Consider the following 104326-nt stretch of genomic DNA (forward strand, 5'->3'; position numbering starts at 1 on the left):
ATTGAGAAGTTCTCTCCCAGGGAGTGGTACACTTTTCAATTCCCGTAACTGGTACACTTTTACGTTCCCATTGACAGGCGGCAAGTGCAGCGGAATGTTGTGGAAATTCTCGACGGAGTTACCATCGAGGAACTTGCCGCGCGTAAGTACTAATCCAAAAAATTTTGCCCATATACAGGATAAAATTAGTCCTATATGGTATAGTATGTTTAAAAAATTATTCATGTTCACAAAACTGGCTTGATGCTTCGAACGATGAGGCTCTCTATAAACCCCACTCACTCTACAAGGAGGTAAGGACGGATGGACGTACTAACCCTCAGCAGGCTCCAGTTCGCAGCAACGACAATGTTCCATTTCATCTTCGTGCCCCTCACCCTCGGCCTCTCCATCCTCACGGCGTACATGGAAACCAGGTATGTGCGCACGGGAGACGAGACCTACCTCAAGATGACCAAATTCTGGGGAAAGTTGTTTCTGATCAACTTTGCCCTGGGGGTCGTCACCGGTATTACCCAGGAATTCCAGTTCGGCATGAACTGGGCCGAGTATTCCCGCTACGTCGGGGATATTTTCGGCGCGCCGCTTGCCATTGAGGCGACCGTGGCCTTCTTCCTGGAGTCGGTCTTCATCGGCGTCTGGATCTTCGGGTGGAACAAGGTATCGAAGTCTGTCCACGCCCTCAGCATCTGGCTCGTAGCCATCGCCACCAACCTCTCGGCCCTCTGGATCCTCCTGGCCAACGGCTGGATGCAGAAACCGGTGGGCTACGTGCTTCGTAACGGCCGTGCCGAAATGGTGGACATCATGGCTGTCGTCACCAACCCTTACGGCATCATCAAGTTCGTCCACACCGTCAGTTCCGGTTACATGGTGGCTGCCTTCTTCGTGATGGGGATCTCGGCGTGGCATCTGCTCCGCAGGAGCCGCATCGACTTCTTCGTCCGCTCGTTCAGGATGGGGGCGGTTTTCGGGCTCGTTGCCGCTTTGGCCGTATTCCTCTCCGGCGACTTCCATGCGGTGGAGATCGCCAAGACCCAGCCGACCAAGTTCGCGGCCATGGAGTCGGTGTGGGAGACCCAGAAGGGTGCCGGCATGAACCTGATTCTCCTTCCCGATCCGGAAAAAGAGTGCAACGCCATCGAGCGTTTGTGTATCCCGAACATGGTGAGCATGCTCGCCTTCCATAATCCAACCGCCGAGATCAAGGGGTTGAAGGACTTCCCGAAGGAGCTCAGGCCGCCGGTACAGCCCACCTTCTGGAGTTTCCGCCTCATGGTGGGGATGGGCACCTTCACGGCCCTGGTTTCATTGGCAGCCGTGGTCCTCTCGCGGATGAAGAATCTTGAAAACAAAACCCTCTTTTTGCGACTCATGGTGCTGGCCCTGCCGCTTCCTTACATCGCCGCCCAACTTGGATGGCTCGTCGCCGAGATGGGGCGGCAGCCCTGGATCGTGTACGGAGTGCTGAAGACGTCCGATGCGGTCTCCAGGGCGATAACATCGCCCCAGGTGATCGGCTCGCTGGTGGGATTCACACTCCTCTACGGTCTGCTGGGCGCCATCGATATCTATCTCCTTGCAAAGTACGCCCGCAAGGGGCCTGAAGACGATCTTTCCGGCATCATCAAGCCGGTGACGGCAAGGGAGGCATAACATGGAACTGCAGATTATCTGGTTTGTGCTTTGGGGTGTTCTCTGGGCGGTCTACTTCATGCTCGACGGATTCGTCTTCGGCACCGGTATCCTCCATAACATACTCCCCCGCACCGACGGCGAGAAGCGGGTTCTCATCAATACCATCGGTCCGGTGTGGGACGGCAACGAAGTCTGGCTCATCACCGCAGGAGGAGCCACCTTCGCGGCGTTTCCCACCACCTATGCGCTCATGTTCAGCTACCTCTACACGGCACTGCTGCTCCTGCTCTTCTCGCTGATAGTTCGCGGAGTATCGTTCGAGTTTCGCGGCAAGCTCGAAGGGGAGGGGTGGAAAAAGGCGTGGGACGTGGCGATTCAGGTATCCAGCTTCCTGCCGGCGCTCCTCTTCGGTGTTGCCTTCGGCAATATCTTCAAGGGGCTTCCCATGGACGCCGCCGGCTACCAGGGGTCCTTCATTTCTCTCCTCAACCCCTATGGGCTTCTGACGGGCGTCCTGTTCGTGCTCCTCTTCACGGTTCACGGCGCCCTCTGGCTGTCGGTGAAGACTGTGGGCGACCTGAGCACACGGGCCAAGGGGATTGCCGACAAGACCTGGCCGGCCCTCCTGGTGGTGGCGGTGGCGTTTCTTGCCTACACGAAGTTCGCCACCAAGCTCTTCGACAATTACCTGGCTAATCCGCTGCTCTTTGTGGTTCCGCTTGTGGCCGTTGCGGCTCTCCTGGGGATTCGGCTCTTCTCGGCCAAGGGTGCGACGCTCGCTGCCTTCGTCTCGTCCTGCGTGACTGTGCTCACCGTGGTGGCGACCGGCGTAGTGGGGCTCTTCCCGAACCTGATCCCGTCGAGTCTCGATCCGGCCTACAGTCTCACCATCTTCAACTCGTCATCGAGCCCATACACCCTGAAGATCATGACCGTCGTGGCATTCATCTTTGTACCGATCGTCATTGCTTACAAGATATGGGTTTACAGGATATTCAGGGCCCCCGTCACCGAAGCGGAGGTACTGGAGGACAAGCACGCCTACTGACACCGCCTCTCTCCAAACGCGTATGAAATTGAAAGAGCCCGTGATTGCGGGCTCTCTTTTTTTGCTCACTACCGACATGCCGGCAGTCAACTCATTCCCGTACGTAAATGTCCATATCCGATTCATGCACCATGGCCATGATCCGGGCATACTCCGATTCGATCATTTCGTAATGGTTATGGGTTTCGCGAGCATTCAGTTCGAAAATGGAGCGCACGTTCTCATCTTTAATTTTACCGGCAGTCTCCCGGAGAGTATGTTCCAGTTTTTTCTCCTTGTGCATGGCCAGTTCCAGGGCTTTCTGCTCAGTGAAGTCGGAATTGATGGTTTTGGCCATGGCAGCCATCCAGGTCGATTCGTGGTCGGGAGGCGCGTCCATGAACTCATCAAAATCGTGGATGTCGATCCCCTTGTAGATCTTGTAGAAATGGCCGGCGTGCTCGCGTTCCTCCTTTGCAAGGAGTTCGAATACCCTGATGGCGTCTGGGTTTTTCATCCGGGTTGCGCCGAGTTGGTAAAAATTCATGGCGTTTTTTTCGGTCTGGAGCGATTTTTTGATGGCATCCTGTACGTCAATCTCTTCGAACATTCCCTGCCTCCTTGTAGTTGAGTTGCGGGGTACTTACGGGATAAACGTACCGGATAATCGTGAGATGTCAAACGGTTGCCGGAATGAAAAAGCCGCCGGGAAACGGTTTCCCGACGGCTAGGACGTCTGCTCAAATCCCTTTATGTAATCACGCCTGCTGAATCGCCGACAGCTTCCATGGGTTCGGTCCAACCGGACGGGAGAACGTCCAGTACTCCTCGAACTTTACCGGTGCAGTATCGCTTCCGGAAAGAACTTTCCCCGATTCGTCGGTGGTGTAGTCGAGGATACTTGCAAGTAAACGGACTGTGAGATAGTCCCTTCCTTCTTCCTGCCATACCTCGGTGATATCCACCTCGCGCACGGCAATGTTTTCCAGGCGGTTTATGGTGCCCGCAGCCTTGAGCTCATCGATCTGCTGCCGGAATGTTACCTGCATTTCCGGCGTAAGGAGATCGGCTACCGGCGACAGGTCGCGCCGTGTCCAAGCCCCCTGGACACGAAAGAAAATATCCTGGGCGGTTTCCTTGAAGCGGTTTTCATCGAAAGAGCCATCCATCTGGTGGACATGGGCGAGGCCGAAACTCGTTTCATCCACAGGCGCAGTTTGTGCTGTCTGGCCGAAGCCGTACTGCTGGGGAGGAGGCTCGATGCTTTGCGCCTGGCGCCAGGTCTGTTGTTGGGTGCCGTATACAGAGGTTTGGGCAGCTGCGCGGCGGCGGGAGGCGACGAAACGGTAGATCAGGTACAGGACGCCACCGATCAGGAGAATGTCGAAGATGCCGATGCCGCCAGCGCCGGGACCGGCAAAACCGAGACTCCGGAAGAGCATCCCCCCCAGGAGTCCGCCGAGAACGCCGCCGGCGAGTCCCCTGAGGAAACTCCCTCCCTGCCGCTGGGGCTGGGCTTGGGGAAAGGGCTGCTGGGGCGAGGCCGGAGACGCCTGAGGGCTCGATTGATAAGGGCTTCCCGTGCGGGATGGGGCACTGTAGGTGCGGGAGCCGCGGCTACCGAAGGAGCGGCCGCCACCGGCACGGGCCCCAGCTTCATGGTATGTCGCCGCCACAAGGGTGACGGCAAAGGCGAGGGTAAAGATCGTAGTAATCCAGTGTTTTTTCATTGGTTCCACCTTTCGTGGGAATGAGTCGACAAATTGTAATGCAAACGGTAACAATTTCAAAGGAATTTGAAAAAGCTCGTAGTTGACACATAGTTAGCTGACAGTGTACAAGGATATGCCAAAATTAACGAAGGAGGTTTTCATCCGCCCATGAGCACTGAAGGGAACAAGATAATTTATACCATGATGCGGGTGTCCAAGTACTACGATAAGAAACCAGTCATCAAGGACATCTCTCTTTCTTATTTTTATGGCGCCAAGATCGGCGTCCTAGGCTTGAACGGTTCGGGCAAATCGACACTGTTACGCATCATGGCAGGGGTCGACAAGGACTTCAACGGACAGGCGGTACTCTCTTCCGGCTACACCGTGGGCTACCTGGAACAGGAACCGCAACTCGACGAGGCTAAGACCGTGCGGGAAATCGTCGAAGAGGGGTGTCAGGAGACCGTCAACCTCCTGAACGAGTTCAACGAGATTACCGCTGCCTTTGCCGATCCCGACGCCGACATGGACAAGCTTCTGGACCGTCAGGCCGCAGTGCAGGAGAAGCTTGACCACCTGGACGCCTGGGATCTGGACTCTCGGCTCGAGATGGCCATGGATGCCCTGCGCTGCCCGCCGGGAGACACTCCGGTAAAAGTTCTTTCCGGTGGCGAACGCCGCCGGGTGGCCCTCTGCCGCCTTCTTCTCCAGAAGCCCGACATTCTCCTCCTGGACGAGCCCACCAACCACCTGGATGCCGAGACCGTCGCTTGGCTCGAACATCACCTCCAGGGATACCCCGGCACCATCATCGCCGTGACCCACGACCGCTATTTCCTCGACAACGTGGCTGGCTGGATTCTTGAGCTCGATCGGGGCGAGGGTATCCCGTGGAAGGGTAATTATTCCTCGTGGCTCGAGCAAAAGCAGAATCGCCTTGCCCAGGAGGAGAAGTCCGAAAGCGAGCGGCAAAAGACGCTGCAGCGGGAGCTTGAGTGGATCAGGATGAGCCCCAAGGGTCGTCACGCCAAGAGTAAGGCACGGATCAGCTCCTACGAGCAGCTTCTCTCCCAGGAGAGCGAGAAGCGGGCAAAGGACCTGGAAATCTATATCCCCCCCGGGCCCCGGCTTGGCGATATCGTCATCGAGGCGGACAACGTCTCGAAGGCCTACGGCGACCGCCTGCTTGTGGAGGGGATGAGCTTCCGTCTTCCCCCCGGTGGCATCGTCGGCATCATAGGTCCCAACGGCGCCGGCAAGACAACCCTCTTTCGGATGATTACCGGCCAGGAGGCTCCCGACTCCGGCTCCATCCGCATCGGTGATACGGTGAAGATTGCCTATGTTGACCAGAGCCGCGACGCCCTCAGTCCCGACAAGAGCATCTGGGAAGAGATTTCGGGAGGGCAGGAGACGTTGCAACTGGGCAAGGTAAGTGTCAATTCCCGTGCCTATGTCTCGCGGTTCAATTTTTCGGGGAGCGACCAGCAGAAGAAGGTGGGGATGCTCTCCGGCGGAGAGCGGAACCGGGTGCACATCGCCAAGATGCTCAAAGAGGGAGGAAACGTTATCCTGCTGGACGAGCCCACCAACGACCTGGACGTGAACACCATGCGGGCACTGGAGGAGGCCCTGGAGAACTTTGCCGGTTGCGCCGTGGTCATCTCCCACGACCGCTGGTTCCTGGACCGGATCGCCACCCATATACTCGCCTTTGAGGGGGATAGCTTGGCAGTCTGGTTCGATGGCAACTATTCAGAGTACGAGGAAGACCGGAGAAAGCGTCTCGGAGCCGCTGCCGACATGCCGCACCGGATCAAGTACCGACAGTTGACCAGGGCATGAACACAATGAATGGGATGGGTAAAAACCGACAGGAAACTGTCGGTTTTTTTGTTCGTACAAAAAAACAAAAGGACAACGCAATCTGTTGTCCTCATTTCAGTGTAGTTCTCTAATTTTTAATTCAGATACGTCGGCGTCTCAGAAACATGAAACGAATGCCGTGCACCGGGAGTCGCTGACAGCGGCAGGGCGTCGTGCGGTTCCCTGGCGGTAGTTAACTGCTTCCACCCATACTCCTGAGCGGAGGAACGACTTGATCAAACCATCTTTGATGAGCTTGCTGAGTTTTGACCCCTGCGCAACGGTTACGGTGTCGTCGGTACAGCGTACAAGTACAACCATGTCTCTTCCTCCTTTGCGGGAAAGCTCGGGATTTGACTGATCAGTTTGGTTCAAAAATCAGTTATATGACTCTCTGTAGTGCGTGTTTACGGACGGTCGATGTGCAGGGAATGCAGGCTTTTTTCTGGTCTGTTCAAATTGCCTTAGTCATGTATACATAAAAAAATAGTTTGGGTAAAGTAAAATCTATTAGTGAAGATTAATTGTGTGTCGGGGCGCTGGTGCAGCGTCTGTGCAACTCAAAACCGGGTCATAATATAATTTTTTGGCTAATTGTCAAAGGTCTTCTTGAGGAGATACGTGAGGATGGCTGCCATCAGCAACCCTCCGACTACCACCATTCCTGCGCTTTTGCGGCGCCTGTTCTGTTCATCAAGCTTCATCAGAGCCTGCTCGATGGTGCCGAGTTCCTGCCGGATCAGCCCGGATTCCCGTTTTACCCTGCCGACATCAACAACGTGGAAGAGTCGATGATAGCGGTTACGCAGGTCAAAGAGGTGTTTCTCCCGTGCTTCGGTGTTGATCCCTTCCCCCTTGAAACGTTCAAGCTTCCGCTCGCTGTCGCTGATGAGCGCATCGGTCTGCCGCATGGCTTCCTTGATGACGGCGGCCTGGTTGTAGGGGTGGCAACGGCTGCAGTTCTTCTCGTTGATGAGATCGAGGGTTGCTTTCATGATCGTGTGGGACCCATGACAGGTGACGCATGTCGGGCCTCCTTTGCCAAGGGCGCGACCATGGGCGCTCTTGCCATATTCCTCCATGATCCCCACGTGGCATCGGCCGCAGAAGGCGGGAATTCCGGTTTCAACCGGGACGCCAAGAAACCCCCGGGCAGGGCTCATGGCGTTGGCGGCATCTTTTGGGTCTCCGCCATGGCAGTCGTTGCATGAAATGCCGTTAGCGGCGTGCACGCTCCCTTGCCAAGCTTTTACCGGTAGTCCACCTTTGCCCGTTTGGGCCCCGTGACATTGGAGGCAGACTGTTTGTTCCTGGCAGCGGGCATTGGGAGCAAGGAGCGTAAGGAGTATGAGCAGGGGCCAGCAGGTGAGTACGGCGAGCCTATGCGTCACTGATATTCTCATGAGTAATGCCCCCAGATCGCCATGGCAATATAGAGAATTATTCCGCTGATAAAACAGGCGAGAAAGAGGGGACGTTTGAAGGGGTGCCGCTCCCTTCCTCTGTCAATGAACGGAAAGAGTGCCAGGAAGGTCATGACCACCCCCTGCACTAAGAGGCCCAGGAGTTCGTTCGGGAAAACCTTCAAGGTTTGATAGTTGGCGAGGAAATACCATTCGGGCTTGATGTGGGCGGGGGTTTTGTACGGATCAGCCGGCACAAAGGCCGTTGGTGGGAAAAAGATGTATGGGGTAAAGAAGACAACGCAGAAAAAGATTGCCAGGTAAATCAGGATGGAAGTTAGATCCTGAAGCATGTAGTTGGGAAAGAAGGGTATGCCGCCGGGGTGTGCGTCATAGCGAAACCGGTCGCCCTGCCAGGTGTTTTTCGTCTCCTTGAGCCCGAAAGGAGGCGTAGAAACGCCGATCCGTTCCAGCAGGAAGAGGTGTCCGCCGATAAATGCTCCGATGAGAAGCGGAAGGAGGGCCACATGCACGGAGAAGAAGCGTCCCAGGGTAGGGGGGCCCACAAGTTTGCCACCCCGGAGAAATTCCACGAGGTACTTGCCGATGACCGGAATGGCGCCGGCGCTGTTGGTCGCTACTGTTGTGGCCCAAAAGGAGAGTTGGCTCCAGGGAAGAAGGTAGCCGGTGAGTGATATCCCCAATACCAGGTTGAACAGGATGAAACCGGTTACCCAATTCAGCTCCCTCGGGCTTTTGTAGCTCCCCATGAACAGTACCGACAGCATGTGAAGCATCAGGACCGCCACCATCATGTTGGACCCTACGGCGTGGCACATGCGGATCAGCCAGCCGAAAGGAACGTCGTTCATGATTGAGCTAACGCTCTTGAAAGCTTTTTCAGCATCGGGAACGTAGTAGACGAGGAGGAGGATGCCAGTGATAACCTGTAGAGCGAAGATAACCAGGAGCACACTTCCAAGGGAGTACCAGGCGTTGATGGAGCGGGGCAGGAGGTAGCCGGTGAGGCGCTTTTCCACCAGTTCACCAACTCCGATACGTGCGTCAAGCCAGTGGTAGATACTCTTCAGGGGAGACATAGATCGTTTTACCCCACGGTTACAATTCCATTGGTTATGTTGATAGCCAGCTTTTCCAGAGGCCTGGGGGGCGGTCCCGAAATGACGGAACCGTCGGAGTTGTAACGGCCGCCGTGACAGGGGCAGAGAAAGTCCTGTTTGTCTTGTTCCCACTGAACGATACATCCTAAGTGTGTGCAGATGGCTGACAGTGCTACGAGTTCACCGCTTTGTTTTCTGATGACAACACCGGTTGTTCCGCGAAAATCAAAAAATTTCGCGCCATTCGGGGGAATTTCCGTTACGGAAAAAGAGATCTTCCCGCCAGTGCCTTCATCTGAAAGGGGTGCGAGATAGCTGAGAACGGAATACGCTCCTGCTACGGCCCCTGCCATTCCCAGGCCACCAAGGCAGAGACCAAGGAATTTCCGCCTGCTGGCGTTTTGCATGATCCCTCCGTAATATGGGTTCGAAAACTAAAGTATAGGCTCTCGGGAGCACATTGCAAACATGACCTCTGAACACTGGGTTGACGCTACTTTTCGCTTGATTTGCCTTACCTCTTTACATTAACCTTTAAGGGATTTGACTATTATATGCACAGGAGGGATGCATGCCGTTCAGTGAACCGGGCAAGACGAAATTCCAGGTAGATTTGCGCCGTCATCTCCGTAATCAAGGGATCTGCGACAACCTCGTCCACCTCATCTGCGAGATTGCCGAGGCGAGCAAGTATGTGATCAACGCTGTTCGTACCGGTGATCTGGGCGTGGCGGGTACCTCCAACCTTTACGGCGAAGAGCAGCTTGCCCTGGACGTCCTTTCGGACAGGATAATCAAGAAACGGCTCATTCACTCCGGCGTTGTCTGTAATATTGCTTCCGAGGAAATGGATGAAATCTTCCAGGCCCAGGCTGATGCAGACGGCCTTTACTCGGTGGCCTATGATCCCCTCGACGGTTCGTCCCTCGTGGATGTGAATCTGGCGGTTGGCACCATCGTCTCTATCTATGAGGGGTGCAATCTGCTCCAGAAAGGGCGCAACCAGGTCGCGGCCATGTATATCCTCTATGGCCCACGGGTCTCCATGGTTTACTCCGTCGGCAAGGGGGTGCATGAATTCACCATGAACCATCTGATGGAGTACACCCTTTCGCGCGAGAACATCACCATGCAGGATGAGGGAAACATCTATGCTCCTGGAGGCCTGCGTAACAAATACCAACAGGGGACCGAACAGTTCGTTCGTTATCTGGAGGAGAAGGGGGCCAAGCTTCGGTACTCGGGCGGTTTCGTCCCCGATATTAACCAGGTCATCATGAAGGGAAAGGGCATTTTCATGTATCCGGCCCTCAATGGCTCACCCAACGGCAAACTGAGGCTCCTCTTCGAGCTCAATGCCATGGCGTTTCTGGTTGAAAACGCCGGTGGGGCAGCCACTGACGGGAGACAGCCGATTCTTGACCTGGAACCCCACTCCCTCGACCAACGCGCCCCTGTTTACATCGGTTGCAAGGCTGACGTGGTGAAGGCGATGGAATTTGTCAGTCGCAATTGACACTGATTTCGATTAACTACGAGGTTTCCATGGAAGAAAATGCGAAGCAGCAACGACTTTGCACCGAGATCCAACTCTTTGATCTGTGCGACAAGGGACCGGTTGATGTCTGTGGTCACCGAGACGGACGTTACTGCACCAAGGGAGATATCCTGGCCCGGTTCGAGGCCATAGCCGATGATGACCGCTCCCCTGAACAGTATTTTGCCGACGAGCTCGACGATGTTGAAGGTGCCGACGACCTTGGGTATGACGAGGCGTTCGGCGTTGACGAGTACGGCGAAGAGGATGAGGATTAGGATAAGGTTCGTTTAGCGTTTCGCGCCATGTTGTCACCGTGGGGCCGTCCATTCTGGGCGGCCCTTTTTCTGTTTGCGGCCGAAAAACTGACAAGGGGGTGATCGAGTATGGGAAGACTAACCAACGATGAAATGCCTCTTCCCGACGACTTCCCACCGCTCACGGGGAATTGAGAGGAAAATGTCGACGATCTCCGGATCGAACTGGGTTCCCCTGCAACGTTTCACTTCACTGGTGACCGACTCAAAGGGGAGCGCTTTGCGGTAAGGTCTGTTCGACGTCATGGCATCGAGGGTATCCACCAGGGAGAAGATGCGGGCGCCAAGGGGAATGCCGCTTCGGGAAAGGCCCTTTGGATAACCGCTGCCGTCGAACCGCTCGTGGTGGGCTAATACCATTTCGGCTGGTCCCTTGAGAAACTTGATTCCCGAGAGGATCTCGTAGCCGAGTTGGGGATGGCGCATCATCTCCATCCATTCGCGTTCATCGAGCTTGGCAGGTTTCAGGAGTATGTTGTCGGAGATGCCGACTTTGCCGATGTCGTGCAAAAGCGCTCCCCGCGCCATGACGCTCAGATCTTGCTCTGGGACACCCATGGCCTCCCCAAGGAGCAGGGTGTAAGTCATAACCCGCTCCGAGTGGGAGCCCGTTTCCTTCTCGCGGGCATCGAGCGCCCTCACGAGAGCCGTCAGGGTATGATTGTAGGCGAGGTTCAGGTCTTCCATGGCCATGCGAATCTGGCGGGTCTGCTCGTCGACTTTTTTCTCCAGAGTGGCCTGGTATTCCCGGTTCTCGGTGAGGAGACGCTGCTTTTCCAGGGCGTTGTGGATAGTCAGGAGCACCCGGTCGATATCGAAGGGCTTGAGGATATAATCGTAGGCCCCGAGGTGGATGCACTTCATGGCTGTTTCCGTGTCACTCAGGGCTGTTACCATAAGCACCACGGTCTCGGGACTCAGTACTTTGAGTTCCTTGAGAAAGTCATCGCCTGAAAGCCCGGGCATCATGATGTCGAGGATCGCGAGATCTATTCTGTTGTTCTGGAGGACGGAACGAGCCTCCTCGGCGCTGCCGGCTTGAAAACAACGGTATCCCTCACGGGAAAGGGCAGTAACCATCAGGTCTCTGATCATTTCCTCGTCGTCGACAGTCAAGATGGTGGGTAGCACAGGAGCTCCTCTCGCGTTTATATATTCAGCCGGCCCTCAAGGACATCCCGCACACGTTCGACCAGCACATCGGGCGTGAAAGGCTTGTTGATAAAGGCTGTGTGCTCATCGATAATTTGGGGGGACGATATCGTATCATCCGTGTAACCCGACATGAATATGATTTTAAGATCAGGGCGTTTCTCCCTGAATTCCCGCACCAGCGTTGGGCCGTTCTTCTCGGGCATGATAACATCGGAGAGGACGAGATCAATCCGGTGGTGGTTGGCGGAAAAGATTCTACTCGCCTCAGTGGGAGAGCTCGCCTGAAGCACTTCGTAGCCACTCCGTTTCAGGGTATGGGCGGTTAGGTTCAGCACGCCGATTTCATCTTCAATAACCAGGATCGTTTCATTACCCTTTGGCCCCTCGTGACGTGTAACGGTTTCTTCCTGCCATGCTTCGGAATCGACGCGGGGGAAATACACCCGAAATGATGTCCACTGGCCAAGTTCGCTGGCTACCTGAATGTATCCGCCGCTTTGTTTGACGATGCCGTACACGGTGGCAAGACCGAGTCCGGTCCCTTTTCCCTGCCCCTTGGTGGTGAAAAAGGGTTCGAAGATCTTCCGCCTGGTTTCTTCGGTCATCCCCTCTCCGTTGTCGTGAACCGCCAGCATGACATAGTTACCTTCGACCGCCCCCGGGTTTTCGTTTACAAATGTCTTGTCCAGATAGACGTCGGCAGTTTCGATGGTTATGGTGCCGCCGTTACCCAAGGCATCTCTGGCGTTCACCAGCAGATTCATGATGATCTGCTCCACCTGTCCCGGGTCAACCTTAACAACGCCAAGTTGCTCGTAAAGACGGGTATGCATGACGATGTTTTCCCTGATCAGCCGCTTCAGCATCTTCTCCATGTTTCTGACCAGATGGTTGATGTTGATCACCTTGGGCTCCAGCATCTGGCGGCGGCTGAATGCGAGGAGTTGGTGGGTGAGGTCGGCAGCCCGCTCACCGGCCTTGAGGATTTCGTTAACCTCGGAGCGGAAGGGATCGTCGACGGGCATCTCGTGGAGCAGCATGGTACTGTAACCGTTGATTACGGTAAGAAGGTTGTTGAAATCATGGGCGATACCCCCTGCCAATTGGCCGATGGCTTCCATTTTTTGGGCCTGGCGGAGTTGGTTCATGGCCTGTTTGTGTGCCAGTTCGGTCCGTCGCTGTTCGCTGATGTCCTCATTGACACCAACAAAATGGGTTATGACGCCATCGGCATCCTTGATGGCCGAAATTGATGCCCGTTCCCAGAACAGGTCGCCGTTCTTCTTCTTGTTGATTATATCGCCATGCCATTCGCGGCCGGATGTGATTGTTTCCCAGAGGCGCCGATACTCGCTGTCAGGCATGTTGCCCGATTTGAGAATACGCGGGGTCTGCCCGACAGCCTCGTCGGCGCCATATCCGGTAACCTGGGTGAATTTAGGGTTCACATATTCTATGGTGCCGTTTTTGTCGGTGATAATGATGGATACCGGACTCTGCTCTACGGCATGGGATAGCTTTCGCAGTTCATCCTCGACCGTCTTTTTCTGCCGCCGGACCTCTGATTCCTCAAGCTCGCGCCGGATGGCAGGAACCAGTCGCGCAAGATTGTCCTTGAGGATGTAATCGTTGGCGCCGGCCCGCATGGTTTCTACGGCGGCCTCATCTTCAATCTTGCCTGAGACCACGATGAGCGGCGTCGTGTATCCCTCCTTCCTGAGGAGGGCGATGGCATTGAGGCCGCTGAAGCTGGGCATCACGTAGTCTGAAATCACGATATCCCACGTCGCGCTTGCAAGGGCACCGAGCATTTCTTCCGCCGTGTCTACTCTGCGGAAATGGGTGATGAAACTACTGTTGAGCTCACGAATTATCAGTTCTGTATCGAAAGGAGAGTCATCGATGATGAGGACTCGAAGAGGAGGAGGGTTTACGGCCACCGTCATTTCATGCTCCGTCTGATCCGGAGAGATTTCATTACGTCGCTTCCCTCTGTATCTTTTCGGCGTATTATGCCGGAAGTTTAATATCACGACAAAAATTGCCGGTGCCCCAGCGTTGTAACTTGATTTGAGGGATTGAACGGTTACCGGCAGGGGGGACGAAGGAAGGTTTCAGGCAGCCGTGTGGTTCTTCTTGAACTTGTGCTGGTACATTCTTTGGTCGGCAAGCTTCTGGGTTTCCTCCAGCCGGTCCCCCTTCGAGGCGGTAGCCGCACCAAAGGACATGCTGAGTGCGAAGGAAACGTCGGGGGAATTGCTCGCCTCGATTTTCGACATCACGCGCGTGAGAGCCTCTTCCACGACCACCGCGTCGGCGGTTGGGAGAAGAACAGCAAACTCGTCGCCGCCGATTCTCGCCACAACGTCCTCAGCGCGGAAAGCCCCTTTGAGTATCAGGGCGGCCCGGGTTATCAGATCATCCCCTGCCGCATGGCCGAGGCTGTCGTTGACGTACTTGAGCTTGTCGATATCGCTGACCACGATGCTTACCGGAAACTGACGCCCCTGCTCGAGACGTTCGAGTTCTTCCTGGAAATAGGCCCGGTTGTAGAGGCCGGTAAGCGGATCGTGGGTGCTCATGTAGCGGAGCTTCTCCTCGGTCTGCTTGCGCTCGGTAATGTCAAGGATCGTGCCCACGAGCCCGCCAAGGGTGTTGTCGATGTTGTTGAAAGTGGCTTTATAGAAGATGACATCGTGGAGAGCTCCATCGGCAAAGGAAATGGAGCTCTCATAGATTTGAGTGCCTCCATGCTGAAACAGCTCTTTATCGGCTTCAACGAACCGTTCGGCAATGCTGTTCGAGGCAAGATCAGCCATAGTTTTACCGATTACCTCGTTCTGGGCAAGGCCTGAGAACGACTCGAAGGCCTTGTTGCATCCCAGAAACACCCCGTCAGTGTTCTTGAAAAAAATGGGGGCGGGGATGGAGTCGATGAGCACCTGTCTGAAGTGGAGCTGTTCCCGCAGATCTCTCTCAGCCCGGCGACGTTCTTCGCGGATGTCGGCCTCACGCAGTTCCCTGCGTATGGCAGGCATGAGACGGGTAAAATCCCCCTTCATGATATAGTCATGGGCGCCGGCCTTCATCGCCTTGACCGCCTCTATCTCGCCTATCCTGCCGGAAACGATGATAAACGGGAGATCCAGATTCATCTCCTGGAGAATCAACAGCGCAGCCAACGCATCGAACTGGGGCATGAAGTAGTCGGACAGAATAATGTCCCACTTCTCGCCGATTAGCGCCTTGCGAAGAGCATCTTCCGCGTCAACCCGTACGTGGGTGATTTCGTATTCTTTTTTGAGTGCCCTGACGAGGAAAAAACTATCGTCTTCAGAGTCTTCAATTATGAGCACACGTAGAGGGGGATTCAATTGGGCTCTCCACGGTAGGACATTATTTTGCAAAAATCCTTGTGAACGGCGATCACTTGATTGCAACCTTTCGTGAGCTCGATGTTTGTTGCAGTAACCGATGGCAACTCATATATTAATATCACCACACATGCCAATTGGCAAATGCAAGTACTCTGTGCTATATGAGATAGCGCAATTTTTTTGAGTACATGCGGAGGATTACCATGATCGCATCATGGCGGACAATTTCTCTAAAGTCGTTTTTTTCACTGGTTCTTCTGGTTGTCGCCATGGTTCTGGTGGTCCGCGGCGAGCTCTTGGCCGAATCGGCGCCTGCGGATATCGTCACCCAGGGAGAGTTTGCTGCAACCCTCGTTAAGGAATTGGGGTGGCAGGAGGGTCTGCCACCTGAACCGAAGACTGCCGATTATCTGACGGTCCTGAGCGGGAAACGCACTTTTCGCTTTGAGGCTGAAGACGTCTATGACGTGCAGGGCGATAGCGTAACGTTCCGGGATTATCCGCTCCACGGTCCATTCTCGGGAACCGGTTGGCTCAGTGGTATCGCCGCTCCGACAACTGTCCACTTTACGGTCTTCATCCCCCGTAGCGGTGAATACCTCCTGAAGGTTGTGTCTCGGGGTGATGGCCAGCGCTGGCTGGCAGGGGGAAAAGAATTCACGGTGAGTACAGGCGGAAGTCTCCGTGAGGTTGAGGCGGGAACGGTGCTCCTCAAGGGGGGACGTCAGGGAATATCGGTCTTGCTTCCTCCTGAAGGAGGGGTTGATGCTTTTACGCTTGTTGCCGTCGGTGATCATCCGGCAATTGAGCCCCTTGATGGCTGGCACGCCGATGCTCCCCTTACCTGGGGTGATTACGCCGAAGCCGTAGCGGCGGCCCTCAATCTTGAGAAAGGGTTTGCCATTGCGTCGGGGGCTAAGCCACAAATCCTTGCTTTCCAGAACGTCAAAACTCTTCCGTCGTCGGTCGATCTGACCTCGGCCGATTACCTTGGAACCCATGTGGCGCCGACATGGGTGCGGGCAGGGGCGGATGGCGCATCCCTCGAACTCCCCCTCGATGTGGCAGCAACAGGGGTATATGGTGTTCGCGTCCAGCTTCTCGGCGGCAAGCTCATGACCGATTTCAACGGAAAGCGGATACAGTGGGATGGGAAACCGTACCTCATCTGGTACGATCTGGGGATTACGCGCCTGACGAAAGGGACCCATACCCTGAAAATCCAACTCCCCCCCCGTGGCGGTGCCGACGTCGTCGAACTCACCGCACGCTCATCCTCTCCGGCCGATTATCTCGTAGCGATTGGGCTCGGGAACAAAAAGCCGACGGCAACTGTTCCGCAGGTAGAGCTCGAAACTCAACTCCGGAACGATTTGAGCCGTATTCGTCCGACACGTTAGGGGACTGAGTGACCGGAAGGCCCCTTCTTCTTCCACTCCTCGGCATGGTGGGCGGCCTTGCCTCTGCCCACCATCTCGGTATCATACTCCCGTACCAACTCCTCCCGGGACTCCTTGTGGCCGCTCTGGCGGCTGTCTTCTTCAAAAGCCGCATCCCGTTCACGATAATCCTCATCGCTCTGTTTTTCGTCTGGGGGAGTGCTGCACTCCACCCGTTTCTCTCCCCTGTACACCCACCACATCATCTTGTCCATGTTACCGATTCGAAACCGGTCATAGTTGAGGGGATCGTCGGAGCCCGACCCGAAGCCTCGGAAGGGGGGATGAGGATCATTCTCGATGTCGACCGGATTATCCGGGACAAAATAAGCACTGAGGCCATAGGTCGTCTCTTGGTTTACGTTCGGGAGGGGAGGGGGACCATTCTGACCGGCGACCGGGTGAGGCTCGAAGCCCGGATCCGCGAACCGACAAATTTCGGGCTTCCGGGAGAATTCGACTACCGTCGCTACCTTGCCTACCGTAACATCTACGCCACGGCGTCAATCAAGAGTACCGACGACATACTCCTGATCCGCGAAGCGGTAGCACATCCGGTCCAGCGTTGGTTTGACCGGTTGGCCGCAGAGATGGGCGGTTTCATTGGCAGAAGTGCGCCGGCCGAGGGGGGCTTGCTCAGGGCTATCCTCGTGGGAGAACGTGGTTTCGTCACGGAAGACACCGAGGATATCTACGCCCGCGCCGGGGTTAACCACATCCTCTCCATCTCCGGCTTCCATATCGGGGTAATCGCCCTCACCATCCACTATTTCCTCTTTCACCTCCTCGTCCGGTGGGAATTTCTCACCCTGCACCTAAACCTTCGGCGCACCGTCCTTCTGGCCACGCTCCCCCCTGTCGTCTTCTACCTCTTTATTGCCGGACTGGCTCCGGCCACGGTCCGCTCGGTAGTGATGATCGCCCTTGTAACCCTGGCGCTTTTCCTTGAACGGGAGACCGATCCCCTCAACACATTAACGGCAGCCGCATTTGGCATTCTGATGTTCAACCCCCAAGCCCTTTTCGATATCTCGTTTCAGCTCTCGTTTCTTGCCATCTGGGGGATACTGGTTCTGACGCCCCTCTGCATGGAACCTTTTGGCGATTTGCGGGAAGGCACAATGAAGAAGGTAATGCTGTTTGCAGCCGTATCGGTCGCTGCCACCATGGTCACGCTTCTTCCGGTGGTCCATACCTTTCACCGGGCATCGGTCGCCGGGCTTGTCGGAAATTTCGTGGCGGTTCCTCTGCTGGGGTACGGAGCAGTGGTGGCGGGGTTCTCTGCCCTGCCGCTGATTTACCTTTTCCCGGCGGCGGCTAAATTCCTCATTGGAATTGCCGCGTGGCTGGTGAGAGTTTCCGACGGAATCATGGCGACCGTGGCCCAAATTCCGCCTCTCCCCTTGCGAAACGCGACCCTTACGGACCTCTTTATCCTCTACCTTGCCCTCCTGGCCCTCTCACTCGTCAAGGGAAAGCGAATCCATTTTCTCCTGAGCGCACTGGCTGCAGGGCTTGTGCTGGCGCTTCATCTGCCGGCGGTGGCTGATTCATCGAAAACAATCAGGATCACCTTTTTCAGTGTGGGGCAGGGGGAATCGACCCTTGTCACGTTCCCTGACGGCAGACGAATGCTCGTGGATGGCGGCGGATCTCCCCACGAAGGAGGAATGGATGTAGGGAAGCAGCTTCTGGCCCCGGCGCTCTGGAGCATGGGGATCGACCGGCTCGACATGGTTGTTCTGACTCACCCCCATCCCGATCATATCAAAGGGCTTATTTCTCTTGCCGCCCTGTTCCCCATCGGTGAATTCTGGGAGAGTGGCATCACAACACCAGTCGGCGACCATGCAAAGCTCCGGGAAATTCTTGCCGCTCACCGGGTTCCGGTTCGATACATTACTTCTTCCACTCCCCCATTTTCTGTTGCCAACGTTCGGATCGAGCCCCTTGCTCCAGCATATCGCCCCCTTGCTGAGCCGGATAGCGACCAAAACGATGATTCCCTCGTATTCAGGCTCACCCACGGAACGTTCAGTATGCTTTTCACCGGTGACATTGGCAGTTATACCGAGGAGCGGCTTCTGTGCGAGCCGGAAAGACTCGCCTGCACGGTCCTCAAGGTGCCCCATCACGGCAGCCGTCACTCCTCGTCGCCCCGCTTTCTCGACGCAGCATCCCCCCGTCTGGCGCTCATTTCAGCCGGAGCCCGCAACAGCTTCGGCCTTCCGTCGCCGGAAACCATTGCACGTCTGAGGGAGCATGGTGTTTCGGTCTGTCGCACCGACCTGAACGGCACGATAGACGTTGCAAGCGACGGGAGCGGATATTTAGTCAGAACCTTCTCGGACGGGCATTTTCATTGACAAGCATCCCGTTTTATCTGATAGTTTTAAGGGTTAAAGCGCGGTCACTGCACAAATTCGCACCCTCAGGAGCTGCCCTCCATGGATAAAATCCTCGTCGTCGAAGATGATCGCTTCTTTCGGCAGATGTATGTGGATCTCCTCAAGGAAGACGGATACGAGGTAGATACGGTGACCTCCGGTGCCAAGGCGCTGGAGCTCCTTTCCGGCAACGATTACCAGCTCGTCATCACCGAGTTGGTCATTCCCGGCATGAGTGGCATCGAACTCCTGACAAGGGTAAAGCAGCAGATGCCCACGGTGGATGTAATCCTCGTGACCGGGCACGCAAATGTCGAATCGGCTGTGTTGGCCCTCAAAAGCGGAGCCCGTGATTACCTTCTCAAACCCTTCAATCATGAAGAGTTCAAGCATACCGTTGCCCTCTGCTTCGAGCAGCGTCGGCTCATCAACGAGAACTACGAACTGAAAGAGCTTCTGAACCTCTTCCAGATCGGCCAGAACATCGCCAACTGCATCGACATGGAACGCCTTTCAGCGGTAGTCCTTGACGCCCTGACAAATGAGATCGGTGCCGACAGGGCCATTGGCCTGTTCCATCATAAAGACGATAATCTTGCCCTCAAGGAATTCAAGGGGTTCAGCGAGGAGACGGCTCAGAAACTTGCTGAGGCAATTCGGAAAAATTTCTGCATCGAGACCAATGATGGCTCCGTTATTAACAAGATCAATACAACCCCCCTTGTATCGGGAGCGGAATTCGACGGATTAGAGCTCTCGGAAGGGCTTCTTCTTGTCATACGTTCCAAGGGAGAGGTTCAAGGGGTAGTGGTAATTTTCAATAACCCCGGGCAGAAACTTCCGTTCGACTACAAGCAGAAGAGCATTCAGTTTCTTCTTGAGCAGTCAACCCTTGCCTTTGAGAACGCCTCTCGCTACTCGAACGCCAGGGACATGCTCTACATAGATGAACTGACCGGGCTCTTCAACTACCGCTACCTGGATATCTCTCTCGATCGGGAGATCAAGCGGGCAGACCGCTTCGGCTCAACGGTATCTATGATCTTCATCGATCTGGATTTCTTCAAGGGGGTAAACGACACCCACGGACACCTGGTGGGGAGTCAGGTTCTCAACGAAATGGGGATGCTCCTCAAGAAATCCGTACGTGAAGTGGATATCGTAATCCGATACGGTGGCGACGAATTTACTGTCATGCTCGTGGAGACAGGGGAAAAGGGGGCTGCCACCGTGGCCGAGCGGATCCGCCGTTCCATTGAGGGGCACACATTCCTGGCTGCTGAAGGATTCAATATTCGGCTCACTGCCAGCCTCGGCTACGCCTGTTATCCCGCCGATACCCAGTCCAAGCTCGAACTCCTCGAACTGGCCGACAAGGCCATGTACCAGGGGAAGGAGCAGGGTAAGAACTGCGTATTCAGGGCAACTGCAATTCGTTGATAATTTAGCTGGTTATTTAATGTTTAAGGAGTAGGTAAGTACATGACCACTGGCATCAAGGGCTTTAACGATATCCTTCCCGGCGAGGTGGAGCGGTGGCAGCACATCGAGGCGACCGCCCGCCGTGTTTTCGGTCTTTATGGCTATGCCGAGATCCGCGTTCCGATTCTTGAAAAAACCGAACTTTTCTGCCGCTCCATCGGCGACACCACCGACATCGTAGAAAAGGAGATGTACTCCTTTGTGGACAAGGGGGAAAATGCCGTAACCATGCGCCCCGAGGGGACCGCGAGCGTGATGCGTGCATATATTGAGCATAAGCTTTATGCCCAGGATCCGGTGGCAAAACTCTACTATATGGGACCGATGTTTCGGTACGAACGCCCTCAAAAGGGGCGCTACCGGCAATTCCACCAGATCGGCGCCGAGGTTACCGGCGTCACCGACCCCAAGGTGGACGCCCAGGTCCTCACCATGCTCTGCCATTTCTTTGCGGAACTCGGCCTTACGGAGCCGACTCTCCAGATAAACTCCCTCGGCTGCCCCGAGTGCCGCCCCGTCTATCGGGAGGCGCTGAAGAGCTTCCTCCGCGAGCGGCTCGACCAACTCTGCGATGACTGCAAGAGGCGCTACGAAACCAACCCCCTCAGGGCGCTTGACTGTAAGTCGGCACACTGCAAGGAGGCGACCGCCGACGCTCCGGCCATGCTCGACCACCTCTGCGCCGGCTGCGACGACCACTTTGCCGCCACACGTCGCCACCTGGAGCGGGCGGGCACTCCATACAGCATCAATAACAGGATGGTGCGCGGCCTCGACTATTACACCCGTACCACCTTCGAACTTGTCACGGGGCTCCTCGGCGCCCAGAGCGCCGTGGCGGCCGGCGGCCGCTACGACGGGCTCATCGCCGATCTGGGCGGTCCCGCCGTTCCCGGCATCGGCTTTGCCATGGGTGTCGAACGGGTGGCTCTGCTGCTGGGGCAGCAAGAGTTCGCGCGTCGCCCCGACCTCTTCATTGCCGCTCTCGGGGCTGAAGCCCAGGATGAAGCTTTCCGGCTCATGTGCGGCCTCCAGCGTCTTGGCGTTTCAGTGGAAATGGACTACGAGGGGAAGAGCCTTAAAAGCCAGATGCGCCGCTCCGATAAATTCAACTCCCGCTTCACCCTCATAATCGGAAGCGATGAGATGGCCAACGGTAGAGCAACACTCAAAGCCATGGACAGCGGCACCCAGTCCGATGTTCTCCTGGACCCGGCCGCCATTGCAGGGGAGGTAAAATAACGAGCGCAGGGGGGAGGTGAGTGTGCACTTTCCTTCCCCCTGCGTCGCTGTTTTGTGCCTCCTATTCCCCTTCCCATAAGCTCCACTTAAGCAATTGACAATTCCCCGCAAAAATTGTATACAGTATCCATTTTCTCCCGCCGAACAATCATTTCAACATCTCGAAATAACGATTGATTCAAGAAGTAAAATCACAGGAGGAATGGATATGATCGAAGCCTATCTCGCCCACGAAGCCGAACGGAAGGCGCAGGGTATTCCGGCGCTGCCCCTCAACCCGGAGCAGACTGCCGACCTGTGCAACCTGCTGCAAAATCCCCCTGCAGGTAAGGAGGAATTCCTTCTCAATCTGTTGAAAGAGCGCGTCTCCCCCGGCGTCGATCCCGCCGCCAAGGTCAAGGCCGCTTTCCTGGCCGAAATCGTCAAGGGTACCAAGAAGTCACCGCTGGTTTCCAAGGTGGATGCCATCCGCATCCTCGGCACCATGATCGGCGGCTACAACGTGGGTCCCCTCGTTGAGGCCCTCAAGGATGCAGAACTGGCCGAAGAAGCCGCCTGTGCCCTTTCCGGCATGACTCTGGTCTATGATGGCTTCGATCAGGTTGTTGAGCTCAGCAAGAGCAACGCCGCCGCCAAGAAGGTTCTGGAGTCATGGGCCAATGCCGAGTGGTTCACCAACCGTCCCGGCGTCCCCGAGACCATCAAGGTCAAGGTCTTCAAGGTCGAAGGCGAGATCAACACCGACGACTTCTCCCCGGCCGGCGACGCCTGGAGCCGCCCCGATATCCCCCTTCACGCCCTGGCCATGGGCAAGACCCGCTTCCCGAACCGCCTCAAGGACATCGCCGACTGGCGCGCCGCCGGTCATAAGGTTGCCTTTGTGGGCGACGTTGTCGGAACCGGTTCTTCCCGCAAGTCCGCATGCAACAGCGTACTCTGGCACATGGGGCAGGACATCCCCGCCGTTCCCAACAAGAAGACCGCCGGCGTCATCATCGGCGGCGTCATCGCCCCGATCTTCTTCAACACCGCCCAGGATTCCGGTGCGCTCCCCCTCAAGGCTGATGTCACCAAGATGAACGACGGCGACGTCATCACCATCAACACCGCCAAAGGCGAGATTGCCAACGAAAAGGGCGAGGTCATCTCCACTTTCAAGATCAGCCCCAACACGCTGGCCGACGAGTTCCGCGCCGGCGGCCGGATTCCGCTCATCATCGGCCGCGCCATTACCGAAAAGGCCCGCAAGGCCCTCGGCCTCGGGGATACCGATGTCTTCACCAAGCCGGTCAACCCCGCGCCCAAAGCCGGCCAGGGATACTCCCTTGCCCAGAAGATGGTCGGCAAGGCCTGCGGCGTGACCGGTATCCTCCCCGGCACCGCCTGCGAGCCGAAGATGACCACCGTCGGTTCCCAGGACACCACCGGCCCCATGACTGCCGATGAGCTCAAGGAACTGGCCTGCCTCAAATTCCTCTCGCCGATGTTCATGCAGTCCTTCTGTCACACCGCCGCTTATCCGAAGCCGGCCGACGTGAAGATGCACAAGAACCTCCCCGGTTTCATCATCGAGCGGTGCGGCGTACCCCTCAAGCCGGGCGATGGCGTTATCCACTCCTGGCTGAACCGCCTGCTCCTCCCCGACACTGTCGGTACCGGTGGCGACTCTCACACCCGCTTCCCCATCGGCATCAGCTTCCCGGCCGGTTCCGGCCTGGTGGCCTTCGCCGGTGCCATGGGCTTCATGCCGCTTGATATGCCCGAGTCGGTCCTGGTCCGCTTCAAGGGTAAACTCAATCCCGGTATTACGCTTCGCGACGTGGTCAACGCCATTCCGTTCTGGGCCATCAAGCAGGGCAAACTGACCGTTCCTAAGAAGAACAAGGTCAACATTTTCAACGGCCGCATCCTCGAGATGGAAGGGCTTCCCGACCTGACCGTGGAGCAGGCCTTCGAGCTGACCGATGCCGCCGCTGAGCGTTCCGCTGCCGCCGGCTGCATCCAACTCTCCAAGGAGAGCGTGGCCACCTACCTCCGTTCCAACGTGGCCCTCATGAAGAAGATGATTGCCGACGGCTACCAGGATGCCCAGACCCTTCAGAACCGCATCGACGCCGTTAACGCGTGGCTGAAGAATCCGCAGCTCCTTGAAGCCGACAAGAACGCCGTCGAGACCGGCGCCTACGCCGACGTCATCGAGATCGATCTGGCCGAGATCACCGAGCCGATCCTGGCCTGCCCCAACGACCCGGATGATGTGAAGCTCCTCTCCGAGGTGGCGGGCACCCCGATCCAGGACGTCTTCCTCGGCTCCTGCATGACCAACATCGGCCACTTCCGTGCTGCCGCCGAGATCTGGCGCGGCCTCAAGTTCAACCCGAGCGTCCGCACCTGGATCTGCCCGCCGACCCGCATGGATCAGCAGCAGCTCAAGGACGAGGCTTACTTCTCGGTCTACAGCGCCTTCGGCGCCCGCATCGAAATCGCCGGCTGCTCCCTCTGCATGGGGAACCAGGCCCGCGTGCCCGATGGCGTGACTATGTTCTCCACTTCCACCCGTAACTTCGACGATCGTATCGGCGATGGCGCCAAGGTATTCCTCGGTTCCGCCGAACTGGGAGCCGTTGCCGCCACCATGGGCAAGCTGCCGACGGTTGCCGAGTTCATGTCGATCGTCAAGGAGAAGGTGGAGCCGAAGAAGGATGCCATCTACAAGTATCTCCAGTTCGATGAGATGCCGGAGTACAAGTAATCTCCGGGTATTATGCTGAAATGCTTGAGGCTGATATGCTGAAAGCGTGAAAAAAGACCCCCGTTCGGGCTTGCCCGGGCGGGGGTCTTGAATTTTGCGGAAGCGCGTCTGAACATTTGTGAACTGGGGTAGACCAGATGGCAAGGTTGAGCTTCGCAGGTAACGCCGTATACTCCTTTCATGGAACTCTCGGAAAATGCGCTAAAGGTATTGAAGGCCCGCTACCTGCTGAGGGATGAAAACGGGCAGATTATAGAAACGCCAGAGGACCGCCCTGGAGATACCCGCAGCAGATCATATCGAGATGCAAGCTGCCTTCCAGGAGTACACGGACAATGCCGTTTCCAAGACGGTCAATCTCCCCGCCAGGGCTACACGGGGAGATGTGGCCAAAGCATTTCTTCTTGCCTACGAGAAGGGGGTAAAAGGGATAACCGTTTTCAGGTACGGGAGCAAGAAGGGGACTCTGGTTAAATTCGTCGATACCGATTGAGCCTCCGGCAGGCTACATTGGCTTATCGGTGTGCACACCCACCGAGAACTTAAGGATTGCCCCGACCCTGACTTCGAGGCGGGACGCAACTTGCGGCATCCCTGGTTCCTCCAGTCCCGGCACGAATCCGTCAAGGATCGCCGCATCGGTGACCTTTTCCACCACGCCGAGAAACTGGTAGCCGTTACGGCCATCGGGGGTCGTTACCGATACGGAAACCTTCGGGTTTCCTTTCACGTTGCGGAGAGTCTCCGGACAACACCACGATTCAAAGACGATACGATCAGCTCCCTCGACCTTTATGTTTTCCCCCGCAGCCAAATGGGGAACTCCCTGAAGCGTCGCCGATGCGATAAAGGCGATGCCTCTCTCCTCCACAAATTTTTGAACCGTCTCAGGTATCATGGCCTTCCTCTGTTAGTACGGGTTCCGTTCACCAGCCGATCCAGCAAGATCAAGTATAGGGCTCCATCAGGCAATTACAAGGAACAGGCGCCTTCCTTCCGCCGCAGTGATGAGCATGCAATCAGGCTAATTGGAGAACACGACTTGACCTTTGAGCCGATTCTGCTTCACTTGACAGTAGTTATGCAATGCTGCGGGTAAACACTACGGAATTGAAAGGGAGACGAGACATGAAAGGAAACGAGAAGATCATCGAGCATCTGAACGCACGCCTGGCTGAAGAGTTGACGGCCGTGAACCAGTACTTCGTGCATGCTGAAATGTGTGAAAACTGGGGCTATGATCGGCTCCATGCCATGATCCGCAAGCGCGCAATCGACGAGATGAAGCATGCGGAGAAGCTTATCGCCCGGATTCTGTTCTTGGAAGGAAGGCCGATCGTGAGCAACCTTAACAAGATGCACATCGGTGAAGAAGTTCCCAAAATGCACGAAAACGACCGGCTTGCAGAAGAGTCGGCCATCAAGGGGTATAACGAGAGCATCAGGCTGGCAGTGGAGGTGGGAGATAACGGAACACGGGAGCTTCTGGAATCGATCCTGAAGGATGAAGAGGAACATATAGACAATCTTGAAGCCCAGCTCGACCAGCTCCGGCAGATGGGACCACAGTGCTATCTCTCCGAGCAGATCGACTAGACGGAAAAACAGCATGCATCTCATCCATCCTGCTGCCGCTCTACGAAAATGAAGGCAAAAAAGGGGTTAGCGTACAGGCTAACCCCTTGTACATACACAGCCCGCCGGCATTATTGCAATTCGCGCATCCCCATCTGAATCATATCAGTGCTCCCGCACTTCAAGTGAAAACTCCCCGGTTCCTTCGGCAGAACGACCGACCTTGTCGGTTACCTTCCAGCGGACCTTCACCGGTAGTCCGGCTTTGAACAGGGACGGTTCCTTTGGCTTCAGCACCGCCGCCATGTCGAAGACCGAGTGATAGACTTCGCCTTCGAACGATTTCCCGCCTCCGTCGGTTATCCTCAGTTCTTTGATCGTGACCGGCCGATCGAAGAAGACGTTCACCTCTTCAACCTCCTTTGACCCTTGTTCTTTCATGGCGGTAACGCTCAGAATACGAGGAGGGGAGGGGGGAAGAACGGCGCTCTCCTCCGGCGTCAGGGGCTGCCGTTCCAGGCCGCCATGACCGAGGAACCTCCCGACGTCTTTGCCGTCAACGCCGCCGCTTTCCTTTCCTTCGATCTCCATCCGCACCTCCCTGGTCCCGCTGAACTGGGAGAGGGTGAGGGCGACCGAGTCGAGCAGCGCCTTTTCAACCGCCGCATCGGCCTTGGAAACAAGGATTTCTTTGCTGAGGTTCACGGTTACGACGCCATTCTGCTCGGTAATTCCAAGGATGCGGGTCCCTGGGGCAAATGGCTGGAACATTTCGCCCTTGTAGCTTCCCACATCCATGCCGCCAAGCAGGCGCTCAAGCGCCACTTGCCTGATGGAAGCCTGATCGAAGGTGAAGAACGGGAAGGGCACAACCTTGCCCGGCTCCTTGGCCGAGGGGAAATAGATGACGAAGGCGTAGCAGGTGCCCTTGTCTGTGGTCGGGGCAGGGCCAAAATACTTTTCATATGCCGCCGTAGCCGAAACGCGGACCTGTTTTGCCGGCGAAGTTTTTCGCTCCTTCGCACAGGAGGTTATGCCAATGAGCACAAGTCCTGCCGCTACCAACAAACGAAGCGTTCTCATGGGCACCTCCCGGTAAAAGCAAAGGAGCGGCCCGATAGCAGGCCGTCCGGGGTACCGTTACATATTACTTCACCACGTACCAGAACTTGGCACTTCTCACCTTGCCATCCTTAAGCTTGAACTTGGCCATGACGCCATACTTCCCTTTTTTTGAAAGGTCGAAATCGGCGCCGAAGTGTCCTTGCATCGCCATCAGGTCCTTGACCTGCTCGGACTTGTCGGGGCCCTGGACTTTGACCTTCACCTCCCCTTCGGTGAGCGCCTTGCCGCTCTTCGCATCCTTGAACTCAACGGCGATATGGTGGGTCTCCTTCATCCCCTTCGGCATCTCCATCTTCATGGCTTTCATGTGCTCGGCCATGCTCATCACCTTGAAGGTGGCTTTCACTCCGTCCACCACCTCCTGGTGGGCGATGTCCCCCTTGTGCTCCATGTGTGAACCGTGCTCCATCTTCATGGAGCCATGGTCCATCTCCGCGTGGGAAACAAGGGGGGCCGCCAGGGCCAGGGTTGCCACTGCGATTACTGCTGCCAATTTCTTCATTGTTCGTTCTCCTTTTTCCATTGTGTTTTGTTGCCTGCTCTCCTGCGGCTTCGATATTTGCGTCAGATCGGCGTACCCGCAGCCGGTCCCGCGGAGGCGTAGCAGAGCTACGCCGCACAAGGAGACCGGTGAGGACGGCGTCGAGATGGCGTGAAGAGCAGAGCCGCCTAATGTTTCATCCCCGAATACTTCAGTTTACCCTTTTTCAAGTCATGTTTCTTCATCAGCACGAAGATGACGGGCGTCATGATGAGGACATGGATGGCCGAGGAGATCATCCCGCCGATCATGGGGGCAGCAATGGGCTTCATGACGTCGGCGCCGGTGCCCGAGGACCACATGATCGGGATCAGGCCGATGAGGGCCACTGCCACGGTCATGAGCTTGGGCCGCAGCCGCAGCACCGCCCCTTCAAAGGTGGCGTCGTAGATGTCTTGCTCCGTGCACGGCCCGTTGATGAGCTTTTTGTCCAACGCCTCATGCAGGTAGATGACCATCACCACCCCGGTCTCCACGGCGATGCCGTAGAGGGCGATGAAGCCGACCCAGACCGCCACCGACATGTTGTAGCCGAGGGCCTTGACCAGGTAGACTCCGCCCACCAGGGCGAAGGGGACCGAGAGCATGACCATGCTCGCCTCCAGGGCCGAGTGGAATGTGAAGTAGAGGAGGATGAAGATGATGAGCATCCCCGCCGGCACGAGGATCTGAAGGCGCTGCTTGGCCCGGACCTGGTTCTCCCACTGTCCCGACCACGCCACGTAGTAGCCCGGCGGGAGCTTGAGGTTCTTTTCGAGGACCGTCTTCGCCTCCCCCACGAAGCCACCCATGTCGCGGCCCCGGACGTTGAGGAATACGATTGAGCGGAGGAGCCCCCCCTCACTGTTGATCTCGGGGGCGCCGGTGGAGACTTTGAGCTTTGTCACCAGGGAGAGCGGCACCTGGGCGCCGTTCATGCCGCCGATGAGGATGCGCTGGATGGCCGGGATGTCGTCCCGGTAGTCGCGCAGGTAGCGGATCCGGATCGGGAAGCGGTTGCGCCCCTCCACCGAGGTTGAGAGCATCTCGCCTCCCAGGGCGGTCTCGATGACATCCTGAATCTCTCCCACGTTCACTCCGTAGCGGGCCGCGGCCTCCCGGTCGACGTCGATGTCGATGTAGTTGCCGCCCGTGACCCGCTCGGCCACCACGTCGGCGGCGCCGGGAACGGTCTTTAGGATTCCCTCCGCCTGGACCGCCAGGTCTTTCAGAACGTTCAGGTCGTTACCGAAGATCTTGACCCCCAAGTCGGTCCTGACCCCGGTGGAAAGCATGTTGATCCGGTTGATGATCGGCTGAGTCCAGCCGTTCCGGACGCCGGGAATCTGCAGTTTGGCGTCCAGTTCGGAAACGATGTCGGCCTTGGTGACCCCGGCGCGCCACTTCTCTTTCGGCTTCAGGATGATGATCGACTCGAACATGGAGACCGGCGCCGGGTCGGTGGAGGTCTCGGCCCGTCCCACCTTGCCGAGCACGTGCTCCACCTCCGGAACGCTCTTGATGATGGCGTCCTGCACCAGGATCAGCCGCTTCGCTTCGGTGATGGAGATGTTGGGAAGGGTTACCGGCATGTAGAGGAGCGACCCCTCATCCAGCGGCGGCATGAACTCGGAGCCGATGGTGAGAAACTGCGGGACCGGCAACTGCACTCCCATTGAAGTCAGAAACATTGGCAGGGCAATAATAAGGGCGATCACATTCAAAAGTATGGTGGTCTTCTTCCACTTCAGCACCCACCGGATCACCGGCGAGTAGAGCCGGATGAAGAACATGGAGACCGGGTTGGCGCTCTCCGGCGGCATCTTCCCCCGCATGAAGAAGTACATGAGTACCGGCACGAGCGTAATGGCGATCATGGCCGAGCCGACCATGGAGAAGGTCTTGGTGAAGGCCAGCGGGTGGAACATCTTCCCCTCCTGCCCCTCCAGGAGGAAGACCGGCACGAAGGAGAGGACGATGATAGCGAGGGAGAAGAAAATGGCGCGCCCCACCTGCTTGGCGCTGGTGATGATCACCTCCAACCGCTTCTCCTTCCGCTCCTCGGGCGGAAGCTCGGAGAGGTGCCGGTAGCAGTTCTCCACCATGATGACCCCGGCGTCCACCAGCACGCCAATGGCGATGGCGATCCCTCCCAGGGACATGATGTTGGAGGTGACCCCCATGAGCTTCATGGTGATGAAGGCAATGAGCACCGCGATGGGAAGGGTCAGCACGATCACCAGGGAGCTCTGGAAGTGGAGGAGGAAGGCGAGGATGACCAGGGAGACCACCACGGATTCTTCCAGCAGCGAGTGCTTCAGGGTGTCTATGGCCCGGGTGATCAAATCGGAGCGGTCGTAGGAGACCATGATCTTCACGCCGGGAGGAAGCCCTTTCTCCAGGGAGGATATCTTCTCCTTCACCCGGTCGATGACGTCCTTGGCGTTCTCTCCGTAGCGCATGACCACGATACCGCCGACCGCCTCCCCCTCGCCGTTCATGTCGAGGAGCCCCCGGCGGATGGCGCCCCCCAACTGCACGGTGCCGAGGTTCTTCACATAGACCGGCGTGCCGCGCATGTCGGCCCCGACGACGATGTCCTCCAGATCCTTGGGGGACTTGATGTATCCCTTCCCCCGGATCAGGTACTCGGCGTCGGCCTGCTCCAGGAGTCGCCCACCCACGTCGTTGTTGGAGCGCTTTACCGCCTCCATGACCTGATCGACCTTGATGTTGTAAGCAAAGAGCCGGTTGGGGTCCAGGTCGATCTGGTACTCGCGCACAAAGCCGCCGATGGAGGCCACCTCGGCCACGCCGGGAACGGTGTTCAACTGGTAACGGACGAACCAGTCCTGGAGGGTCCGGAGCTGCTCCAGGTCGTACCCTTTTCCTTCCAGGGTGTACCAGAAGACGTGGCCCACGCCGGTGCCGTCGGGGCCCAGGGTCGGCACCACACCGGAGGGGAGGAGCGAGGCGGCGTAGTTGAGGCGCTCCAGCACCCGGGTCCGGGCCCAGTAGATGTCGGCCTTGTCCTCGAAGATGACGTAGATCATGGAGAAGCCGAAGGCGCTCGAAGCCCGGACGGCGCGCACCTGGGGCAACCCCTGAAGGTTCACGGCCAGGGGATAGGTCACCTGGTCCTCCACCACCTGGGGCGAGCGGCCCGGGTACTCGGTGAAGACGATCACCTGGTTGTCGGAAAGGTCCGGGATGGCGTCCACCGGCGTCTTGTAGACCGCCCACACGCCCCAGGCGACGATCAGGCCGAAGATCATCAGGATGATGATGCGGTTGCGGGCGGAATAGTCGATGATTTTTTCGATCATGGAGATAAATCCTCAGTCTTGAGATGCAATGCAGACATCATTCACATTTTCATGTCATCCATGCTCATTCCGCCATTCTTCTTGGGAGCCGCGGGAGCCCCATGTCCCTCATGTCCTCCCTGCGCGGGGGCGGCGCCTTTTTCTTCCTGCTTCATCCCCGGCATCCCTTCATGCCCGGCATGGCCGCCGCCGGTCCCCTTGAGCTGCGATTCGGAATCGATGAGGTACGCCCCGCTCGCCGCCACTTTCTCCCCCGCCTTTACCCCGGAGAGCACCTGGACCATCTCCCCCACCCGGGCTCCGACCTTCACCTCCCGGGGCTCGAACATTCCCGGTTTCATCTCCACCCACGCCACCTGGCGAGTGCCGGTATCCATTACCGCCCCCACCGGCACGGCCACGGCAGTGCCGAGCGGCACCTTGACCGACGCGTTCACGAACATGTCCGGCTTGAGCTTCAGGCCGGGGTTGGGAAGCTGGACCCTTACCTTGACCGTCCGGGTCTTCGGGTCGAGGAAGGGGTAGACGAACGCAACCCGGCCGGAGAAGGTTTTACCGGGATACGACTGGGAAACGATATCCACCCGCTGGCCGAGCTTTATGAAGGAGAACTCGTTTTCGTAGACCTCCACCTCAACCCAGACGGTAGAGAGATCGGCGATGTTGAAGAGGGGATCCCCCGTGTTCACGTACTGCCCTTCCACGGCGATCTTCTCGATCACCACGCCGGAGAGGGGGGTATAGATGGGGAGACGTATGTTGGGGTGTCCGGCCTTCTCCAGCCCTGCAATCTGGTGCTCCTTCACCCCCATGAGGAGGAGCCGCTGCCGGGCCGACGCCACGAGCCCCTCTCCCCCCTGGGAGATGGAGGAGATGGGCGAATCCTTGAGCCGGTCGCGGCTGCGGAGCGCCAGGAGGTATTCCTGCTGGGCGGAGACGAGGTCAGGCGAATAGACCTCGGCCACCGGCTTCCCCTTGGAGACGTAGGCGCCAACGGTGTTCACGTAGAGTCGGTCGATGCGGCCAGCCACCCACGCGGTTACCTTCGCCTGCCGGGACTGGTCGTACTGCACGATGCCGACGGCGTTCACCTCCTTGGTGAGAGGCATCGTCTTCGCCTCCACGGTGGCGACGTTGGCCATCACCTGCTGGGTGGGGGAGAGGGAGACGTGCTCCAGCATGGCCATCTCCTTGGTGTCTGCCGGAGCTCCTTCAACTTTCTTGATGAGCTCCATCCCGCAGATGGGGCAGGTGCCGGGTTTGTCCTTGATGATGAAGGGATGCATGGCGCAGGTGTAGAGCACCTTCCCCTGGGTGGCCTTTTGCCCCTGTTTTGCTCCTGTTGCGGTCTCCGTCTTCTGGTGCTGCCACAGGTAGTATCCTCCACCCACTGCGGCCAGGAGAATTACTGTCACCGGAACTGCAACCTTTGCGCTCAATTTCATGATCGTACCTCGCGGTTTATGGAGAATATTCAATGCATACCAATTGAGTAAGCTGCGCCTGTTGACCCCCCTGCTCGCTTGCTCGCTTCCCCCCTACAGGGTAGGGGGGATTGAGGGGGGTCCTTCCATGGTCTGACTTACCTGCTGACAAAACGCCGCTGTCGGGAATCCCCCTCACTCCTGCAAATCTTTGCCGACCAAGGCCTCAAGCTGGGCGAGGCGCATCTGGTACTCGGCCAGGGATTCGTAATAGTCACGCTCCAGGTTGAACAGGGTCAGCCGGTTGTCGAGGAGCGTGAGTAAGTCGACCTTGTTCACCCGGTAACCGATGGTGGCCGACTCCAGCGACTGTTCCGCCTGAGGAATAATGCCGGTGCGGTACAGCTTGGCGATCTTCTCCCGCTGTTCCAGTTGCGCCAGGTTGTCGGCTATACCAAGGTTGATGCTGTTTTGCAGGGCGTTCAGTTCCGCTGTCGCCATGGCTATTTCGGCGGTTGACTCCCGCACCATGGCATGGCGCCGCTCCCGCTGGACCGGGAGGTTGAAGGTGATGCCCGCGCTGTACATATCGTAGCCGCGCTCCATCTCGCTGATGGGGTCACGCTGCATATACTCCAGGGAGAGATTCACATCGGGGAAAAACTCCTTCTCCGCCAGACGATGCCCGGCTTCCCCCTTCTCGATAAGGGCGCGCTGACTCTTAAGGACCGGCCGGTTCTCCCCGGCCATGGCCCGAAGCTGTTCGGGAGACCAGGAGAAGGGCTTCAACTCAAAGTCGGAGATTTTTCCCACCGGCGTCTCGGCCGGGCGGTAGAGAAGAGTGTTCAGGGTCGCCTGGAGGGTCCTGCGCCGCTGCTCAAGAGTGATCTTCATGCTGAACATCTTCGAGCGCTCTGCCTGGGCCTTGAAGACGTCCTGCTGGGCACCCTGTCCCACGGAGTATTTCGTCTCGGCCAAGGTGATGAAGTCATCCATGATCCGGATGTTCTTCTCGATGATCTCCGACTCCTTGTCGGTCATGAAGATCTGGTAGTAGGTCTCCTTCACCATGCGCGCCAGTTCCAGCTTCCGCTCCTCAATCTGCCACCTGAGGGCGTCTGCCTCCCTTGATGCCACCTCGGCCTTCAGGTCACGCTTCCCCCAGAAAGGAAGTTGCTGTGAAATGCCGATCACCCGCTGGCTCATGGGGTCTCGTCGGGAGTTGAAGGGATCACGGATGAGATAGCTCTGCATCTTGAGCATGAGCATCGGATCCTCAAGGGCACCCGCCTGGGCCGCGCGATTGCGGAACATCTCCCAGCGGGCCTCCGACGCCTTCACCTCGGGGTTGTAAGCGAGGGCGGCCTCAACGAGTTTTGGCAAATTTTCGGATGGTTTCGTTTCCTCGGCCAGCACCCGGTAAGGGGCTGCCAGCAGGGCGAGGAGCATGAACCCGATTGCGAGACGTGATTTCATGGGGTCTCCTGGGGTGAAGTGATGACTGACCGTTTTCAGCATGCCATGTCATTCTCAAGAGTCAAACTGTCAATGTGGCGTAATAATCTAATCTTAATGCAAGTCTGAGGTCAGGGTTCCGTGGTCGGCCAAGGGCCGGCACCCCTCAGATCACCTTCCCGTCCCGGATATGGATCGTCCGGTCGGTGTATTGGCAGTTTTCCGGGTTGTGGGTCACCATCACCACGGTCTGCCCCTCGTCGTTGAGCTCCCGGAAAAGGGCCATGACCGCCTCGCTGTTGGCGCTGTCGAGGTTGCCGGTGGGCTCGTCGGCAAAGAGGATGTGGGGACGGTTCACGATGGCCCGGGCGATGGCGACCCGTTCCTGCTCGCCGCCGGAGAGCTGGTTCGGCAAGCGGTCCGCTTTGCCGCCGAGCCCGACCCGTTCCAGGGCCTGGAGAGCCGCCTCCCGCTTCTTCTCGCCCTTCATGGACGCGATGGTCAGGGGGAGCATGACGTTCTCCCGGGCCGTGAGATAGGGGATCAGGTGGAACGACTGGAAGACGAAACCGAAGTTCTCGGCCCGGTAATCGGCGAGTTGCTCCTCCCCGAGGGCGTAGAGGTCGGTCCCGTTGACCGTCACCTTCCCGCCGGTCGGATGGTTCATGCCGCCGAGAATGGAGAGAAGGGTGCTTTTTCCCGATCCCGACTGCCCCATGATGGTGATGAACTCGCCGGTTTCGATGCCGATGTCGACGCCGCGGAGCGCTTCAACCGTTTCGTCGCCGCAGGAGTAATGCTTGGTCAGATTGCTGATCTCGATGAGTGCCATGAGCTTCGTTCCTTTACAGTGCCCGCAGGGCTTCCGTGGGGTCCATGCGGCTGGCGTGGAGCGCCGGATAGAGGCTCGCCAGGAGCCCCACCGTCACGGCGAGGCCGATGGAGCCCGAAGCCACCAGTCCGTCCCAGACAAGCGCCGCGCTCTTGCTCTCGGCCATGAAGGGGAGGGCGATCCGGGCCGCCCCCATTCCCGACAGGTAGCCGAAGGCGCCGGCCAGCAGGCTCACGAGAGCCGCCTCCAGGAGGATGATCCGCATGATGTGGCTCTTTCGGAAACCGATGGCGCGGAAGACGCCGATCTCAGTGGTCCGCTCGTTGACGCTCCCCATCATGGTCACGAAGACGATGAGAGAGCCGATGAATATCACCACCCCGGCGACCCCGTAGGAGAAGCGCTTGAACTGGTCGAGGGTCTTGAGGCGCGACTCCACCACCTGCTGAATGGCGGTGACCTTCGCCTCCGGGAGCTTCTCGGCGATCTGCACGACCATGTCGCCGATGGGGCAGCCGGCGCAGAGCGCCGCCACTTCCACAAGGGAGATTTTTCCCTCCTTGCCGAGGAGCTTCTGGGCCTTCTTCAGGTGGGCGAAGACCAGCGAGTCGTCCTGGGAGCCGGTCTGCTCCAGGACTCCCGCCACCTTCAGGGACTCGCCACCGATGGTCACCGTATCGCCGGGCGACAGGTGGAGCGTGTCGGCGGTGGTGCTGCCGAGGAGGATTTCGTTCTCACCCTTCGGCTCATTGCCGAAGATCCGCCACCACTGCTTCATCTTGAGTTCTTCCGCGAAGTTCACCCCCACGAGGAGGACGTTCTTCTCCTTCAGTGTCGCCGCGCCGAGCACCTTGGGGGAGACGGCGAGGATGTTCCGGTTGTTCTTGATCTCCCGGATTTTCGCCAATTCCCCCTCGTGGATCTCCCGCTGGTCGAAGCTCACCTTGCCGAGGCTGATGCCGCCGTAGCTCATGGCCAGATCTTCGCTTCTGGGCATTATGAGGATGTTGGCCCCGAACTCGTCCATCTTGCGGCCGATGTCGTTGGACATGGATTCGGTGAGAGTCACGAGCGTGACGATGGTGGCGATGCCAACCATGAGGCCGATGGTGAGAAACGCCATCTTAGCCTTGCGCCGCCGCAGGTTGTTGAGTGATATGGAGTGAAGTTTCATGGTGTCGATGCCTCGCCGCTCCGGTTAGAAGTACCGCGCTCCCTGCTGGAGATCGGAAGCCTTCACGATGACGTTCCTGCCGTCGTTGGCCGCGGGAAGGTACGACGGATTGCAGCCGCCGACGGAGTGGGGACCGATCCGGTTGATTTGGAACTTCTTGCCGCAGTTCTTGCAGAGCATGGTGTCGCCATCCTGGATATACCCCTTCTTCTCCCGGAAGCAGACATCGCACGAATCAAAGGCGGTGTGGATCTGGCCGTCGCTTCCCTTCACCACGAGAAACCTGATCTCCTTGCCGCCATCGGTGTAGCGGTAGAAATGCGCGCTGCCGTCCGAAACCTTGGCCAGAGGAATCGACACCACGCCGTTCACTGACTTCACTTTCTCGACGCCGGACATGCCGGGGAAATTGAAGGCAAATACCGTTGCCACCCCAACCAATAGTGCCACCGCCACCAGAATCACCCATGTGAAGCTCTTCTTTGCTGCTTTCACGGTTACCTCCTCGCCCTTGGGCGTATTGATGGTTTCTATCGGTCTCTTTTCGTTTGCTCTGCTTTTCTTTCCCATGGTCAGTTCCTTTCTTAGATACCCGCCCACGCCACATCTTCACGAATCTGCCTAGTTAGCACTCCCGCAACCGCCGGAGCCGCCGCAGCCTCCCGTACCACAGCCTCCGGACCGGACCGCTTTCGCACCGAAATCCCGGCCCGAGACCCGCCGGAAATCGGCGAGTGACATCTGCTTCATGAGCCAGCTCTTAAATCCGGCCTTGCGGACCGCTCCGGCAAATGTCTCCGGATTGGCTGAGTTGGTATCGTACCCGACCAAGACCCACCCGCCATTGACATCCACCTCGACACCCGCCACGCCGTTCATCGGCCTGAGGGCCTTTTCTATCTTGCCGGCACAGCTGCCGCAGGTCATCCCGACGGTCTTGAGGGCCGCCACTGCGTTAGGGACCGGCGCAAGCCTGACGTTTAAGGCGAGGTACACGAGAAGCCCCACGGCACATGCCACAAGGATTCCGGTCCCTACAGTCCGTTTTCGCATCGTTAATGTTCTCATACTCTCTTCCCTTACACGTGCGGTGACTTGTGCAGCAAAGTACAAAAGGTAAGCCAATTAGATAAGCGCCCAAAATTACATAGAAATATGTAGAAGCTGACCGGTGTGGTAGATAAAAGTGAGGAATAATCCTCAGTACATGTTTGATATTCGACATGGTTGGTTAAATGCGAAAGGTTAGGCACTAAACGTTGATGATCACTGCTTCGAAGCAGAAGTGGTCCGCGAAAGAAAAAGGGGGCTGGTGAGCACGATTTGGGCACAGGTTTGACTAAACCATGCGTGAATTGCTCTGGAGATGTGATTTTGGCCTGAGTTGATTTGGGCTGTGATGTTGTAACTTGCTTAAGTTGCAATAAAAAACCGGCCAAGTTTCTTGACTTGGCCGGTTTTGATTTCTGGTGGGCGATACTGGGTTCGAACCAGTGACCCCTGCCGTGTGAAGGCAATTTGAGCGTCATGTCAGGACTGACAATAAATGGTGTAATGTGTTGTTATTGTATGGGAAAAAGACATTTGAGCGGTGCTGGTCAATGCCGGTTATGACCAGGATAAAACGGATGAGAGGGTGAGACTTGGGCACAGAATATTGGACGGGCAATTTAAGAAAAGTGAAAATTTCTGACCCCTGCCGGCGGCCTTAGCTGCAGTCGGGTGGGTGCGGAAGCGCTGTCAGTGGCATCAAGAATTGGTATTATAGTAGTGGGAAGACCGGTGGTCAACCGCGTTATTGAATCGTTTTAGAAGGAAAATGCCGCAGCTTTGGCTGCGAAAGAGAGACAGGCAGGGTGGAGTTTTGGTCGAGAAAATGGGTTACCAGGAGTGAATTTCTGATAAATATAATGATTGGACAATAAAAAGCTCGTATGCTATATGGACAATAATCTGTAATTATTCTTTACGTGCAATAATACGAGGTAGTTTATGTTCAGGCTCATCACATCAGCCCAATCCCTTGGCGCTATTCTCAGGGATGAGAGAAAAAAACAGGGGCTGACCCAGACCGCCCTGGGGAAGATGACGGGGGTAAACCAGACCACCATTTCGATGATCGAGAAGGGGAAGCCGTCGGTGCAGTTGCAGACGGTTCTGCTACTGCTGGCGGCCCTCAATCTGAATATTCTGGTCGGCCCCCGGGAGCAGGGGCAGTCGTCAGAGGATAGATGGTAACCGTGGCACGTCCCAGAACCCGCATACCGCTCATTATTTATATCAACGGCGAGAAGGTCGGCACTCTCTCCTTTTCCTCGACGGGCAAAATGCAGCTTGCCTATGCCCCTTCATGGCTCGAATCGGGAAACAGCCGGCCCCTGTCGCTGTCGCTCCCTCTCAGTCACCACCCGCTGCACGGCACAGTGGTCGAGCATTTCTTCGACAACCTTCTTCCGGACAATGACGCCATACGAAAGCGGATACAGACCAGGTTTGGCGCCGCCAGCGACCGGTGTTTCGACCTGTTGTGGCACATCGGGCGAGATTGTGTTGGGGCGGTCCAACTGTTGCCGGAACCTGAAAATCCTCCCGATATCAAGGCCATAACTGCAGAGCCGCTCACCGATGCCGAGATCGCCGAGACCCTCAGAAACTACCAAACGATGCCGCTGGGGATGCAAAGAAGCTCCGATTTTCGCATCTCCATTGCCGGTGCCCAGGAAAAAACCGCCCTGCTGTGGCATGACGGCCGCTGGTGCCGGCCCCATGGCGTTACGCCGACAACCCATATCTTTAAGCTGCCAATCGGGCAGACTCCCCGAATCGATCTCTCCGACAGCGTCGAGAACGAATGGCTGTGCCAACGCATCCTGACGGAATATGGCATGCCGGTCGCGCATGCCGAAATCTGCACATTCGAGGATATCAAGACCTTGGTTGTGGAGCGGTTTGACCGCCGGATATCAAAGGACGGCACCTGGATCATCCGCCTGCCGATGGAGGATATGTGTCAGGCCCTAGGAGTCCCGCCGGTGTTCAAGTATGAAGAGGACGGCGGGCCGGGCATCCGCATGATTATGGATCTGTTGCTCGGCTCCGGGAATGCCGTGGCAGACCGGAGACTGTTCATGAAAGCGCAGCTTCTGTTCTGGCTGCTGGGAGCCATTGACGGCCACGGGAAGAACTTCAGCATCTATCTGCTGCCGCGTGGCGCCTATCGCATGACGCCGCTCTATGACGTCATGTCCGCCTGGCCGATAGTGGCGAGGAAAGAACTCCACAAGCAGCAGATGAAAATGGCCATGTCCGTGGATGGCAAAAACAAGCACTATTACTGGGGCGAAATCCTGGAACGTCACTGGGCGAGCATGGCCCGCAAGGTACGTTTTCCCGAGGATGAGCTGGCCAGCATCACCAGAGAGCTCCTTGATCCGATGGAAGATATCATCAAACGTGTTGTCTCGTCGCTTCCGGCCGGTTTCCCGGCATCGGTCGCTGAACCGGTATTCAATGGCATGCTGGCTGCGAAATCCAGGTTCGGGTAAGTCATCAAGATCCTGACCATCATCGCCTGCAATGTACAATTGGCCTGCTCATTACACGGGTCTGGCGGTTCCTCCCAGAAAGATCCCCTGATCCCGAAAAGGGTCGAGCCGTTCGGCCACTATTCGGATCATCTCCCGATTATTCTGTATCGCAGTTACCATTCTTCTCCGGTTGAGCGATAATTTCGCTTCACCGCAGTTCCCGTTCCCGTGCCTTCCGTCTCGAATCGCATCTCTCGTGGTTTAATAAATCGTGGTTATATTCCATTCGCGATTCGCGAATGGCGCAAGCCTTTATTCGGTCTTGATGTGCGTGTGGCAGTAGGAGGTCACCTTTAACCTTTGGACAATTTCGCATGGTTGTATGGTCAGAGGTGGCAACGACGCGACGAAAAATGGAACTTCTGGGATGTCCTAAAGTTTTTTCTTCTTGTGCCGATATATCTAAATGTTCGAATAGTCAAGATAGTCGCTACAAAGGGAGCGTATGACACGTAAGCCTCGGGTTCCCAAGTCTACTGGTAAACCGGTCAAGCGCGAGTTACCGGCACTACAAATGATGCCGATCAGTTGCCTGAGGCTCAGAATCGAGCAGGAAGAGGGATTGCAAGTCAGTTTCGACGAGTCCCGTTACGCCATGCGAGACCTCAAAGAGATATCTTCTGAGGTTATTGCACTGCTACTGGAACTCCACCCTCTCGCTGTCACCAGAAAAGAGAAGCACTTTGAGGTGATTGCAGGGGCCCGCCTTTTCAAGATTGCGGCGTTCTGCCTTGATCCATCAGCCAAGATACCGGTGCTGGTTGTTGATAAGCGTTTCGCCAGCGAGAACAAGGATCTCCTGCGGTATCTCGACCTCGCAGTGGTGCCGCTTATCCACACTCTCCGGGGCAGTGCGCTCGAACTGTACCAGATTTTCAACGGGACAGGGCTGCGCAAGGAAGTGTGGTTGCCGCCACTTGATAAGTCGGCAATCTCATTCGCCAGGGCGTTGGGTGTGAAACCATCGGCACTTTCTTCTCCTGCTACAGACATCCAGAAGAAGAGGATGCGGGAAGTGTCCTCATCATCACCATCTGAAAAACCTTGAGCAGGAGCGTGCAACATGGGAATCGATCACTGGTCAGCACTCTCCAAGGTCCTGCCCTGCAAGGTCAGCCCCCGTTTCTACTGGGAACTCAGCCGATTCGTCAGCATTCCCGATCTTCACTCCTTCGCTCTCACCGCCTCCAACCTGATTACTATCCTTCCAATCGTTCAACGGATCGAGGAAATCAACCCGAAACCCGACCGGGAACTAATTGGCATGGCTTCCCACTGGATCTGGTACTGCAAACTGATGGTTGCTCATCAGGCAGAGATCGACGACGTAATACCGGGTTTTTGCGCACGTGGCAAAAACCGGCACACTCCTCCGCTCCTGGGACACTATGAATACCATCCCCTTGGGGTCGCCCTCTGGTGCTGTGTCGACTCACCTGAGCTCGGTGGGCGCTACCATCTCCTTCAAGCTTATCTCAGCATCGCTCTCCATAATATTCGACATTTGGAAGAAAAGAGACTCACCCATTGCAGCGAATCTACAAAATACAACGCGTGCAAGGTTGTCCGTCAACTGGCGCATCCCGAAAACCATGACCGGCTTGCCCGGCTGCCAGAAAAGATCCTGACTATTCATGCCTATTACAATGCGCTCGTGGCATTGGAAAGTGAACAGTCAATAAAGCGGTTTATTCATCCACTCAAGGTTCTGTTTGATCATGCGCTCAAGAGGAGGCGGGGTGTCGTCCGGGCGGCGAAGAAAACCACTCCGAAGCCGGCAAATTTCTATCGAACTAAACCTCTGAAAGAGACCCAGTCCCTCGAAGTGGTGCCCGAGGTGGGCGATAAAGGTGTCGGCGAGAAGGTGAGCATTCTTTCTCACCAGGGAGTGAGCGACGAAGTTCTCGAAAAGCAGTGCGACGCCTGGTGCACTCCGGAAGAGTTCAATGCTTCGCAGGAGAAGGGGCTTCTCGAGTGTACTGGCAGTGACCCGTCAGGGGGATTGACGTTCCGGCAGCAGAGAATGAAGATGCAAATGGCCGCAGCAGCCATCGCCATGCACAACCAGCGGCTGTCGTGCGATTGGGAGCGTTTGACGTCTCACGAGGTATCAGCATTCCTGCAAGGAATTTCCTCGCTCACTACTTCCACAGTCTCTTATGGGGGGATTCCGGCTCTGGAGCTTGCGGCTTTCCTTGCCGTAACCTTCTGGACTTCATCGAACATTGAGCGGGCGTTCCGCTGCCGTTTCATTACTAAGGGGGACTTGCCCAAAGGTTCGTTGCACTGTCTGGCGCTGCCGGGCAAGACGCTGCAGTGGCTCATTACGCCTCCCGTCCCGCCCCTTAAAACGAAGATAACCGAGGCCGCCCGCAGACAGGTTCTTGGGACAGTCCCCACCCTGACACTTGAGGTCCCCGGGCATGCAGAACTGATCTTAGAGGAATATCATGCCAGCAGTGCTATTTCTGGACGGAACGGCCAGCCCAGGCTTTTCAATCGATCAGTCGAATCGTATGAGTTGGGGGCGGAAGAGTTTTTCAAGGTTCTCCGCCATCAATGCGGCGGGAGACAGACGCTACAACGGGTCTCCATGTACCTCCATGATGCGCTCTCACGAGTAAAGGGCTCGGATATTACCCTTGCGATGGCGGTATCCGATAGGGAGGATGTCCTCGGCCGCGTTCCCCTCCATTACACTGCCTTGTCCGTTCACCGGATCCAGGAGGTCTACGGCGGCATCTGCACCGGGATCGCTGATGGGGCGGGTGTTCCTGCCGTCGAGAAGACCGGGGTTTCGAATGGAAATGAGCAGCAGTATGTCGGCAGTACGTTGGTCCCTGCCCGCGACACAGTCGTAAATTTGGTTGCTGAATTGCGTCACCGCCTTGATGTCGCGCGTTGCGAGGCTGCTGAAAGCGAGCAGAAGCTGATACGGCTGCACAACGTCCTGACAGTCTATACGATCATGCTGGTCGCATCTGCCACCGGATATCGGGAAGTGTCGGATCCGCTTTTTCAACGAGCCGAAATAGATCGGGCAACCGGCTTTGCCGTCATTTCGGACAAGGACGGCGACGACCTGTACAACGCGCGGATCGTGTGGCTTCCGCCTGTCTGCATCGATCAGCTCGACCACTACCGGAAACACCTCTCTCTCCTCGAAACGCGACTTTTCACCATGAACCAAGACCTGTTCTTTTTGGTTCGTCGAAAGGCCGTGGGGGGACGCAGACCTTTACGGGAAAACCCCTCATTCATGTACCTGGACAAGAATCAAAATGGTCTGCCGCTTCAGCCACGAATTCTCAAGTCCCTCGTGGGAAAAATAAACTACCACCTGAAGGTCAGCGCTGGCCGCCATTTCCTTCGTACCAACCTGCTTGATCAAGGATGTTCCGTTGAGGTTGTGAATGCTTTTCTCGGGCACTGGGAGAGGGGACTTGAGCCGTGGGGAAACCATTCCGGGCTCTCCCCCCTGGACTACCGGAACGAACTCAATCGCTTCCTGGTTCCGCTTCTCGAGGATCTCGGATGGAAGGCTGAAAGCGGGCTAGTCGAGGACTGACGATGGAGGGTGCTCACAAAATATGGCTCAGACGACTCGGCAAGAGACCCGACAAAGGCAACGCCGGCAAACAGGAGATCTATGACGTAAAGTATGCGTTCCTCGATCGTCTCAAGGAGGTAAATCCGGAAATTTTCGCCGGTGAATATGGTGCGACACTTTCACGTCACGAGCTCGAAAACCTTCTCGAAAAGTTCAAGACGAAGTCAGGTCTGTTGCATGCCAGTCTTCGAACATTCGTTTCGCGCACACTGAGTAAAGGCAAAGAGAAACTTGGCTGGCAGGTAAGCATCCCTTCGATTCTGTTTGACCTGCCGAGGGAGAAAGCACGATTTACTCCTGAGAGTTTCCTGAATATTCAGAAGATTCGCAGGGTCGAGCAGGCCATGTTGTCGGTACGCGACGAGAATCCTCCCGGGGCACTGAAACTGAGGGTGGGGCAGTTGCTCCTGTCTGCGGTGGTTTTTGGTGGTCTCGTTCATCGCGAGTGGTTGCACCCGTGGATTTCGGCGCTTTTCGAGCGGGTTCGTATTGGCGAAGGGATGCTGTGGCTCGATATGGAGCTTGTCTGGCAGTACGAGCGCGAGGCATCTGACAGCAACGACGGAAAGAAACAGCGGAGCCATGAACAGCGCATTGTACGGCAACGCCGCTGGATCGCGGACCCAGTAACCAGATTTCTTATTTCACGATCTCTTCCGTTCTTACGTGAAAACAAAGACGCATCAAAGTCGCTTCCGAATGCCTCGGATATTCTTCAGGCCTATTTCCGAACCTTGAATATCAATGCCAATGATTTACCAAATAATCTGCAAGAGTTCCTTGCCGCAGCTCGGACTCGCATCGGTCTCCATGTGCCAGGTTACCTCGCCTCGTTTGCCGAGGGTCATTTGATGTCGGTTTCTGTTCCGCCAGCTACGTGGACTCGCCTGTGTGAATCGAGAGCGGTTCCGGTAAGCCGTGGTGACGAATCCAATGATGACGGCGTTGCTGAAGTGGTAAAGAAAGTCACGTGGAGCGGTGAAGACGAGACGTCCGCCGATCAAGGGAAGATCCTCCGTCGCCTTAAGAGGGTTGTCTCAGCAGAAGGCAAGAGTGCCGCACAGTGCGAGCAAGAAATTTCCGGGATTATTGCCCAGCAGAGAGGACGCCTCTTTCCGATACTCGGGTATCTCGCATCATGGTCGCTATATCATCTGTCACGCAAAAAGGGAAACTCGCCTTCAACGGTAGACCGCTATCTGGGCGCGGTGGCCGATAAGCTGCTAGTTGTCTGCGGTGCCGAGGATATCCTCGAGTGGTCCCCGGGGGAGTTCATCGAAAGCTACGGGCGGGTGATTGAACTGGTCAAGGAAGAGTCTGAGAAAGGGTTCACCCGTGATACCCTCGGGCGCTTCCATCGCTTTCTTGTGCAGATGTACCACGTCCATCCCGTTGGTGACGGTTTTTTCCGTGGCCGTTCCGCGCCGGCCGAAGTGAGTGTCGATGCGAATCTGGTGTCACAGCGGGAATTCGATCTCGTCAAGGAGGTGCTTGGATTCCGCGAAGCGGTTTCTTTCCTGTCGGGAGACAAGAATGCACCGGTTTCATGGGCAGGGCAGTTTCCGGAAGCAGGCAAGTCGGGGTTGTCGCGGCGCGCCTTGGTCTGCCTCCTTACCGCGATTATCGGATTTAGGTGCGGTCTTCGGCGCAGTGAGGTTCGTTACCTCAGGCTGATCGATGTGCATGATGACGGTCGAGCCGAACTTATCGTCCGTCCGACGCGGGCACGTAAATTGAAGTCGCTCAGCGCCACCCGCCGCATCCCCCTCCGCGTTCTCTTGCAGCCGGATGAACTCAGGCTGCTCTTGTCCTGGAAAGCATGCCGGTTGCGTGAAGAAAAAAAGGTCGAGCAGAGGACCCTTCTTTTCTCTGCCTCAGGTCTGCCGACCACTCCAATGCCGGAAGCAATGGTGTTTCCCATAATTCGCGAGGCACTTGCCATGGTAACGGGTGACGCTACGCTTCGCTATCACCATCTGAGGCATTCGTTTACAACCTGGCTCCTTGTTCGGGTGACCGGAAAAAGCACCGGACTGCGCGAGGAAGCGCCTTTCCTCGACCACCAGGAATTTGACGACGACAGCGTTTCCACTATCCGTGAGCAGCTTATGGGTAATGAACCCCTTGGCCGCAAAGGGACTTATCTGGTGGCAGCTCTCTGTGGGCACGCAGAGGTTGGCACGACGTTCGAAAGCTATGTCCATCTTAGCGACTGGCTTCTTTGCCGGGAGCTCTCCCGAGGGGAGATCCTTCCCGTTGTGTCGCCTGATGCTGCTGCCCGACTGACGGGGATGTCCCGGGCCTTGGCCTACCGGTACACACGGAAGGATACTGCCGGGAAGGTGCTGTTTGACTGGGAAAGTGGTTTTACTGGAGCAATTGGCAAGCTCGGAAGATATCGGGACCCCCTGGTCAGCCAGGCGACCGATCCTATCCTGAATCGGATTGTTGTGGAGGATGAAGTCGATCATCAGATTCCGCTCTGGATGACGGTGCCAAAAGTACTCCATATGTCTCAAGTCGGGAAATGGTCCGTAGACGAGATTTGTGGGAAGCTCGAACTGAAACGGGAAGCTGTAGAACAGTGGATCGAGAATGCAAGACGTATCAGCGTAATGCAAACGAAGACTCACAACTTTCGGCACGTGCAGATCGAAATTTCCGGTCAAGGGGTACAGCAAAGGAAGATCAAGCGGAAGACGAACAATGACATCTTTCCATCGCCCCTGGTTTATGACCATGATCTGCGTGTCGCGACTGAAATCCTCTCGACATTCGAGAAGCTTTCCGGCAGTGAACGGAGATGCATATTCGACATGCTCGACTATTTCCTTGAGAAGTTCTCCGTTCAGTCCGGCATGGTATGCTTTCATGAGATAGCCAAGGCTCGACGTTATGTGGACGCACTTCGCATGCTCGGCATCGGCAAGCGTATGATAAGACTGATCGACTGTCGCGGGAATGATTCTTCACCGAAGGCGACCCGTGAGCGTCGGAGAAGTTGGCAGAAGGAACTCGACCTCGAGGCGCGCAACTGGCAGACCAGTCACAAAAAATGGGGGAGGGGGGTGCCACCTGGAACCGTCGGGATCCAGGTGGTCACCAAGGTCAAGGAGAAGGTGCACGTCAGCTATGGGTTTCGCTACGCCATCTACATGATCGCGATAGCCTATTGGAATTAGGCTGTTCGAGTTTATTGCCGCAAGCAGTTTCACCGGCGCGGACAAAAGACCGAGCTTGGGCGTGGCACCCGACGCAACGGAACAGAAACAACTTCGGTGCACCGAAGTATTGCCTATTTGTTAATTGAATCATATAGTTTTGCCAGTTTCTCCATGGTTTTTCTGATCTCGTCTTTGACAGGCTGTAGTTCACTCTCCTTCAGACTATCGGCGGACATCTTTGCGACGCTCTCGGAGATGCTTCGGAAGAACTTTGCTGTTGGCTTCATGCGTTGGCGACGGTTCGTTGATGTTCTGACCGTCTTTCCGTCTTTGATGGCCCGGAATGCTTTGATTTTTGTTTCTGGCGTTCCCTTGATCCGGGCAATCTTGAGCAGTTTTTCCCGTGAGACCCTCGGATCGGCGCGGCATTCATCGCGTATTTCCGCTGGCAGATCAGCCACGGACAGGATTTCCGATATCGTGGATGCGGCTTTGCCCAGGGTAGCGGCCAAGGCTTCCTGGGAGTACCCCTTCTGAAGCATCAGTTCCTTGACTGCTTCGGCTTCTTCGACAGCGGTGAGATCTTTTCTGAAGAGGTTCTCGATCAGATTGAGTTCCAGTGGGTCACCGTTTACGATCAGCACTGTGATCTTTGGCAGGCCGGTCCTTTCTGCGGCTTTCAACCTGATGAGTCCTGACGCAAGAATTAGCTCTCCGTGCTGGTTGACGGTACAGGTGATGGGGGCAACGAGTCCCCGGCTCTCGATTGAGTGGATAAGGGATTCAAGATGTTCCTGATCGATATGCTTGCGGGGATAGTCACGAGCGATGGTTATCAGCTCGCAGGCAATTTCGTAAAGCCCACCGGTTTCGAACCTTTCTCTTGTTTCCATGATTGGCGGAGACGCTGTTGGGGTTTCCACCCCTTGCCAATCCCTCAACTCAGGGAGGTCGTAAAGACTCATCTGTTGCTCTTTGGCATTCCGCTTCTTCTGTCTAGACATGTGTTAGTTCCTTTCTGAGGTGCGGCTCTGAGGCTCATCACCCATAAAAAAAGTGGTTCGTGCACGGTATAGATGTGCTTGATGGCAACGGTTACGTGTTTGCGTTTCAATTGAGGCGTGTTTGGAATGAGGTGCTTGGGGAGGAGTGTTGTGATATTTATCTAAATGCGACGTATTATGACGCAACTTAGAATTATCATGCTTGAGCAGGCTCTTGCTGACTGGCTGTTATGGAAATTGCGCGAAATGTCCTGCGACCGAGTGGTGGCCACCTTATGGAAGTGGTTGCCAAGCCGTTCTGGTAACGGTGGAAGATATGGTGGCGGTTCTCAGTGGGCACCCTGGCTAATACTGCCGTATTTCAATAGGTTGACGTTGTCTTGCGGCAAGATGTGTAGGTAAGTATATGCTTTGATGAATATGTAAATTGCTTTTTTTGGGGGGGTGTATGCGAATTATCCATGCTTCGAGCTGGCACTTGGGCCACTCTGTATCTATCCATTAAGCAATTGACATGGTCGAGATTGAAGATCCTTGGCTATCTGTAGACGGAATATGCAAATACCTTGGTGTCAGTGGTGACACTGTACATCGCTGGATTAACCGATTCGGCATTCCTGCTCACCGAAAGGCGCGTCTCTGGAAGTTCAAAAAAGAGAGATGTTGTTGGGGAGGGGAAACCTTCCCCCTTTTTGTGGGACGATGGAGGCAGATTGATTATGCCCGGAAGGTTCGTTCGACGATCGCCCGGTTATAGGCGGCAATGGCCTCCCGGCGGGACAGGATACCGATGACCCTTCCGCCCGGGCCGGGATCGACGACCGGCAATTCGTCGAAGGGGCTCAGCTCCATCTTCCCGAGGGCGTCGGCGAGGCTTTCGTTCCCCGTTACGGTGATAACGTCGGCGGTGGCCATTTCCCTGAGGGGAACCTTATCGAGGATGTCCGGCTCAAAGGCGACGCCGAGAAAATCGTGGATGGTGACGACGCCGGTCAGACCGCCGCCGGAGTTGACCAACGGGAAGGTGTGCTGACGGGGGGTATGGGCACGCCGCAGGAACTGGCGGATGGTCAACGACTCGGGAAGAACTTCCGCGTCGTGCATCATAACCCCCCGCACCGGAATTCTCGCCAGTACTCTCTGCTCCCGCCCGGCCCGCAGGTCGATCCCCCGGGCTGCCAGATCGGCGGTGTCGATGCCGTCTTTGCGGAAGTGGCGGGCTACGGCGGTGCCGATGGCGCAGGCGAGCATGATGGGGATGATGACCTTGTAGGAGCCGGTGATCTCAAAGAGCAGAAAGATGCCGGTCATGGGGGCATGGGTAACCGAGGCGAGAAATGCCCCCATCCCAACCAGGGCATAGGCACCCGGCGTCGCCGTGTGGAGCGGAAAGAGGATGTTCGCCAGAAAACCGAAGCTCATGCCGGTCACAGACCCTATGAAGAGCGACGGGGCAAAGGTTCCCCCCGGCAGCCCCGACCCGAGGGTGACACAGGTGGCGACTATCTTTCCGACGATGAGGAGCGTGACGAGGAGCCATCCCGCGTCGTTTCCGACGGCCTTCTCGATGAACCCGTAGCCGTTCCCCTGGACCTGGGGGAGTAATACCCCGACGCACCCAGCGAGAAAGCCCCCAAGTAGGGGTTTCCAGAGGGGATTCACCCGGAGCTGGTCGAAAAACGCCCGGGCTTTTCCGTAGCCGGTTATGAAGAGGGCCGCGAGGCAACCGCACACGATGCCGAGCATGGCGTACAGGGCCAGTTCCAGGGGGTGGACCAGCTGGTAAGCCGGCACGTCAAAGGCGGGTATGTCGCCGTACATGGCCCGGGAGACGACAGTGGCCATGCCGGACGAGATGACGATGCTCGTGAAGGAGGAGAGCTCGAAGCTGGAGAGGAGGACAATCTCGTGGGCAAAGAAGACGCCGGCAAGGGGAGCGTTGAAGGTGGCGGCAACTCCTCCGGAGACCCCGCAGCCGATAAGGACCTTGAGCCGCTCCTCCGGCATGCCGAGCAGATGCCCCACCACGGAGCCGGCCGTGCCGCCGATCTGGGCGATGGGGCCTTCCTGCCCAGCCGAGCCGCCGGAGCCGATGGTGAGGGCCGACGAAATCCCCCTGGTGAACATGAGCCTGAGCGGCAGCCGTCCCCCCCTCAGGTTGACTCTCTCCAGGAACCGGGGGAAACCGAAGGCCATGTCCTCCTTGTACCTGATGAAGAAGGGGAGCATGAAGGCCGCGCCGATAACGGGGAAGGCGATGGCCCAGAGCCGGTTAACGTCCCAGGTGTCGGGAGAGTAGCCGGTTAGCCGCCCACCGTTGTCGATGATGAGCCAGCGGAAAAAATCGATGCACGAGCGGAAGGCGTAGTTGCAGAGTCCCGCCACGAAACCGATACCCACGGCCAGGACTGCCATGAGGGTGTTTTCGCTGACCCGCAGTCGGGAAAGGAGGGAAAAGACCCCCCGCCGCAGCCGGACGAACCGGCGAAGCAGGTGGAGATCGTGGATCAGGACCAGCGGCGTGGACCAGCGTGGAGGTCTTCGATAGCGTTGGCGCTTCATCTGCAAGGCATCACCATTATGGCATCGCACAGGGTTCACGGCCTCCGGGGAAGCCGTGTCGCGGGGCGCGACTGGTTTGATGAGAATTGTTTGTATTCAAAGTATATACTACCGCATTTGCGAAGCCCGCAACAATTTCTTCGTTTCGGATTGTCGATTTTTTTGTGCCACCAACTTTTCCTATGAGTCTACGAGAACTGGTCGCCCGAAGCGGGTTGGCCTGGAATTCCACTCCCGGTGCTCTATACTTGAAACCAGCCCGTCATGCGGACGTCCTGCAAACGGCTTCATTTCCATAGATGGGAAGAAAAACCATGAGACTTCTCACCGAATGGCTGGAGAAAACGACCGGCATCCCGGCAGAGCTGTATGAAAAGCTCATTACCTCGCTGACCGGCATCTCGGTTCTCTGGCTGCTCCGCTGGCTGATCCTGAAGATGGTGTGGCGGCGCACGGAGAGTTTCCGGGTGCGCTACCAGTGGCGGAAACTCTCCAATTACGTGGCGGTCGCATTCGCGGTTCTCTTGCTCGGGCGGGTCTGGTTCGAGGAGTTTCAGTCGGTCGCCACCTTCCTTGGCCTCCTGTCGGCAGGGGTGGCGATTGCCCTGAAGGATCCGCTGGTGAACGTGGCAGGCTGGCTTTTCATTCTCTGGCGGCGCCCCTTTGACGTGGGGGACCGGATCCAGATCGGCGGCCATGCGGGGGACGTGATCGATCTGCGGGTTTTCCAGTTCACCCTCATGGAGATCGGCAACTGGGTCCATGCGGACCAGAGCACCGGGAGGATCGTGCACGTCCCGAACGGCAAGGTGTTCGTCGACCCCCAGATCAATTACACGCGGGGATGGTTCGATTACATCTGGAACGAGATCGCCGTCCTCGTGACCTTCGAGAGCGACTGGAAGGGAGCGAAGGAAATCCTGCGGAAGATTGCGACCGAGCATGCGGCCGATCTGACCGGCGACGCCGAACGGAAGATGGAACTGTCGTCGCGGGAGTTCATGATCTTCCCTCCCACGCTCACGCCGACGGTCTATACGTCCGTGGAGGAGAGCGGCGTTCTCCTGACTCTCCGGTACCTCTGTGAACCGCGCCGGCGGCGCGAGAGCACCCAGGAGATATGGGAGGCCATCCTGGAGCGGTTCGCCGAGCGCACCACTATCGATTTCGCCTATCCCACCCGGCGGTACTACGACAATGTCACCGAGGGGAAAAGCGTCGCCCGGGCGGCCCCCCCCGGGCGGACGGAACCATCATGAGCCTGTTCGAGATCATTGCCATTCTGATGGTCCTCACCGCGTTTTTCGGCTACGTGAACTATCTGACCATCCGCCTCCCGACCACCATCGGCGTCATGCTCATTTCCATGGTCTTCTCCCTCGGGATCGCCGCCATGGGGCTGTTCGGGCTGGAGACCGTCCAACGCCACGCGATGACCGTCCTGGGAGGGATCGATCTCAACGAGGCCCTACTTCACGGCATGCTCTCGTTTCTCCTCTTCGCCGGGGCACTCCATATCCGGTTCGACGACCTGGCCGACCAGAAATGGTCCATCACCCTCCTCTCCACGGTTGGGGTGATCGTCTCCACCTTCATCGTCGGCGGCCTTGCCTGGCTCGTCCTCAAGGGCCTCAGTGTCCAGATTCCGTTCATCCACTGCCTCCTGTTCGGGGCACTGATCTCTCCCACCGACCCGGTGGCGGTGCTCGGCATCATCAAGCACGCCCGGGTCCCCAAGAGCCTGGAGACTAAGATCGCCGGCGAATCCCTCTTCAACGACGGTATCGGTGTCGTCGTCTTCATGATCATCCTGGAACTGACCCGGGGAACCGCCAACGTCACCGCCGGAAGAGTAGCGATAATCTTCCTGGAGGAAGCGGTCGGCGGCGCCCTCATCGGTCTCGCCGCCGGGTACCTCGTCTACCGGATGCTCCGGCACGTCGACAGCTACCAGGTCGAGATCATCATCACCCTGGCCCTTTCCATGGGTTGTTTCGCCCTGGCGGACCGCCTCCATGCCTCCGGCCCGATCGCCGTCGTGGTGGCGGGACTGGTCATCGGCAACCGAGGTCGCTCCCACGCCATGTCAGACATGACCCGGGAGCACCTGGACCCCTTCTGGGAGCTGGTGGACGAGATCCTCAACGCCCTCCTCTTCGTGCTGATCGGCCTGGAGGTCCAGGTCATGACCTTTGCCCCCGCTTACCTGGCCGCGGGGCTGCTGGCGATCGGGATCGCACTCCTGGCGCGCTGGGCGAGCGTGATGGGGACGATTTCACTTATGAGACTCTTCCGATCCTTCAGCCGCGGCGCGGTCCGCATCCTGACCTGGGGAGGGCTGCGCGGGGGCATTTCGGTGGCGCTGGCGCTCTCCCTTCCGAGTGGAGCGGAGCGCAACGTGATCCTCGCCATGACCTATATCATCGTCGTTTTCTCGATCCTCGTCCAGGGACTCACCCTCGGTAAACTGGTGGAACGGATCTATCCGGAAATTCGCAACAACGGAAACGGCACCGGCGGGTGAACCATGGCGACGTCTCCCCAGAAGGCCATCCATGCCGCGCTCGCCGCGAATCTCCTCATCGCCGTGACCAAGTTCGTGGCAGCCCAGCTCTCCGGGAGCTCCGCGATGCTCGCCGAAGGGATCCACTCCCTGGCCGACACATCCAATGAGCTTCTCCTTCTCTACGGGAGACGGCGCGCGCTGCTCCCCCCCGACGAGCAGTTTCCGTTCGGCCACGGGAAGGAGGTCTACTTCTGGAGTTTCGTGGTGGCGATCCTCGTCTTCGCCGTCGGGGCGGGGTCTTCCATCTATCAGGGGATAGACCACCTCATGGCCCCCCATCCCATCCGGCATTCGAGTGTCAATTATGTGGTGCTCGCGCTGGCCGCGGTTTTCGAGGGTGGCAGCTGGTACGTCTCGTTGCGGGAGTTCAGCAGGACCAAGGGAAAGCGTGGCTACTTCGCCGCAGTCCACCGAGCCAAGGATCCCTCGATTTTCGTCGTCCTACTGGAAGATTCGGCCGCTCTTCTTGGCCTCGGCACCGCCCTTGCCGGCATCGTCCTCAGCCACCTCACTGGCAATTCCATGTACGACGCTTCCGCCTCCGTCATCATCGGCCTGATTCTCGGGGTGACCGCCAGTATCCTCGCCGCCGAGACCAAGAGCCTCCTGATCGGCGAGAGCGCCAACCGCGAGGTGGTCGAGGGAATCCGGGAGATTGTGCGCTCCGCGGAGGGGATAAAGCACCTGAACGAAATCCTCACCTTGCACATGGGGCCGGAGTTCATCCTCGTGAATCTGAGCGTCGAGTTCGACGACTCGGCCTCGGCGGATGACATCGAGGCGATCGTCGCCGGAATTGACACGAGGATCAAGCGTGCCTACCCCCACGTCAAACGCATCTTCGTGGAAGCCGAGGCCCGGCGGGCCAAGGTGAAGGCGAGCGACATTCCGTAACGGCGCAGAACGCAACGAGAACAATACGGGGCAATATTGAACGCCGGTTATGCAAAATAAACAGGGTCAAAATTGCATGCCAAATTGCATGCCGGTTAAGACATTGGGGGTCTGGAGCTGCTCACCTTATTCCGTGAGCAGATTTATCCCTTCCTCTGGAGTCCTGCATTTGCGGGCCTGGTCCCGCAGCTGTCGGTCTTCGCTCGCCAACTCTCCTTCGGCTTGGCCGGAGACCGCTTCGGAGCCAGCCATCGGCGGGGGTGGAGTCTTCTCCACCTCGGACGTCCTTGTGCCAGGGGCAGTTTCGAGCATGCGAACCGGAACCCCTTCGGGAAACAGGACCTCTCTGGCATCATCGGGCATCGAAATCCCCTGCTCCTCGAAGCTTCGCTTCACCAGACGAATCAAGGAGGACTTGACCTTGAGCCCATTGAAGGCCGAGCCGTCATACCAGAAGTAGGCTTTCAGGTTGACCGTGGACGATCCAAGCCGATCGACCAGAACCAGTGATTCCGGGTCATTGAGCACCGCAGGGTGGCTATTGAGAACCTCAAGGGCCAGCGTCTGGGCGGCAGAGGTGTCGTTCTCGTAGCCGATTCCTACTTCGAAGACCTCCCGCCGGTTTGGGTTGGCGGTATAGTTGCGTATGATGCTCTTGTAAACCGTCGCGTTGGGGATTTGGACGTGATTGCCGTCTGGGTTCATCAGTACCGTTCCCCGGGTGGTCACCCGTTGCACGACACCGGTATGTCCGGCGATCTCTACTAGATCGTCTATGCGGAAAGGGTTACGGATACTGATCAGGATGCTGGCGAGGTAGTTTTCTAGAATGTCGCGAAAAGCAATCCCCGCCACCAGGCCGGCCAGTCCCGTGCCGCCGAGAACGGTGGCGGCGAGGCGGGAAAGCCCAGCGACCTGCAGGACCAGATAGCAACCGATCAGCAACACAATGATACTCAGAACCCGTACCGTCACATCGCGCAGTAGCGGGTTCAACCGCCGGCCGAGAGCGCGGCGCGTCCCATGGGCCATTAACCCGGTGACTACTCCGACCAGAATCAGGACCAGCAGACCGAGGCCGAGCCGCGGCAAACTTTGGAGGCCTCGCTTCCAAAGAGCCTGTAACTCCACCAACGCCGGGGACAAATCCCATAGGGATTTTTCGGCAACCCGAATCCGGTTGACCACTGCCACCACGTCGCGGGTTTTCCCGGCCAACTCTCCGGCCCAGGCCCGATAATCGACCGACTCGGTCACCCCGTCGAGAAAGACCACACCCTCGTCGACCTCGACGGCGATCTCAGTAAACCAGCCAGTGGCCTTCAAAATGCTGGTCAGGCGCCGGTCGATGGCCTGGTCGCTGGAGACCGGCTGCACCTCAATCCGTTCGGCCACCTGATGTCCCTGGCCGGCAAGGATGCTGGACTGGGCCTCGCCGCCAGAGTCCTGCTGTCCCCTCACGGGAACGGTTGGACTTCCGATGAAAAGCGCGCCCCACCAAGCTAGCAGCAGGATTCGAAGCCCACGGCGGCGATCGATCCGGGTTTGACTCATCGGTAAATTCATGGTGATGACCTCTCTCAGAAGTCTCCGGTCAGACTGAAGTGTTTTTTTCAGGGTTTGAAAATAGCTGAATAGCGATCTAGAACATACGGATCATGTTGAAAGCCCTGTTCACGCTATGCTCGAAGGTGCCCGACAAGGTGATGACCACCTGTTTGTTACCTGACATAGGTTCGCTCCCGACTCCCTTGCCTGCGGTTTTGGGCCTTCAATTCTTTCAGTGTCGCTTCAAGTTTTTCCCAATAAAGTTCCTTGTCCTCCATGGGAGTTCTCATGTTATTCAGACAGGAAAGCTTTTTGATGCCGTAAGCATCATATCGAACTCCTTCAAATCCTCAACTCCTCACCCCTAATCCGTCCGCCCGTTGTAGCGAACTGCTTCATGGGCCGCCATGGGGATTACCTCTTGCCCCCGCGGGGTGCAGTCGATGATCGGCACATGGTCCAGTTTTATGCTCTGGTCCCAAATCTGCATCGCATCATAGTCATCCCCCCGTGCGAAAACCGGGATAAAGAAGCATGCCTCCGTCGATAAACAACGTGGTGCCGGTAACATAGTCGGCCGCATCAGAAGCCAGCCAGGCCACTGCCGGGCCGATATCGTCGGGTTCCCCGATGCGTCCATAGGGAATCAGCTTGCGCAGATCCTCCGCCGCACTCTCATCCTCCCAGGCATCGCGGTTGATGTCGGTCTTGATCGCGCCGGGAGCCACGGCATTGACCCGGATCTTTTTCGGCGCAAGTTCCTGGGCGATGCTCTTCATCAGCAGCATTAGCCCCCCCTTGCTCGCAGCGTAGTTGGCGTGCCCAGTCCAAGGGATGACCTGATGCACCGAACTGGTAAAGATGATCTTGCCGAGGGCCCGCGAAAGACCCGAGGGCTGCCGCAGAAACTCCCGAACGGCACCACGCGCGCAGAGAAAAGCCCCGGTCAGATTGACATCAATAACCTGGCTCCACTGCTCCAGACTCATCTGCGCGAAGACTGAGTCGGCCTGGACGCCGGCATTGCTGACGAGAATGTCGATGCGCCCGAAGCGCTCGGTGATGGCGTCGTACATGCGCTCCACGTCCTGTTCGACGCTGACATCGGCCTGCACGCTGAAAGAACGAACTCTCGTTTCTCCGACGATTTGGTCGACCAACTTGGCAGCAAGTTCGGGCTGGTCGCGATAATTCACGGCAACATCGGCACCGGCAGCGGCGAGTGCCAGGGCGCAGGCCCGACCGATGCCTGTGGCGGCGCCTGTAACGAGAGCGACCTGTCCCTGAAGAGATAGATTGTCATTCATCGTTTCCTCCCGAGTGAATCGCCAAAAGGAAGTCGCCCGGTCAAATTTCGAATTTAACTGACGAGCGGCTCGCAGCGAATCATTTAACTGGTAGAATTCAATCACGAAACACCAATGATAATCGATGGTCGCTCGCACGTACAGAGGGCCTGCATGACCAAAGATCAAAAACGAAGTTATCCCCCCATCCGCGATTACGCCTTCATCGCCGACTGCCATTCTTCGGCTCTCGTATCCCGCGCTGGCTCCATCGACTGGTGCTGCATGCCCCGCATCGATTCGGCCAGTTGTTTCGGGCGGTTGCTCGACTGGGAGAAGGGGGGCTACTGCCGTATTCACCCCAAGGGAGGGGGCGAGGTTTCCCGCCGTTATCTCGAGCGAACCCTGATTCTCGAGACCCGGTTCAAGTCCGCCGACGGCGAGGTGCGGATGATCGATTTTTTCCCCATGCGCGAGGGGGGACGCCACAATCCCTACCAGCAGATTATACGGATTCTCGAAGGGGTTCGCGGAGAAATTGAGGTTGCCCTCGAGTGCGCCCCCTGCTTCGACTATGGTGCAATGCGCCCCTGGATACGCAGGAAAAAGGATCATTATCTCGCCATGGGCGGCCAGACCGGGCTGCTGATCTCCGGCGACTACTGCTTCGAATTCAGCGGCCGACACCGTATCGGTGGCAGCTGCACCCTGGAGGCAGGGGAGCGGCGTTACCTCTCCATCCTCTACGGGCGCCCCGAAGACCTCGATGACGGCCTGGTGAGCCCGCCATCCATCGAGGAGCTTGATGAGCGCCTCGAGGAGACCATCGACTGGTGGCACAAGTGGACCGAACAGCTCGATTACACAGGCCCCGAGGGCGATCTGGTCCTGCGCTCGGCGATCGTGCTCAAGGGGTTATCCAACGCCCCTAGTGGCGCCATCGCCGCCGCCGCGACCACCTCGCTGCCCGAGGCTCCCGGCGGTTCGCGCAACTGGGATTATCGCTATTCATGGGTTCGCGACTCGTCCTTTACGGTGCGCACCCTGGCCGAATTGGGTTTCGCCGACGAGGCCGACGGCTTCCGGCGTTTCATGGAGCGTAGCTGTGCCGGAAGCGCCGAGGAGCTGCAAATCCTGTTCGGGGTGGGGGGGGAACGCCGCCTGCACGAATACGAGATCGAGTCACTCGAGGGCTACCGCGGCGCAAGACCGGTGCGGGTCGGCAATGCCGCCGAACAGCAGCTTCAACTCGACGTTTACGGCGAGCTGCTGGACCTCGCCTGGAGTTGGCACAAGCTCGGCGAATCGCCCGATGATGACTACTGGGAGTTCCTGGTCGAACTGGTCGACGCCGCAACCCGCCAGTGGCGCAACCCCGACCGGGGCATCTGGGAAATTCGCGGGGAGCCCCGTCATTTCGTGCTGTCGAAGGCCATGTGCTGGGTCGCGATCGAGCGCGGCATCCGCCTAGCGAAGAATCTCGAACGCGAGGCTCCCGTCGACGAATGGCAAAAGGCCTGTGATCAGATCCGCTCGGAGATCGAGGAGAAAGGCTACGATCGCGAGCGCGGTGTCTTTATTCAGGCTTACGATACCCCGATCATGGACGCCTCTTTGCTGCTACTGCCAATTTTCGGTTTTATCGAAGCCGACGACAAACGGATGGTGCGCACGGTTGCGGCGATCCGCCAAGATCTCGAGCAAGATGGGCTGCTGCGGCGCTACCGGGCCGATGACGGTCTCGATGGAGAGGAAGGAGTGTTTCTCGCCTGCTCCTTTTGGCTCGCCGAGTGCCTGGCGGCCCAAGGACAGATCGAGGAGACCCGGCGTGTGTTCCGGCGTGCCGCCGATACGGCCAACGACCTCGGACTCTTTTCCGAGGAGTACGATACCCGCAGCGGTGAGATGCTGGGAAATTTCCCGCAGGCATTGACCCATCTCTCGTTGATTGCCGCTGCGGTGACCCTGGGGAAGGTGGAGAATGTCATATGAGCCTCATGCAAGAGTCTTGAATCGTCATGATGAGAGGTGATTTGCGGGGGGGGGATGCCCTTCAGGCAGCGGTTGACATAGATCGTTTCTATTCTTCAATAGGAGTACCCAGCGAGCAGGGAGCAATGGCTGGGAAATGGATACATTCCCGAGGAGTAACCATGCCGGAAGCCCTGGAGCGAAAAGAATACGGGACGTTCATGTTCGCCTTCCTTTCGTTCCTGACCGGCATCATCGCCGGACTCGGCGCGCTGGTCTTTCGCGTACTGATCGCCTTCTTCCACAACCTGCTCTTTCTCGGGAAACTTTCCTTGTCCTTCGATGCCAACGTCCATACCCCCGCCAGCCCGTGGGGGGGATGGGTGATCCTGGTGCCGGCGATCGGGGCGGTCGGGGTCGTCTACCTCACCAAAAACTTCGCTCCGGAGGCGAAGGGGCACGGCGTCCCCGAGGTGATGGATGCCATCTATTACAACAAGGGGAATATCCGACCCGTTGTGGCCATGGTGAAGTCGCTGGCCTCAGCACTCTGCATCGGCAGCGGCGGGTCAGTGGGACGCGAGGGGCCCATCGCCCAGATCGGCTCCGCCTTCGGTTCAACCCTCGGCCAACTCCTCAGGATGCCCCCCTGGCAGATCATCACACTGATCGCAGCGGGGGCGGGAGGAGGCATTGCCGCCACGTTCAACACCCCGGTCGGGGGCTTGCTCTTCGCCACGGAGATCCTCCTCCATGAGGTGAGCGTTAAGACGCTCGTGCCCGTCATCATCGCCACCTCCACGGCCACTTACCTAGGGCAGCTGTTTTTCGGCGCCCATCCGGCCTTCGTGATTCCTGCCCTCGAAACCCCCTACTTCCGTCTCGACAACCCTTTCGTCCTCCTTGCCTATGTGGGGCTCGGCGTCATCCTGGGGGGAGTAACTGCTCTCTATGTAAGGTCCGTTTATGCGTTCGAACGTTTCTTCGACCGGTACATCCCCCGCAACGACTACCTCCGCCACATGGCCGGGATGCTCCTGGTGGGGCTCATCTCCTTCATCCTCCTGAAGACCTCGGGGCACTACCATGTGGAAGGGGTCGGCTATGCCACAATTCAGGACGTCCTGACCGGGAGCATGGGGACTGAAGCCATACTTCTCCTCCTCTGTCTTCTCAAGCTGGTTGCCACCGCGCTCACGCTCGGCTCGGGGGGATCGGGCGGCATCTTCTCTCCCTCTCTCTTCATCGGGGCAACCCTCGGGGGTGCCTACGGCATTGCCCTCCATAGGATGCTGCCGGGATTGGCCATCAGTCCCCCCGCCTTTGCCGTGGCCGGAATGGCCGGACTGGTCGGCGGGGCAACCGGGGCTGCCCTGACTGCCATCGTGATGATCCTTGAGATGACCCTCGACTACAACGTCGTCATTCCGATGACCGTCACCGTTGCCTTCTGCTACAGCGTCCGGAGGCACCTCTGCCGGCAGAGCATCTACACGATGAAGCTCGTCCTGAGGGGGCACTACATGCCCGAGTCACTCCACTCAAACGTTTATGACCTCAAGCGCGCCAAGGACATTATGGAGACCCGACGGGGAATCGTTCCCGCTTCGACGACTCTCCGGGACCTTGCGTGCCTGGTGCGGGAGGCGCCCGGCGTTCCCTGGTTCCTGGTGGCGGACTCCAATGAGTTGATCGGCATTTTCTCCCGCCAAGCGGCACTGGAGGCCATCCTCACGCAGGGGGACTCCGTTCTGGCTGCCGATGCCGCATGCCGAAGTTACATAACGATCAACGGAAACATCCCCCTCTACAGCATCCTGGCCCACCTGCGGCTCGCCCATGCCGAGATGGCCGTCGTCACGCAAGGCAACCCGGTTACTGTCGAAAGCATCCTCGGAGTCATCGGTAAGGAAGAGATCGCCGGAATCATGGCGGAGGCGGTCGAGATTTTTCCCGGGTGAACCCGCCGCTCATTAACAATGAGTTCCTCCTTAACCCGGCTGGAGTGGGGGAGCCGGGGGTGTCGCCCATTGCCGCGGCACTCTGCAACGCCATCATTGCCGCCACCCGTACGAGGTTTCGGGAGCTGCCGATCGGGAAGCCGACGCTCGTCTGATCCGGCAGTCTCCGCGAGAAGAACAGACACGCAAGCCCCGTTTGCGGGGCACGGTTTACACCGCCCCGGAAGTGGTGCCGTTTCCCATGAAGTGAGAGTCTCCATGAAAACCCGCATCTTTAATCTCTGGTACTCGTTCCGTTCCAGCTACTGGTTCGTGCCGGCCGTAATGGCGGGTCTCGCCATTGTTCTCGCCATCGGAACGACCACCCTCGATGAGGCACTTCCTCCTGATGTGGCAATTCGTCTCGGCTGGCTTTACAGCGGAGGGCCGGAAGGGGCCCGTACCCTCCTCTCGACCGTGGCCGGCTCCATGATTACCACCGCCGGTGTGGTCTTTTCCATCACCATCGTGGTCCTCTCGCTCACCTCTTCCCAGTTCGGGCCGCGCCTCCTCGGCAACTTCATGCGGGACACCGGCACCCAGGTGGTGCTCGGAACATTCGTCGCCACGTTCATCTACTGTCTTCTCATTCTCAGGGTGGTGCGGGGCACCGACCAGGAGTCGTTCGTTCCCCATCTCTCGGTTACGTTTACTTACCTGCTCGCCCTGATGAGCACCATAGTTCTCATCTACTTCGTTCACCACGTTGCGTCATCGATCCAGGCGGACAGCATCATTACCGCCGTCTACCGTGATCTGGAGGCGACCATCGACCGGCTGTTTCCCGAGCAGCAGGAGCACGGGTTGAAGGAGTTGGGACCGAAGGAGGTGGCGGAGGCCTTGCCTGCCCGGTTCGAAGAAGAGGGGTGGCCGGTGGCGGCGGATGGGAGCGGGTATCTCCAGGCGATCGACCTTGAGGGGTTGTCCTCCTTCGCCCGCGAGCACGACCTGATCCTCCGGGTTCATTACCATGCCGGCGAGTTCGTCGCCGAAGGGGCATCCCTCGTTACCGCATGGCCCCGGGAACACTGGAACGAGTCGCTGGTAAAAAAGGTGAACGATACCTTTATCCGTGGCCGGCAGCGCACCAACGAGCAGGATATGGAGTACGCCGTGAAGCAGCTCGTGGAGGTGGCCCTGCGCGCCCTTTCCCCTGGCATCAACGATCCTTTCACTGCCATGACCTGCATAGACTGGCTCGGCGTCGCCGTCGGGAGGAGCGCCCAGCGGAAATTCCCCTCGCCACTCCGGTACGACGAGAAGGGGAGCCTTCGCCTCGCCGTCGTGCCGGTCACCTTCGAGGAAATCGTGAATGCGGCGTTTGGACAGATCCGCCATGCAGCCTCGTTCCATCTGCCGGTGTTTCTCCGGCTTCTCGAGGCCATTGCCGCCGTCGCTCCCCACATCCGCACGGACGAGCACCGTGCGGTTCTCAATCATCATGCCGTCCTGGTGGCGAGGACCGGTCGTGAGGCGGTGCAGGTTAAGGATGACCGGGAAAAGATCGATGCGTGCTACGAACGGACCAGGCATGCCCTCGGAAAGAGTTGAATGTCCGGTCGTTCATCCGTTGGGGATGGCAGTACAACGGCGGAAGGGTAGCCTTGCAGCTTCCGCAGCCATGTCGGTTTGCCTTTCACTTCCCGTGGGTTCTCCCGCTGCAGCCGCCAATGGGCCGTCCGAGGCGGCCGTTCGCAATCACACCATGGCTGAAATCCGTTCCCCCCCGTCCCGATAGCTGGTAGAATTTCTTCGCTACACTCAATCACCGACCCCGAGGAGCCCATGCCCGTTTCCCCCCATTCTACCATCTACCGTGCCGATTACACCCCTCCCGACTACCTGGTCGAGAGCATCCAACTCCGCTTCGAGCTGGGGGAGGATATCTGTACTGTCCATTCGCGCCTGGAATTCCGGTTTAATGGCGATCCCTCCCGTGAGCGTTCCCCCTTGCGTCTGGACGGCCACCGTTTTGCCCTGAAGGAAATCCGGCTTGACGGGGTGCCGCTTGCTCGTGGCGACTATGCCATCGAACCGGAGCGGCTGGTGATCGACCGGGTGCCGGCCTCTTTCTCCCTGGAGGTGGAGACCGAGCTTCGCCCCCAGGAGAACACCTACCTGGAAGGGCTCTACCGCTCAGGAGGGATGTTCTGCACCCAGTGCGAGGCCCAAGGCTTCCGCTCCATTACGTATTATCCGGACCGACCCGACGTCCTGTCGGTTTTCACTACAACCATCGTCGCCGACCGGGAACTCTATCCGGTGCTTCTCAGTAACGGCAACCCGGTGGCGGCGGAGGTGCTCCCCGACGGTCGCCATGCCGCCACCTGGCACGACCCGTTCAAAAAGCCTGCCTACCTCTTTGCCCTAGTGGCGGGGAACCTGGTCTGCATCGAGGACCGCTTCACCACCATGAACGGCCGGGAGGTGGCGCTCCGGATCTATGTTCAGGAGCAAAACCGCCACAAGTGCGACCACGCCATGCGCTCCCTGAAAAAGGCGATGCGCTGGGACGAGGAGCGGTTCGGACGGGAATACGACCTCGATATCTACATGGTCGTGGCGGTGGACGACTTCAACATGGGAGCCATGGAAAACAAGGGGCTGAACATCTTCAACTCCCGCTATGTGCTGGCCAGCCCCCAGACCGCCACCGACGACGACTTCCAGGCCATCGAGGAGGTGATCGGCCACGAATACTTCCACAACTGGAGCGGAAACCGGATCACCTGCCGGGACTGGTTCCAGCTCTCCCTGAAAGAAGGACTCACCATTTACCGGGACCAGGAGTTTTCCGCGGACATGGAATCCCGGGGGGTGAAGCGGATCGCCGCCGTCCGATACCTCCGCACTGTACAGTTCGCAGAGGACGCCGGCCCCCTGGCCCATCCGGTTCGCCCCGATTCCTACGTGGAGATCAACAACTTCTACACCGCCACTGTCTACAACAAGGGTGCCGAGGTGATTCATATGCTCGCAACCCTCCTGGGGCCAGAGCGATTCCGTGCCGGTATGGACCTCTACTTTGCCCGCTTCGACGGCCAGGCGGTCACCATTGACGATTTCGTCCAGGCCCTTGCCGATGCCGGACAGATCGACCTCTCCCGCTTCAGCCGCTGGTACTCCCAGGCGGGAACCCCCGAACTCGCCGCTGAAGGCACTTTCGACCCGGGCCAACGGACCTTCACCCTGACGATACGACAGACCACCCCCCCAACACCCGACCAGCCAGAGAAGCTCCCTTTCCATATCCCTGTTGTCATGGGGCTGCTTGGCCCGTCGGGGCAGGAACTCCCGGTGACCCTCGCCGGTGAATCGCACCCTGGACCGACTTCGCGGGTCCTGGAGATCAAGGAGGCCGAGGAGCGGTTCACCTTCTCCGGCATCGACGCGGCACCGGTGCCGGCCCTCTTGCGGGGCTTTTCGGCACCGGTGAAGCTCTCATATCCTTACCGCCACGACGACCTGGTCTTCCTCATGGCCCACGAATCCGACCCCTTCTGCCGCTGGGAGGCGGGGCAACGGCTCGCCGTGGCACTCCTTCTGCGGCTGGCCGACGATTACCGGGCAGGTCGACACCTCACCTGTGATCCCGGTTTCGTGGCCGCTTTTCGGGCGATCCTGGAAAGCGACCATCCTGACAAGGCCTTTCTGGCCGAGGCCCTTACCCTCCCTGACGAGGACTATCTTGCCGAGCTCATGCCGGTGATTGACCCGGACGCACTCTTTGCCGCCCGGCAGTTCCTCCGCCGGACCCTGGCCGATGAACTTGCCGACCGCTTCGTCGCGGTGCGTAACGCCTGCCGCACAGGCGCCTCCTTTGCCGTCGACGACGGCCGGGCCGGCCACCGTCGCCTGGCGAACCTCTGCCTCGCCTACCTCCTGACCCGTGACGACCCCGCCATGGTGGCCCTGGCCCTGGAGCAGCTGGCCGAGGCGGACAACATGACTGACACCCTCGGTGCCCTGGCTCCCCTGGCCTCCAGCAACTGCCCGGAGCGGCAGGAAGCACTGGCCGCCTTCTACGAACGGTGGCGGGACGACCGGCAGGTGGTGGACAAGTGGTTCAGGCTTCAGGCAACGTCCACTCTCCCCGGCACCCTGGCGGAAGTGGAGCGGCTCCTTGATCACCCTGCGTTCGAGCTGACCAACCCGAACCGCTGGCGTTCCCTCATTGGGGCGTTCGCCATGGCGAACCCGGTCCGATTCCACGCTGCCGACGGCGGAGGCTATCGCTTTCTAGGCCGGGAGTTGCGGCGGCTGATTCCCATCAATCCCCAGGTTGCCGCCCGGATGACCATTCCTCTCACCCGCTGGCGGCGATACGACACGGCTCGGCAGGCGCTGATGAAGGAGGAGCTGGAGCTCATCCGGGCACTTCCCGATTTGCCGCGGGATGTCTTCGAGATTGTGGAAAAGAGCCTGATGGAGTAATGGGCCAAGACCGACGATTACCTACGAATTGAATGGGTGGCCGCTTACCCTGAAGGGGCCTCCGGGGAAGCCGTGTCGCGGGGTGCGACAGGTTTGTAGAGACTCTGTGATGCGTGCAACAATTTCTTCTTTTCGAATTATCGATTTTCTTGTGCTGCCAGTAAAGTGGGGCTAGGATTACGGTCCAGGACCCGCAACCTTGATTCCGAACCGGAGCCGAAAATGAAACCGACTGCCGACCTCATTGCCCAAGTGACCGACAACCTTCGCCGGGTCTTTCAGATAGTGAATGAACACTCGAAGCGGGCCATGCGGGAGACCGGACTCACCGGTCCCCAGCTCTGGGCCATCAAGGTCATTGCCGGCCAGGGGCCCCTCCGGGTTTCCGACCTTGCCCGCAGGCTCTACCTCCATAACGCCACCGTGGTGGGGATCATAGACCGGCTGGAGGCCCAGGGGCTCGCTCAGCGGACCCGCTCCCGGGAGGACCGCCGGGTGGTGATGGTTGACCTGACGGAACAAGGGAAGGATCTGGTGGCCCGGTCCCCCGAAGTGGCTCAGGGGCTCCTCGTCGCGGGGCTGGAGAAGATTCCCCGGGAAAAGCTCGAAACTATTTCCGAGGGGTTCGATCTCATGGTCCGGATCCTCGGGGCCCAGAACCTACCTCCTCAGCTCATCCTCTCGCCGGAGGTAAACCGGGGTCGAGCGAAAGTCGGCCGAAAGAGGCGAACATCGGGGGAATAAATCGAATCGAAGCAGGAAAAGGAGCCTATGGGCTCCTTTTCCATTTATGCCGTCCGATACTCCCGCAGCACCGTCTCGATCCCCCGCAGGGAGAGCGCCGCCCGGTCGGGTCGGGTTGAGAGGGTATAGCCGAGCTCATAGAGGGCCTTGTCCAGGAGGAATGAGCGCAGCAGTGTCTCCAGATCGCCGCGGTCCGCCGGGACGAGGGGGCTTGTCCCCATCCGGTCCAGATACCCTGCAAGGTAGCGGCAGCTCACGTGGTAGTAGCAGGACTCGGCCCACGGTTCCAGGAACGCCAGGTCCCCGGGGTGGCCAGTTCCGTGGCGGGCGAGGACGGTGAGGGTGGCGTTGTGGAAGGAGCGGATCATTCCCGCCACATCCCGCAGGGGAGAACGCTTGATGCGGCGCTCCCCGAGGGTTCGGTCCGGCTCCCCCTCCAGGTCGATGATCATGAAATCCTTGCCGGTGAAGAGCACTTTTCCCAGGTTCAAGTTGCCATGGATGCGGGATTTCATCGCCTGAACGCGGCGGCCGGCGATGAGGCGCAACCGGTCAAGGATTTCCTTTTCGGCGGCCAGCATCCGGTCGGCAATCTCCAGGTCTGGGGCCGGCAGCTCCCCGCGGTGCCGGGCCAGGAGCTGGAGGCTGCGGCGGGCCTGATTGCGCAAGGACTGGTAGACGGAGCGCTGGTAGAGGATAGAATACTCCTCCGGACGCCAGGCAGGGTCATTCCCCCCCGCGACGAGGGCCAAGTGGAGTTCGGCGGTCCTGCGGCCGAGGAGTCCCGCCATCTCCAGGTAGAAGGCGCCGATGAGTTCCGCCGCCGGCTCCGGCACGGCGCAGGCGCTGCCCTCCATGAGGCTCGAGAACCGTTCCGGAGGGAGGGGGAGCTCGCTCCGCCGGGAGAGGAGCCGCTCGAAGTACTGGTCCAGGAGGTGAAGCGCGAGCCGCCAGCCGTCCCCCTGGTTCTGCACGTATCCCTGGAGAAGGCCGATGGTGCACGGCTCCATGCCGGGATGCCGCAGCTCCAGGCTCCCCTGGAACGGGGCGACGTTGGGGAAGCCGGATTTCCCGGTCAGAAACCGGGCCATCTCCACCTCTGAGTTGATGCCGGGCTCCACCTTGCGGTAAAGCTTGAGCGCGTGGCGGTCGCCGTAGATGATGATGCTGTTGGTTCCGTCGGCCTTGGGGAGCTCGGAGACGAGGTGCTCTGTTTCCTCCGGCGGGGCGGTACGGCCTCCACCGCCGTGGACCGGCGCAATGACGCTCTCCCGCTTCCCGTGGAGTTGACGCCGGCCGAGGGCCAGGGAGAGGAGCGCATCCCTGAACACCCGGTCGTAGACCGCGTCGCAGAGGATTCCCTCCTCATCACCCGCCGAGAGTGCCGCGATGGCCGCCCGGGGGGATTCGGCGGCCACCCGCTTCGCCCCCGCTCCGGTGAGGAACGCCACGGGGAGCAGGTAGGTTTCCGGCGGACCGTCCTGGTAGCGGACCTCCAGGAAAAAGAGAGGGAAGACCGTTTCCCCCTGCCGCAGTGTCACGGTGTCCCGCAGCGTGTAGCCGATGACGGCACCGGCCGTCCCCTGGAACCAGCCGCTGCGCGTGAGGTATGCGGTGGTGATCCTTTCCAGGTGGGCGTCTCCCCGGGCATGCGGAAGGGCTTCCCACCAGGGGAGTCCCCCCCGGAGCCTGATCCGCGGCAGCTCCCCCTCGGCCGCCAGGGGCGTCTCGGCCCGGCGCAGGATGAACCAGAAATAGTCGTGGGGGCCCAGGGTGAGGGGGTAGGGGACCTCGCGGATGACGGGGAAGCGGTTGCGGCTGAAGAGATCCTCGGGGGCGATGCCGGCGAACTCCTTGAGGTCAAGGCTCACGGCCTGGGCGAAGCGGGAGAGGTTCGCCACCACGAGGATCACATCGTCCTCGTGGCGGCGGAGAAAGGCGAGGACCCGGTGGTTGGCCGGATAGAGCATCTCCATGGCTCCACGGCTGAAGGCCCGGTGGCGGCGGCGCACGGCGATGGTGCGGCGCATCCACCAGAGGAGCGATGTGGGGTTGCGCTCCTGGATATCCACGTTCACCGCTTCGTAGTGGTATTCGGGGTCGATGATGACCGGTAGGAAGAGCCGCTGGGGGTTGGAGGAGGAGAAGCCGGCGTTGCGGTCGGGGCTCCACTGCATGGGGGTGCGGACCCCGTTGCGGTCCCCCAGGTAGTAGTTGTCCCCCATGCCGATCTCGTCGCCGTAGTAGATGACGGGGGTACCGGGGAGCGAGAAGAGGAGGGCGTTCATGAGCTCGATCCTGCGCCGGTCCTTCCCCAGCAGCGGCGCGAGGCGGCGCCGGATTCCCAGGTTGATGCGGGCCTTGGGGTCCGACGCGTAGATCCGGTACATGTAGTCCCGTTCCTCGTCGGTGACCATCTCCAGGGTCAGCTCGTCGTGGTTGCGGAGGAAGATGGCCCACTGGCACCCCTCGGGAATGGCAGGGGTTTGGTCGAGGATATCCACCACCGGGAAGCGGTCCTCCATCTCGATGGCCATGTACATGCGGGGCATGATGGGGAAGTGGAACAGCATGTGGCACTCGTCCCCCTCACCGAAGTAGGCGACGGCGTCCTCGGGCCACTGGTTAGCCTCCCCGAGGAGCATCCGGTTGGGGAACGAGGCGTCCACGTGCTCCCGGAGCTGTTTCAGGAAGGCGTGGGTCTCGGGGAGGTTCTCGCAGTTGGTCCCTTCCCGCTCGAAGAGGTAGGGGACCGCGTCGAGCCTCACCCCGTCCACCCCCATCCGGAGCCAGTAGGCGATGACCCGGAACATTTCCGCCTGGACCCGGGGGTTGTCGAAATTCAGGTCGGGCTGGTGGGCGTAGAACCGGTGCCAGTAGTAGGCCTTTGCCACAGGGTCCCAGCTCCAGTTGGAGGTCTCGAAATCCTGGAAGATGATCCGGGTTTCCCGGTACCGTTCCGGCGTGTCGCTCCAGACGTAGTAATCCCGGTGGACCGACCCCGGCCTGGCCCGGCGGGCCCGCTGAAACCAGGGGTGCTGGTCCGAGGTGTGGTTGAGGACCAGCTCGGTGATGACCCGGATATGGCGGGCGTGGGCCGCCCGGAGGAATTCCCGGAACTCCCGCAGGGTGTTGTAGCTGGGGTTCACGCTGTAGTAGTCGGCGATGTCGTAGCCGTCGTCGCGAAGTGGGGAGGGGTAGAAGGGGAGGAGCCAGATGGCGGTGATCCCCAGGGAGTGGAGGTAATCGAGCTTCTCCATGAGGCCGCGGAAGTCCCCCACCCCGTCGCCGTCGGAGTCGGCAAAGGCCTTCACATGGAGCTGGTAGATGACGGCATCCCGGTACCAGTGGGGGGTATCGTCCGGCAAGGATACTCTGCGTCGCATGGGGTACCTCCGTTCCTTTACTCAGGCTCGACCGCCTCCAGGAGCCCCACCGGAAAGTCCCCCAGCACCGCGGCCAGGGGGAGGGTCGTCTGTCCCTCCCGCAGGGCTGTCATGACCCGCTCGCCGGTGAGGACGTTACGGTAGGCGCAGCCGGCCCCCTCGAAGGGGACGGCGATCCGCGTATCCCCCCAGGTCTCCGTCCCCAGCGGGGAATTCCCCAGCCGGGTAAAGAAGCGGGGCGCCACGGCAATGACCGTTTCCCCGTCGCTGTACCGCTCGAAGGCACAGACGTTGTCGCTCCGCTCCCCCAACACCTCCAGGGGAAGGTACTTTCCCACTTCGAAGAGGGCGCGGTGTTCCCGGCGGAAGGTGAGAGACTTCCAGGCCAGGAAGAGTTTCACTCTTCCGTCGGCCATGGTTTCGAGGAGCTCCCGCGCCAGTGCAAGGGTCCCCTTTTCCCGTTCGACGCTCTGCAGCGCCGCCAGCATCTCCGTTCGCGTCTTGAACTCCACCGGCCGACGGTTGTCCGGGTCCACGAGGCTGAAGTCCCAGAGCTCAGTCCCCTGGTAGAAGTCGGGGATGCCGGGGGAGGCCACCTTGAGCAGTGTCTGGGAGAGAGAGTTCAGCATGCCGCAGCGGATGAGGGGGGGAAGGGTCCGGCGCAGGTCGGCCAGGAACCCGTTGGCGGGCACGTCCCGGAGGATGGCGTCCACGAAATGGAGGGCCGCCTCCTCGTAGACCGAATCCGGGTTGATCCAGCTCGTGTTTACCTTTGCCTCCCGCATGGCCTTGAGGAGGTACTCCCTGATCCGTCCCGTGAACACGGCATGCCCTTCGGCAGTGGATACCTCCGTGGGCCAGGCCCCGGCAATGGTCTGGTAGAGGAGGTATTCCTCGTTGCGGTCCGGCACCTTGACCCCCTGGACAGACACTTTGCGGCCCCGGTTCATGCGGTTCCAGCGTATGAGGCAGTCGTGCCAGGCCGCCGGATCCTCCGACAGTACGCTGATCCTGGCCCGAACATCCTCGCTCCGCTTGGTGTCGTGGGTGGAGGTGGCCAGCATGGCGAGGGGGGTGCTTCGGGCCCGTTCGATGTTCTGGCCGTGGAACGCCTCCAGGGTCATGCCGAACCGTTCAGGCGTACCCCCCACCTCGTTGAGGCAGACAAGCCGGTTGTACACATAGAAGGCGGTGTCCTCCAGCCCCTTTGCCATGACCGGTCCCGTGAGCTGCTGGAACTTCATGACGAAATCGATCCATTGCTCCTGCTCCTCCCTCCCGGTGCTGTCGTGGAAACGAAGCAGGAGCACATCCTCGATGAAGGTGAAGATCGATTCGCTCATGGCGGGATTGCGCCGCTTGGCCTTTGCCACCGCGTATTCGATGTACTGGCGGTCCCGGTCTGCCACCTTGCGGGTGGCTGTGTAGGTGCGGTAGACGGGAAAGTGGGCGATCACCTCCACCAGCGCCCTGTTGAGGCTTCCGAGGGTGAAGTCACGCGTATGGCGGTTGCTCTCCGAAAGTGTGTTCAGGTAGTGACCCAGGGTGTTGATCTCGCCCCCCATGGAGAACCGCATGACCTGTTTCTTCTTCTGGTAGGCGATCTCGGCGAAGTTGGGCCGCTCCTGGATAAACCGCGCATAGACGGCGTCGAATTCCTTGCCGTTGCGGGTGTCCACCATCAAGCCGGTCACGGCGTTGGCGAATTCGTACCCCGTGGTGCCGTGGACCGGCCAGTCCTCGGGGAGGCGTTCGTTTTTCATGAGGATTTTTTCGCCCACGATGTAGAACGGTTTCGCCTGGGGCGAGACCTCCAGCATCTCGTCGTACATCTGGAGGATCGTTTCGGCAAAGGAGTCCGCGCACGGTTCAGCGGTGCTGCTGATGCTCGCCATACGCGTTTCGTGGAAGCAGGCCCGTTGGAGTCGCCGGAAATAGTCGGTGGGGTCGTAGAGCCCATCGGCGTGGTCGATCCGAAGGCCCGTCACTGTTCCCTCCCTCACCAGTTCAAGGACCAGTCGGTGCGTCTCCTCAAAGACCCGGAGGTTCTCCATCCGGATTGCGCCCAAGGCGTTGATGTCGAAGAAACGGCGGTAGTTGATCTCGTCGGTGGCGGTGCGCCAGTGGGCCAGGCGGTAGACCTGCTGACGCAGGAGCCCGTCCAGCAGGTCGAAGCTGCGGGGATTTCCCTTCTCGCCATTGAATATCCGGACGTTTTCATCAATAAACTCTTTAATGGGCCAGTTGTCGCGGTAAAGGACCATGAGCCGCCGCTTGATTACTTCCTTTTCCCTATAGCGTTCCTGAACCCTCTCCGGGTTCCGCTCGGTGTAGAAAGGGAGGTGGGTGATGGCGGTTACGATGCTCAGGAGTTCACGGTACGCCTCGTGGTCGGCAGGGAGAAGCCCTTCCAACTCCTGAAGACGATGGGTGAGGATGGAGTTGTAGGTCTTGGGAATAATGGGGAAACGGTGCTCGTAGTAGCTGATGAAAAATGCCCCTTCCTCAAAGGAGAGGATGAGTTCGCTGTTCTCCAGAATCGATCCGTACTGGTCCCCCAAGACCGGGATCAGCACCTTGTCGGCCAGCTCCTTTTTGACCGGGGACCAGTCCACATCGAAAAAATCGCCGTGAATGGAGCTGGGGCCGTTTTCCAGAAGGTCGAGCCAGCGGCCGTTCTCTCCGCCTTCCACGCACATGTGGTTGGGGACGAAATCGAGGATTTGCCCCATGCCGTGGCGCTGCAGCTCCTTGCTGTAGGCGTCAAAGTCGTCCCGGCTCCCCAGCTCCGGGTTGAGGCGGTTGTGGTCCACGATGTCGTAACCGTGCATGCTCCCGCTCCTTGCCTTCAGACAGGGCGAAGCATAGACGTCGCTTATGCCCAGTGCGTGCAGGTAGGGTATGATCCGCGCTGCATCCTGGAAGCCGAAGCTGCTGTTGAACTGGAGGCGATAGGTTGCCGTCGGTATCCGGGCCCCCAGGGTGTCAGTTTGCTCCATTCATTCCTCCGATAAGGGGGGTAGAACGGCGCGGGTGTTGAAGTTGAGCCGCTCGCCCAGGCGGCGAAATTTCTCGAACCACCAGTCGTTGTGTGTGTCGCCTTCCCTTGATTTCTCCATCAGTTTATGCCAGTACGGCCGGGCGATCTCCAGGTAGATGTTCTGGGCCAGCCAGAGGTTGAGGGCGATGGGTACCCGGTCCGCCAGGTCCAGGAGCCTGTCAGCATCGGCCAGGAGCCCCTCATCCAGGGGGGCCTCGCGAAGCATCAACATTGTCGTTTCCAGACGCCGGCGAATCCGGAACTCGAGGTCGACCCGCTCTATCTCCACGCCCCAGTCGGCTATTTCCCTCAGAAGCACGTCGATTTCGGAATCGGCGATACACGGCTTGGCGAAGGTCCGGTCCAGTTTCAGGTTCAAAGCCACCTGGGCCGTGGTCATGAAGCGGTACGGCACCGGCATGCCGGTCTGCCGGACGAATCCCATGAGGAGGCGGTAGTTATCGTAGAGGGCCGTGTAGCGGTCCTCGAACTCCGCGAGGACGCCGCCGATGACCATGCCGAGTATGCGACGCTGCTCGTCCCGGAAGAGATCTCTCAGGGAGTAGTTGTGCATGCCGAAGTGGGCGTCCATGAGGCGGATGATTTCGACGAAAAGACTCGCCTCGAAGGCCCGGGTGATTTCGGCGGCCATGGCCCCGTAGGCCTCCTCCCCGCGGAAGCTGCGGACCCCGCCGTTGAGGGCATGGTTGCCGAAGTAGAGGACGCAGTAAGTTATCCGGTCGCGCTCACCGGTGGTGGCGGAACTGATCAAGGCGCGGCCGATGGCGAGCCGGGTCTGCCCCGCCTGAATCAGTCGGGAATCCTCGCTTTGAACCCGGTAGCTGAAGACCCGGGTCTCCTCACCGTATTCCTGGAACAGGGAGCTCACCGCGTAGTGGGCCCCCACCTTGACCAGATCGATCATGGCCGGCTTGACGAATGCTTCGTAGATGCGCGCGCCGTCACGGTATTCGGGGGTATTGCCCCGCACCGCCGCCAGCCGCTGGAGAAACGTCGTCTCGATGCCGTTGCCGAAAAGCTCCCGGGCCAGCTGCACGGCCCGCCCCGCGTACTGGATCACCTGCACCGTCTCGATTCCCGAGAGTTCGTCGAAGAACCAGCCGCAACTCGTGTACATGAGGAGGAGGTGGCGCTGCATCTCCAGGAGCTTCAGTGCCCTGGTCCGTTCCTCGTGGGCCAGGGGGCGCGGGGCATGGCGGTGGAAAAAGCCGTCCACCTGCTCGGGGGAGCGGTCGAGCATGATCCCGATGTAGTAGTTCCGGGCCTGCCAGGGGTCCTGGAGCAGTGCCCCGGCCGCCATTTCGTAGGGGGCTGCCAGTTCGTCCCGCAGCCAGTCGAAGGCATGGCGCAGGGGGCCTCGCCACTGCTGGTTCCAGTGGGGATACCCTCCCGAGTTGCAGCCGCAATCCCCCTGCCATCGCTCAATGCCGTGGATGCAGCTCCAGGAGCTCTTCTCCACGATCTCCACCTCGTGACCGGGGGGATGGATCTCCAGGAATTCCCCGTAGTTGGTGATGCGGCCCAGGCCGTTGTCCTCCAGGTACGAGAGGGCATAGGCCAGGGCCATGTCGCCGTGCATGTGGTGGTGGCCGTAGGTCTCGCCGTCCGTGGCGATGGAGAGGATCTGGGGGCGGTTGCGGCGGTCGTCGAAGCCGGACAGGAGCCGCTCGGCAAAGCGCTCCCCCTGGTCCAGGAGCTTTTCGAAGGCCACGGCCCGGGAGATGGGGCCGTCGTAGAAGAAGATGACGATGGAGCGCCCCGACGGGAGGCGGCAGAGGTAGGGCATGGTCGGATCGATCTGCCCCCCTTCCACGGAGTGCCATCTCCGTCCGCCGCGGGTCCGGATACGCCGGGCCTGGTGGGGGGCGAGGATGGTGAATCGGATTCCTTCGGCGGCGAGCACGTCGAGGGTTTCCGTGTCCACGGCCGTCTCGGCCAGCCACATCCCCTCGGGAAAACGGCCGAAGCGCCTTTCGAAATCGGCGATCCCCCACCGCACCTGGGTTTCCTTGTCCCGCCGGTTCGCCAGGGGCATGATGAGGTGGTTGTAAACCTGGGCCAGGGCGTTGCCGTGGCCCGAGCGCCAGTCGATGCTCAGGCGGTCCGCCTCCAGGATGGCCCGGTAGACGGCGGGGGAATATTCCTCCATCCAGGCAAGGAGCGTCGGCCCGAAGTTGAAGCTGATGCGGGCGTAGTTGCTGACGATGTCCCGGATGCGCCCCTCGCCGTCGAAGAGGCGGGATACGCCGTTGGGGGCGTAGCACTCGGCAGTGATCCGCTCGTTCCAGTCGTGGTAGGGGTGGGCCGAGTCCTGGATTTCCACCGCCTCAAGCCAGGGATTTTCCCGCGGGGGCTGATAGAAGTGGCCGTGTATGCAGATATGGCGGCTCATGGCAGTGGCACCTCCTGGTAGATGAGCACCGCGAACGGCGGCATGAGCAGGAGGGCGCCTTGGTCGAGCAGTTCCGGAGTACTGCTCTTCCCTCCTCCCCAGCAGCTGTCCGTCGAGTCGAGAATCTTCCGGTGTCGCCCTCGGATTCCGATTACGGGTACCGGCCGTTCGACACCGCTCAGGTTGAAGATGCAGATGACGTCGTCGCCATGGCCGTGTCTGTTCACCATGAGGACCTGCTCCATCCCGAAGCCGGTGACCGATGTCCCTTGCCGGGTCGAGTCACTGAACGGGGGAAGGGCCTTGCGCAGGCGGATCAGCTCCCGGGTGAAGGCGAAGAGGTGGCGGTGCATTTCCCGGTGGCGCTTTTCCGGGTCGATGCAGGCCGAACGGAACGTCTCCTCTGCCTGGGGGTCTGGGACCTCCGTATCCCAGCCGAAGGCGGCGAATTCCTCCCGCCGGCCCTTCCGGACCGCCTCGACCAGGTCCGGGTCGCCGTGGCTCGTGAAGAAGGGGAACGGGGCGGTCTCGCCGTACTCCTCCCCCATGAAGAGGAGGGGGAGATAGGGGGAGAGGATGACCATGGCGGCGGCCAGCTTCAGCTGCTCCGGCGACAGGGAGGAGGAAAGCCTGTCGCCGCGCGCGCGGTTTCCCACCTGGTCGTGATTCTGGATGCAGACCACGAACCGTTCGGGCGGCAGGTGGGACGAGGCGCTGCCGTGGCGCCGGCGCCGGTGGCGGGAATAGGTGCCGGCGTATACGAAACCGTCGCGCAGGGCGGTCAGCATCTGGGAGAAATCACCGAAATCCTCGTAGTAGCCCCTCCTCTCGCCCGTGAGGAGGGTGTGGAGGGCGTGGTGGAAGTCGTCGCTCCACTGGGCGTCGAGGCCGTGGCCGCCATGCTCGGAATCGGTGACGATCCGTGGGTTGTTCAGATCGCTTTCGGCGATGACGTGGACCTGGCGCCCCAGGCAGCCAGCGAGGCTGTGGACCGCGTCGGCCAGTTCGGCGAGGATGTGGCGGGCGCTGAAGTCGTAGATGCCGTGGACTGCGTCGAGGCGCAGCCCGTCCATGTGGTATTCGGCTACCCAGTGGAGGGCGTTGGCGATGACGTAGTGGCGGACCCCGTCGCTGTAGGGGCCGTCGTAGTTCACCGCGTCGCCCCAGGGGGTCCGGTAGTGGCCGGTGAAGTAGGGAGCGAAGGCGTGGAGGTAGTTCCCCTCGGGCCCCAGGTGGTTGTAGACCACGTCGAGAATAACCGCCAATCCCCGCCGGTGGCAGGCGTCCACAAAACGCTTGAGCCCCGCGACCCCTCCATAGGCGGGGTGGGGCGCATAGGGGAAGACCCCGTCGTATCCCCAGTTGCGGTTCCCGGGGAACTGGGCGACCGGCATGAGCTCCACGGCGGTGATGCCGAGCTCAACGAGATAGTCGAGGCGCCCCATGGCACCGTCAAAGGTTCCTTCGGGGGTGAAGGTCCCCACGTGGAGCTCGTATGTGATGAGATCCTCCAGGGGGATTCCCCGCCATGCGTCGTCCGTCCAGCCAAAGGCGTCCGGATCGACCACCTGGGACGGTCCGTGGACACCGTCGGGCTGACAGCGGGAGGCGGGGTCCGGGCGGTACAGATACCCGTCGATCAGATACCAGTAACGATCGCCGGCCGCGGCCCCGGAAATTACTCCGCTGAAGTTTTCGCCGTCGCGCTCCAGGGGGGCGGCCTCTTCGTTGCCGTTTCGTGACAGGATCACGCTCACCGATGCCGCCAGCGGCGCCCAGACCCGGAAACGGACCCCGCCGGGTACTGGACGGGCACCCAGATCGAGTTGCCAGGAGATCATAGCGTCTCCCCCGGTATGTTCGATGCCGGCCCATGCTGGAGGCGGACCGTGCGGATCGGAAAGGGGATCTCGATCCCCTCGGCGAGGTAGCGCCGGTGTAGCCGTTTCACGAACTCATGCTTGATGAGGTACTGGTCCACATACTCACACCCCCTCATGATGACCGTGAAGTTGATGCTGGAGTCCGAGAAGGCGTTGTAGCGGATGAAGGGCTCGAAGGTCGCCACCCCACCCTGGACTTCCCGGAGAAGGTCGCGGGCCACCTCGACGGTGACCTTCTCCACGTGTTCGAGATCACTGTCGTAGCTAACCCCGACGTCAAGAAGGATGGACATTTCGGTTTCCGGCAGATGGAAGTTGGTGACGATGGCACCCGCCAGCTTCGAGTTGGGAACGATCACGGTATTGTTCGGTAGGGTCCGGATAACCGTGTTGCGCCAGGAGATGTCGGTCACGTATCCCTCTTCGCCGCTCGACAAACGTATGTAGTCTCCCGGCCTGATTTGCCGCGTGGCGATGATGTGAAGTCCCGAAAAGAGATTGGACAGGGTGTCCTGAAGAGCCAGCGCAACGGCGAGACCCCCGACGCCGAGGGCCGTCAGCAGTGGCGTGATGGAGATTCCAAGGGACTGGAGTATGATCAGCATACCGATGGTGAAGGCGATTGCCTTTGCCAGGTTCGTGAAGATGGAGGTGGAGGGGAGGACCGCCTTTTTAGCGTAGAGGGTGACGAATCCGGCGGCGAGGCGGACCAGAAGCACCGTGGCCAGAAGGAGCAAGAGGACGAGGATTGCCTTGCCGGTCACCTCCCGTGTTCTCTCCGTCAGGGGAGTCCTGAGGAGTGCCCCATAGATGCCGGCGATAAAGAAGGCATAGAAGGTAATTCCCTTCAGGGAGGTTACGACCACTTCGTCCCCTTCCCAGGGGGTTTGCCGGGTGAGGGTCCGCAGTCGGCGCAGTACCACCTTCTCGACGATAATTCCTGCAAGGGCCCCCCCGGCAATGAAGGCAAGGGGCAACATGAATTCTTCTGCATTGGTGAACAGATTCATGAAATATCCTGAAGTGAATTTTTTGTTATAATACAAATGATTTGTACACAAATCAAATCCAGGTTCGCAACGGACTGGAAACACGAGAAAAAAGGTACTCCTTACGTGCGATGATGCTCGCGGGTTACCCTCGCCTCAGAGGCGCGTCGCGCGGAGCCTGAGGGCGTTGCTCACCACCGATACCGAGCTAAGGCTCATGGCCGCGGCGGCGATCATGGGGCTCAGGAGGATGCCGAAGACGGGGTAGAGGACGCCGGCGGCGACGGGGACTCCGACGGAGTTATAGGCAAACGCGAAGAAGAGATTCTGACGGATGTTCCTCATGGTGGCCCGGCTCAGGAGCCGGGCCCGGACAATACCGCGCAGGTCTCCCTTCACCAGGGTCACCCCCGCGCTTTCCATGGCCACGTCGGTCCCGGTCCCCATGGCGATCCCCACGTGGGCGCGGGCGAGCGCAGGGGCATCGTTGATTCCGTCGCCGGCCATGGCTACGATGTGCCCTTCTTCCTGGAGCGTTCTGACCTTGTCTGCCTTCTCCTCGGGCAATACCTCGGCGATTACCTCATCGATGCCGAGCTTTTCCGCCACCGCCCGAGCCGTGGTCCGGTTATCGCCGGTAAGCATCACGATTCGGATACCTTCCTCGTGAAGCAGCCCGATCGCTTCGGGGGTGGTCTTCCGGATCGGGTCGGCCACTGCGAGAATTCCGACCGCTTTCCCCTCGACCGCCACGAACATGGCCGTGGCCCCCTCTGTCCGCAACTGATCGGCCCGCTTTCTGAGCTCTCCCGGTTCGATGCCGAGTTCCTCAAGGAGTCGGGTGTTGCCGAGAGCGACGGCGACGCCGTCGACCCGTCCCGTGACACCCTTCCCGCTCAGCGCCTGAAACTCATCGACCTTGCCCGGCTCGACGCCCTGCGCTTCCGCGCCGGCTACGATCGCCGCGGCGAGGGGGTGTTCGCTCCCCCGCTCCAGGCTCGCGGCGAGAAAAAGGAGCCGCCCTTTGTCGATTCCCTGGGCATCGACCGCCGTGAGCCGCGGCTTTCCTTCGGTGAGGGTGCCGGTCTTGTCAACCACGAGGGTATCCACCAACCGCAGCGTCTCGATCGCCTCGGCGTTTTTGAAGAGGACCCCCAGCGATGCCCCTTTGCCGGCGGCCACCATGATTGACATGGGGGTGGCGAGCCCCAGGGCGCAGGGGCAGGCGATGATGAGGACAGCCACGGCGTTCACCAGGGCGTGCGCGAGGCGGGGCTCCGGCCCGAGGATTCCCCAGACGGCGAAGGTTATGCCGGCAATGATGACCACGGCGGGGACGAACCAGGCGGCCACTCGGTCGGCAAGTTTCTGAATGGGTGCCCGGCTCCGCTGCGCCTCGGCGACCATCTGGACGATCCGTGAGAGGAGGGTGTCCGCCCCGACCCGTTGGGCCCGCATGACGAGGGTGCCGCTTCCGTTCACCGTGCCGCCGGTCACCAGATCCCCCTTTGCTTTTTCCACCGGGATCGGCTCGCCGGTGATCATGGATTCGTCCACGCTACTCGAACCCTCGATAACCTCGCCGTCAACCGGCATCTTCTCGCCGGGTCTAACCCGCAGCAGGTTGCCCGGTTCCACCCGGTCGAGAGGGATATCCTCTTCGGAGCCGTTCTCCTTGACGAGGCGCGCCGTCTTGGGTGCGAGGCCGAGCAGCCCCCTGATGGCGGCGCCGGTTTGTGAGCGGGCCTTGAGTTCCAGCACCTGGCCGAGTAGGACCAGCGTGACGATCATGGCCGCTGCCTCGAAGTAGACGGCCACCGAGCCATCGGCGTGGCGGAACGAGGCGGGGAAGATGCCGGGGGCAACCGTTGCGGCGATGCTGTAAAGGTACGCCACGAGAACCCCGAGGCTGATGAGGGTGAACATGTTGAGGTTGAAGGTTGCCACTGATCGCCATCCCCGGACCAGGAACGGCCAGGCGCACCAGAGGACAACCGGGGTGGTCAGGGCGAGTTCCAGCCAGGTGCGGGTGTGCGGGGCAACAAGGGCGTCGAGGCGCACCCCGGGAATCATCCCTCCCATGGCGCTGGCGAAGACTGGAACGGTCAGGAGCAGCGCCACCCGGAAACGGCGCCGCATGTCAACCAGTTCCCGGTCTTCCTCTTCTTCCGCTGCCGGGGTTTCCGGTTCGAGGGCCATGCCGCACTTGGGGCAGCTTCCCGGCCTATCCTGGCGGACCTCCGGATGCATGGGACAGGTGTAGACGGCTCCCTGCTGTGGGGGCTCCGGTGCTGGTGATGGTTTTCCCTTTGTGTAGGCCGCAGGGTCGTTCCTGAACTTTTCAAGACAGTGCCCGCTGCAGAAAAAGTACGTGGTGCCGGCGTGCCCATGGGTGAATGTGGTTTTCTCGGGATCCACCTCCATGCCGCAGACCGGATCCATGGCATGGAGGTGAGGCGTCAAACCTTCCCTGGTTTTTTCGTGTCTCATCATTCCTCCCTGATGACCAGGCTTCGTACTGACGTTCTCCCTTCTCGGGGATCCCGTCCTGCCGCCAAGGGGTAGTTGAAGAAAGTGGGATGCTAGTCCCGCTTCTTCTCACCGACGTTCCTGATCCTGATGGCAGCCGGCTCATATCCGGCGGAACGGTACCCCTCGGGGATCGTTGCCGTGTTCCCGTCGCGCAGTTGGGTGTAGTGGGGCGACATGATCTCCACGCCCGCCTCGTTGAAACTGTCCTGAATGTTCTGGTGGAGCTCTGAGTAGATTTTCGCCATTTTGTGGGGCTGGTCGGTGTAGGCGTTGAGTTCGTAATTCACGTAAAAATCGTTCAGGGCGGTCTGGAACACGAAAGGCTCCGGCAGTTCGAGGACATGCTCTGTTCGGCGCGCCGCCTCCACGAGCAGTTCGTGGACCCGTTTCCAGGGAGCATCGTAGCCGATGGTGACGCTCGTATGGAGGATGAGACCATATTCCTGGGCGGAGGAACTGTAATTGGTGATGTGACTGCCGAGGACCATGGAATTGGGCACGGTTATGTCCACGTTTTTGATGGTCCTGATCCGGGTGACGAGGAGCGTTTTCTCCACCACGTCCCCCATGGTGTCGGCGATCTGCACCCGGTCACCGATCCGGAAGGCCCGCGTGTAGGTGAGGATCACCCCTGCCACGATGTTGGCGACGGCCGAGGTGGAGCCGAGGGAGAAGAGCACGCCCAGAAAGATGGATACCCCCTTGAATGCGGGCGATTCCGATCCCGGCATGTAGGGGAAGGCCACAACCGCCGCGAAGGCGATAATGAGGAACCGGACGATCTTGAAGGTCGGCTCCGCCCATTCGCTGAAAAAGCCGGGGATGGAAATGGTCCCCTTGCCGATTTCGGCGAAGACCAGCCTGATGAGCTTGAGTATGTAGTGAGTTACCAGGACGATGGCGATGATGAAAAACATGTTGGGAAGAGAGTCCCAGACGGCGCTGCCGATTGTCGAGAATGGCGCCAGGAGATAGTGGAGGAGCTTGGCGCCGAAGCCGTGGGTCCAGGGGAAGAGGCTGAATACCAGGGGGATATAGATGTAGAAGAGGAGCAGGGTGAGGAAAATCCGGCACCCCTTAGCCAAGGCTTTCAGGGCTGCCACGATCCGGTCGGCGTTTATGATCTCGAAGGCCTGGATCTTGAGTGTTCGGATCTTGGTCCCGCGCCACGAATCGAGCTTTCGGTACAGCGCCGGGAATAAACGCCCGAATACGATGAGAAGGGCCAGGAGAACCACTGTTGCAAGAAGGACGTACACGGAGTTCTTAACGATATTCTTTGTCTCGTATCTGCTCCAGTGCTCGGCAAGGGCTGCCCGGATTGTTGCCGCGCGCTCCCGGGCGAGACTCTGGTGGGTTTTCCTCTCCGCAGACGCATCCCGATCGGTGATAGTCATAATGGTGAGGTCGCCGGCTACGATGTCGGAAGAGCTTTCCCCCTCGACAACGTCGACGGTATCGCTGCGGAAAAAGGGATCGCTCGTAAGTTTCTGGAGCCGCTCCGTGATGATGCGCGCCCTGTCTTCGGGAGAAAAGGAGAGAACCCGTTCCCTGACTGAGAAGAGTTCCTTCCCGTCCAGCATGACCGGAGCCCTGGGCGTTACGGGGGGAGGTGCGTCCTTTTGCGGGGAAGCCGCCGCCCCGCTGGTGAAGAGAGCAATTACAATCAGGAAGTGAAGTGCGAACCGGAAAATTCTGAACATGAGCCACCCGTTGCGCGTCGTTAATGGGAGTAGAGCGAAGCCATCGTTTAAACTGTACCAGCAACAATGGCTGTTTCAACGGCGGGCCGGCTTTGAGGAGAGGGTTGAGGCGGGAAGCTACGTGGATTCGGGCGCGAGGCGTTTGGTGAGGACGCGGAAGAAGGACGGGTAGATGATGCTGGCGAAGAGGGCGGTGAGGACGAGGGCGCCGTTCATGGCAGGGGAAAGTATCCTCATTTTTTCGCCGATGGTGCCGGCAACGACGATCATGGAGAGAGGGGCCGAGATGAGAAGGGACATGCGACCCGCGTCCATGAACGAGATGCCGAGGGGCCGGGCCAGGAGCAGGAGCGGAGGAAGGTTGGAGGCCAGCACCGCCAGGGTGAGGTACAGGGCGGTGGTGATGGTTGGGGGGTACATGAGGAAGTCGATGTTGAACTGCCCCCCGACGCCGATGAAAAAAAAGGGGATGAAGAAGCCGAAGCCGACGGCGTTGATTTTCTCCTCGAACTTTCCCTTGCTCCGGAAGACGTAGCTGAAGATCATCCCCGCGATGAATGAGCCGAGAATCGGTTCGATCCCCGCCAGCGATGCCAGTAGTCCTCCGGCAAAGGCAAGGGTGATGACGGTCCGGATCCCCTCCTCGACGGGGTCTTCGCTCTCCATGACCATCCGTACCCGTTCCGGATTCCACCAGACAAGCACGTAGAGAACCTTGAGGACCACGAAGGCGAGCCCGAAGAGGACGGTCAGCTTGACCAGTTCCATGCCGGCCATCATGGTGAGCCCGTGCTTGTGGTAGGCGTCGATGAAGGTCAGGACCAGGATCGAGAGGAGTTCACCGGTAAGTGATACGCCGACGATCTGTTGCCCCAGGGGGGTCTTGATGAGCCCCAGTTCCCGGAGGACGGGGATGACGATGCCGCCTGATATCATGGCCACCGACACCCCGAGATAGAACGGTTGCCCCAGGTAGACGAATACAAGGGGAGTGATGGTGAAGGAGAGGAGGGCGACGAGCACGTACCAGACGCTCTTGCCGCTCTTGCGGATCTGGCGCAGATCGAGCTCCATGCCTGCGATGAACATCAGGTAGATGAAGCCGATCTCCCTCAGGAGCTCGAACCATTCCGGCACCCTCTGCCGGAGGATCAGATTGAACAGCACGACCCCGAAGACTATCTCCAGGGCCGCCGACGGGATGCGGAAGCGCCGTCCAAGAAACGGGATAACCATGGCCCCGCAGAGGATCATGAGAAAGGATGTCTGGTTTTCGAGCATAACGTTGCCGGTTCGTTCGTTTCACCCGTGGTTAAATGGCGGATTGAGCAGATGGTATCAGAAGGGTCGTCACTGGTGCACGCTTAACCGTATGCCAGCAGACGTCGGGACGGAAAACTCTCCTGAAGAAGTTGTCCGTGCGCCAGCTTCCGATGCTGGCCACGGTCATGTCAAAGGAGTCAAGGGACTCCCGGAAGGCCCGGATCGGGTTGCCCTCCAGCTGATTGATGGCGACATTTTTCTTGAACAGCAGAGCCAGGTCGGGGACGGTCTTTTTCATCATTTCGAACTCGCGTATCTCTTCATCCGTGGCGATATAGGGGGAGAGGGTGGCGAAGAGGGTGGTGATTTCGAAATGTACCGATGACGACATCTCGAGAGCGGTGCCCAGTGCCTGCTGGAGTCCCGGATCGTCGAAACAGGGTACCGCGATCTTCTGGTACGGAAAGGTGCCGCGGGCAAGGAGAAGCGGCGCGCCGGCTATGCGGGACAGTTCCATCATCATGAGCTTCTCGGACCGTTCGCTGATGAAGGAAAAGAGGACCCCAACAGGGCGGGGAGGCGCGAGCATGACCAGAGCGGGCCGGGCGCTGTGGCGCTTCATGATCCCCCCGATTGCCATGGATGGTAGCAGGGGGGTTGCCTCAACTATCGGCGGCTCGGAGCATCGTTCGTCCACCCGTTTGAGAAGCTTCTCCGCACGGCTCGTCGCTTCAGGTGGATGAAAAATGAGCAGTTGATTGAGGGGGAATGTGTCGAGAATGTAGACTACTTCCTCCAGATACCGGTCGCCCTCCATTCCGCTCAGGTAGACGTAGAGGGCGTCGCCGTATTCGCGGGGAAATGCCTCGAAACGGAAGGTGAGCATCTGGGCGATGGTATTGATGGCCTGGGGATCTCCGAGAACGATGACCTTGTCATGGGGCTTCAGGGTAACGGCACCGGTCGGTACCACGATCTGTCCCTCGCGATAGATAATCCCAATCCGCCAGCGCTGGGGCCTGAGGGAGGCGAGGGGTTTGTTGACCAGTCGGGAGAAGGGGTGGACCTCCACCTCAAGAATTTCGTTTTTGCCGATTCCTATCCCATGAACGGCCTTTGTCTTGAGCTCGAGGCGGTTACGCAGGCCAATGGCGCTGACGGTGAAGATGCTCTCCACCTCGGCACCGTAGCGTTCAAGTTCGGCGATTCCCTCCTGGGTGATGCCGAGGGCGATGACCCTCTGTACCACGAAATGCTCGGCAAGAAGGCGTGCCACTTCGATGTTTACCCGTTCGCTGGTGGTGCAGATGACGATCGTGTCGGCTTCGCCGATTTGGGCACGTTCAAGCATGAGGCGGCTCGTGGCATCGCCCTGGATAAGGGTTGCCGCTTCGCCGTAGATCTGGCGGGCTGCCTCCAGGGCTTCAGCCCCCAGATCGATGCAGACGAGGGGGATGTCACGGGACAGCATGGTTATGAGGGGGCGGCCCACGGTGCCAAGGCCAATGATGACAAAGCGGGATTCGGCCATTACCAGACAACTCCTTCGAGCGGCATTTTTTCGGGCGGGTTCCGACGCCTTTGAAATAATAACAGGTTTTTTCCGCGAAATCTCAGAGCCGAAATCCAGCAAAAGATGCCTGCAATCACTACTGGCCGGTTAATGGTTGAATACATTCCGTATTGAATACACCATTTATTTATTTTAAATTGTTTTTACAAAAAATGTTTGCATACAAATCAAAAGGTGTTATATTCGGTTGCAAGTTTAACAGGTGGTCATCACATGCCTCAGTATTACTGCTTTAAAAATCAAGTATTTCAATTTGTTGCTTTCTGAAAATCTGGTGATGAAGTTTTGCGGTTTGACTTTGACGGGCTGGGTAAGGCATGGGTAAAAGAACTCTCCTCATAGTGACGGGCATCATTTCTTTATTCTTTGTCGTCCTGGGAATGAGAAATCCGGATCTGAACCGCTCAGCGGCGCCGAAGCCGCGTCCCCGGGCCGTCATCGAGAGCATTGCAAAGACTTCGGACAGGGTTGTCGCGCAGCTTGATTTGACTGCCGTGGCGCTGCCCGTAATCGTGTCCTACCCCTCCCCACTAATATCGGATATTCCGTGGATTCCTGACGTTTATCCCTCTCCTTACCCCCCTCTTCTTACATCCCATTCCTCACGAGCACCACCTCTCTCGTAGTTTTGCCAGGCTGATCAGCCGAATCGTATCTTAGATTTCATCGTATTGCCAATGGACGGACGGCTGTACGTGCCGGGCTCGCCGGTATGCGCGGACGGTTCACTTCTCTGTGTGTTGAGTCATGGAGTGAGTGGAGGCGGGTCTGGAGCAATGCTCTGTTACCCGTGACTCCGGCCTTGTCCGGCCTCTGTCGCCTGCATCAAGAAATGCGTAAGGCGGTGCCTGGATTCAGAGAGTATGAATTCTACAAGAGAGTGAGGTGAACACGCATGCGAAACGGCAAATCCGCAGGACCTGTCTATACGATACAGATAGTCAGCAATGCACTTGACATGCTTGAGTTGCTGGCCATGCGGCCGGTTAATCCGTCGCTTGGACGGCTGGCAGAGTCGCTCAACCTGTCAAGGAACAAGGCATACCGGCTTCTTTCAACCCTGTGCGACCGGGGCCTTGTGGAACAGGACCCGGAAACTGGCACCTATGCCATAGGTGTTGCGGCATTGGAACTGGCTCAAAGGTTGCTCCGTCAGGCTCCTGTCGTGAACCACGCCCATCCGATCATGGAGGACTTGGCGAGAAAGCATGATGAAGCCGTTTATATGACGGTTATGCGTGGTGATGACGTTGTGTTTCTCGACATGGTCGATTGTGAACGTCAGGTGAAGGCCACGTCCCTGATCGGCCGGCGTTTTCCCTATTTCACGAACGCAGCCGGCAAAGCCATCAAGGCCCTTGAGGGAGCCGATCCACTGAACCTGCTGAAAAAACGGGGCAGAAAAAACAAGTTGCTCGATGTGGGGACCTTGCTGGAGGAACTGCACGAGATCCGCCACAAGGGTGTAGCCGTCGACTGCGGCGGTCTCGGGGAAGGGATCGTGAGCGTTGCCGTGGCAGTTCGGGACTATGCCGGAAAAGTGGTCGGAGCGATCACGATGCTCGTGCCATCGTTCAGGGTAGTGGCCGATAGGCTGGAGAGCGAGATTATCCCATCTCTGAGGGAAGGGGCGGCCCTGCTCTCCATGAAGCTGGGACACGGACCATGCTGAAGGCCACGCCAAATAGTGTGAAAGGAGGTGGTGACGCGCAGAACACAACAATGGGGAGCGGGACGCCGCTCCGGTACCAATAAAAAACAGAGGAAAGGAGTAACTCCCATGGCTGAAAAACAGTACGACTGGGGCGCAATCGCCAAGAATCCCAAGTTTGTCGAACTCCACCGGAAGAAAACGACGTTTCTCGTCGGTTGGTGGGTATTCTCCACCGTCTTCTACTTCCTCCTTCCGATCGGCGCGGCTTATGCTCCCAGTCTCTTCAAAATCAAGGTCCTGGGCCGGATCAATTTCGGCTATCTCTTCGCCCTCTCCCAGTTCTTCGTTTCCTGGGGGATCGCCATGTACTACGCCCATGTGGCCAACAAAGACTTCGACCGGCTCACCCGCGAGTTGGTGGAAGAACTGAAATAGGAAGGAGGATTGCGATGAGAAAATGGATTGCCGGCATCACCCTAGCCCTCTCACTGGGTTCGTTCGCCTTCGCTGAAGAGCCCGCCAAGACCACCGCTGCCCCCGGCGCCCCTGTTGCGGTCTCCGCCCCGGCCGCCGCCTCGGCACCGGCGGCAACTGCCCCCGCGGCTACAACCGACGCCGCCAAGGCAGCTACGCCGGCACCGGCCCCTGAGGGCAAGAAGCTCAAAGCCAACCCGATGGTCACCATTCCGATCTTCCTGATCATAATCGCCGTCACCATGTCAGTCGTCGTCTGGTCGGCCAAGCGGACCAAGTCGGCCGCCGACTTCTACACCGCCGGTGGGGGCATAACCGGCACCCAGAACGGCTGGGCAATCGCGGGCGACTACATGTCGGCAGCGTCATTCCTGGGGATTTCGGGCATCATCTCCCTCTATGGCTATGACGGGTTCATGTATTCGGTGGGGTGGCTCGTGGCCTACATCACGGTGCTCCTGATCGTGGCGGAGCCGTGCCGCAACGCGGGCAAGTACACCCTGGGTGATATCCTCTCCTTCCGCACCGAGCCGAAGCCGGTCCGAGCCGTGGCGGCCCTGTCGACGGTAACCGTTTCCACGTTCTACCTCACCGCCCAGATGGTCGGTGCAGGGAAGCTCATGCAGCTCCTCATAGGCATACCCTACAAGTTTGCCATCATCGGCGTCGGCATCCTCATGGTTGGCTATGTGGTGTTCGGCGGCATGACCGCCACTACCTGGGTACAGATCATCAAGGCCGGCCTTCTCATGTCTGGAGCGTTTCTCCTTTCCATCCTGGTGGCTGCAAAGTCGGGGTTCAGCCCGTTCCAGTTCTTTAATGACATCGCCACCAGCTCGAACATCATCGAGCACGTCCAGAAGACGGTTCTCAAGGATCCCATCGCCGTGGCCGGTTTCGACTACGGGCAGCGCTTCCTTGAGCCTGGTCTTTTCCTGAAGCAGCCCCTCGACCAGATCTCCCTCGGCATGGCCCTCGTGCTCGGCACCGCCGGCATGCCCCACATCCTGATGCGCTTCTTCACCGTGCCGACTGCCCAGGCTGCCCGCAAGTCGGTTATCGTGGCCATGTTCATCATCGGCTTCTTCTACATTCTGACAACACTGCTCGGCTTCGGCGCCGCCCTCCACGTTACTCCCCAGGCCGTTTCCAAGGTCGGTAAAGGTGGCAACATGGCCGCCATGATGCTTGCCCAGCAGTTGGGCGGCGACATCTCTCCGTTCATTGGCGACCTCCTCCTGGCCTTCCTCTGCGCCGTAGCCTTCGCCACCATCCTCGCCGTCGTGTCGGGTCTAGTTCTGGCCGCCTCCGCCGCCATCGCCCACGACATCTACGTGAATGTCATCAAGGACGGCCACGCCGACCAGCACGAGCAGGTCATGGCCGCCCGGGTCACCTCCCTCTGCGTTGGCGCCGCCGGCATCGTCATCGGCATCGCCGCCGAGAACCAGAACGTCGCCCACCTGGTGGCCCTGGCCTTCGCCGTTGCCTCCTCGGGCAACCTGCCGGTCGTTGTCATGTCCCTCTTCTGGCGCAAGATGAACACCGCCGGCGTCATTTCTGGCCTCGTGGTGGGCACAGTGGCAGCCATCGCTCTAGTGATGGTCTCCCCCAACATGACCTACCCGAAAAAGATTGCCGCCGACGCTCAGAAGGTGGTTACGGTTCTGGAGAAGAAGCAGGCCGACGGCGCGGTCCTCACCGAAAAGGAGATGAAGGATCTCGACAAGGCCAGGGCCGACTACGAGAAGAACAAGGATGGCAAATCCATGCTCGGTCTGGATAAGCCTCTCTTCGCCCTGAAGAATCCGGGCATCATCTCCATCCCGCTCGGCTTCATCGCTGCCATCGTCGGCTGTCTCGCCTTCCCGAGCCGCCGCGCGGAGGAGATGTTCGACGAGATCTACGTCCGCCAAAACACCGGCATCGGCATGGCCAAGGCCATCGACCACTAAGAAGCACACCGCACAGAATCAGAGACTGCTATCGGGGGAAGGGAAACCTTCCCCCTTTTTTCGTGCGTTCCACCACAAGGGAATGCCGCCCGTTATGCCTTGCTCAGATCTCCACCTGCTGACCCAGTTCCACCACTCGGTCAGCCGGGAGGTTGTAAAACGCCGTGGCCTGGAGGGCATTGTGTGCCATGAAGGCGAAGAGCTTTTCCCGCCAATGGGGCATCCCGCTGACCTTTTCGGTGGGGATCAGGTTTTCGCGGCCCAGGTAAAACGTGGTCGTAGCGGGATCGGTGACGAGCCCGAGCGGAAGGCACTCCCGTAGGATGACCGGCACGTTGGGGCTCTGCATGAACCCGTAGCGCACGATAAGCCGGTAAAATCCCTGTCCCATCCGTTTCAGGTCGATCCGCTCGGAAGCAGATACACGGGGGACGTCTTCCGTCAGGACGGTGAGGATCACCACCTGCTCGTGGAGAACCTTGTTGTGCTCCAGGTGATGAATGAGGCTGGGGGGGGCGGGATAGAGCCTTCCCGACATGAACACGGCGGTGCCGGGCACTCGTTGGGGAGGCTTTGCAGCAAGCCTTTCGAGAAATGCCGGCAGGGGTGTCGCCTGGGCAAGCAGATGGGACGTGACGAGCTCCCGCCCCCGGCGCCAAGTGATCATGACGGTAAAAACCGCCAGTCCCGCTGCCAGTGGGACCCATCCCCCGGTACCCACCTTAAGGATATTCGCGCTGAAAAATGCCAGGTCGACTGCCAGAAAGAGCGCCGTAATCCCCGCGACGGTAACGGGAGGCCAGTGCCAGCGCTCACGCATTACAAAACAAACCAGAAGGGCGGTAATGACCATGGTGGTCGCAACGGCCACGCCGTATGCCGCAGCCAAACCGCTCGAACTGCCGAAGCCGGCCACAAGTGTGATGGTGGCGAGCATCAGTGCCCAGTTGACGGCCGGGATGTAGATTTGCCCGATCTCCTCGGACGAAGTCTGAATGATCCTCATCCGCGGGCTCAGCCGCAACTGGACGGCCTGCCGGGTGAGGGAGAAGACGCCGGAAATGACCGCCTGGGAGGCAATAATGGTGGCCATGGTGGCGAGAAGGACCAGGGGGTAGAGGGCCCAGGTGGGGGCCAGATGGTAGAAGGGCTCCGTTGCCTCGGAGGGGTTGTTCAGCAGCAGCGCTCCCTGCCCGAAGTAGTTGAGCAGCAGCGCCGGCAGCACGCAGCCGAACCATGCCAGCCGGATGGGGAGCCGGCCGAAATGTCCCATGTCCGCGTACAGGGCTTCTCCTCCGGTCACCACCAGGAACACCGCTCCGAGAACCTGAAAGGCGCTCCAGCCGTCCCGGATCAAAAAGCGGATGGCGTACAGCGGGTTCAAGGCGCCGAGGACCTCCGGGGCCATGGCGATACCCCTGATTCCGAGCAGGGCGAGCACCGTGAACCAGAGGACCATGACCGGTCCGAAGATCGCGCCCACGCGGGCCGTGCCCCGGTTCTGGATGAGAAAGAGCAGGACCAGGATTACGATGGTGAGGGGAACGATGTAGGGCTGGAACAAGGGGGTTGCGATCTTGAGCCCCTCGACGGCGCTCAGGACCGATATGGCCGGGGTCAGCGTTCCGTCCCCGTAGAGCAGGGCAGCGCCGAAGAGGCCGAGAAAAACCAGGATCTTTCGCGGTGACCGGTTTTCATCACCCCAAGGATTGAGCAGCGCCGTCAGGGCCAAGATGCCGCCTTCGCCCCGGTTGTCGGCCCGCAGGACAAACACCAGGTACTTGAGGGAGATTATGAGGAGCAGGGCCCAGACGATCAGAGAAAGAACACCAAGGATGTTGTCGGGGGTGGCGGGGTGGGGGGGCTTGCCGTGAAAGCACTCGCGCACGGCATAGAGTGGGCTCGTTCCGATGTCACCGTAGACGACTCCCAGGGCTGCCAGCCCCAGTCCCAGCGACTGGCGAACAGTGCCGGTATGTACCGTGTCGTTATTTCCCACAAATACCCGTTTGTTCAGGCAGGAACAACGCCGCTACGGCGTCAGTTTCCGGCAAGCTGAAACTTCGGTCGAAACTCCGCTAACAGGTCGAGATACTCCTGCATGAGTCGGGCGAGGAGGAAAGAGCGTCGCACGCTCTCCCGCGCCCGTTGCCCGATTTCGCGGCGCAACCGGACGTAGCGCAGCAAATCTACGATCCGGTCGGCTGTTCCCTCTTTGGAGGAGACGAGAAAACCGTTGATGACGTCAGCGATCTGTCGGCGAATACCGCCGACGTTGCCGCCAATCACTGGCGTTCCCTTCCACATGGCTTCCGCCACCGTGAGACCGAACCCCTCCCGGAGCGACTTCTGGAGAACCACTGCCGCCCTGCTCTGGAGGGCGTTGACAAGGGCCGTGTCCTGTCGCTCAGGATGATGTAATGACTTGAATACAAAGAATACCAGGCAACACCCGGTCACGCAAAGAGAGGGAGGGCAAGCCGCCGGCGCAAGAGGGGGGATGCTGAAGTGTCGGAACTGCGGCTCTGTCAGGCGTGGCGGTTGAGGGGAATGATAAATCCTGTTACTGTTAACGGAAACTGAATCGTGCCGTCTTGCGGGTCAGGGGAGGATTCTCCATGAGTTTGTTAAAGGGTCGGTGTCGGCGAAGGACCACGAGTAGAGGGCAGAAATCGGGCCGACAACCGCTTGTTTTCAGCTATGAACACCCTGCTCGATCCTTCCGAGAGTGTCGAGGACCACGTGGATACCGGTGCACGTATTCATGAGTGAAATCGGCGTATCGTAGCCGATGGCGAGAATTGGAGCCTTGAGCCATTTCACAGCGCTGTCAAAACTCCCCAGAACCGCCGTTGCACGTTTCACAACGAAGATGATCTGCAACAGGTGATTGCCAACTCGAAGTGGCAGCTTTTGGTCTTTCCCCAGATGACGTATCGTAACCCACGGAACTTTCAGAAGGGTACACAGTTCCTGTGGTGAAATCCCTATCAAATCCGCAGTACTCAAAAGCAGTTCACAGCTGACGCCCTCTCTCAACATCTCCAGCATCGAGTAGCTGGAGTGAAATTCCAGGAATATGTCCGATTCCGATTTATTCATATGGAGCCTCCACCTGTTGTTCAAAAGAAATGGCGCATCGCACCCTGTTAACCGGGTACGATGTGCCATTTTGAATTGATTACTCCCAAACGTACGATATATCGAAGCCATACATTTGCTGGACGTGTTCGATGAATATCTCGCTGATCTCCACTTTATTGCCGTTCTGTGCATCAATAAGGGAAAAGGCGAAAAGCCGCCCAAGGGCTGGACTGAGGAGGCTGCCGAAGAACTCATCGAGCCCCGCATGATCGCTGGGTGGAGCTTCATGACGCTGGCTTGCCCACTCGTCCGAAACGGTTTCCGCGCATGCACGGTAGATGTAAGCGGGTACCGGGCGTGAGTTTCGTTCCCATTCCTGGATTCTGTGGCTTGGTGCCGGCTTTCCGTCCAGGCCATGACAGTGGATTCCGAGGAGCCTTCCGTAGCTCTTGTAGGTCCTTTTCAGTGCCTTGCGTATTTTCCTGATATCAAGCTGCGGTTGTTGTCTGTTCATGGTGTTTCCCCTTTCTCACTATTTATCAGCAGTGCCGCGGACCCGGTACAAAGACCTCGCTCTGGTACTTGAGCATAATATTCTCACGGTGATCGAGGTACTCGTCCGGAGTAATCGTCATTTTCAACCGTTTCAGTTCGGCGTGCATCTCTGTATGTGCTGCTCTGGACATGCACAACAGGTTATCTACCCTGTTGTTCTCCCGATTTTCATCGCGGTGGTGGATGATGCAGCCGTCAGGAACCCGGCTACCGTGGTGTCGTTCCCAGGTGACGATATGCTCCATGCGCTGATAGAGTTGCCGTGTTGTCGCGTCATAAACCCTCAACTGGATATACCCATCCTTTGTCGTGTGATGACTGGCTTTGTCCCACAGGGGGCTGCTGCTTGGGATATATGGTTTTTCCTGACGCTTACGCTTGATTTTCCAGCGGTTGCTCAGCAGATTCCGGGAAAAATAGCCCGAACATTGGCGGTTGCAGTGACGCTGGGTTGAAGACGCATCCGGATTTTGCCAGCCGCAGTGCATGGTGACGAGTTGGGTTTTCATTCGGCACTCCCGATGATATCCGTGTTTACATGCCCCTCTATGAGGCCAAACTTGACGAGCACATCCCTGCCGACCAGTTCAAAGAGGGGAAAGGAAACGGTCAGGCGGCGATTCCGGTTCACAAGTTGGATCTTGAGGATGAATTCATTGCAGAAATCTCCAACCTCGTTACCAGGGATGACCGTTGCATTCTGTTCTAGTTGGCGCCGTCGACCGAAACCATATATGGCGTTGGCAAGGAACGACTCTCTGTCACGCATCATGAAGCGGAGCCAGTCCCGGGCTTCCTCACGAGTCAGTTGATCGTGTGTAATCTTGAGGTTTTCATCTATCCAGGTCACTCTTGTCGTATCGATGTTTGTCATGGCTGTTCTCTCCTTGCGATGTGCTGTTACGGCTGTGAATATGTTACTGCCGGCTGAATGCGGGATTCGAGGAGCCTCTCGATGGCGGAGCCATCATTGCGGGTAATGTTCGGGACAAATCTTGAGTAGACGGTGAACAGCATCCTGGTGTTCACATGCCCCATCTGGCGGGCTATCCACTCGGGATTCTCGCCGGCGGCAAGCCACAGGGTGGCAGCTGTATGGCGAGTCTGGTAGGGTCGGCGGAGGTTCATGCCCAGGCGGCGGAGGGTAGGAGTCCAGACCCTTTTGGTGATATTTCGATGTTGGAGAGGGGAACCGTTTCGGGTGCAGAACACGTATTTGCTTAGACCACGGGTAACGGTATGCTGTTCCCTGAGGGCCTTGTAAACCAGTGATGACATTTCTATTGTGCGGACAGATTCCGGGGTCTTGGTTGTGTCATCCCGGCCGTCGACAACGGTTTCCCTGATGAGGATCTGCCGGCGCTCGAAGTCAACGAATTTCCATTTCAATCCGTCGATTTCGGCCGTCCGCATGCCGGTGAAAAATCTGACCGTGTAGTAGTTTTTGAAGTCGGGCCTCACGTTCTCAATGAACCTGAGTACTTCCTCTAGCGAGAAGGGGTCGACATCCGACTTGGGGACACGGAGCTGTTTTATTCCGATGCATGGTGTGGTAAATTCAAAACGGTCGGCTGCTTCTGCCAATATCATGCGTAATGTCGTCATGATATGATTGATCCGGTCAGCTGAGAGCGCTTTCTTTCCGTCTTCAACTTTGCCGAGTGTGGAACGGAACTTAAGGACCTCAGCCTTGGTGACGCGGCCGACCTCTTTTTCGCCGAACGCCGGGAGCAGGTGCCGGTTCATGTTTGTTATGACTGTCTTCCTGTAGGAGTTTTTCCATCGTACGCAGTTTTCTTCGTACCACTCTGCTGCAAACTTCCTGAACAGTGGGGACGAGCCGTTCTCATTTCTCTGGTCGTCTCCGTCAGTAGCTTCTGCGCTGAACTTCTGCAGCATCGGTGAGTTGGGGAAGTAGCTCGCGTAGTCGAAGGTCCCGAGTGTTATCTCGGCCTCGATCCGTTTGAGTACCTTCTCCATGTTCTTCCTGTTCTCCTTGGTGTCAGGTAGAGTTGTCTGCTCCCGGCATCGAGCTCCCTGGTACCGGAAGTCGAACATCAGCAGACCATTTTCCTTTCTCATTCTGATACTACCCATGGCAAATCCCTCCTCTCGCCAGCGGAATCATCGGCATCTCCTCCCGTGACTCCTTTGTCATGTCCCGTTCGATCGTCTCCCAGATGAACAGAATTTTCCTTCGACCGAACGGTCGGATGTAGTGGATTCCCTCAAGGAGGACCGAATCTTTGAGGTATTCACGGATGTAGCGGGGTTCGTAGTGGAGTCTGCTTGCCAGTTCCTCGGTGGTGATGTACGTCTGAGTTGCCATGAGTAACCTCCTGTATTGTTTTATGGTGTAATCATACCACGAATAATTATGCATGACAAGAATAATATGTATTGTGGAAATAATTATGTTTGAAGAGAATGGATATGCTTGTTATGATTGGACTTTGAAAGATAAACTTTAGGTATGGGGGGTGTATGATCCGCTTCCGATTGAAAGAATTGATCTCCAACGAGGAGTTCAGGGCGGGGAAAAGAATAACTCTGGGGAGTATTGCAGAGGCTACGGGGATAAAACAACCGACGTTGTCGCGGATTGCCGGAACACGAGGCTACAACACGACTACCGATAACATTGACAAGCTGTGCCGGTATTTCAGTTGCGCTGTGGGCGACATTATGGAATATGTCCCCGACGAGGAGGTAATGGGGGAGGGGGAGAAGGTTTAATTTGGGCTAGAACTGTCCACTACATGAGGAACCCATGACAAAAGCTGACATCGCAGAAATCATCTCCGGCAGACTCGAACTTTCCAGAAAGGAGTCCGCCGAGCTCGTGGATGCTCTCCTCGAGGTGATCAAGAAGGGCCTTGAGAAGGACGAAAAGGTGAAGATATCGGCCTTTGGAAGTTTCGAGGTGAAAAAGAAGGGCGACCGACGAGGCCGGAATCCTCAGACAGGGGAGGACCTTACTATCGAGGCCCGCGCGTGCTCTCCTTCAAGCCGAGCCCAATACTTCGCAACGGCATCAACAAGTAAAGCCTATGTGCGGCCGCTTTACCCTTGCTCTCCCCCCTGAAATGCTGGCCGAAGTCATCGGCGAGATCGAGCAAGGGCGCATCCAGCCCCGTTACAACATCGCCCCGACCCAGCAGGTGGCCGTTGTCCGCCAGGACGCTGGTGGCCAGAGGCACCTTTCGTACCTTCGCTGGGGCCTCATTCCACCGTGGGCAAAGGATGTCTCCGTCGGCAACCCCATGATCAATGCCTGGGTCGAGACGGTCCACGAGAAACCCGCCTTCCTGCATGCCTTCCGTTCCCGGCGCTGCCATGTTTTTGCGTCTGGCTTTTTCGAATGGGAAAATAAAAAGGGGAGGAGACAGCCGCTCTATATCTGCATGAAGGACGGCGGTCCCATGATCTTCGCCGGCCTCTGGGAGAGCTGGAAATCCCCGGAAGCGGAGATCATCGAAACCTGCACCATCCTCACCACAAACGCGAACAGCCTCATCAGGCCCATCCACGACCGGATGCCCGTCATTCTCGGAAGGAGCGACTGAGACACTTGGCTCTCCCGCGACGCAAAGCGGTAGCAGCTTCTCCCGCTTTTCCAGCCATATCCTTCAAATCTCCTTGTAGTTCGGATGTATGGTGGTTCTGCCGTCTATGGAGGATCTCCTGTTGGTGGTGTTCTGGGCCAAGTGCGGCGTGATCTTGAGCCTACGCTGCTCTTTGACGAATGATTCTGTGTCGTAGCCTTTGTCCCTACCTAGAGTGATCCGTCGGGCGTCCTTGGCAACTGCTGCACCATGGCCTTTGCTGCGTCGCGTTCACCGGAACCGGTTGCGGTTGTCACCTTGGTCCTGATAATGAGGCCACTGCGATTCTCCAGCAGGGTATGTCCCTGGTAGCAGAGCTTGGCTTCTATATTCTTCCCCTTGTGGTAGGGCCGGGCTGTCCATGATAGTCACCCCTGTCAGCCCGGGCCCTAGAGTTGAGGCTGAACATGACGACTATGGTGAAGAGCAACGCAATCTAGAGCCTCTTGGTCTGTGAGTATTCGACCCGATACATAATTAAGGATATCCCTCTCGTTCCATGGGCAACAGTTGTGAGCGGCGTACTTTCCTCCCAACTAAATCGTGTTAAACTTTTGTAGCTTATCCCTCATGCACGAGTATGGTGGGGGGACTATCTCACATAGAGATACGGCGTAGGGTCTCCATGGGTTTTCGTTCAAGGAGGAACACCATGAAGCATTGGACGCTGAAATCCGCTGGCAAAATATCCCTGCTGATAGCTCTTCTCCTGATCTCGCTGATTTTCCTGGGGGGATGCGACGGGAGGAGCAAGACCGAGTTCGTCGGGTTCCCCCAATCATTTGCTGACCTCTCCGAAAAAATCAGACCCGCCGTGGTGAACATCAGCACCACATCAACCGTCAAAATACCAGGCAACCCCTTTAGGCACTTTTTCGGCCCCGAGGAAAATGGGCCATTCGGCGATTTCTTCAAGAATTTTTTCGGTGACATGCCCGACCGCGAGATGAAACAGCAGAGCCTCGGCTCCGGGATCATCATCGACAAGGACGGGTACATTGTCACCAACAACCACGTGGTGGATAACGCCGAGGAGATAAAGGTCAAGCTCTCTGACGGCAGAGAATTCAAAGCCAAGGTCATCGGAAGGGATTCCAAGAGCGATCTTGCGCTGATCAAGATATCCTCCCCCTTCAGGAATCTCCCTGTTCTCCCCCTTGGCGACTCCGACAAAATGAGAGTTGGTGATTGGGTGCTTGCCGTGGGCAACCCTTTCGGCCTCGAACACACCGTGACCCAGGGGATCATCAGTGCTACCGGGAGAGTGATCGGCTCCGGGCCCTACGACAATTTCCTCCAGACCGACGCTCCCATCAATCCGGGGAACAGCGGCGGCCCGCTGGTCAACCTCAAAGGGGAGGTGATTGGGATCAACACTGCCATCGTTCCCGGCGGGCAGGGGCTGGGCTTTGCCATCCCGAGCAGCATGGCCAAGATGGTGCTCAAGCAGTTGCAGGAGAAGGGGAAAGTGGTGCGGGGATGGCTCGGCGTTACGATCCAGACCGTGACCCCCGACCTGGCCGCCTCCTTTGGCCTCAAGGAGGCGAAGGGGGCCCTCGTTTCCGACGTCATGGAAGGGGGACCGGCCGCCAAAGGGGGAATCAGGCGAGGGGATATCATTCTTTCCTTTGACGGTAAGAATGTGAAGGATTCCATGGAACTGCCACGAATCGTAGCAGAAACGCCAGTCGGCAAAGAGGTGGATGTCACGGTGCTCAGGGAAGGGAAAGAGGTGCATTGCAGGGTGAGGGTCGAGGAACTCACGGAACAAAAAATTGCCGCCCAGACCGAGGCCCCGACGCAAAACTTTGGAATGAAGTTTGTCGACATCACCCCCAAGGTGCGGCAGCAACTCGGGATCAAGGAAAAGACGGGAGTTGTTGTTGCCGGGGTGGAGCCGGGGAGCATCGCCGATGATGCGGGTATCCAGGCGGGGGACCTCATCAAGGAAGTGAATCGCAAACCGGTTAGGAACCTGGCAGAGCTGAGCAGTGCCCTTGAGAAAGCAGGAAAGGGGCAACCGGTCCTCCTGCTGCTCAATCGGCGAGGGCAGACTTTCTACGTGACGCTGGAAGCTTCGTAGGTTGCACGGGCCTCGCAGGGAGTAAGTAAGTCACGAAAGGAGCGGCAGAACATGAAAAGATCAGACCTTTTTCTCTTGGCACAGCTGGTGGTCACACTGCTTTTCCCACCATCCTCTTTCGCTGAAGCGGCAACAGACCCTGCGTCCGGGCTTTACCGGAGCATTACCCAGCGGGAAGAAGAGGTTATTTCCAGGACTGCGGTCATGGCGCTTCGCGCCATTGTCCAGGCTCGAGCGGACATTCATCAGGAGAAACTGGAAATGGCACGGCAGGACCTGGACGAGGCGAGACGTCTCATGACGACCATACGGACGAACTTGTCGACTGCTGTGGCAAAGGATAGCATCTGGGTTGCCGGAAAACATCTGGAGTACGAAACCGTGCCGAGGGTGATGAAGGATTTCCCTCCCATCTACAGTGCTCTCCATGAGATAGAGGAGTATTTCCCGACGGATAAGGCAAAGCGGCACATCGACAACGCCAAGAGGTATCTGGAAAAAGGAGAGAAAAAGGGTGCCCAACGGGAACTGCACCTGGCAGCCAACGAATTGGTTGTCGTGGAGGTGGAACTCCCTCTGGCAAAGGCGGAGAAATTCGTGGAAAAGGCTGGGGAATATCTCGCCCGAAACGAGGGAGCAAAGGCCGATGAAGCCCTGAAGATAGCGGAAGAAAAAGTTCAGGCGCTCAGCGCGGAGTCGCCGCTTCGGGGTGCCCTGAAGAGTTTCTGGCAGGCTTCCCGCTCCTATGCGGCTGGGAAATCTGCTGAAGCGAGGAGTTTCATCGAACAGGGGAAGGTTTACCTCGGGCAGGCGGCCAAGACAGGAAACACCAAGGGGAAAGAAGAAGCCGATAAACTTTCCCGTAGCATTGCCGAGCTTGAGCGGAAGGTGCATAAGGGGGAGAACGGCGTCGAAGCTGCCCTCAAGTCAACCTGGGAGAAGACTAAGGCCCTTGCGGAGCGGGATTCGGAATACCTCGCCGCACGATGGGAAGAGTCTGAAACTACTCTGGGGGCCGAAGACGACCTCATTGAGGCAAAGCTGCACGTATCCTTTGCCGAGACATACCAGATAACGACAAACGAGCAGTCGAAGGCTGTCGAAGAACTAGAAAAGGCTTCCTCCTATCTGGAGAAAGCCATTAAAAACGCCCTTATTGACAAGGCGACCCAAAAGGAAATCGCTGCGATCAGGAAAGAAGTTACATCGCTCAGAGGAGCGCCTGAGCAAAGCGATGAAGCTTGGGAGGATCGTTACGACCAGATCAAAGATGAGATAAACAGACTGCTCCGACAAGTCTGAATGGAAAAGGAATAGGAGCCATGCAAAAACAGGCCTGAATCGCCGGGAGTCGGTATGAAAACAACCCTCATTCGGTGTTTTCATTTTGCGACAGCGGCGCTCCTTGTCACGTTGGCCGCCATACCGTCAGCGACTGCCAGTGAAATTGTCCGCGCCACACTGAACAATGGCCTCCAGGTGGCAGTTGTGCGTAACACCCTCGCCCCGGTAGTCGCCGTTCAGCTCAATTAACTCACCCCGCCGCCTATGCCAACCAATCCGCTCAGAATGCCGGCGGATAGTCCGAGCACCATGCAAATTATTGATATTGTCATAACTTTAGCTTCCTCTCGCACCATCTTTCCCGACAAACAACCTGGTGGTACACTGTTGCCAATAATAACATCATGAGTTTGTCGGAATGGGGTTAAAGAATGTCCCAGCAGGAGCCATCAAAAGAATTTGTTCATCTGCGTCTTCATCGTTTATGAGCTGATTTGACAGTTGATCACTTCGCAAACCGTGATCCTTCGACAATAAACTTCGGCCAGTCGTACAGCGAACGAATCAGATTGATTTGTTTCTCCCATTTGCAGTATCCAGCACTCACTGTTGGATCGATAAGAGAAAAGGAGCCATCGTCGGCTCCCTTTCTCATCAGCACCTTTTACTTGAGAATGACAGTGAAATCATCCCGCCTGTTTTTGGCCCATGCGGCTTCGCTGTGTCCCGGATCAGCAGGTTTTTCCTCGCCGTAGCTGATTGTGGATAGACGAGCGGCCGGAACGCCCAGGGTAATCAGATATTTCAGCGCCCCCTGTGCCCTCCTCTCTCCAAGGGCAAGATTGTACTCGTCTGAACCACGCTCATCACTGTTTCCTTCAATTCGCACCTGGAAGCCATTATTCTGTTTCAGCAATTCAGCGTTTTTTACCAGCGCTTCGCGGGCTGCGGGAGAAAGCTCGGACGAATCGAAATCAAAGAAAATTTTTGTCAGGGCAACCTGTAATTGAGCTTCTGTCTTGGTTTTTTGGTCCACATCACCCTTGGCCTGTCCGACAATCTGACCGTCCTTAATCGGTTGCTTTTTTATCCCAGCTTCCGGTTCTGCCGGCTTGACGACAGTCGCTTCAGCAGCCTTGCTGGATGCGATTGGAGGAACCATCTCGTCTTTCTTCACCGTCTCTTGTTTGGCGCAACCGGCCGCCACAAGTATCCCGATGCTTAAGAGCACTAAACGCCGCAACATTATTCTCATAGCAATACTTCTCCTGTATTAAATTGAACGAATGGAGGCAGAGGTCAAAATATCACCACGCGAAGACGTCCATTCTTACTAAAACTGAATGGGATCAACGAGAAAGCTGGATTATGCTCCGCATCCGCTGACAAGAAATCGAGCGCAAGACACAAATAGATATCACACACTCCTACTGCCATGGTGGTGAAACCCAGAAAATGCCATGCGTCAACGGGTAGATAGATCAGAAGTTCAGGCGTAAGCTCTGGGGGGTGCTCTGGCAGAAATGAAACAGACTACAGGGGAAGTGGTCTTGCGGTTTTCGAAATGGAAGGCTGAGACATGAGGCTTTGGTTCGTTGAAAGGGTCGGGTTGCCAGCAAAGATCAATGGCCTGACCGTGCTTTTCAATACCTGCCTGTGTCGTTTTGATCTGAGTTTCAATTACGGCACGTGGCCGCGACTTGGGTTTATGGGATTTTGCTATGTTAGATGTCCTCATCCCCAAGAGGACGAGACAGAGGGAAACGGTCAGCATGACCGGCAGAAAAAATCTTCTATCTAATAGAGAAATGCTCCGCCCTTTCATGAGGACGATATTTATACCGAATAACGATCTATTGCAAGTGCTTCTCTGAAGTGTTCTAAAACTCGCTGGAGTCTTAGAACCGATCAGGCGCGCCTCTATCTGCGACCACGTGAAGATTCCCCCCCTGTCGCCCTCCGCCAGCCCAAGCTGGCCTCCCCGTTTCACTACGAAGAACAACTTTAGCCCCTGTTGTCTGATTATCGATCCTTTGAGTGAGGATATAGGTAGCCCCATCTTTATCCCGGGCCTTGGAACCCCACGCGGTGATCCTGTCGTTGGGCCGGATGTCAATTCCATGTTCGGTTGCACATTTCTCTCCCGTCACATGGATTGATCTGACTTGTGGCTTTGCCGAACGGCTATGAAAGGACCGTGCTTGGCTTGCTGTCTATGGGATAGCTGTCGTCTTTGACTGCAACTATCTGAACTATGGAAGCCATCCCTGTATGATGTCTTCCTTCCAGAACCTCCCTTTCTGTTTCAACGGCATGAATAAGCCGCAGGCCTGCCAACTCCTGACGCAAGGCATCGAGCGACATCAGCATGTCTTCAGACTGCGGGCCACCCGTGCCATAACCGATTTGACGCAGGCTAAAAGCTTCGAGAACGAAGACCCCACCGCATTTCAATCCATTCACTACAGACTTGTGGAGCGGGACGCGAATTGCAGAAGGCAGGTGGCAATAGATCGATACAATCCCCTCCCAGCTTTCTGGCGCAATGTGAAAATCACGCAGGTCTGCCACGACCGTTGCGATGGTGACCCCACAATCCAATGCAAATTGCTTGGCTTTACCCATCCCGACACCCGAAGAGTCGACTGCAACCACATCATAGCCGCGGGATGCAAGATAGACGGCATTCCTTCCTTCTCCTTCGGCCAACGACAGGATTTTTCCGAGAGGAATGATGTCTGTCACTGATACGAGAAAATCGTTAGGCGCGGTCCCGTACGCAAAGCCGGGCTGGCTGTAACGTTCGTTCCACATGGATTCACTCCCCCCGTTTATTTTTCCGGCTCGTTAGCCAGCGCACCACGCCGAAGTTCGTAGGGCCACGTCATGATGCCGCCGTCCATGAACTTGGCATTCTCGAACCCTGCCGCCTCAAGGATCTTCTGGGCCTCGTACCCCCTCAGGCTGACCTTGCAGAAGGCAACAATTTCCCTTCCCCTGGGGAGCCCCTCCAGTTTTTCCCGCAGGATTCCCAAGGGAACAAGGGTGGCCCCCTCGATGCCTACTTCCGCATGCTCCGCCGGAGAGCGGACGTCGAGGAGAATGAAGTCGTCGCCCTCGTCCAGCATCTGCTTCACCTTCCGGGGAGAGATCCCCTTGGCGTGGCCGGCAAGCTTGTTCTTGAGGATGTCGGCTGCCACGATGAGGTTGTCCATGGCGGCGGAGTAGGGTGGGGCGTAGGCAAGGTCCAGATGGGAGAGCTGGTCGGCGGTGGCGCCAAAGGTTATGGCCGCGGCTGCGGCGTCCACTCGCTTGTCGACGGCGCCTTCCCCAACGGCTTGGAGTCCGAGGACCCTGCCGGTAGACCGTTCTGCCACAAGCTTCAGGGCGATCGGCTTCGCACCAGGGAAGAAGTGGGCCCTGTCGGGGGCGGGAGAGAGGACGGCTTCGATGTCATATCCCTGGGCACGTGCCTCGGTCTCGGTGAGGCCGGTCCTCCCGGCGTTGATGGAGAAGACCCTGACGATGCTGGTACCGAGGATGCCGGCAAAGGTCGCGTCGCCCCCAGCGGCGTTAATCCCGGCGACCCGCCCCTGCTTGTTGGCCGTGCTGCCGAGGGGGAAGTAGGTTTTCCTGCCGGTGACCAGGTGCGTTGTCTCGCAGCAGTCGCCGCAGGCATAAATGGCAGGGTCGCTGGTCCGCATGCGTGCATCAACGGCGATTGCCCCGGTAGCGCCGATCTCCAACCCGGCCTCCGCAGCCAGCTTCGCGTTTGGTGTAACTCCCGGCGCAAGAACGACCAAGTCAGCCGGCACCTCGCCTCGCTCAGTCAGAACCTTACGGACCTCAAGGGTGCCGTCGAAGCCGATTACTCGGCACGAGGTCATGACTTCCACATCATTCTGGCGGATATGTTTTTCCACTAAACTTGCCATCTCGGGATCCAGAACTCCCGGCAGAAGCTGATCGCGCATCTCTACGACGGTGACCTTCATTCCTTTCTTCTTCAATGCCTCCGCCGTTTCCAGTCCGATCAGTCCACCGCCGACAATGCACGCAGCCTTGCCCGCCACGGCCTGCTCCTTCAGCAGTTCAGCGTCTTCAATGGCTTTGACCGTCAGAATATTAACAAGCTCCCGGTTTTTAAGGGGAGGGAGTGTCGGTGAGCTCCCCGTGGCCAGAACCAGCCTGTCATACTCAAGGGAGAACGATTTAGAACCTTCATTCCCGAGCAGCTGTACCGTTTTCGTCTGCCGATCGATACCAATCGCCTCGGTTCCGGTGATAACGTCAACCCCCTTTACCTTTTTGAAGAAGTTCGCATCGCGAATCACCCCGACGGGGGTACTCATCAATTCTTTTACATCAGCGACAGTATCCGAAACGAAATAGGGAATGCCGCAGGCACCATAGGAGATGAAATTCCCCCGATCGATCAGGGTAACCTCCGCATGGGGATTCATCCTTTTTGCCTTTGCTGCGGCCTTTGCCCCTGCGGCATTGGCTCCGATTACGACAACCCGCAACTTCATGGTTGACCTCCATAGTAATGACAAGGTTTATAGCACATAATATGAATAATGGAATTTATATATCTAGCTAATACCATTTTTGTGGCCAGATATTCCTACCATTTCACCGGCTGTGGTTCCTTTTTGACAAGAAGAACCGAGCAGGGCATCTTGCGAACGATCTCCTCATTGCTTCGACCGAACAGGAAGTGCTCGATGCGCCACTCTTCGTGGGAGAGCATGATCAGGAGATCGATATTCAACTCCTCCACGGCCTTCAGAATTTCCTTGGTCGGTTCCCCCTTCCTGATCAGCTCGGTCACTGGGAGTCCATTGCTTCGTTCCTTTGCCAGAATCCTGTCCAGATCCTCCTTTGCCTGCCGTGTGATCTTCTCGTACTCCTTTTCGAGGGAGACGATCGGGAGGTTCCATCCTTCAAGTCCGAACGGATTGTGAATTGCGTGAATGATAAAAAGTTCCGCACCAAACTTGCGCGCGAGGGAAACGCCGCAGTGAACCGCCTCCTGGCAGTAGGTGGTCATTCTGCTCACCACAAGAATTCGCCTGAAATCTTCCATGATAGTCACCCCTGTCAGTAAATTTGAACGCCGCTCCTGCAACAAGTGTAGCACGGAACCATTGCGAGAAAAGTATCCACTCCGGTTGCCTGCGGAGTGGGAAGGGATATCCTTAAGCCTGTGAGTTCATCCATCGAGCCGAACGTGCGCACGGTGACCCGAAAGGACTGGCAAGGATGGACAAAAGCCCTGCAAACGACAACCGCTCCACCGGGGATCGTCCGCTGCAAACGATTCCCCTTGCCGAGCTCTTCGGCCGGCTCTCTTCTTCACCCGAAGGACTTTCCCCCGACGAGGCTGCCCGGCGCCTCGAAACGTTCGGCTACAACGAGCTCCAAGAAAAGGATCTCTCCGCTTTCCGGAAACTCCTCACCTTCTTCTGGGGGCCTATCCCGTGGATGATCGAGGCGGCGGCGCTGCTTTCGGCGCTCGTGGGGCACTGGGAGGATTTTGGAATCATCGTCGTCCTCCTCATGGTGAATGCCGTCGTGGGTTTCTGGGA

The 104326-nt window shown here is 58.3% G+C and carries 81 protein-coding genes and 2 pseudogenes; 37 read left to right on the forward strand and 46 right to left on the reverse strand.

Annotated elements, in window-relative coordinates; genetic code table 11:
• Nucleotides 1–303: 303 nt before the first annotated feature.
• Both KI811_RS16250 and cydB read left to right on the forward strand, forming a co-directional pair.
• Nucleotides 304–1656, forward strand: coding sequence for a cytochrome ubiquinol oxidase subunit I (locus KI811_RS16250; protein ID WP_214187522.1), 1353 nt, complete (start codon nt 304–306; stop codon nt 1654–1656).
• A gap of 1 nt (nt 1657) precedes the next feature.
• Nucleotides 1658–2686, forward strand: a complete 1029-nt coding sequence (cydB, locus tag KI811_RS16255) for a cytochrome d ubiquinol oxidase subunit II (RefSeq protein ID WP_214187523.1) — start codon at nt 1658–1660, stop codon at nt 2684–2686.
• 91 nt (nt 2687–2777) lie between these two features.
• Here the strand turns inward: cydB and KI811_RS16260 are convergent, their stop codons facing one another.
• Nucleotides 2778–3275 (reverse strand): ferritin-like domain-containing protein, encoded by a 498-nt coding sequence (locus tag KI811_RS16260; RefSeq protein ID WP_214187524.1) that lies wholly within the window; start codon nt 3273–3275, stop codon nt 2778–2780.
• A gap of 148 nt (nt 3276–3423) precedes the next feature.
• Entirely contained in the window at nt 3424–4395 is a 972-nt protein-coding gene (locus KI811_RS16265) for a Tim44 domain-containing protein (RefSeq protein ID WP_214187525.1), read from the reverse strand.
• Between the two features lie 150 nt (nt 4396–4545).
• Between KI811_RS16265 and ettA the strand changes: the two genes are divergently transcribed.
• Nucleotides 4546–6225, forward strand: a complete 1680-nt coding sequence (gene ettA / locus KI811_RS16270; protein WP_214187526.1) for an energy-dependent translational throttle protein EttA — start codon at nt 4546–4548, stop codon at nt 6223–6225.
• Between the two features lie 138 nt (nt 6226–6363).
• Here ettA and KI811_RS16275 read toward each other — a convergent pair whose 3' ends face one another.
• The 4 genes from KI811_RS16275 to KI811_RS16290 form a co-directional block, all read right to left on the reverse strand.
• The gene (locus tag KI811_RS16275) at nt 6364–6567 is read right to left on the reverse strand and encodes a GSU3473 family protein (RefSeq protein ID WP_214187527.1); all 204 of its coding nucleotides are present in this window, start codon (nt 6565–6567) and stop codon (nt 6364–6366) included.
• A gap of 269 nt (nt 6568–6836) precedes the next feature.
• On the reverse strand, nt 6837–7649 hold the full coding sequence (locus KI811_RS16280; RefSeq protein ID WP_214187528.1) for a cytochrome c3 family protein: 813 nt from the start codon (nt 7647–7649) through the stop codon (nt 6837–6839).
• Nucleotides 7646–8749: a cytochrome b gene (locus KI811_RS16285; RefSeq protein ID WP_214187529.1), complete on the reverse strand. Its 1104-nt coding sequence runs from the start codon at nt 8747–8749 to the stop codon at nt 7646–7648. The genes KI811_RS16280 and KI811_RS16285 overlap by 4 nt, the downstream gene beginning before the upstream one ends.
• A gap of 8 nt (nt 8750–8757) precedes the next feature.
• Nucleotides 8758–9177, reverse strand: coding sequence for a QcrA and Rieske domain-containing protein (locus KI811_RS16290; protein WP_214187530.1), 420 nt, complete (start codon nt 9175–9177; stop codon nt 8758–8760).
• 164 nt (nt 9178–9341) lie between these two features.
• Between KI811_RS16290 and KI811_RS16295 the strand changes: the two genes are divergently transcribed.
• Together KI811_RS16295 and KI811_RS16300 are read left to right on the forward strand one after the other, a co-directional pair.
• Entirely contained in the window at nt 9342–10286 is a 945-nt protein-coding gene (locus KI811_RS16295; protein ID WP_214187531.1) for a class 1 fructose-bisphosphatase, read from the forward strand.
• 29 nt (nt 10287–10315) lie between these two features.
• The gene (locus KI811_RS16300) at nt 10316–10585 is read left to right on the forward strand and encodes a hypothetical protein (protein ID WP_004511923.1); all 270 of its coding nucleotides are present in this window, start codon (nt 10316–10318) and stop codon (nt 10583–10585) included.
• A gap of 117 nt (nt 10586–10702) precedes the next feature.
• On the opposite strand, the gene KI811_RS16305 is transcribed toward KI811_RS16300, so the two are convergent.
• The 3 genes from KI811_RS16305 to KI811_RS16315 all read right to left on the reverse strand — a co-directional run bounded on the left by KI811_RS16305 (nt 10703) and on the right by KI811_RS16315 (nt 15135).
• Nucleotides 10703–11755, reverse strand: a complete 1053-nt coding sequence (locus KI811_RS16305) for an HD domain-containing phosphohydrolase (RefSeq protein ID WP_214187532.1) — start codon at nt 11753–11755, stop codon at nt 10703–10705.
• Nucleotides 11756–11772: 17 nt separating this feature from the next.
• Nucleotides 11773–13725 (reverse strand): response regulator, encoded by a 1953-nt coding sequence (locus tag KI811_RS16310; RefSeq protein ID WP_214187533.1) that lies wholly within the window; start codon nt 13723–13725, stop codon nt 11773–11775.
• Between the two features lie 168 nt (nt 13726–13893).
• The gene (locus KI811_RS16315) at nt 13894–15135 is read right to left on the reverse strand and encodes a sensor domain-containing diguanylate cyclase (RefSeq protein WP_281873925.1); all 1242 of its coding nucleotides are present in this window, start codon (nt 15133–15135) and stop codon (nt 13894–13896) included.
• A gap of 224 nt (nt 15136–15359) precedes the next feature.
• Between KI811_RS16315 and KI811_RS16320 the strand changes: the two genes are divergently transcribed.
• From KI811_RS16320 to KI811_RS16350, 7 genes and pseudogenes are all read left to right on the forward strand, one after another.
• Nucleotides 15360–16556: a carbohydrate-binding protein gene (locus KI811_RS16320; protein WP_214187535.1), complete on the forward strand. Its 1197-nt coding sequence runs from the start codon at nt 15360–15362 to the stop codon at nt 16554–16556.
• Between the two features lie 44 nt (nt 16557–16600).
• Nucleotides 16601–18961 carry a DNA internalization-related competence protein ComEC/Rec2 gene (locus tag KI811_RS16325; RefSeq protein WP_246551828.1) on the forward strand — a complete coding sequence of 787 codons (2361 nt, stop codon included), beginning with the start codon at nt 16601–16603 and terminating at the stop codon, nt 18959–18961.
• Nucleotides 18962–19042: 81 nt separating this feature from the next.
• A complete protein-coding gene (locus KI811_RS16330) occupies nt 19043–20422 on the forward strand; it encodes a GGDEF domain-containing response regulator (protein WP_214187537.1) in 1380 nt (459 codons plus the stop codon).
• 42 nt (nt 20423–20464) lie between these two features.
• A complete protein-coding gene (gene hisS, locus KI811_RS16335) occupies nt 20465–21706 on the forward strand; it encodes a histidine--tRNA ligase (RefSeq protein ID WP_214187538.1) in 1242 nt (413 codons plus the stop codon).
• Nucleotides 21707–21914: 208 nt separating this feature from the next.
• Nucleotides 21915–24458 (forward strand): bifunctional aconitate hydratase 2/2-methylisocitrate dehydratase, encoded by a 2544-nt coding sequence (gene acnB / locus KI811_RS16340; protein WP_214187539.1) that lies wholly within the window; start codon nt 21915–21917, stop codon nt 24456–24458.
• A gap of 180 nt (nt 24459–24638) precedes the next feature.
• Nucleotides 24639–24689 (forward strand): annotated as a pseudogene (locus KI811_RS18700) (hypothetical protein); the annotation flags it as partial.
• A 73-nt stretch (nt 24690–24762) separates the two neighbouring features.
• The gene (locus KI811_RS16350) at nt 24763–24951 is read left to right on the forward strand and encodes a hypothetical protein (protein ID WP_214187540.1); all 189 of its coding nucleotides are present in this window, start codon (nt 24763–24765) and stop codon (nt 24949–24951) included.
• 12 nt (nt 24952–24963) lie between these two features.
• Here the strand turns inward: KI811_RS16350 and KI811_RS16355 are convergent, their stop codons facing one another.
• Nucleotides 24964–25356: a pyridoxamine 5'-phosphate oxidase family protein gene (locus KI811_RS16355; RefSeq protein WP_214187541.1), complete on the reverse strand. Its 393-nt coding sequence runs from the start codon at nt 25354–25356 to the stop codon at nt 24964–24966.
• A gap of 230 nt (nt 25357–25586) precedes the next feature.
• Here KI811_RS16355 and bfr point away from each other — a divergent pair, with 230 nt between their 5' ends.
• Nucleotides 25587–26054 (forward strand): bacterioferritin, encoded by a 468-nt coding sequence (gene bfr, locus KI811_RS16360; protein WP_214187542.1) that lies wholly within the window; start codon nt 25587–25589, stop codon nt 26052–26054.
• 144 nt (nt 26055–26198) lie between these two features.
• Here bfr and KI811_RS16365 read toward each other — a convergent pair whose 3' ends face one another.
• The 9 genes from KI811_RS16365 to KI811_RS16405 form a co-directional block, all read right to left on the reverse strand.
• Nucleotides 26199–27116, reverse strand: coding sequence for a GerMN domain-containing protein (locus tag KI811_RS16365; protein ID WP_214187543.1), 918 nt, complete (start codon nt 27114–27116; stop codon nt 26199–26201).
• Nucleotides 27117–27180: 64 nt separating this feature from the next.
• The gene (locus KI811_RS16370; RefSeq protein ID WP_214187544.1) at nt 27181–27660 is read right to left on the reverse strand and encodes a hypothetical protein; all 480 of its coding nucleotides are present in this window, start codon (nt 27658–27660) and stop codon (nt 27181–27183) included.
• A 167-nt stretch (nt 27661–27827) separates the two neighbouring features.
• A complete protein-coding gene (locus KI811_RS16375; RefSeq protein ID WP_214187545.1) occupies nt 27828–31004 on the reverse strand; it encodes an efflux RND transporter permease subunit in 3177 nt (1058 codons plus the stop codon).
• A gap of 41 nt (nt 31005–31045) precedes the next feature.
• On the reverse strand, nt 31046–32449 hold the full coding sequence (locus tag KI811_RS16380) for an efflux RND transporter periplasmic adaptor subunit (RefSeq protein ID WP_214187546.1): 1404 nt from the start codon (nt 32447–32449) through the stop codon (nt 31046–31048).
• A gap of 174 nt (nt 32450–32623) precedes the next feature.
• On the reverse strand, nt 32624–33904 hold the full coding sequence (locus KI811_RS16385) for a TolC family protein (protein WP_214187547.1): 1281 nt from the start codon (nt 33902–33904) through the stop codon (nt 32624–32626).
• A 145-nt stretch (nt 33905–34049) separates the two neighbouring features.
• Nucleotides 34050–34715, reverse strand: a complete 666-nt coding sequence (locus KI811_RS16390) for an ABC transporter ATP-binding protein (protein ID WP_214187548.1) — start codon at nt 34713–34715, stop codon at nt 34050–34052.
• 13 nt (nt 34716–34728) lie between these two features.
• Complete coding sequence (locus KI811_RS16395; RefSeq protein WP_214187549.1) at nt 34729–35889, reverse strand: ABC transporter permease; 1161 nt, start codon at nt 35887–35889, stop codon at nt 34729–34731.
• Between the two features lie 24 nt (nt 35890–35913).
• Nucleotides 35914–36384, reverse strand: coding sequence for a DUF2318 domain-containing protein (locus KI811_RS16400; protein WP_281873912.1), 471 nt, complete (start codon nt 36382–36384; stop codon nt 35914–35916).
• A gap of 126 nt (nt 36385–36510) precedes the next feature.
• Nucleotides 36511–36942, reverse strand: a complete 432-nt coding sequence (locus KI811_RS16405) for a heavy-metal-associated domain-containing protein (protein ID WP_214187551.1) — start codon at nt 36940–36942, stop codon at nt 36511–36513.
• Between the two features lie 939 nt (nt 36943–37881).
• Here KI811_RS16405 and KI811_RS16410 point away from each other — a divergent pair.
• The 5 genes from KI811_RS16410 (at nt 37882) to KI811_RS16430 (ending at nt 46268) form a co-directional block, all read left to right on the forward strand.
• On the forward strand, nt 37882–38127 hold the full coding sequence (locus KI811_RS16410; protein ID WP_214187552.1) for a helix-turn-helix transcriptional regulator: 246 nt from the start codon (nt 37882–37884) through the stop codon (nt 38125–38127).
• Nucleotides 38121–39434, forward strand: coding sequence for a type II toxin-antitoxin system HipA family toxin (locus tag KI811_RS16415; protein WP_214187553.1), 1314 nt, complete (start codon nt 38121–38123; stop codon nt 39432–39434). Before KI811_RS16410 ends, KI811_RS16415 begins: the two co-directional genes overlap by 7 nt.
• Before the next feature lie 556 nt (nt 39435–39990).
• On the forward strand, nt 39991–40524 hold the full coding sequence (locus KI811_RS16420; RefSeq protein WP_214187554.1) for a hypothetical protein: 534 nt from the start codon (nt 39991–39993) through the stop codon (nt 40522–40524).
• A gap of 15 nt (nt 40525–40539) precedes the next feature.
• Nucleotides 40540–43044 (forward strand): site-specific integrase, encoded by a 2505-nt coding sequence (locus KI811_RS16425; RefSeq protein WP_214187555.1) that lies wholly within the window; start codon nt 40540–40542, stop codon nt 43042–43044.
• 2 nt (nt 43045–43046) lie between these two features.
• Nucleotides 43047–46268, forward strand: coding sequence for a site-specific integrase (locus KI811_RS16430; protein ID WP_214187556.1), 3222 nt, complete (start codon nt 43047–43049; stop codon nt 46266–46268).
• Between the two features lie 113 nt (nt 46269–46381).
• Here KI811_RS16430 and KI811_RS16435 read toward each other — a convergent pair whose 3' ends face one another.
• A complete protein-coding gene (locus KI811_RS16435; RefSeq protein ID WP_214187557.1) occupies nt 46382–47254 on the reverse strand; it encodes a ParB/RepB/Spo0J family partition protein in 873 nt (290 codons plus the stop codon).
• A gap of 514 nt (nt 47255–47768) precedes the next feature.
• Here KI811_RS16435 and KI811_RS16440 point away from each other — a divergent pair.
• Nucleotides 47769–48011, forward strand: a complete 243-nt coding sequence (locus KI811_RS16440; protein WP_214187558.1) for an excisionase family DNA-binding protein — start codon at nt 47769–47771, stop codon at nt 48009–48011.
• Here the strand turns inward: KI811_RS16440 and KI811_RS16445 are convergent.
• Nucleotides 47972–49855: a chloride channel protein gene (locus KI811_RS16445; protein ID WP_343213607.1), complete on the reverse strand. Its 1884-nt coding sequence runs from the start codon at nt 49853–49855 to the stop codon at nt 47972–47974. The genes KI811_RS16440 and KI811_RS16445 overlap by 40 nt on opposite strands.
• A gap of 275 nt (nt 49856–50130) precedes the next feature.
• On the opposite strand from KI811_RS16445, the gene KI811_RS16450 reads away from it, so the two are divergent.
• The 3 genes from KI811_RS16450 to KI811_RS16460 are packed head-to-tail and all read left to right on the forward strand — an operon-like array spanning nt 50131 to nt 53276.
• Nucleotides 50131–51075: a mechanosensitive ion channel family protein gene (locus KI811_RS16450; RefSeq protein ID WP_214187559.1), complete on the forward strand. Its 945-nt coding sequence runs from the start codon at nt 50131–50133 to the stop codon at nt 51073–51075.
• Complete coding sequence (locus KI811_RS16455) at nt 51072–52340, forward strand: cation:proton antiporter (protein WP_214187560.1); 1269 nt, start codon at nt 51072–51074, stop codon at nt 52338–52340. Before KI811_RS16450 ends, KI811_RS16455 begins: the two co-directional genes overlap by 4 nt.
• A 3-nt stretch (nt 52341–52343) precedes the next feature.
• Nucleotides 52344–53276, forward strand: coding sequence for a cation diffusion facilitator family transporter (locus KI811_RS16460; protein ID WP_214187561.1), 933 nt, complete (start codon nt 52344–52346; stop codon nt 53274–53276).
• Nucleotides 53277–53402: 126 nt separating this feature from the next.
• Here the strand turns inward: KI811_RS16460 and KI811_RS16465 are convergent, their stop codons facing one another.
• The 3 genes from KI811_RS16465 to KI811_RS16470 all read right to left on the reverse strand — a co-directional run bounded on the left by KI811_RS16465 (nt 53403) and on the right by KI811_RS16470 (nt 56131).
• Nucleotides 53403–54737, reverse strand: a complete 1335-nt coding sequence (locus KI811_RS16465) for a mechanosensitive ion channel family protein (protein ID WP_214187562.1) — start codon at nt 54735–54737, stop codon at nt 53403–53405.
• A 451-nt stretch (nt 54738–55188) separates the two neighbouring features.
• On the reverse strand, nt 55189–55314 hold the full coding sequence (locus tag KI811_RS18825) for a hypothetical protein (RefSeq protein WP_281415251.1): 126 nt from the start codon (nt 55312–55314) through the stop codon (nt 55189–55191).
• Between the two features lie 10 nt (nt 55315–55324).
• Nucleotides 55325–56131 carry a glucose 1-dehydrogenase gene (locus tag KI811_RS16470; protein WP_214187563.1) on the reverse strand — a complete coding sequence of 269 codons (807 nt, stop codon included), beginning with the start codon at nt 56129–56131 and terminating at the stop codon, nt 55325–55327.
• Between the two features lie 153 nt (nt 56132–56284).
• On the opposite strand from KI811_RS16470, the gene KI811_RS16475 reads away from it, so the two are divergent.
• The 6 genes from KI811_RS16475 to KI811_RS16500 all read left to right on the forward strand — a co-directional run bounded on the left by KI811_RS16475 (nt 56285) and on the right by KI811_RS16500 (nt 65259).
• Nucleotides 56285–58102 carry a glycoside hydrolase family 15 protein gene (locus KI811_RS16475; protein ID WP_214187564.1) on the forward strand — a complete coding sequence of 606 codons (1818 nt, stop codon included), beginning with the start codon at nt 56285–56287 and terminating at the stop codon, nt 58100–58102.
• A gap of 161 nt (nt 58103–58263) precedes the next feature.
• Nucleotides 58264–60042, forward strand: coding sequence for a chloride channel protein (locus tag KI811_RS16480; protein ID WP_214187565.1), 1779 nt, complete (start codon nt 58264–58266; stop codon nt 60040–60042).
• Nucleotides 60039–60197 (forward strand): hypothetical protein, encoded by a 159-nt coding sequence (locus KI811_RS16485; protein WP_214187566.1) that lies wholly within the window; start codon nt 60039–60041, stop codon nt 60195–60197. Before KI811_RS16480 ends, KI811_RS16485 begins: the two co-directional genes overlap by 4 nt.
• A 103-nt stretch (nt 60198–60300) precedes the next feature.
• Nucleotides 60301–61632 carry a DUF2254 domain-containing protein gene (locus KI811_RS16490; protein ID WP_214187567.1) on the forward strand — a complete coding sequence of 444 codons (1332 nt, stop codon included), beginning with the start codon at nt 60301–60303 and terminating at the stop codon, nt 61630–61632.
• Between the two features lie 234 nt (nt 61633–61866).
• Nucleotides 61867–64515, forward strand: coding sequence for an aminopeptidase N (gene pepN / locus KI811_RS16495; RefSeq protein WP_214187568.1), 2649 nt, complete (start codon nt 61867–61869; stop codon nt 64513–64515).
• Nucleotides 64516–64737: 222 nt separating this feature from the next.
• A complete protein-coding gene (locus KI811_RS16500) occupies nt 64738–65259 on the forward strand; it encodes a MarR family winged helix-turn-helix transcriptional regulator (RefSeq protein WP_214187569.1) in 522 nt (173 codons plus the stop codon).
• Nucleotides 65260–65303: 44 nt separating this feature from the next.
• Here the strand turns inward: KI811_RS16500 and treS are convergent, their stop codons facing one another.
• The 9 genes from treS to KI811_RS16545 form a co-directional block, all read right to left on the reverse strand.
• Nucleotides 65304–68645: a maltose alpha-D-glucosyltransferase gene (treS, locus tag KI811_RS16505; protein ID WP_214187570.1), complete on the reverse strand. Its 3342-nt coding sequence runs from the start codon at nt 68643–68645 to the stop codon at nt 65304–65306.
• Nucleotides 68646–68662: 17 nt separating this feature from the next.
• A complete protein-coding gene (locus KI811_RS16510) occupies nt 68663–71644 on the reverse strand; it encodes a malto-oligosyltrehalose synthase (RefSeq protein ID WP_214187571.1) in 2982 nt (993 codons plus the stop codon).
• Nucleotides 71645–74098, reverse strand: coding sequence for a DUF3536 domain-containing protein (locus KI811_RS16515; RefSeq protein WP_214187572.1), 2454 nt, complete (start codon nt 74096–74098; stop codon nt 71645–71647).
• Complete coding sequence (gene treZ / locus KI811_RS16520; RefSeq protein ID WP_214187573.1) at nt 74095–75939, reverse strand: malto-oligosyltrehalose trehalohydrolase; 1845 nt, start codon at nt 75937–75939, stop codon at nt 74095–74097. The genes KI811_RS16515 and treZ overlap by 4 nt, the downstream gene beginning before the upstream one ends.
• Nucleotides 75936–76991 carry a mechanosensitive ion channel family protein gene (locus KI811_RS16525; protein ID WP_214187574.1) on the reverse strand — a complete coding sequence of 352 codons (1056 nt, stop codon included), beginning with the start codon at nt 76989–76991 and terminating at the stop codon, nt 75936–75938. Before KI811_RS16525 ends, treZ begins: the two co-directional genes overlap by 4 nt.
• A gap of 135 nt (nt 76992–77126) precedes the next feature.
• Nucleotides 77127–79460 carry a heavy metal translocating P-type ATPase gene (locus tag KI811_RS16530; protein WP_246551825.1) on the reverse strand — a complete coding sequence of 778 codons (2334 nt, stop codon included), beginning with the start codon at nt 79458–79460 and terminating at the stop codon, nt 77127–77129.
• Nucleotides 79461–79552: 92 nt separating this feature from the next.
• Nucleotides 79553–81205 (reverse strand): mechanosensitive ion channel family protein, encoded by a 1653-nt coding sequence (locus KI811_RS16535; protein ID WP_214187576.1) that lies wholly within the window; start codon nt 81203–81205, stop codon nt 79553–79555.
• 117 nt (nt 81206–81322) lie between these two features.
• A complete protein-coding gene (locus tag KI811_RS16540; protein WP_214187577.1) occupies nt 81323–82486 on the reverse strand; it encodes a cation:proton antiporter in 1164 nt (387 codons plus the stop codon).
• A gap of 31 nt (nt 82487–82517) precedes the next feature.
• Entirely contained in the window at nt 82518–83999 is a 1482-nt protein-coding gene (locus tag KI811_RS16545) for a potassium channel family protein (RefSeq protein ID WP_214187578.1), read from the reverse strand.
• 937 nt (nt 84000–84936) lie between these two features.
• Here KI811_RS16545 and KI811_RS16550 point away from each other — a divergent pair.
• The 3 genes from KI811_RS16550 to KI811_RS16560 all read left to right on the forward strand — a co-directional run bounded on the left by KI811_RS16550 (nt 84937) and on the right by KI811_RS16560 (nt 88124).
• The gene (locus KI811_RS16550) at nt 84937–85713 is read left to right on the forward strand and encodes an IclR family transcriptional regulator (protein ID WP_214187579.1); all 777 of its coding nucleotides are present in this window, start codon (nt 84937–84939) and stop codon (nt 85711–85713) included.
• A gap of 108 nt (nt 85714–85821) precedes the next feature.
• Entirely contained in the window at nt 85822–86130 is a 309-nt protein-coding gene (locus tag KI811_RS16555; RefSeq protein WP_214187580.1) for a DUF485 domain-containing protein, read from the forward strand.
• A 14-nt stretch (nt 86131–86144) separates the two neighbouring features.
• Nucleotides 86145–88124: a solute symporter family protein gene (locus KI811_RS16560; protein ID WP_214187581.1), complete on the forward strand. Its 1980-nt coding sequence runs from the start codon at nt 86145–86147 to the stop codon at nt 88122–88124.
• 103 nt (nt 88125–88227) lie between these two features.
• Here KI811_RS16560 and KI811_RS16565 read toward each other — a convergent pair whose 3' ends face one another.
• The 8 genes from KI811_RS16565 to KI811_RS16600 all read right to left on the reverse strand — a co-directional run bounded on the left by KI811_RS16565 (nt 88228) and on the right by KI811_RS16600 (nt 94092).
• Nucleotides 88228–90123, reverse strand: coding sequence for a potassium transporter Kup (locus KI811_RS16565; RefSeq protein ID WP_214187582.1), 1896 nt, complete (start codon nt 90121–90123; stop codon nt 88228–88230).
• Between the two features lie 41 nt (nt 90124–90164).
• Entirely contained in the window at nt 90165–90584 is a 420-nt protein-coding gene (locus tag KI811_RS16570) for a glycosyltransferase (protein ID WP_281875461.1), read from the reverse strand.
• A gap of 234 nt (nt 90585–90818) precedes the next feature.
• Complete coding sequence (locus tag KI811_RS16575) at nt 90819–91226, reverse strand: antitoxin Xre/MbcA/ParS toxin-binding domain-containing protein (RefSeq protein WP_214187583.1); 408 nt, start codon at nt 91224–91226, stop codon at nt 90819–90821.
• Between the two features lie 79 nt (nt 91227–91305).
• Complete coding sequence (locus KI811_RS16580) at nt 91306–91722, reverse strand: hypothetical protein (RefSeq protein WP_214187584.1); 417 nt, start codon at nt 91720–91722, stop codon at nt 91306–91308.
• Between the two features lie 25 nt (nt 91723–91747).
• Nucleotides 91748–92272 carry an HNH endonuclease signature motif containing protein gene (locus KI811_RS16585; RefSeq protein WP_214187585.1) on the reverse strand — a complete coding sequence of 175 codons (525 nt, stop codon included), beginning with the start codon at nt 92270–92272 and terminating at the stop codon, nt 91748–91750.
• Nucleotides 92269–92637 carry a hypothetical protein gene (locus KI811_RS16590; RefSeq protein WP_214187586.1) on the reverse strand — a complete coding sequence of 123 codons (369 nt, stop codon included), beginning with the start codon at nt 92635–92637 and terminating at the stop codon, nt 92269–92271. Before KI811_RS16590 ends, KI811_RS16585 begins: the two co-directional genes overlap by 4 nt.
• Nucleotides 92638–92663: 26 nt before the next feature.
• Nucleotides 92664–93860, reverse strand: coding sequence for an Arm DNA-binding domain-containing protein (locus tag KI811_RS16595; protein WP_214187587.1), 1197 nt, complete (start codon nt 93858–93860; stop codon nt 92664–92666).
• Nucleotides 93853–94092 carry a hypothetical protein gene (locus tag KI811_RS16600; protein WP_214187588.1) on the reverse strand — a complete coding sequence of 80 codons (240 nt, stop codon included), beginning with the start codon at nt 94090–94092 and terminating at the stop codon, nt 93853–93855. The genes KI811_RS16595 and KI811_RS16600 overlap by 8 nt, the downstream gene beginning before the upstream one ends.
• 155 nt (nt 94093–94247) lie before the next feature.
• Between KI811_RS16600 and KI811_RS16605 the strand changes: the two genes are divergently transcribed.
• Genes KI811_RS16605 through KI811_RS16615 form a run of 3 tightly spaced genes read left to right on the forward strand, consistent with a single transcriptional unit; the run spans nt 94248 to nt 95329 of the window.
• Entirely contained in the window at nt 94248–94499 is a 252-nt protein-coding gene (locus KI811_RS16605; RefSeq protein WP_214187589.1) for a helix-turn-helix domain-containing protein, read from the forward strand.
• A gap of 34 nt (nt 94500–94533) precedes the next feature.
• On the forward strand, nt 94534–94848 hold the full coding sequence (locus KI811_RS16610) for an integration host factor subunit alpha (protein ID WP_309298923.1): 315 nt from the start codon (nt 94534–94536) through the stop codon (nt 94846–94848).
• A complete protein-coding gene (locus tag KI811_RS16615; protein WP_214187590.1) occupies nt 94814–95329 on the forward strand; it encodes an SOS response-associated peptidase in 516 nt (171 codons plus the stop codon). Before KI811_RS16610 ends, KI811_RS16615 begins: the two co-directional genes overlap by 35 nt.
• A 75-nt stretch (nt 95330–95404) precedes the next feature.
• Here the strand turns inward: KI811_RS16615 and KI811_RS16620 are convergent.
• A pseudogene (locus KI811_RS16620) lies at nt 95405–95724 on the reverse strand (transposase); the annotation flags it as partial.
• Nucleotides 95725–96020: 296 nt separating this feature from the next.
• Between KI811_RS16620 and KI811_RS16625 the strand changes: the two are divergent.
• Nucleotides 96021–97451, forward strand: coding sequence for a DegQ family serine endoprotease (locus tag KI811_RS16625; protein ID WP_214187591.1), 1431 nt, complete (start codon nt 96021–96023; stop codon nt 97449–97451).
• Between the two features lie 51 nt (nt 97452–97502).
• A complete protein-coding gene (locus tag KI811_RS16630; RefSeq protein ID WP_214187592.1) occupies nt 97503–98753 on the forward strand; it encodes a YfdX family protein in 1251 nt (416 codons plus the stop codon).
• A gap of 646 nt (nt 98754–99399) precedes the next feature.
• Here KI811_RS16630 and pal read toward each other — a convergent pair.
• The 4 genes from pal to KI811_RS16650 all read right to left on the reverse strand — a co-directional run bounded on the left by pal (nt 99400) and on the right by KI811_RS16650 (nt 103824).
• The gene (pal, locus tag KI811_RS16635; RefSeq protein WP_214187593.1) at nt 99400–99990 is read right to left on the reverse strand and encodes a peptidoglycan-associated lipoprotein Pal; all 591 of its coding nucleotides are present in this window, start codon (nt 99988–99990) and stop codon (nt 99400–99402) included.
• Between the two features lie 929 nt (nt 99991–100919).
• Nucleotides 100920–101549: a class I SAM-dependent methyltransferase gene (locus KI811_RS16640; protein ID WP_214187594.1), complete on the reverse strand. Its 630-nt coding sequence runs from the start codon at nt 101547–101549 to the stop codon at nt 100920–100922.
• Between the two features lie 17 nt (nt 101550–101566).
• Entirely contained in the window at nt 101567–103267 is a 1701-nt protein-coding gene (locus KI811_RS16645) for an FAD-dependent oxidoreductase (protein WP_214187595.1), read from the reverse strand.
• 95 nt (nt 103268–103362) lie between these two features.
• Nucleotides 103363–103824: a universal stress protein gene (locus KI811_RS16650; RefSeq protein ID WP_214187596.1), complete on the reverse strand. Its 462-nt coding sequence runs from the start codon at nt 103822–103824 to the stop codon at nt 103363–103365.
• 176 nt (nt 103825–104000) lie between these two features.
• On the opposite strand from KI811_RS16650, the gene KI811_RS16655 reads away from it, so the two are divergent.
• Nucleotides 104001–104326 (forward strand): cation-transporting P-type ATPase (locus KI811_RS16655; RefSeq protein ID WP_246551826.1); only part of this gene is annotated, 326 nt, incomplete at its 3' end.

The organism is Geobacter hydrogenophilus, assembly GCF_018501225.1.
Lineage (GTDB): Bacteria > Desulfobacterota > Desulfuromonadia > Geobacterales > Geobacteraceae > Geobacter > Geobacter hydrogenophilus.

Bases quoted from the DNA above. Each gene is read 5' to 3' on its own strand.
- KI811_RS16480 (WP_214187565.1), top strand. From the start codon at position 58,264: ATGCCGGAAGCCCTGGAGCGAAAAGAATACGGGACGTTCATGTTCGCC.
- KI811_RS16515 (WP_214187572.1), bottom strand. From the start codon at position 74,098: ATGAGCCGCCATATCTGCATACACGGCCACTTCTATCAGCCCCCGCGG.
- KI811_RS16510 (WP_214187571.1), bottom strand. From the start codon at position 71,644: ATGGAGCAAACTGACACCCTGGGGGCCCGGATACCGACGGCAACCTAT.
- KI811_RS16640 (WP_214187594.1), bottom strand. From the start codon at position 101,549: ATGTGGAACGAACGTTACAGCCAGCCCGGCTTTGCGTACGGGACCGCG.
- KI811_RS16560 (WP_214187581.1), top strand. From the start codon at position 86,145: ATGAGAAAATGGATTGCCGGCATCACCCTAGCCCTCTCACTGGGTTCG.
- KI811_RS16355 (WP_214187541.1), bottom strand. From the start codon at position 25,356: ATGATACCTGAGACGGTTCAAAAATTTGTGGAGGAGAGAGGCATCGCC.
- KI811_RS16540 (WP_214187577.1), bottom strand. From the start codon at position 82,486: ATGCTCGAAAACCAGACATCCTTTCTCATGATCCTCTGCGGGGCCATG.
- bfr (WP_214187542.1), top strand. From the start codon at position 25,587: ATGAAAGGAAACGAGAAGATCATCGAGCATCTGAACGCACGCCTGGCT.
- acnB (WP_214187539.1), top strand. From the start codon at position 21,915: ATGATCGAAGCCTATCTCGCCCACGAAGCCGAACGGAAGGCGCAGGGT.
- KI811_RS16325 (WP_246551828.1), top strand. From the start codon at position 16,601: ATGGTGGGCGGCCTTGCCTCTGCCCACCATCTCGGTATCATACTCCCG.
- KI811_RS16320 (WP_214187535.1), top strand. From the start codon at position 15,360: ATGATCGCATCATGGCGGACAATTTCTCTAAAGTCGTTTTTTTCACTG.
- KI811_RS16595 (WP_214187587.1), bottom strand. From the start codon at position 93,860: ATGGGTAGTATCAGAATGAGAAAGGAAAATGGTCTGCTGATGTTCGAC.
- KI811_RS16330 (WP_214187537.1), top strand. From the start codon at position 19,043: ATGGATAAAATCCTCGTCGTCGAAGATGATCGCTTCTTTCGGCAGATG.
- KI811_RS16295 (WP_214187531.1), top strand. From the start codon at position 9,342: ATGCCGTTCAGTGAACCGGGCAAGACGAAATTCCAGGTAGATTTGCGC.
- KI811_RS16440 (WP_214187558.1), top strand. From the start codon at position 47,769: ATGGTCGAGATTGAAGATCCTTGGCTATCTGTAGACGGAATATGCAAA.
- KI811_RS16365 (WP_214187543.1), bottom strand. From the start codon at position 27,116: ATGAGAACGCTTCGTTTGTTGGTAGCGGCAGGACTTGTGCTCATTGGC.
- KI811_RS16390 (WP_214187548.1), bottom strand. From the start codon at position 34,715: ATGGCACTCATCGAGATCAGCAATCTGACCAAGCATTACTCCTGCGGC.
- KI811_RS16310 (WP_214187533.1), bottom strand. From the start codon at position 13,725: ATGACGGTGGCCGTAAACCCTCCTCCTCTTCGAGTCCTCATCATCGAT.
- KI811_RS16535 (WP_214187576.1), bottom strand. From the start codon at position 81,205: ATGTTCAGAATTTTCCGGTTCGCACTTCACTTCCTGATTGTAATTGCT.
- pal (WP_214187593.1), bottom strand. From the start codon at position 99,990: ATGAGAATAATGTTGCGGCGTTTAGTGCTCTTAAGCATCGGGATACTT.
- cydB (WP_214187523.1), top strand. From the start codon at position 1,658: ATGGAACTGCAGATTATCTGGTTTGTGCTTTGGGGTGTTCTCTGGGCG.
- KI811_RS16580 (WP_214187584.1), bottom strand. From the start codon at position 91,722: ATGAACAGACAACAACCGCAGCTTGATATCAGGAAAATACGCAAGGCA.
- treZ (WP_214187573.1), bottom strand. From the start codon at position 75,939: ATGATCTCCTGGCAACTCGATCTGGGTGCCCGTCCAGTACCCGGCGGG.
- KI811_RS16300 (WP_004511923.1), top strand. From the start codon at position 10,316: ATGGAAGAAAATGCGAAGCAGCAACGACTTTGCACCGAGATCCAACTC.
- KI811_RS16370 (WP_214187544.1), bottom strand. From the start codon at position 27,660: ATGAAGAAATTGGCAGCAGTAATCGCAGTGGCAACCCTGGCCCTGGCG.
- KI811_RS16450 (WP_214187559.1), top strand. From the start codon at position 50,131: ATGAGACTTCTCACCGAATGGCTGGAGAAAACGACCGGCATCCCGGCA.
- KI811_RS16425 (WP_214187555.1), top strand. From the start codon at position 40,540: ATGGGAATCGATCACTGGTCAGCACTCTCCAAGGTCCTGCCCTGCAAG.
- KI811_RS16470 (WP_214187563.1), bottom strand. From the start codon at position 56,131: ATGAATGACAATCTATCTCTTCAGGGACAGGTCGCTCTCGTTACAGGC.
- KI811_RS16260 (WP_214187524.1), bottom strand. From the start codon at position 3,275: ATGTTCGAAGAGATTGACGTACAGGATGCCATCAAAAAATCGCTCCAG.
- KI811_RS16630 (WP_214187592.1), top strand. From the start codon at position 97,503: ATGAAAAGATCAGACCTTTTTCTCTTGGCACAGCTGGTGGTCACACTG.
- KI811_RS16605 (WP_214187589.1), top strand. From the start codon at position 94,248: ATGATCCGCTTCCGATTGAAAGAATTGATCTCCAACGAGGAGTTCAGG.
- KI811_RS16600 (WP_214187588.1), bottom strand. From the start codon at position 94,092: ATGGCAACTCAGACGTACATCACCACCGAGGAACTGGCAAGCAGACTC.
- KI811_RS16280 (WP_214187528.1), bottom strand. From the start codon at position 7,649: ATGAGAATATCAGTGACGCATAGGCTCGCCGTACTCACCTGCTGGCCC.
- KI811_RS16460 (WP_214187561.1), top strand. From the start codon at position 52,344: ATGGCGACGTCTCCCCAGAAGGCCATCCATGCCGCGCTCGCCGCGAAT.
- KI811_RS16645 (WP_214187595.1), bottom strand. From the start codon at position 103,267: ATGAAGTTGCGGGTTGTCGTAATCGGAGCCAATGCCGCAGGGGCAAAG.
- KI811_RS16555 (WP_214187580.1), top strand. From the start codon at position 85,822: ATGGCTGAAAAACAGTACGACTGGGGCGCAATCGCCAAGAATCCCAAG.
- KI811_RS16500 (WP_214187569.1), top strand. From the start codon at position 64,738: ATGAAACCGACTGCCGACCTCATTGCCCAAGTGACCGACAACCTTCGC.
- KI811_RS16415 (WP_214187553.1), top strand. From the start codon at position 38,121: ATGGTAACCGTGGCACGTCCCAGAACCCGCATACCGCTCATTATTTAT.
- pepN (WP_214187568.1), top strand. From the start codon at position 61,867: ATGCCCGTTTCCCCCCATTCTACCATCTACCGTGCCGATTACACCCCT.
- KI811_RS16550 (WP_214187579.1), top strand. From the start codon at position 84,937: ATGCGAAACGGCAAATCCGCAGGACCTGTCTATACGATACAGATAGTC.
- KI811_RS16290 (WP_214187530.1), bottom strand. From the start codon at position 9,177: ATGCAAAACGCCAGCAGGCGGAAATTCCTTGGTCTCTGCCTTGGTGGC.
- KI811_RS16385 (WP_214187547.1), bottom strand. From the start codon at position 33,904: ATGAAATCACGTCTCGCAATCGGGTTCATGCTCCTCGCCCTGCTGGCA.
- KI811_RS16265 (WP_214187525.1), bottom strand. From the start codon at position 4,395: ATGAAAAAACACTGGATTACTACGATCTTTACCCTCGCCTTTGCCGTC.
- KI811_RS16250 (WP_214187522.1), top strand. From the start codon at position 304: ATGGACGTACTAACCCTCAGCAGGCTCCAGTTCGCAGCAACGACAATG.
- KI811_RS16490 (WP_214187567.1), top strand. From the start codon at position 60,301: ATGAAAACCCGCATCTTTAATCTCTGGTACTCGTTCCGTTCCAGCTAC.
- KI811_RS16575 (WP_214187583.1), bottom strand. From the start codon at position 91,226: ATGAATAAATCGGAATCGGACATATTCCTGGAATTTCACTCCAGCTAC.
- KI811_RS16475 (WP_214187564.1), top strand. From the start codon at position 56,285: ATGACCAAAGATCAAAAACGAAGTTATCCCCCCATCCGCGATTACGCC.
- KI811_RS16610 (WP_309298923.1), top strand. From the start codon at position 94,534: ATGACAAAAGCTGACATCGCAGAAATCATCTCCGGCAGACTCGAACTT.
- KI811_RS16275 (WP_214187527.1), bottom strand. From the start codon at position 6,567: ATGGTTGTACTTGTACGCTGTACCGACGACACCGTAACCGTTGCGCAG.
- KI811_RS16420 (WP_214187554.1), top strand. From the start codon at position 39,991: ATGATGCCGATCAGTTGCCTGAGGCTCAGAATCGAGCAGGAAGAGGGA.
- KI811_RS16525 (WP_214187574.1), bottom strand. From the start codon at position 76,991: ATGAATCTGTTCACCAATGCAGAAGAATTCATGTTGCCCCTTGCCTTC.
- KI811_RS16380 (WP_214187546.1), bottom strand. From the start codon at position 32,449: ATGAAATTGAGCGCAAAGGTTGCAGTTCCGGTGACAGTAATTCTCCTG.
- KI811_RS16395 (WP_214187549.1), bottom strand. From the start codon at position 35,889: ATGAAACTTCACTCCATATCACTCAACAACCTGCGGCGGCGCAAGGCT.
- KI811_RS16615 (WP_214187590.1), top strand. From the start codon at position 94,814: ATGTGCGGCCGCTTTACCCTTGCTCTCCCCCCTGAAATGCTGGCCGAA.
- KI811_RS16650 (WP_214187596.1), bottom strand. From the start codon at position 103,824: ATGGAAGATTTCAGGCGAATTCTTGTGGTGAGCAGAATGACCACCTAC.
- KI811_RS16350 (WP_214187540.1), top strand. From the start codon at position 24,763: ATGCAAGCTGCCTTCCAGGAGTACACGGACAATGCCGTTTCCAAGACG.
- KI811_RS16530 (WP_246551825.1), bottom strand. From the start codon at position 79,460: ATGAGACACGAAAAAACCAGGGAAGGTTTGACGCCTCACCTCCATGCC.
- KI811_RS16435 (WP_214187557.1), bottom strand. From the start codon at position 47,254: ATGTCTAGACAGAAGAAGCGGAATGCCAAAGAGCAACAGATGAGTCTT.
- KI811_RS16585 (WP_214187585.1), bottom strand. From the start codon at position 92,272: ATGAAAACCCAACTCGTCACCATGCACTGCGGCTGGCAAAATCCGGAT.
- treS (WP_214187570.1), bottom strand. From the start codon at position 68,645: ATGCGACGCAGAGTATCCTTGCCGGACGATACCCCCCACTGGTACCGG.
- KI811_RS16375 (WP_214187545.1), bottom strand. From the start codon at position 31,004: ATGATCGAAAAAATCATCGACTATTCCGCCCGCAACCGCATCATCATC.
- hisS (WP_214187538.1), top strand. From the start codon at position 20,465: ATGACCACTGGCATCAAGGGCTTTAACGATATCCTTCCCGGCGAGGTG.
- KI811_RS16590 (WP_214187586.1), bottom strand. From the start codon at position 92,637: ATGACAAACATCGATACGACAAGAGTGACCTGGATAGATGAAAACCTC.
- KI811_RS16405 (WP_214187551.1), bottom strand. From the start codon at position 36,942: ATGCGAAAACGGACTGTAGGGACCGGAATCCTTGTGGCATGTGCCGTG.
- KI811_RS16625 (WP_214187591.1), top strand. From the start codon at position 96,021: ATGAAGCATTGGACGCTGAAATCCGCTGGCAAAATATCCCTGCTGATA.
- ettA (WP_214187526.1), top strand. From the start codon at position 4,546: ATGAGCACTGAAGGGAACAAGATAATTTATACCATGATGCGGGTGTCC.
- KI811_RS18825 (WP_281415251.1), bottom strand. From the start codon at position 55,314: ATGCAGATTTGGGACCAGAGCATAAAACTGGACCATGTGCCGATCATC.
- KI811_RS16455 (WP_214187560.1), top strand. From the start codon at position 51,072: ATGAGCCTGTTCGAGATCATTGCCATTCTGATGGTCCTCACCGCGTTT.
- KI811_RS16545 (WP_214187578.1), bottom strand. From the start codon at position 83,999: ATGGCCGAATCCCGCTTTGTCATCATTGGCCTTGGCACCGTGGGCCGC.
- KI811_RS16285 (WP_214187529.1), bottom strand. From the start codon at position 8,749: ATGTCTCCCCTGAAGAGTATCTACCACTGGCTTGACGCACGTATCGGA.
- KI811_RS16430 (WP_214187556.1), top strand. From the start codon at position 43,047: ATGGAGGGTGCTCACAAAATATGGCTCAGACGACTCGGCAAGAGACCC.
- KI811_RS16410 (WP_214187552.1), top strand. From the start codon at position 37,882: ATGTTCAGGCTCATCACATCAGCCCAATCCCTTGGCGCTATTCTCAGG.